Source organism: Nonomuraea jiangxiensis (assembly GCF_900099965.1).
GTDB lineage: Bacteria > Actinomycetota > Actinomycetes > Streptosporangiales > Streptosporangiaceae > Nonomuraea > Nonomuraea jiangxiensis.
On sequence record NZ_FNDJ01000016.1, the window covers coordinates 1 to 113655 of the forward strand.

Below are 113655 nucleotides of genomic sequence, written 5' to 3' on the forward strand. Positions count from 1 at the left end.
CAACTCCCCATAAGACACATCCGGACAGATCGCCACCCGCGCCGGATCACGCCGAGCCAGCTCGAAGAACCGCCCGTGCAACGTCCCCTCCGGCAGCGGCGCGGCGGTGTCGTTGGCCTTCGCGCGGACCGCCAGCTGCGCGGGCGGCACGAGCGAGGGCACGGGCGTGTTCCAGTCGCTGTCGAGCAGCCAGTCGAGCAGGCGGTTGTAGGCGCCCGCCATGCCGTCGAGCACGCCGGGCGGGAAGAGCTCCTCGACGGCGTCCCAGTTGACCAGCAGGTCGCCGTCCACCTCGACCACCTGGTGGTCCAGCCAGACCTGCGGCGTCTGGGAGAGCATCCAGCCCAGGCGGCCCAGGCTGCGCTGCACGTCCGCGCCGACCAGGTCGCCCATGCCGAGGGCGCTGGTGAAGACCACCGGCGCGGTCACCTGGTCGTGGCGCCCGCCCCGGTTGAGGTCGCGCAGGACCTCCACGCCGGAGTAGGCGGAGTGGGAGACGTCGCGCTGGAAGCGCGCCTGCAACGCCGCCACCCGCTCGGCGAACGTCTGGGGGGCGGACAGGTCCACCTCCAGCAGGATGAGGTTGCTGAAGTCGGCGACCATGCGCTCCACGTCCGGGTGGACGGCCTGCCGGTCGAACAGCGGGGCGTTGAGCACGAAGCGCTGCGCGCCGCTCCAGGCGCCGACGACCTCGGCGAGCGCGGCGGCCATCGTCATCGGCAGCGTCACGCCGTGCGCGCGGGCGCGCTCGGCCAGCCGCTCCCGCGCGGTGAACCGGCGCTCCCGGCGTACGATGCGGACCCGTTCCACCTTCTCCGGGTCGACGGCCAGCGGCAGGGGTGGGCCGGGGGGCAGGTCGGGCAGGCGGCCGGCCCAGTAGCGGCGGTCGGTCTCGCGCTCCTGCGCGCTCAGGCGTTCACGCTCGGCCAGGTAGTCGGGGAAGGAGTAGGTCAGCGGGGGCAGCTCGGCGTCCTGGCCCCGGTAGAGGGCGGCCAGGTCCTCCAGCAGGATCTGGATGCTGCGTACGTCGGCCACGAGCAGGTCGATGTTGACGTGCAGGCGGTAGGCGCCGTCCGGCAGCAGCGAGAGGATCAGGTCGAGCACCTCGCCGCGCTCGACCTCCAGGCGGCGGTGCGACAGCCGTTCGCGGAGCCGGAGCAGTTCGGCCTCGGCGTCCGGCGCGGCGCGCAGGTCGTTGACGGTCAGGCCGGGCCAGGGGGTACGCGGCAGGATCTGCTGGGTGCCGTCGTCGAGGAAGCGGGCGCGCAGCAGGTCGTGCCGCTCGAACAGGGCGTATGCGGCGCGCTCCAGGGCTTCGCGGTCGATGTCGCGGCCGTCGAACTCGACGTAGAAGTGGCAGCCGACGCCGCCCAGCACCTGGCGGTCGCGGCGGCCGAACCAGTAGGCGTGCTGCAGCGGGGTGAGTGCGAAGGGCGCATGGCGGTCGACGCGCTCGGCCTCCGGCGGCGGCGCAGTGCCGGAGCCGGCCTTGAGCCGGAGCAGCTCGTGCCAGGAGGTGATCGCCGGGGACTCCATCAGGTCGGCGAACTTGACCTTGACGCCCCGGCGCTGCCAGTCGTTGGTCAACTGCATGATGCGGATGGAGTCCAGGCCCAAGGCGATGAGGTCCTCGGCGGGGTCGAGGTCGGCCGGGGGGACGCCGAGGAGGTCGGCCGCCGCGCGGGTGATCTCCTCCAGGGTCGGGAGCGGGGCGGCCTGGTTGCCCCGGGAAACCTCGCGAGAGGGCCGGGAGCCGTCGCCCCCCACGTCCGGCGCCTGTGGCGGGATCGCCAGCGTGTCGACGGCGCTGACCGGCAGCATGGCGCGACGGAAGCGGGTCACGAGCTCGGCACGGTCGCCGGTCAGCGAGCCGGGGTCGGTCATCGCCACCGTCTCCACCACCGCGCCGCAGGCGTCGAGGACGGCGGCGCGCACCCGGCGTGGCTCGGGCTCGGCCCCGGGCCGCGCCTCCACCAGCAGGGTCAGTGCCCCGTCCGGGACGGTCTGGATGGCACGGGAGGACAGCCCGGTCAGCTCGCTCACCGGTGCTTCCAGGTCCTCGGCGGCAAGCAGCCGGCCCTGCACGGATATGCGGTACTCACGCATCACCGTTTCCGTCATGCAAAAAAGGTGACACGTTCGGAAGGCCCTGACAAATTATGAAATTTCTTTATGGAGGGCCTTGCTAGCCGTTCAGTCAGTTACTTAGGCTCACCTAACCGACAGCGCGGAGTCTGATATTCAGGAAAAACGCGAAGGACCTACCCTTTCTGGTACTTCACCGGAAGGGGAGAAGTACGCTTTCGAGGTGCCCATCCGGGCACTTGCCGATGTTCCGGCCTCCCTCTTAGCGTCCATCGACGAAGTCCGGAAGGGAGGCGACGTGCCGCAGACGCTGATGAAAGACGTCCACGACGCCGCCGAGGCCTGCGCGCTCGGCGACGAGTACGTCACCGCGCTCGGCAAGATCATCAATAGCCATGTGCGCAACGAGGCGGCCGGCGCGGCGGTATTCGACGAGCCGTCCATTGCGCTCGCGCCCACTCCGCGCGAGAAATGGCTGGCCTGCAGAATGGCCATGGAAGAATACGGCCACCATTTAAAATTCAACAAGCTCGCGAATGAGCTCGGGCTGGAGGACGCGCAGAGCCGGCCGCCGCTTTCGGTCTTTGATTACCAGGTCGAGTCGTGGACCGGATACGTCATGACCAAGGCCATCGTCGACCTGGCCGAGATCGTCCTGATGGAAGACCTGTGCCAGTGCTCCTACGTGCCGCTGCGCAGGCTGTGCCGGTCGCTGATGCCGGAGGAACGCTTCCACGTCGGGTTCGGGACCACCACCGCCAAGCAACTGGCCGCCGATCCGGCCACCCGCGAGGACATGCGCTCGTCGGCGCACCGCCTGATCACGATGACGCTGCCCTTCTTCGGCCGCAGCGACTCCCGGAACAACGAGCTGTTCCGCAGGTGGGGCATCAAGCGGCTGACCAACGACGAGGCGCGTACGGAGTTCGTCCGGCGCACGCGGGTGCTGCTGTGCGACGAGCTCGGGCTCGACTATCCGGAGGTGGAGCCGCGATGGCCCGGTACTACGAACTGAACGCCCCGCCCGAGGGGTTCGCCGTCGACCTCGGCCCCGGCGGTGACCGGGTGGCCGCCCTGCTCCACGGCCTGGTCACGTACCTGCCGCCCGGCGACGCGCCGCACCGGGCCGAGCGGGGCCCGAGCGCCGGCCGCGTACCGGCGGAGATGAGCGGCCTGCCCGTGCGGCGGGTGGACGACCTGCCCGCCGCGGTCCTGGACCGCGTGGACCCGTTGTGGCAGGCCCTGCTGGAGAACCGCCGCTCGCAGGCCCGCGCCCGGCTCCGCGACGCCGACCGCGAGGACCGGCTGGAGCTCGCCGAGCACGTGGCGATGCTGGTCGCCACCCCGCGCCTGCGGCCGGCCGACCCCGCCGACGCCGACGCGCTGGCGATGTCCGGCGCGGTCCTGTGGCTGGTCGGCACCCTGGTCGCCACCGCACTCGCCGACGACCGCGACGACCGGCTGGCCGACCTGATCGCGGGCGGCTGGTGGCCGGTCGGCCCCGTGGACGGCGCCTTCCTGCTCGCGCCCCTCGACCTGCCGCGCCGTCCTCGCCACGAGCTTCTGGGGAGGTCAAGCCATGCCTGAGGTGCTGAGCGGCGGTGGCCGTACCGGCCTGTCGTCACCCCGGCAGGCCGCCGGCGGCGACGCCGACGGCGGGGTCGCCAACTTCGCGGTCCAGGTGTCCGCGCTGGCCCGGCGCGAGGGGTGGTGGGAACGCCCGGCCTTCCACACCCCCGAGCGTTCCTGGGCCCACGGCGAGGTGCACACGCTGGCCGCCTCCGCCGCCTCCGTCCTGGCCGAGCACGGCGTACGGCCCGGCGACCGGGTGCTCATCGCCATGGGCGACGGCATCGCCTGGGTGACGGCGTTCCTGGCCGCCGCCCGGCTGGGCGCCATCGCCATCCCGGCCAACCCCGACCTGACCCCCCACGACCACGCCTACCTGGCCGGCGACTGCGACGCCCGGCTCGTGGTGAACGAGGACCGCCTCACCAGCCGCTTCACCGGCCACGCCGTCCTGACCGGCGACCATCTCATGCGCCTGACCCAGGACGCGCCCGCCGCCCCCGCCGCGCCCGTCACCGGCGACACACCGCTGTACGCGCAGTACACCTCCGGCACCACCGGCGTGCCCAAGGCCGCCCTGCACCGCCACGCCGACCCCGCCCGCTACCAGCGGGCCGCGGGCGAGGGCGTGGTGGGCGTGCGCCCCGACGACGTGACGCTGTCGGTGTCGAAGCTGTTCTTCGCCTACGGCCTGGGCAACGCGCTGGTCTTCCCGCTGTTCTCCGGCTCCTCCGCGGTGCTGCTGCCGCACCGGCCGGCGCCCGCGCAGATCGCCGAGATCGTGTCGCGTCACGGCGTGACCCTGCTGTACGGCGTGCCGTCCTGCTACGCCAACCTGGTGGCCGAGTGCCCGCCCGAGGCCTTCTCCACCGTACGGCTGGCCGTCTCGGCCGGCGAGTCGCTGTCCACCGCCCTGGGCGCCAGGGCCCGCGAACTCCTCAACGCGCCGCTGCTGGACCAGCTCGGCTCCACCGAGGTCGGCCACGCCTTCTGCTCCAACACCGCCTGGCGCGACGAGCCGGGCACGATCGGCCGTCCGCTGCCCGGCTACGAGGTCGTGCTGCGCGACAAGAACGGCGCGCTGGTCACGCTCGGCCAGGGCGAGATCTGGGTGCGCGGCGCCTCGGTCATGATCGGATACCTGGGCCGCCCCGACCAGACGGGCCGGGCGCTGCGCGGCGGCTGGCTGCGCACCGGCGACCTGGCCGAATACGTGGACGGCGGCGCGCTGAAGCACTGCGGGCGCAGCGACGACATGGAGATGGTGGGCGGCATCACCGTCTCCCCCCTGGAGATCGAGCGGGTGCTGGCCGAGCACCCGGCGGTGGCCGAGGTCGCGGTGGCGGTCATCTCCGACGAGCGGCACGTCCGCAGGCTGCGCGCCTACGTGGTGCCCTCCTCGGCGGAGGTGGACGGCGCCCGGCTGGAGAGCGAGCTGATCGCCATGGCCCGCCGACGGCTGGCGCCCTACAAGGTGCCGCGTAGCGTGGAGCTGCGCTCAAGCCTGCCGCGCACTCCGACGGGCAAGCTGCGCCGCTTCGCGGTGCGCGAGGGAAAGTGGTGACCGCATGCTGACTGCTCCCCCCACCGTCCTCCCGGCCGAGCGGGCGTACGAGCGCCTGGCGTGGACCGGGCCGGGCCTGATCGCCGCACCGGACCGGTGGCCGGGCGACCCGGCGGTCGTCGACTCCTGGCTGGTGGCCGAGGGCCGGGTACGCGACCTGGCGCTGCACGGACAACGCTTCCTGCGCGCCTGCGCCGAGGCGGTGCCGGAGCTGCCGGCCGCCGAGATCCGCCGGTTCCTGGGCGCGGTGCGGCACTGGCTGCCGCCGCGCGGGCGCTGGTTTCCCCGTATCGAGGCGTACGGCGGGGCCGAGCCCCGGCTGGCGCTGTGGCCGCGCCCCGCTCCCGAGCCCGGCCCCGCGGAGGTGACGCTCTGGATCCCGCCGGAGTCCGACCCCCGCCGCCGGCCCGAGGTCAAGGGGCCGGACCTGCCGGTCCTGGCCCGGCTGCGGGAGCGGGCCAGGGCCGTGGGCGCCGATGACGCGCTGCTCCACGACGGGGACGGCACCGTGCTGGAAACCGCCCACAGCGCGCTGGTGTGGTGGCGCGGCGACACCCTGTGCGCGCCCGACGACGGCCTGCCCGTACTGCCCTCGATCACCAGGAGCCATCTCGAACGGCTCGCCGGGTGCTGGCGCTGCCCCGTCCGGCGCGAGCGCGTCAGCCTGGCAGAGCTGCCGGAGCTGGAGACCTGGACCCTCAACGCCCTGCACGGTCTGCGCCCGGTACGCGCCTGGGCCGACGCCGACGGCCGTTCAACGCCGGCCAAGGTGTCGGTCCGGGCCGCGGAGTGGCGGCAGGCCGTACGGCACCGCGCCGTCCTGCCCGCCCTCCACCTGTGGGAACAGCCGTGCGCACGCTGATCGTCGACAACTACGACTCCTACACCTACAACCTCTTCCAGCTGGCCGCCCAGGCGTACGGCGTGGAGCCGGTGGTGCTCACCAACGACGACCCCGGCTGGGCCAGGCTGGACCTGAGCCGTTTCGACGCGCTCATCGTCTCCCCGGGGCCCGGTCGCCCGCAGAAGGAGCGCGACGTCGGGATCACGCTCGACCTGATCCGCGACTCCGGGCTGCCCGTGCTGGGCGTCTGCCTCGGTCACCAAGCGCTGGCGTGGCTGTCGGGAGCCGACGTGGTGCCCGCCCCCGCGCCGATCCACGGCTACGTGGAGCAGATCAGGCACTGCGGCCGGGACCTGTTCCGCGGCCTGCCCCAGGGGTTCGACGCGGTGCGCTACCACTCGCTGTGCGTGGCCACGCCCGCGCCGGACAACCTGGAGATCACCGCGTGGACCGCCGACTCCGTCGTCATGGGCCTGCGGCACCGCGCGATGCCCTGGTGGGGCGTGCAGTTCCACCCGGAGTCGATCTCCACCGAGTACGGACCGAAGCTGATGCTCAACTTCCGTGACCTGGCCGCGGAGTACAACGAGTCGGCCAGGCCCGAGGCGGGCACCGCCGTGCCGCCGCGGGCGCCGCGCTGGTCCCTGGAGGCCGAACGGGTCTACGGGGTCCCCGACGCCGAGGCGGTCTTCTCCGAGCTGTTCGCGGACCAGCCGTACGCCTTCTGGCTGGACAGCAGCCGGGTCGAGCGCGGGCTGGCCCGCTTCTCCTTCCTGGGCGACGCCGGTGGCCCGCACGGGGAGGTCCTGACCTGCTGTCCGGGTTCGGACAGCGTGCTGGTGCGTTCGAGCCTCGTCGAGTCGGCGGTCTTCGCCTCGATCTTCGACGTGCTGGACGCCCACATCAAGGAGCGGGCCATCGCCACGGACCCGGCGCTGCCGTTCGACCTCAATGGCGGCTACGTCGGTTATTTCGGCTACGAGCTCAAGCGCGACTGCGGCGCCTCGGCCGCGCACGTCTCACCCTTCCCGGACGCGGTGTGGATGTCGGCGGCCAGGTTCGTGGCGATCGACCACGAGACCGGCGAGACGTGGGCGCTGGCGCTGACCGACGGCGGGCGCGAGAGCCGGGCCGCGGCGCGCGAGTGGGTGGCCGGGGCCGCCGCCGTCTGCCGCAGGCAGGGGTCGCCCGCGCCGGTCCAGCAGGTGTCCGACTTCGATCCCGAACCCTGGCTGGTACGGCCGCGCGAGCGCTACCTGGCCGACATCGAGGAGTGCCTGCGGATGCTGCGGGCCGGGGAGAGCTACGAGATCTGCCTGACCAACACCGTGGAGCTGCCCTTCGACTGCTCCCCCTACGACCTCTACCTGCGCCAGCGGCGGCTCAACCCCGCGCCCTACGCGGCCTACCTGCGCCTGGACGACATGCAGGTGCTGTGCTCGTCCCCCGAACGTTTCCTGAAGGTGGACAGGGACGGCATGGCCGAGTCCAAGCCCATCAAGGGCACCGCGCCGCGCTCGCCCGACCCTCACCGCGACGCCGCCCTGCGGGAGGAGCTGGCCACCTCCGACAAGACCAGGGCCGAGAACCTCATGATCGTGGATCTGCTCCGCAACGACCTGGGCCGCATCTGCGACATCGGCTCGGTCCACGTTCCGGGCTTCATGGCGGTGGAGTCGTACGAGACCGTGCACCAGCTCGTCTCCACGGTACGCGGCCACCTGCAGGAGGGCGTCACGGCCGTACAGGCGGCGCGGACGTGCTTCCCCGGCGGCTCGATGACCGGGGCGCCCAAGCTGCGCACCATGGAGCTCATCGACCGGTTCGAGGGCCGGGCGCGCGGCGTCTACTCCGGCGCCATCGGCTTCTTCGGCCTGGACGGCACCGCCGACCTGAACATCGTCATCCGCACCGCGGTGGCGCACCAGGGGTGGCTGTCGGTGGGCGCGGGCGGCGCCATCGTGCTGGACTCCGATCCCGAGGACGAGTACGAGGAGATGCTGCTCAAGGCCAGGGCCCCGCTGCGCGGCCTGGCCGCCCTGCGGCAGGACGTGTCCGGCACGCTCAACGGCGTCGCGACCGCCGGGACGTCCCGGGATCGCGAACCAGCCCGCGACTGAGCGCGAGGGCCGTCGCCAGCGTTCTGTTCGAGCAGTTCAGCTTGGCCAGGATGTTGGCGACGTGCCGTTTGGCGCCGTGCTCGGAGATGCCGAGCCGGCGGGCGATCTGCTTGTTGCTCAGCCCCTCGACCATCAGGCCGAGCGCCTCCAGCTCCCGGCAGCTCAGCGGAGTGGGGGGCGGGCTGTCGGATGCGGGTTCGGGGACGTCCGGTGGCGCCGTGTCGAGCTCCTCGGGTTGCGGTGCCGCCGCCGGGCGGACCTTCGCCATCAGCTTGCGCGCCAGCGGGGGCGGTATCGGCACCAGCCCGCTGTCCAGGTCGGTCAGCGCGCTCATCAGCGTCTGGCCGGTCACCTCCGGTTCCAGCAGGTATCCGTCGGCGGGGATCGTCACCACCTGGGCCAGAGCCTTGTCGCAGGAGGACCGCAGCAGCAGCAGCACCTGTACGCCGAAGTCGGCGGCCGTCCGCGCCAGCTTCTCCGCCTCGTGCACCGGGTCGGCGCCGCTCAGGACCAGCAGCGTGGGCCGGCCGGAGTACAGCAGCTCCATGCTGTTGTCGAAATCGCCCCCGTCGACCACGTCATCCAACGCCTCCAGCTCCCGCAGCATGGTGCGTAAGCCGGACCGGACCACTTCGCTGCCCAGCGAGAGCAGGGCGACACGTGAACCGTTCTTACCTGACTGCCGCTTCGAAGTCATACGAAATCCACATCGAGTAGCGGGCTGGGCGGCATCCCCTACCCGGCGAACATCCTCCTATGCCTGCCCTGCGTAAGTTTCCGGCTGCTGATTCGGTTATCCGATCACCGCCGGGCGCTCAGCGCCGCCACGCCGCCCGTCCAGGCGACCTTCCCATCCTCGATCGCGCAGGCGATGTCGCAGTAACGCGCGACCAGCTCCAGATCGTGGCTGATCATCACCACGGCCAGGCCGTGCGCGGCCCGCAGCCGCGTCAGCAGCTCCAGCAGCGCGGTCGCGGTCACGGTGTCCAGCGCGGAGGTGACCTCGTCGCAGACCAGCACCTCGGGCTCGGCGGCCAGAGCGCGGGCGAGCGCGACCCGCTGGCGCTGGCCGCCGGACAGCTCGCCCGGCAGCTTGGCCGCGCAGGAGGCGGGCAGCGCCACGTCCTCCAGCAACGCCCGGACCCGCCCTGTGACGTCCTCGGGGCGAGCCCGGCGGTGCAGGCGCAGGGGACGGGCGAGGATGTCGCCGACCGTCCGCACGGGGTTCAGCGTGCCGAGGGGGTCCTGCGGGACGAGTTGGATGCGCCTGCGCTGCTCGGCGGTGCGCCGGCTCAGCCGTACAGGGACCGGCTCGCCGGCCAGTGCGATGTCGCCGTTGACGTGCGGGTGCAGGCCCGTCAGCGCCCTCGCCAGGGTGGTCTTGCCCGCGCCGGAGGGGCCGATGACCGCCTGCGCCTCGCCGCGGCGCAGCTCGAGGCCGACATCGCTGAGGATGGCTCGCCCGCCGGGCCGGGCCAGCGCCGTCAGCCCGCGTACGGCCAGCACCGGCGGGCCGTGGACCGGCTCGCGCGGACCGCCGGCCGCCGGCGGCCGGTGGGCGCCGCGCAGGTCCACCACGGTGTCGGCCGCGTCGGCCACCAACTGCTCGTCGTGGGTGGAGACGACCACCGCGATGTCCTCCTCGCGGGCCAGGTCGCGTACGAGGCGGCCGATCTGGCAGGCCAGCGCCTCGTCCAGGCCGGCGGTCGGCTCGTCCAGCAGCAGCAGCGCGGGGCGGCGGGCCAGCGCCCGGGCCAGTGCCAGCCGGCGCTGCTGGCCTCCCGACAGCTCGCGCGGGCGGCGGCGCAGCAGGTCGCCGTCGACGGGCAGGCAGACACGGCGCAGCAGCGGCAGCAGCCGGGCGGGGTCGCGGGTGCCCGCGGTCTCGGCCAGCAGGGAGCGTACGCGCATGTAGGGGTTGAGGCGGCTGGCGGGGTCCTGGTCGACCAGGCCGATGTGCTCGCGGCGCAGGCGGCGCAGCTCCCCGCGATCCAGCTCGAAGACCTGCCGGCCCAGTACGCTCACCCGGGCGGCGTGCGTGGTCAGCCCGTCGGGCACCGAGCCCAGCAGGGCGCGCAGCATGGTCGTCTTGCCGATGCCGGACGGCCCCACCAGCGCCACCACCCGGCCCCTGCGGGCGGTGAGCGGCGGCGCGTCCACGACGACGACGCCGCACGGGCCGGTCAGCGCCAGCCTGTCGATCCGCGCGACCTCCTCGCCGCCGCGGCGCGCGGTCTCCAGCCGCAGGGTCTCCGGTTTGCCGACCACCGTCACAGCCGGATCACCGCCTTTCTCACGTTGCCGGGTACGAGCGCCGCCGCGGCCTGCACACTCAGCGCCAGCGCGCCGATCGCGAGGCTGGGGGCCACGACGGGCCACGGGTTGAGCAGGATGCCGGGAGCGTTCTCGCGTACCATCAGCGCCCAGTCCGCCGCGGGCGGCTGCGGGCCGATCTCCAGGAACGCGGCCGTGGTGACCACGTACACGGCGGCCACCAGGCGCAGGCCCAGCAGCATCAGCAGGGTGGCGCGCAGGTTGGGCAGCACCTCGCGCCAGATCAGGTGCGGCAGCCGCTCGCCGCCCGCGACGGCGGCCTCCACGAAGCCGGAGGCGGCGATCGGGGCCGCCGCGCCCGCGAACACCCGCACCGCGTACGGCAGGCCGACCGCGACCGCGGCCGCGATGAGCGCCATCCGGCCGCCGCCCGGCCAGGACAGCACGACCAGCAGGACGGCCAGCACGGCGGGCAGCAGCATCATCAGGTCGGCCGCCCGGTCCACCCACCGGCCCAGGCCGGGCCGCAGCGCGGCGGCCGTGCCCAGGATCGCGGCGCCCAGCGTGACCAGGACGGCCACCGTGAGCGAGGTCAGCAGCAGCTCGCGGCCACCGGCCAGCAGGCGGCTGAGAACGTCGCGGCCGACCTGGTCGGCGCCCAGCGGCAGGCCGGGGCCCGGAAGCGCGTAGGGGGCGGCGACAGGCGCGTCGACGGGATGCGGGGCGAGCCAGGGGCCGGCCAGTGTGACCGCCATCACGACCGGGGCGGGCAGGGCGCGCAGGAGCCGCCACGTCCGACCGGACAGGCGTGCGGCCCGCGGCGGAGCCTGCGACTGGACGGCCATCCTCATCGCCTCCCCGAAGCCCGGGCACGCACCGCGTCGGCCGCGATCAGCAGGACCAGGATCGCCACGCCGGTCACCGTGACCACGCCCGCCACCAGCGGCGTGTCGCGGTCGCGCACGGCCGAGGCGAGCACGCTGCCGATGCCCGGATAGTTGAAGATCGTCTCGACCACGACCGCGCCGCCGAGCAGCATGCCCGTCGAGGTGACGGCCCCGGTGGCGATGGCGGGCAGCGCGCCGGGCAGCAGGTGGCGCAGCAGCACGCGGCGGGCCGGCAGGCCGTCCAGGACGGCGGCCTCCACGTGCGGGGCCGAGCACTCGTCGGCCAGCGCGGCGTGCGCCACCCGGGCGTTCCAGCCGATCTGCGGGATGGCCAGCGCCAGCACCGGGAGCACGAGCATCACCGGTTCGGCGGGCAGGCCGCCGGGCCCGGGCACGGTGACGGCCGGCAGCAGGCCGGCCCAGAGCGACAGCACGAGCACCAGCACGCCGGCCACCACGAACTCCGGCAGCGCCGCCACGATCGTCGCCGATCCGGACACGAGCCGGTCCAGCAGGGTGCCGGACTTGAGCATGGCCAGGCCGGCCAGCGCGAGCGCGACCACCAGCGTGAGGGCGAAGGCCAGACCGGCCAGTAGCAGCGTGTTGGTGAAGTGGCGGCCGATGACGTCGGCCACCTGCTCGCCCCGGGCGGTGACGCCCATGTCGCCGCGCGGCAGCCCGGTGATCCAGTCCCAGAACCGCGACCACAGCGGGCGGTCCAGGCCCAGCTCCGCCCGGCGCTCGGCCACCGCCGCCGCCCCGGCGCCGCGGTCGATGGTGGAGCGTGCGGCGTCGCCCGGCAGGAACTCCATGGTGGCGAAGACCACCAGCAGCAGGACGGGGAGCAGCAGCAGCCGCCTGCCCAGTGCGGCCAGCGCCCGCAGCGCGGGCCCGGCGGCCCGCCGCGGTCCTTCCGCCCGCGCGGTCCCCGCGGGCGGAGGCGTCGGCTCGATCGCCGTCAGGTCGCCAGCCATGCGCGCTCCAGCCGGACACGTCCGTAACCGGGCAGGGTGGGCAGGTCGCGTACGTGGGCCGCCGCGAGGTCGATGCCGTCGGCCATCCCCCAGAGCAGGTAGCCGGAGCGCTCGTACTGGATGCGCTGCACCTCCCCCAGCAGCCGCGTCCGCTCCGCCGTGTCCTTGGCGCTGACCGCCCTGCGGTAGGCGCGGTCGAACTCGGGGTCGTCGAAGCCGGTTTCGTTCTGCCCGGTGCCCGACAGCATGGTCTTGCCGGCGAAGAACACCACCGAGTCGTTGGTCCCCCAGTAGGTGGTGTACAGCGGGGCCTTGAGCCAGGTCTGGTCCCAGAAGACGGCCGGGTCCTGCTTGACCACCCTGACCTTGACCCCCGCCTCGCGCACCTGGCCGGCGAACAGCGTGGCCGACTCGGCCAGTCCCGGCACGTCCTCGGTGGTGCAGAGGTCGTAGGTGGCGTTGAGGTCGAACCCGGTCACGGTCAGCAGACTGCGGGCGCGGGTCAGGTCCCGGGTGCGCTGGGGCAGGTCCTTGGCGTAGGCCGGGTCGGCGGTGCCCAGCACGTCGTTGGCCACGACGCCGTAGCCCGACAGTGCCTGCCGCACCAGCGCCTGGCGGTCGACGGCCAGGCGCAGCGCCAGCCGTACCCGCTCGTCGGCGAACGGGCCGCCGGCGGTGCGCATCACGATCGGCATCGCCAGGTCGTGCCGGCGGCGTACGACCTGCACGCCGGGGCGGCCCTGGGCGGTACGGGCGGCCAGCGGCCCGGCGTTGGACGCCAGGTCGATCTGCCCGGTGAGCAGCGCGTTGGTCATCGCCTGCGCGGACTGAAAGATGCGCACCTCGATGCCGTCCAGCAGCGGCTTGCCGCCGTGCCAGGAGTCGTTGCGCACCAGCCCGGCGTTGCCGTCCTGGAACGAGCGCAGCTTGAACGGGCCGGTGCCGGGCGCCCCTGCCGGGTCGCGGGTGTCCTTGGGCAGCGTGAAGGTGGTCAGCCTGAGCAGCAGCGGCAGCTCGTTGTTGGGGTAGGAGCCGGTCAGGGTGACGCCGTGGGCGCCGTCGGCCTTGATGGCGTCGGCCTCGACGCCGGGGAGCCGGGCCGCGCCGGAGGGGGTCGAGCGCAGCCGGCGCAGGGACCAGACGACGTCCTCGGAGGTGACGGGCCTGCCGTCGTGGAAGGTGGCGTTCTCGGCGATCTTGAAGTGCCAGCGGCGCAGGTCGTCCGACTCCCAGGAGACGGCCAGGCCGGGGGCGACGGTGGGCTGGGCCCCGGGGACAGTGAGGGCGTCGTAGACCAGGGCGATGATGAGGTAGTCGCTCTCGTTGACCTGGGTGCCGTGCGGGTCGCGGGTGACGGCCCCGGGCTTGCCCAGCGCGCCGATCCGCAGCGTGCCGCCTGGTCTGGGGGCCTCGCCCGCGCCCTGTGCCGTGGGCGCCTGCCGGGCGCCGGCCCCGCATGCGGCCAGGAATAGTCCGGTGCCCGCGCCTAACCCGGCCCGGATCGCCTGCCTCCTCGTCGTAAGCACCTTGCCTCCTTCGTTCCTAAGGTTTGCCTACCCTAAGAACCACCACATTCCAAGGTCCCCGGAATTCTCGGGAAGCTTCATGGAGGAGTCTTCGCAGCTTGTCCGGGCGCCCGCCAGAAAGGTAACATTTTGATAACTTAGGTTAGCCTTGCCTAATCAAATTCTCCCCGCTAGCGTCCGGAACGAGCACCTCGGAGATGCGAAGGCGGTGAACCGTGAGCACCATCCCGATCCGGCGGATCGACCACAACCGGGTCATGAAGCAGGCCAGTGCCCTCCTCGCAGAGCACCAAACTGTCTCGGACCCCGAATTTCTCCGCGACCTGCCCGCCGCGGCCGACGATCTGGGTGAGCTCCGCCCACCGGAGCCCGGCGAGGACTTCTACGTACTGCGTGGACTGCGGGTCCCGGACGACGAGCTCGGCCCCACCCCGCCCGGCTGGGCGCAGACCGACCGGCAGCGCACCGCGGCGTGGGACGCGGTGATGCTGCTGTTAGCCGCCGCGCTCGGCCGCCCCTTCGGCTGGCACGGCCAGCAGGCAGGCCGGCTGGTGCACGACATCGTGCCCGGCAAGGGCCACGAGACCGAGCAGACCGGCGCCAGCAGCACCGTCGACCTGGCCGCCCACAACGAGGACGCCTTCCACCCCGGCCGCGCGAACATCATGCTGCTGGGCTGCCTGCGCAACCCCGACCACGTCACCACGCGGGCCGCCCGGGTGCGGGACACCCGGCTGGCCACGGACGAGATCGCCACACTGTCCCGGCCGGCGCTGCCGATCCTGCCCGACGACGCCTACGCCGAGGCGCAGCCGTCGCCGCTGGAGCCGACGCCGATGCGCACGCTCTGGCACCGCGAGGACGGCCTGTGCCTGCGCTTCGACCCCGCCTACACGCCCCTGGAACAGGCCGAGGACGCCTTCATGAGCGCCTATGAGCGCCTGGCCGGGGAGCTGGACCGGGTCTCGGTGGGCGTCCCGCTTGAGCCCGGTGACGTCCTGGTGATCGACAACGACACCGTCGTCCACGGCCGCGAGCCGTTCCGCGCCCGCTACGACGGCACCGACCGCTGGCTCAAGCGGGTCAACGTGCGCGTCCCCGGCCGCGAGCGGCCCGGCGAGCGGGGCGAGCACGGGTACGGCCAGCGCACCATCGAGCCCTACCAGGTGGCGTGATGCGCGTCCTGACCAGAAGCGACCTGGACAAGATCGAGCTCACGCCCGCCGAGGTCGTCGCGGTCGTCGAGGAGGCCTACCGCGCGCTGGCCGCCGGGCTGTCGGACAACCCCAGCAAGCTCACCGTGCAGCCGCCCGACGGGCACTCGGTCGCCTACTCGATGCTCGGCCGCGACGGCACCCGGCAGATCGTCGCGTTCAAGACCTCCTACAATTTCCACCCCGACCGGCGGCACTACTACACCACGCTCAGCCTCTACGACGACCGCACCGGCGCCCCCGTCGCGCTGATGGACTGCGCGGCCGTCGGCGCGATGCGCACGCCCGCCGTCTCGGCCCTGCTGGCCCGCGAGTGTGCCGCCCCGGACAGCCGTTCGGTGCTGGTGGTCGGCACCGGCGTCCAGGGGCGGCAGGCGCTGCCGTACCTACAGGTCACGCTGCCGGGGCTGGAGCGCTTCATGGTGTACGGGACGCACCCGGAGGGGCTGCGGGCGGTGCGCGACTCCCTGCCCGGGCGGGAGGTGGAGGCGGTCGACGACCTGCCGGCCGCCGCGCGGGAGGCCGACGTGATCCTGGCCGTCGCCGGGCCCAGAAGCCCCGCCAGGATCGAGGGGGACCTGCTGCGTCCCGGCGCGCTGTGCGTACTGGTCGGATACGGCCTGGCGCCCTCCACCCTGCGCCGCGCCGACCGCGTGGTGGCCACCAGCGAGGCCCAGATGCGGGTCACCGGCACCGACATGGCCGACGAGCACGGTCGGCTGCGCCCGGTGGACGCCGAGCTGCCCGACGTGCTGGCGGGCCGCCTCACCGCCAGGACCGGCGCCGACCAGCGGATCTTCGCCTACAACAGCGGCCTGGTCATCACCGACATCGCACTCGGGCACCACTTCGCCCAGGCGGCGGAGGAGCGCGGGCTGGGGCAGGTGATCCACCTGTGGCGGTGACGGCGCTGCTGTCCAGCCAGGCCCGGGCACTCCTGGAGGCGGACCGCGGGCTGCTGGCGGAGCTGGCGTACGGCCTGCGCGGTCCGTTCCACGTGCTGTTCCCCGACCGCTTCGAGGCCAACCTGCGCGCCTTCCGCGCGGTGATGAAGGCCGTGGGCGTCGAAGGGCAGATCCACTACGCCAAGAAGGCCAACAAGGCGGCCTGTTTCGTCGAACGCTGCGCGGAGGAGGGCGCGGGCGTGGACGTGGCCAGCGTGGGCGAGCTGCGTGACGCCCTCGGCCACGGCGTACGCGGCGAGCGCATCGTCGTCACCGGCCCGGCCAAGGCCGACGAACTGCTGCGGCTGGCCACGCACCACGGCTGCCTGATCACCGTCGACTCCCTCGACGAACTGGAGCGGGTGGCCCGGCTGGAGGCGCGGATCATGCTGCGCGCGCTGCCGCCGGGCCGGCCGCACAGCCGCTTCGGCATGACGGCCGAGGAACTGGACACGGCGCTGCGCCGCCGCGGCCGGGCCCGGCTGGAGGGCTTCAGCTTCCACCTGACCGGCTACGACCCCGCCGAGCGCGCCGAGGTGGCCGCCTGGCTGGTCGAGTGGTGCGAGCGGACGGCCAGTCCCGCCGTCGACACGATCAGCATCGGCGGCGGCTTCGCCGTCGACTACACCGGCCGGCCGGTGGACATCACCGGCCACCGCTTCCACGCCGATCGCGCCTTCACCGACTTCTACCCCTACCACTCCTCCGTCAGCGGCCCCGACGCGCTGCGTGCCGTCCTGTCGACCGGCGGGCTGGGCAGGCGCCTGCGTGAACGCGGCATCCGCCTGCTCATCGAACCCGGCCGCGCCCTGCTCGACCAGGCCGGCATGACGGTCTTCCAGGTCCAGGGGGTCAAGGCGCGCGACTACGGGATCATCACCGTGGACGGCACGAGCCTCAGCCTGTCGGAACAGTGGTTCAACAGCGAGTTCCTGCCCGAGCCGCGGCCCGTGCCGGTCAGGCCCGGCGGGCCGTTCGAGGCGTGCGTAGGCGGTGCCAGCTGCCTGGAGTCGGACCTGCTCACCTGGCGCCGGATCACCCTGCCCGGCCGCCCCCGCGCGGGGGACCTGCTCGTCTACCCCAACACCGCCGGCTACCAGATGGACTCCAACGAGTCGCGCTTCCACGAGCTGCCCCTGCCGCCCAAGGTGGTGATCGAGGCCGACGGCCGCTGGCGGCTCGACCGCGCCCCGAGTTGAAGGAGCACACGCGTTGCGCATCGTGAACAGACTGAGTGAGCTGATCGGCGACACGCCGCTGCTGGCCCTTTGCCGTACGGGATCGGGCAGCCGGTTGCTGCTGAAGCTGGAGCAGTTCAACCCGTACGGCACCGCCAAGTTGCGGATGGCGTTGTCCATGGTGCTCGACGCCGAGGCCGGCGGCCGGTTACGGCCCGGCGGGCGGATCGTCGAGTCCACCTCGGGCAACACCGGGCTGGGGCTGGCGCTGGTGGCGGCCGAGCGCGGTTACCGCTTCACCGCGGTCGTCGACGGCCACGCCTGCCCCGACAAGCTGCGCGCGATGCTGGCCATGGGCGCGGAGCTGGTGTACGTCACGGAGGAGGGCGACGAGGAACTGGCCACCGCCGCCCGCGAGGAGCTCGCCGCGCGGCTGGCCAAGGACAGCGGCAACGCCGTCTTCACCGAGCAGCACAACAACCCGGCCAACGCCGAGGGCTACCGGCCGCTGGCCCGCGAGCTGGCCAAGGCGCTGCCCGAGGGCGTCGACCACCTGATCGGCGCGGTCGGGACCGGCGGCTCGCTGTGCGGCACCGGCCGCGAGCTGCGCAGGCTCATGCCCGGGGTGCGGCTGGTCGGCGTGGAGCCGGTCGGCTCCATCGCCTTCGGCGGTCCCGGCGGGCCCTACCACCAGTCCGGCACCGGCACGCCGCCCGGCGCCCCGGTGGGGGCGCTGGTCGACTACGACCTCATCGACGAGGGCCGCAAGGTCTCCGACCGGCAGGCGTTCGGCACCTGCCGGGCGCTGGCCCGCCGTACCGGGCTGCTGGTGGGCGGCTCGGCGGGGGGCGTGATCCACGAGGCGCTGCACGAGCTGCGCGCGGCGCCGCCGGGGTCCACCCTGGTGGCACTCCTGAACGACAGCGGGGAGAAATACCTCGACACCGTCTTCAACGACGCCTGGATGGCCGAGCGCGACCTGCTGGACCCGGACGTCGAGCGCGAGGTCGGCGACCTGCTGGAGGAGTTCGGGAGCGTGGGAGCGTCATGAGCGACGGCAGGAAGCTGGCCGCGCTGGCCGGTCCGATCGCGCTGACCCAGCTCGCCCAGGTGGCGCTGACCACCACCGACACGGTGATGCTCGGGCTGCTGGGCGCCGAGGCGCTGGCCGCAGGAGGGCTGGCCCTGGTGCTGTTCAACCAGTTCCGCACCATGGGCGTGGGGCTGGTGACGGCGCTGGGCAACCAGGTGGCGGCCGCGCTGGCGCGCGGGGACGGCCCCGACGAGGTGCGCGGGCTCGTCCGGGCGGGCTTCGCGCTGGCGACGCTGGCCGGCCTGGCGGGCGGCCTGCTCATGATCGGCGCCGGGCGGCTGCTCGGCGCCCTCGGGCAGAGCCCGGCCGTCGCCGAGCAGGCCGCCGCGATGCTGCTGGCCATGGCTCCCGGCCTGGTGCCGTGTCTGTGGTTCCAGGTGGTACGGCAGCTCACGGTCGGCGCCCGCCGGCCCGCGGCGCTGGTGTGGATCACCGTGGCCTCCATCGCGGCCAACGCGGCGCTGAACTGGGCGTTGCTGCAGGTCCTCGGCCTGCCCGGCATCGGCCTGGCGACCAGCCTGGTCTACGCGCTGTCCTTCGTCGCGCTGTACCTGCTCACGCGGCGCGACCCGGCGCTGACCGGCATGCTGGCCTTCGGCCACGCCCGCGCCGAGCGCGGCACGGTGGGCCGGCTGGCCCGGCTCGGCGTGCCGATCGCGGCCACCTACGGCTCGGAGGCCGGGTTCTTCACCGTGGTCGCGCTGCTCATGGGCACCTTCGGCGCACCCGCGCTGGCCGCGCACGCGGCGGTCAACCAGTTGGTGTACATCGTCTTCCAGGTGTCGGGGATCGGACTGTCGCACGCCGCCTCGATCAGCGTGAGCGGCGAGGCCGCGGTGGGCCGCCACGACCGGGCGGTCCGCGTGGGCCTGCTCGCCCTGGGCCAGGGTGCGCTGGTGGTGTCGCTGGTGGGTGCGGCGTACCTGCTGATTCCCGAGGTGGTGCTGCGGCCGTTCCTGGACCCGGCGCTGCCCGCCGACCGGGCGGCCCTGTCGGTGGCGACGGGACTGCTGGGGGTGGCGGCGCTGCTGCAGTACTTCGACAGCGCGCAGAACATCGGCGTCGGGCTGCTGCGGGGGCTGGACGACACCCGCTCGGGCTTCACGTTCACACTCGTGGGCTACTGGCTGGTGGGGCTGCCCGCCGCCTGGCTGCTCGGCCTCGCGATGGATTTGGGACCGTCGGGCGTATGGTGGGGTCTGCTGATCGGCCTGGCCACCACGGCCGTACTGCTGCTGGTCCGCTTCCAGCGCACGGCGGCGGCCCGACGTGCAGCAACACCACTCCCCACAACCTGACCGCCGACCGACCGCCCACCCTAGGGCTCACCCGAAACACCACGCACCGCCCACCATCCGATTCTCGACTGGCGGCCACCCGCCAGGGTGCTCAGCGCGGCATCGCCCGGGCATGCCGCGCCGAAAGCTCCGCCCATCGCCCGGCGGTGCCGCCCCCGCCCTCGGGCAGGCTGGTGGAAGGCCCACTCACCTGCACCTCCCGCCGGCCGTCGCTGTCCTCTCGCTCTGATCGATCCAGCTCGGCACCACCACGCTGGACGAGCACCAGCGCCGTGGCGATGAAACCCTCCATGAGCGCGTGCAGGATCGGATGGTTCGTTCGCTCGTAGCGCTCGACCAGTGCGCTCACGAAGGCGGTGAAAGCCTTCAGGTCGATCTGGCATTCGTCGCTCCGCATCGGCCCCAGCCCAGTCGGCAAGCCCGCCTCTGGTGCGAGGGCCTGGGCCGATCGCATGAACAACGCGAAGACCCCATTAGAAGGGTTCCAAAGGACTTGATCGTGGACCTGGTAATACTGGCTCACCACACCTCCAACGCATTGAAAGTGCCCATCCTCCTGGGGCGGCACTCCAGCTTCAACAGGTGGTCATGTCGTCCAAGATCACGCCTGCGTCGTACGGCCCGGTCAATGCGGCCGGAAAGCATGGCGGTCGTGATCCACGTACGGGAGGATGACCGACCATGAAGTTAACGATCATCGTCTTGGCGGCCGGCGCAACCCTGGCGGCCGGTACCGGGCCGGCCCAGGCAGCGCCGCAGGAGGACCCGGTCCGCGCATTCAAGGCCACGCTGGTGGCCGGACACGGAGTGCGCTTCACGGAGACGGCCACCGTGGTGGACGGCACCGAGGAGAGGAAGCAGACGAGCCGGGGCACCTTCCGCTTCGACAGCAAGGGCGTCGCGGCCTTCGACATCACGGCCACCACCATCGACTCCCAGCGGCGACGGACCATCGGCATCCAGCGCGAATGGATAACCTATGTCGCCTTCGGCGACCCGTCGGGGCCGCCCGTGGAAGGCAAGAACTATCACGACATGCCCAGTGGTGGTTTGTCCGACTCCTACGGACAGGTACTGAATCCCGCCGAACCTACGACCTTGGCCGCTCTCCTCAGGAACGGGAAGCGGAGCAACGACACCGTCACCGGCACGATCACCTTCGGCGCGATCGGGGACCACTCGCGGTGGTTCCGGAGCTCGGCACCGACCACGGACAAGGTGCACACGGTGGTCTCCTACACCCTCACCCTCACCCCGGCGGGTCTGGTGAGCAGGTTGCAGAGTGCGTACCGGACGAAGGAGCGCTGGGACGCGGAAAGCAGGAGGCTCGAAAGCCGGCTCATCGCCGTGGACACCCGCTACAGCGGTTGGGGCGGCAAGGTGTCGGTCAAGGCACCGGACCCCCGTACGGTGGCGTTCCTGCCGAGACCGCCTCACCAATCCCACCTGCTGTAGCACCTGCCGGGCTTCCCGTACCTCCCACGTGCGCGGGTCGGCCGGTGCTGCTCGACCTGGGCGGCGACGACGAGCCAGGGTAGGGGTAACCCTGCCCCCAGCGGCCACCCTCACAGGGATACCTTCAGTGCCACGGTGAGCGCAACCGTCTCGATCTCCTGGAACGTCGGCCAATGTGTTGATGATCGGCCGCATCGCCCGTGCCGAGCCCGGAAATTGGCGTCTCTATCGCGGCTCGCTATGGCCGGGACGAATCGGATGTACGAGTGGAGTCCCCTCAGATAAAGTCCGATCGTGCGCTTTGGTGCGTCTTCGAGCGTGGTTGCCGCGGCACTTGTCTGTTTCGCGGTCCTGACGGGCTGCTCGGGCGAATCGGAGCAGCCAACGCTGGATGAGGCCACTCGCCAGCTTGTGAGCGACGGTGACGCACTGATGTCAATGATTCAGTCCGATCTGACTGGCCTGACGAAGGAACGCGCCGACACAGACCGGACGACTTCATGCAGCACAGGCCAAGCACAACGATATTTCGTGGCCAAGGGCAACTTCACCGACCCGGCGAGACAGGATCCACTCAGCCGCATCGGACTGTTGAAAGGCAAGCTCGAGACCATGGGATACCGCGAGGTCGTGGACGAACTCGACCTCGGGGAGGACGAACTGGGCGTGACCGTGGCAGTGAACGACAATGCCAAATTGACGTTCGTACTCCTCGGACGCTTGTCGGAGGCTCCCAACCTCGTGATAACCGGCAAGACGGAGTGCTACCCCGGTAAGGGGTGAAGGCCCCTACATGGGGTCAGGCGCTTGCGCGGCCTCCTCGCGAAGCTGTCGGGCACGGCGGCGAAGGTTCTCGGCTGTGGCCAGGCATCCGGTTTCGAGATTGCCTATCTGGCTCCTGAGCTGGACTGCATGCGCTTGGTATCGCTCGGCGGCCGGCCCTTTCCAGTACGACTCGCCGCCCCTCTGTTGCGCCGGGATACCGTCGAACACGACGGCAAGGGTCTTGGCATACCTCGTGAACGTGTCGGCGAGCGCCTCCTTCTCGGCCGCCTCACGGAGCAACTGGTGCTTGATGGGCATGGTCAACCACCCCGCCTGTTCAGGGCCTCGGTCAAGGCACTCAGAAGCCGACCCTTGATCGCATCTCTCATCGTGACTCTGTCCGCGGCGGCCAGCGGCGGCTGCCCGTGAGCTTTGAGCGATTCGGCCAAGAAGGCCACCTGCTGCTCCACAAGCCTGTTGGCCACAGCCTCGGCATCGTCGGGTGTCTTCTTGTCGAAATAGTCGGTGATCATGCCCTTCATGACGTCTTTAAAGTCATCCAGCACCTTGTCCTTGCCCGTGGAGACCAACGCGCTGTTGATGGGCAGGTATTTGTTGTTGAAGTAATCGACCGGCATGAGCATGTAACCGGCTAACTGTTCGGCGTATTCGTCGTCGCTCCACTCCGCGTAGGTCGAGCCCGCCAACAGGAGGTTGGCCAGAGCTCCCGTACGTGAGGCTAGGTTCACGTGGGCCTCCCGCTTGTAGAGGTCCGGATCGAAGGGATGGAAGCGCCCCATGTCCAGTTCCTTGGTGTACTCCTTCGCCGCCTTCATCAACGTGTCAGCCGCGGCGGGGTCCTGCATCAGGGCACCCATGAAGCGGGCGCTCACTGTGGGGTCTAGCTTGTCCCATGGCGGTCTGTCCCCCACTTGGGGTAAGTCCGGCGCGTTACGCTGAGCTTGGCCTCGGGCGAGATGGTCAAGGACGGGCTTGATGTCCTGAGCCAACATCCGGCTTATGGGCGAGTTGGCGAACGTTCCTAGACTGCCGCCGACCCAGAGGCTGTGCTCGGCTCCGATGCTGTTGATCACGGTGAGCCAGGCCTGGTCCCGTGTGTCGTCCTTCCCTGAGCCGGGCTTCAATGCGCCATGCAGCGCTTTTGCCAGCGCATCCTCGTAGGCGGGCACGCCTGCCGACCTGATGGTGTACGCGTCCAGGAGAACCCCGGCCTCCTTCTGGTGCTCCGCCAGAAATCGCTGGAACGCGGCGGGATTCGCCTCGAAGGCCTTGGCCAGGTTGTACAGGTTCCAGTTCGGGTCAGCGGGATACGCGTCGGAGTTCGGCGGGCGGTTCAGCAGGTTGGCCGCCACCTTGTTGAGGAACGTGCCCGACTGCGGGGCCAGCCCGACGAGAGCCGTCAGAATGTCTGACGGGGCTGTCTCCACCATCTTCTGCCATTCGTTTCCGAGCCGCCCGGAACCCTCTGCGCCGGCAAAAGCCTTGGCCAGTAGTCCCGGCGAGGCGTCGCGGGCCTGGTCAAGAGCGTCTGGGGTCAGGCCTCTGCGGTCTCCTTTTGCGCGGGTGTTCATCCAGTCGCGGAGCAATTTCTGGAACTGCTCGGTGCCCAGCGCGGCCAGTAGTGCTGCGGAGTAGGCGGGGTCATCGGCCCTGCCCTTGAGCGCCGATACAGCCTTCTCCACCTCGCTCCAACTCTGTTCAGAGAGGTACTCGTCGTGGTGCTTGAGTGCCTCGGTGATAGCGGTGGCGTCCTTCTTGGCCGCCTGTGCCGCCTCTGTCTGGCTGCTGAAGGGCAAGGTGCCGGTCAGCATGCCCTTCTGCTGTGTCGGCACCATCCGCTTGAGAGTGTCGATGCGCCACTTGAGGTCCTGCTGGGACTCGTGGAAGAACCACCAGGTGCGGTGCATCGCTGTAACGCCTTCGTGGCCGGCCCATTCCTGACCTGCCTCGGCTATCGCCGCTTCCAGCCCTGGCCGCGCTCGGCCCAGGACGTCTTTCCCCGTCTCCATCTGGCGGATCAGCTTCTCAGCGCCGAGGGGATCGATCCCGACGAACTCCCCCATAGACCCTCCCAGATGGGTGGCTTACAGTGCGGTAGTCAAGCACGTCCGGCACATCGGGTAAACGCGTTATGCGTTCTTATTAGCTGATTGAACCTTGACATGTGATCAGCGTCGATAGCTCGGTCTCCCGATTCACATTCACGCGCTAAGGACAGCCCGTACCAGCGTGGATATCCGCTGGAGCCCCGCCTCCTACAAAGACAAGGCGAAAGCGAACGGCACCTCGACTTAGAACCGATTACGACACCCGCGGCACGCCCGATACAAGCTAGGGCATTAACTAGAGCAGCCCGAGTCGCTTCTCGTCTTCATTGGGAACCACATGCAATTCGCACCCATGCGGAGCCGAGTGTGCCGATCTTCAACGATGGCCCCGCCAGGTCCGTGGGGACTCCCGGCCACTCGCACGACTTGTTCGCGAACCGCTTTGGGCGCTTTGTAAGACTGATGCATCTTGACGAGCTGCTTCGCCCATACACGGTCGAGGCAGCCACTCACCGTCTGCATGTAGCGCCGCATCGAACTCCAACTGCCATCTTCCAGACGAGGCAGCTTGCACGTCATCTTGGCGATACGAGACGTCCGGTAAGCGGACTTCTCAATGCCGCATCCCGGGGAGAAGGCGAAGGCTCTGCACGGAAAGCGGCCGGTTTCATCTGCACCGCAGACTGGACCACAGCGCCACCCTGACCGCTTGGCAGGCTGCCGCCCGCCGAAGCACAACCGGCCAGACCGCCCAACCTGACAAGCAGAGCGAAGCCGCTGACCGACGACCGTGTCGGTACCGACGCTACGGCCGCGTGCCAACGCCACGTCGGTCTTCTGAACGGTGTCCAGACTCGCGGGAGAACGTCATGACGCAGAGACGCCATGCGCCGGTCGAACTTAGTGCGAATCTCCGGGCTCTGGTCGACGTTCCGCATGAGCCAGGTGGTCAACGTGGTCTCGCGGATACGACGGATGGTGTGGAAGCCGGGCCACTCAGCGATGTCGAACCCGTACGCGTCCACAGCCTGTGCGTACTCCTCCGGTGCGGGCCGTCGGCGTGTCGAAGACCATTCCGAGGGGGTATTGGTTCGGTTGCGCGAAGTGCCGGGTCGCTCCCGCCCACCCGCTGCCGTACGCGGCGGGTGGGAGCGACCCGGCTCCTCGTCAATGGGCTTCTCCGTGGAAAGGAGGCGTCAGCCCGTCGGCGCTGCGTCTCAGGCGGCCGGTACGGTCCGCTGCTTCCAGGAGAAGACGTTGGCCGACTTCGGCTCGATGGTCACGGTCAGCCACTGGCTGGCGGTGTCGCCGAACGTCTCCAGCCGGGTCAGGTTGGGCACGCCCGCGTAGTTCGGCTCCGACTCCTGGACGTGCTCGTCACCGTGCACGAGCAGCACCGGCTTGCCGTACGCGCGGGAGCGCTCGACGATGCGCTCGCGGATCTCGGTGAACCCGTTGCTCTGCGTGGGCTCGGCCTGCAGCATGAGGATGACGCCGGGGGCGTGGGTACGCCGGGCGGTGTCGAAGGCGTTGTCGATCCAGTCGAGCGCGGCGGCCTTGCGCGCCTCGTACTCCGCCAGTCGCGGCTCCGGCTGGTCGCCGCCGGGCAGCTCGCCCCACGGGGCCAGGCCGTTCGCGCTGCCGACCACGTGCACCGTGGCGAAAACGACCTTCTTCTCGGTGAAGAGCACGTTCTCCACGTAGTCCCGGTGGCGCGGGTCGCGGGCCTGGGTCTCTACCTTCATCGGGTGCCTGCCCAGGGTACGGCCGGCGACCGGGTAGAAAATCCGGCGGACCGCGTCGAGCCGCTCGGTCGGCACGAAGCTACCTGCCGCGACGCGGTGACAGTCGGTCCAGTCGTTGTCGCCGGGGGTCAGCACGAACGGGTCTTCGAAGGTCTGGTACTGCTTCGCCGTCGCGGTCAGGTGCGCATCGTCACAGGAGGTCGAGCCGCTCTTGACGTCGCCCGCGTGCAGGACCAGCTTGACGTCCCGGTCGGCGTTGATGTCCTTGACCAGGGCGGGGAACGCGGCTTCCTGGGCTGCGCCGTACGGGGTGTCGCCGAGCAGGGCGAAGGTGAATGAGGAGCCGCGGCCGGACTGGCCGGCTTCGGCGCTGGCCATGCCGGGTGAGGCGGCACCGGCGGCCAAGGCCGCCGCGATCACGGTTGTGGCGAGCAGGGATTTACGCATATGGGATTTATTGCTGCTTACGGCCGCCGGTCGATGACGCCGAGCCGACACCGCGGGAAACCTTCGCCGACGATCACCCGTCATGGTCCAGAATCGTGGGAGGTCAGGTGCCGCCGGCGCAGGTGCGTAAGCAGCGCGGGTTCGGCTCCTGTAACTCCCGAAGGCGGCAGCAAGCCGGCGCGTACCGGGTGCATGAAGGCGGCTCAGCGGCCGACGGTCTGCCGCTCGGGCTCGACGACGGCGACGATGCGTTCCTCGTCTCGGGAGTAGGGCTGGCCAATGTACTTCGTCGATATCTGGTCGATGATGTCCCAGGCCGAGTCACCTTCGAGCCATTCGATGACGCGACCGCGGACGATGACGGGCTCGAACGGGTTGTCGGCGGGCGTCAGGGAGAGTGCTACCCGGGAGTCGCGGCGCAGGTTGCGGGCCTTGCGCGAGTGCGGACCTGTGATGAAGACGACGTGGTCGCCATGGGTGCCGACCCAGAGCGGGACGGTGTGGGGCGAGCCGTCCGGCAGGACGGTGGCGAGGTGGGCCAGCGAGGTGCCGTCGAGGGCGCGGCGTACGTCAGGGTTGAGCATCGTCTTCTTCTCCTCATGAACGGGTTGCCGGTGAGTGGTGCGGCGTGGTCGGCGACTGCGGTGGTGCAGTCGAAGGCCGGGAAGGGACCCAGCGTCAGCAGCCAGGCGAGCGGGCGGCGTCGGCGGGGAAAAATGGCGAGGTCGCGGGTTGCGAGGGTCAGCAATCGACCTCGTAGTGGAGATGCGTGACGCCCGGCGCGGGGACGGCCTGGACCAGGCGCAGGCGTACGTGCTCGGGCAGCGCCTGGAAGAAGGGACGGCCACCGCCGAGCAGGACCGGCACCTGGTGGAGGATCACCTCGTCGACGAGCCCTGCCTTCAGGGCCTCGGTCGCCACGCCGCCGCCCATGAGGCCGACGTCCTTGCCGTCGGCGGCCTCACGAGCAGCCGCGATCGCGTCCTCGATGCCGGTGGTGATGAAGGTCTGCCGCTCGGTGATCTCCGGGGCCGGCCGATGGCTGAGGACGAACAACCGGGCCGTGGGATGCGGGCCGCCGCCTCCGAAACGGTCGGAGTGCTCATAGGTGTCGCGCCCCGCCACGACCGCACCCACGCGTGCGGCGAGGGCGTCGAAGACCGGGGCACTGGGCCCGCTCAGCCGGAATCCGTCGAACACCTGACTTGGCGTGTCGCCATTGAAGTACCAGTCGAAGAGCATCGTTCCATCGCCCAGCCCGCGCCCGGGGCCGGGGCCGAGCCCTGTGATGTAGCCGTCGACCGATACGGCGTGGGCGCTGAAGACCTTGCTCATCTGCGCAACCCTTCTGAGTTCCTTCAAGAGACTCCATGACCGTAGCACCCAGAGTTCCCTTACGGAACCCCAATAGCTAGACTGACTCCATGCAACGTACGAATTTCGGGGAGATGGCCTGCTCCATCGCGCGCACCCTCGACGTGATCGGGGAGCCGTGGTCGCCCCTGATCCTGCGTGACGTGTGGGCCGGTATGAGCCGCTTCGACCAGCTCCAGGCCGATCTCGGGATCTCCCGCAAGGTGCTGACCGAGCGGCTCAACCACCTGGTCGACCAGGGCGTGTTCGAACGCCGTCCCTACGACAATCGGCCACGCTACGAGTACCACCTGACGGCCAAGGGCGCCGAACTGGTCGACCTGCTCATGGTCATGACCCGCTGGGGAGACCGGTGGCTCGCCGGCGAGGCCGGCCCGCCCGTGCTCTACCGCCACCAGGCGTGCGGTGAGACCAGCCACGTCGACCTGCGCTGCGACCACTGCGGCGAGCCGATGCACGCCAGCGACATCGACCCGCTACCAGGCCCAGGCGCAGCCGTCTGACCGTGGCCTGGGGCCAAGGCCCGCGTCGTAGTCCCCGCCGGCTCGAACTCGGTGAATGCTTCCCCAGAAGTTCTGTCGTCCGCTACTACAGGTGACGCCACCACGCTGATCTGGTCCAGGAGCAGGATGTTCGAAGGCATCAATGACGCTCCGCGATGACACCGCGACCGGCCGGGAGTTGGAGGAGTTCACCCTCCCCGACCTGCCCGAGCGGATCTCGGCCAGGAAGGGCCACCTACTGTTCCACCAGGTTGTTGCCAACACTCTCAGCGTCTCGGATGTCTTCCCGTCGAGGTGTCCCTCCAACACACCCGGGCCCGGTTAGCCGCGTCGAGCGACGCCGTCGAAGACAGCAAGCTCATCTCCGGGCCGAGTTGCCGGGGCCGATGACGGCCTGACTGCTGCGAAGGAACGAGGCGGCGACGGTCGCCGGCTGGTCGAGGTATCCGGCGACCATGGCGCCATCGCGGATCAGCATGAGGTCGTCGGCGACATCTGCGGCGTTCGTGATTCCGAGCGGGGCGATGAGCTGTTCGAACGTCGTCTTGTTCCAGTGGCGATGCGCGTTGACAGCCTTGCGGATCGGGCTGTCGGGATCCGGGTATTCGGCGGCGGCGTTGATGAAGGGACAGCCGCGGAAGCCGGGTGCGCAGGCGATGATCCCGATCGCCTCGGAGATCACTCGCAGGGTGGCATCGACATCGCCGTCGCCCTGCTTGATCGCCTCACCGATGCCGTCCCGCTCCAACTGGGCGCGGCGTTCGAGGTAAGCGACGACGAGGTCGTCCTTGCTCTTGAAGTGCCGGTAGAACGTCACCTTCGTCGTGGCGGCGAGGTCGATGACCTTGTCGACGCTCACCGCGCGCAGCCCGTGCGCGTAGAACAGCTCGCTCGCCGCCTCAAGGAGTCGCTCGCGCATGGGGCTGTTCATGCTCGAGATCATACGCATCCCTCGTCCTCCCCTCTTGCGCCGGACCTCGCCACCGGGCTAACGTCAGCGCCGGTAGAGTTACTAGTCATTCTACCTACCCGTAGTGCGAGAAGAGAAGGAACGATGATGACCACCACCCTCGACACGAACGCCGGCACCACCGCCGCGGCGTTGCGGAACCTCTACGTGGTGCGCTTCGGATTCGCCCTCATCTGGGCGGCCCTGCTGTTTCTGACCGGGCCGGCTCCCGGTCCGGTGAGCGTGGCACTGCTCGTGATCTACCCACTGTTCGACGTCGCCGCGGCCATCATCGATCTGCGCTCCTCCAAAACCGCCCGCCCCACCGCAGCCCTGTACGTCAACCTGGCCCTCAGCCTGCTCACCGCCGTCGGTCTGGCCGCCACGGCCGCCTCAAGCGTGCCCGGGGTGCTGCGCGTCTGGGGCGCTTGGGCAATCACCGCCGGAATCGTGCAGCTCATCGTGGCCGTCAGCCGCCGCAGGCTCGGCGGCCAATGGGCGATGATCCTCAGCGGGGCGATCTCCACGATCGCCGGAGCGGCGTTCATCCTCCAGGCCGGCACGCCGACCGCGTCGCTGACAAGCCTCGCCGGGTACGCGACCGTCGGCGGCGTCTTCTTCCTCATCTCCGCCCTCCGCCTGCACCGCACCGCGAAGAGCGCCTGAACCCCGCCCCGCTGCCGGATGGCCGCCGCGCTCGACTACCGGCGGCTACGCGCGGCCGGGCAGGCGGAGCCCTTCTTCCGGGAGACCGGTCTGGACGTGGGGGACCTGTACCGGCGCCGCCAGGGCTGGGCCTCATTCCGGCACGCCGCCGGTCTCGACGCCGCCGCGTCACCGCCCGACGAAGGACTCGGCCGCGCCCACCTCAAGAGATGCCCACCGGACAGCGTCCAGGCGAACCGTTGCCTCACCCCGGCATGGCTGCGAAGCTGAGCGCACCTCCCTACCCCTTCCACGCTCCTGATAGGGGTCTCGTGAGCAACGTGCTGATCTACAACCCGTACGACTACGCCATGCACGAGAATCCGTACCCGACGTACGCGCTCATGCGCGAGACGGCGCCCATCTACCGCAACGAGGAGGTGGACTTCTGGGCCCTGACCCGGCACGCCGACGTGTACACCGCCGGCCGGGACCACACCACCTACAGCAACAGCCACGGCGTGAGCCTGGAGTTATGGTCCAAGGACATCGCCAAACGCCAGTCGTTCATCGCCATGGACCCGCCCGACCACACCCGATTCCGGGCACTGATCTCCCGAGCGTTCACGCCGAGACGAGTCGCCGAGCTGGGGCCGCGCATCCGGCAGATCACCCGCCACTACCTGCACGCCGCGCTCGACGCCGGAGCCGAGTTCGACTTCATCGCCGACTTCGCCCAGAACATCCCCGCCGACGTCATCAGCGAGCTGGTCGGCGTGCCTGCGGCCGACCGCCGGCAGATCCTCCACTGGTCCAATGAGAGCGTGCACCGCGAAGAGGGCAGCGGCGCCGTCACCGCTTCGGCCGCCGACGCCACGCGCAAACTCCAGGGCTACTACCAGGAGCTCACCGCCGACCGGCGTGCCCACCCCGGCGACGACCTGCTGTCCGCGCTCATCGCCGCCGAGATCGACGGCGAGCGGCTGTCGGACACCGACATCCGCGCCGTGCTGTTGCTGCTGGGCGTGGCAGGCAATGAGTCCACGACCAAGATCCTCGGGAACGCCTGGTACCAGGCCGCCCGCCATCCCGGCCAGCGCAGCATCGCCTTCCGGCCCGGCCGGATCGGCGACTGGGTCGAGGAGACGCTCCGCTACGACACCTCCGGCCAGATGCTCGCCCGGCTCGTCACCCGTGACGTCGAATGGCATGGCACCGTGGTCCCGGCCGGCTCGCGGCTACTGCTGATCTTCGCCGCGGCCAACCACGACCCGCGGGTCTTCCCCGCGCCCGACACGTTCGATCTCGACCGCGACACCACCAAGGCGATCGCGTTCGGCACGGGGCCGCACTTCTGCCTGGGCGCGGCGCTGGCCAGGCTGGAGAGCCGGATCGTGCTCGAAGAACTGGTGGCGGCCGTGCACGAGGATTACGAGGTCGGTACGCCGATCCGCATGCACCACCCCAGCATCCGCGGTTTCCGGTCCCTGCCGACCACCATCAAGCCCCGATGATGGGAGAGCCGGCGGATAACGACGGCGTACTCGTCGGCGAACACCGCGCGGGTGATCGTGTCGATGGAGGACCAGTGGTTGCCCTCCAGGGGCATGGTGTGCGTCGTGCAGTCGTCCCCGCCCCACGTGAGCGTGAGGCGGGGACGATGTCAGGAGATCAGCTCAGACGTACCGTCGCGGAGGACAGGCCGCCGCGAACGCTGACCGCGTTCACCTTGACCGTGTCGACGTTGCCCTTGGTCACCCGGAGCGTCACCTTCTGTGCCTTCCCGCCGTCCAGGTAGAACTCGGGAGCTTCGCCGACGACCCTCGCACCGTCGACCTTGACGGTGTCAGGGGTGACGATCTTGATCTCCTTCGCCTGCTCCAGTGCGGTGGGGATGCGGCCCGAGTTCGTGACGGTGGCGGTGATCTCGTGGGTCGCGCCGTCACTCTGGCCGCCCCTGAGCGGCTTCACCCTCACCTGCGAGAGGCTCACCTGCGGAAGCGACTCGGACAGGTAGAGGTTGAAGCGCGCCTGGTTCGCGGCCCACTGACCGATCAGGTCCGCGGACGGGTTCTGCGACCAGAACTTGGGGTTGATCCCGCCGACCTCGACCTCGCCCAGCGTGGGGTGCTGGATCTTGGTCCACGGCAGGAAGCAGTTGGTACGGCCGTTCTCGGCGCACCACCGCGACCGCTCCCAGTCGGAGAACCTGTCGTCGCCGTCGTAGTCCTTGAAGTCACCGCCGTTCCACAGCTCGTCGCCGTACCAGATGGCGCCGTACTGGAAGTAGCCGAAGTCGGGCCCGTGACCGAACAGCGGCTCGGGCTCACCACCGTTGCGGGTGGCGTAGTCGATGTAGACGCTGCCGGTGTACCGGTAGCCGGTGAACCCGGCGCCCGCCTTGTCGAAGTGCTCGTACAGTTTGCGGTCGCTCGTGTACATGCACTCCTTCGGGTCACACGTCGACGGCCCGCGAAGGTGCATGGGCACCCGCGTGTCCATGCTGTTCACCACGCCGATGTTCGTGTGCGACATCAGCCAGGTGTAGACGTGACGGGTCTCCGGCTCCGACAAGGGGTACGCGCCGGCACCGCCCTGGGTCAGGTTCCGCCCCGTCGCGTCGGCGTCCGGCATCACGTGCCAGTTGTAGGGGTAGTTGCGGTGCAGGTCGAGGCCGCCGATACCGTCCTCGTTGGAAGCACCGTCACCGTCGCTGTCGACCCCTTCGGAGAACATGAGGTAGTCGCCCTTACCGGCGCCGACGTTGAGCATGACGGTCTTGGCCGGGTCGCGTTCGTCGATCACGTGCGTTCCCTTGCCGGCGCCGACGTACTGGCGCATCTGGCTCAGGTATCCGTCCTTGTTGAGGTCCTCGCCGGAGTCCTCGTCGAGCTTGCCGTCGCCGTCGTTGTCCTGCGGACGTACCGACGAGCGGTTCGTCTGGGCGGTGTAGAGGTACAGGTTGTGCCCGTCCGGGTTGTTGACCGGCCTGATGTAGAAGGCCTTCTCGGCGAGCAGTTCGTCGACCTTCTTGTCCTTGCCGGCCTGCGTGATCAGATGGTGCGCGAGCCACAGCGAACTCTCGGCCGAGGACGTCTCGCCGGAGTGCCGGTTGCCTTCGAAGAAGGCGGCAGGTTTGTCGGTGTCGGCACCGGTGGACTTTTTCGTGATCGTCAGCTGGTAGATCGGCTGACCGCTGAAACTCTCCCCGACGACGTATAAGTCGACCAGGTCAGGATGATCGTGGGCCCACTTTTTCAGCCACCACTCGATCTCTATCCCGGTATGGAAGTGGTCGAAGTCCATCTGCCCGGGCGCCTTCGGCTGCACTTGGGAGTACTTGACGACGTCGAAGGTGCTCTGCCCGTCACGCGCGCCGGCGATCGTGATGGTGGGGGTCGTCGGGGTGACGCTTCCCGGGAAGGGGCCCGGGTCCGTGGCCGGCTGCAGGCCGATGGTGTACTCCGCGGCCGAGGACAGCACCTTGCCGTTGAATGCGACGGTGCCTTCTGTTCCCGTTCCCCGCAGGGGCGCATTTCCTATGACGACGGCGGCGCCCACCAGGAGGGCCGCCAATGCCGGGAGCGGGCGCTTAATACGCCGTGGTGAGCGGCGCGCCACCCGCTGTGAATGCGGAATCGCGGGATCGTGAGAGGACGCTTCTCGTTTGTCGGGTGATGGATAAGAGTTGTCGGAGGAGCCCACGGCAAATCTCCTGTCGTCACCTCGGTGATCGCCTCGCCGACCTGGGGCACGGCAATCACGTTCGATGTCGGGGGCGCCTCCCAACGGGTAATTCCACTGATCAAGGTAATCCACCGTTTTCTACCTGTAAAGATCATAATCGGCCTAACTGGTACATCAATCCCAGTTCCGGGCGTTTCGGCTGGTTCGCGCCGTGCGGTGGCCGGCTCCGCGGCCGGCGAACCGGCCTACGGCACCCCGCACACCCCCGGCCTTCGGTCGGTTCTCCTGCATGTCTGCATGTGGGGTCCGTCCGAGCTGGGGCATGGCGACCATCAGAACGAATAACCGCGAAACCCTATTGGTCCGGCCGACCCAGATTGCGGAACTCGGGTGAACGTCGGCACCAGGCCAGGGTCGTTGAAGGCCGTGATGCGCGCGATCTGCGCCCCGATCAGCGTCAGGACCTGGACGCCGTGCCCCTCGTACCGGCCGTCACCCGCGCGCAGATAGGCGACGGCGGCCGGCTGGCCGTTGGCGCCGGCGGGCACCAGCCGGAACCGATCCCTGCTCAGCACCCGGCCGGCCAGGAATCCGACGACGGCCCGGCGGCCGGTGAACCAGGTGTCGTTCGGCGGCATCTCCAGCTCGACATCGGCCCGCAGGAGATCGACCAGCGCGCCGGGGTCAGCCCGGGTGAACGCGTCGACGTAACCTTCGAGGAGGGTTCGGCGGGTTTCCTCGTCCGGCTCGGCCAGGTCGTCCTCGACCGGTCCCGCTTCGGCCAGGCGGACCCGGGCACGGCGAAGCGCGCTGTCGACGGCCGCGGTCGTCGTGTCCAGCATCTCGGCGACCTCGGCCGTACGGAACTCCAGCACGTCCCGCAACGTCAGCACCGCCCGCTGCCGGGCAGGCAGGAGCTGGAGCGCGGCGATGAACGCGAGCCGCACCCCCGTCCTGCCGGCCACGATCACCGCCGGGTCGTCGGCCCTGAACAGCGCGTCGGGCGCCGGTTGGAGCCACGCCACCGACGGTTCGCGGGGAGCGACGGCCACCCGGTGATCGTCCGAAGGCGCGCCCAATCCCGAGGGAAGCGGCCGCCGCGAGCGGGTTTCCAGCGCCGTCAGACAGGCCATGGTGGCGATCTTGTACAGCCACCGGCGCACCGAAGATCGGCCCTCGAACCGGCCGAACGCCCGCCATGCCCGCAGGTAGGTCTCCTGCACCAGGTCCTCGGCGTCATGGATGGAGCCGAGGATCCGGTAGCAGTGCGCGAGCAACTCCGGCCGGAACGGCTCGGCCAGTGCGGCGAACTCGGCGTCCGACAGCATTGCGCCTTCTCCCAGAGATGCTGTGCTGTCCACTGTAGGCGGCGGCTCAGCTGACCAGGCTCAGTCCGGCCCCGCTGACCAGGTACTCCGGAGCGCCGCCTGCGTCCATGGCGATTTCCACGACGGCCTTGGCGACCTGTTCCGGGGTGAGGATCGGCCTCAGGCCTTCGACGAAAGTGTCCTGATCGACGCCCTGGCGTGCGGCGTAGCCCGCGACCCCCACCGTGCCGACACCTCCCAACGGGGTCAGTTGGGGAAGCAGCGTGTGGAACCGGATGTTCAGCCCAGCCCGCTCCGATTCGTCGGCCGCGTAGCCGCGCAGGTATCTGATGGCCGCCTTCGCGCTGGCGTACCCACCGCTGAGCGGCGACCCGCCCAGGACGGCGCCGCTGGACATCGCGACGACCACGCTGCCGGGCGCCAGCGGCTCCCGCAACGCCGCCCGGATCCAGGCGAAGGCGTGCCGGGTGTCGGTGTGCCAGTGGCGGCTGAAGGTCTCCCAGGTCTGCTCGTGCAAGGGTGCCATGTGGGGCGTCGCCCCGGCGTTGAGGACGAGCAGGTCAGGACGGTGCTCGCGGATCACGCGCTGCGCGAGCCCTTCGTCGGTGGCATCGGCGGCGACGCCCGTGAAGCCCTCACCGAGTTCATCGCGTACGGCACGCAGCTCCCGCTCATCACGGGCGATACCGACGACGCAGGCGCCCGTGGCGGCGAGCGCGGCGGCGATCGCTCGCCCGAAGCCGCGACTGGCCCCGGTGACAACGGCGGTTTTCAAGGAATCGGACATGGGAGCCTCCGGCGTGGTGGTCGGGTTTCGTCCGCATCAAGACCAGCCGTCGAGAGGAAATCCGTCGCCGCAACCGAAACCAGAAATGTGATGTACGTCACTGGCGTTGGCGTCCGTGAAGACCGGGATCTGGTTTTATCGCGTGCCGCCCGGCCACCATTCGCGCCGCGTCCTCGCGGCGGGACACGGACCTGCCGGGACGATCGTGCTTGGTAGGGGTTTCATGCCATGATGCCGGTGATGCCCGCTGACTTGATGTTGCGCTTGGCCCGCTCGGCGGTGTTCGCCGTGGTGTGTGCCGGGTTGGCGTCGGCGGCACATGTTCTGGCCGGTGGGACGGTGACGGCTCCGACGCTCGCGCTGGGCCTGGCGGTGGGGCTGGGGATCGGCCTGCCCGCCACCGGTCGCGAGCGGTCGTACGCGGTGATCCTGCCGCTGCTCGGGGCCGGACAGGTGATGTCGCACCTGCTGTTCTCCGGCCTTCCGCGTACGATCCTCTTCGAGACCGGGACGTATGCCGGCCACCACGCCCTCTCGCCGGACACGGGCATGCTGGTCTTCCACGCGGTGGCCACGCTGCTGACCGCGTGGTGGCTGGACCGGGGCGAGTCGGCCCTGTGGGCGCTGCTACGGCGGCTGGTCGCGGACGTCGTCTGGTTCCTGTATCGCCATCTCGTTCCCATGGAGCGGGTGGAGCGGATACCGGCGGGCGCGGAGCACGATCGACCGCTCGGTGACGCCGTACCGTTGTGGCTGTCCCATGCGGTGGTGCGGCGGGGTCCGCCGGTCGGCTGACCCGCCTCACATCGACAACCTGGAAAGCGACCCGCGCCGCGCGTTCTCGTGCCGCCGGGCTGCCGCTGTGACCTGGTCGCCTCGATGAGGCGGGTGCCTTCGCGTTCTGGCTGAATCCCGGCAGCCGTCGTGGGCTGCCGCATGCGCGGAAGGGACCTCATGGCGAGGGACTCGACATCATTTTCAGCTGCCGTCTTACCGTCCGCGAGCGCGGGTCGAAGACGCCTGACGGGGCCGCTGCTGGCGCTGGCGGCCGTGCTGGTTTCGTCCGTTCTGGCCGGTATCGCGCTGGGGCCGACGGTCGTGCCGGTGGAGGACGTCGTCCGTTATCTGGTGGCCGCTCTCACCGGCGGCGGCATCGGGGCGGAGGAGGTGACCGGGTACTCCATCGTGTGGGAGGTGCGCACGCCTCGCGTGCTGCTCGCGGCGGTGGTGGGGGCCGGGCTGAGCGTCGTGGGCGTGGCGGTCCAGGCCCTGGTGCGCAACGCGCTGGCCGATCCGTTCGTCCTGGGCATCTCTTCGGGGGCCTCGGTCGGGGCGACGGCCGTGGTGGTGTTCGGGGTGTTCGCCGGGCTTGGGGTGTACGCGCTGTCGGTCGCGGCGTTCCTGGGCGCGCTGGGTGCGACGGTGCTGGTGTATCTGGCCGCTCGGGGGTCGCTCGGGCTGACGCCGCTGCGGCTGGTGCTGACCGGGGTGGCGCTGGCGTACGGGTTCCAGGCGCTGATGAGCGTGCTGGTGTTCCTGTCGCCGAACGGGCAGGCGGCCCGTACGGTGCTGTTCTGGCTGCTGGGCAGCCTCGGTTCGGCGACCTGGCAGTCGCTGCCGGTGGTGACGGCGGGCGTGCTGGTCACCGTGGTGGTGCTGCTGCGGCACGGCCGGTCGCTGGACGTGCTGTCCATGGGCGACGAGAGCGCCGCCGGCATGGGCGTGGACGCCGCGGTGGTGCGGCGTGGGCTGTTCCTGCTGACCGCGCTGGCCACGGGCCTGATCGTGGCGGTCAGCGGCGCGATCGCCTTCGTCGGGCTGGTGCTGCCGCACATGGTACGGATCGTCGTCGGGTCCGGTCACCGGCGGGTACTGGCGGTCGCTCCGCTGGCCGGGGCCGTCTTCATGGTCTGGGTGGACCTGCTGGCGCGCACTCTGGTCGCCCCCGAGGAGCTGCCGCTCGGCGCGCTCACCGCGCTGGTCGGCGTGCCGGTGTTCATCATGCTGATCCGCCGCCGCGGCTACCTGTTCGGAGGCCGGTAGATGATCCTCTCCCTGCGTGAGCTCACGGTGGAACGGGCCGGACGGGCCCTCATCGACCGGCTCGACCTGAACGTGGAGGCCGGCCAGGTCGTGGGGGTCGTGGGCCCGAACGGCAGCGGGAAGTCCACCGCGTTGCGCTGCGTGTATCGCGCGTTGCGGCCGAGTTCGGGGGCGGTGCTGCTGGACGGCACGGATCTGACCTCGCTCAGGCTGCGCGAAAGTGCCCGCTCGATCGCCGCCCTCGCCCAGGACGGCCAGATCGACCTCGACTTCACCGTCGAGGAGGTGGTCGGTCTCGGCCGGGCCCCGCACGTCCGTGGCAACCGCGCGCTGGATGCGCGGGAGCGGGAGTTGTGCCGCCGGGCCATGGCACGCATGGACGTCACCCATCTCGCCGATCGCAGCGTGCTGACACTGTCGGGCGGCGAACGGCAACGGGTGCTCGTCGCCCGCGCCCTGGTCCAGGAACCGAGGGTGCTGGTCCTGGACGAGCCCACCAATCACCTGGACGTGCGCCACCAGGTGGAACTGCTGACCTTCCTGCGCGAGTCGGGCCTGACCGTGCTCGCCGCGCTGCACGACCTCAACCTCGCCGCCGCCGCCTGCGACCGCATCGCCGTCCTGAAGGCCGGGACGCTGGTCGCCACCGGGGCCCCGGCCGAGGTCCTCACCCCGGAACTGATCCGGAAGGTCTTCGGCATCGAGGTCACGATCGTGGCGCATCCGCGGACCGGTGCCCTTCAACTGCTTTACGACCTCGATGGAGGAACACGCTCGTGATCCGTTTCAAGCCGCTCCTCGCCGTACTCGTGCTGGCCACCGGGTGCGGAGCCACCGTGCGACCGGCCGCCACCGGCGCGCCGGCCACCGTCACGATCTCCAACTGCGGCCAGGACGTCACCTACCCCCGCCCGAAACAGCCGGTCGCCTACGACATCAGCGGGGTCGAGAAGATGTTCGCCCTGGGCCTGGCCGGCCGGATGCGCGGCTACGTCATGAACGCCCTCAGCGATCCCTCCATCGCCGGATCCCCGTGGAAGGACGACTACACCAAGGTCGAACGCCTCGGCACCGAACACATCACCCGCGAGATCGTCGTCGCCGCCAAGGCCGACTGGGTGCTGGCGGGCTGGAACTTCGGCTTCAGCGAGGAACGCGGCATCACCCCGGCGCTGCTCCGCCGGCTGGGCATCGCCAGCTACCTGCACACCGAGACCTGCTGGGAGTACGGGTCCAACCGCCTCAAAGTGCCACCGCTGCAGGCCCTCTACACCGACCTGGAGAACCTGGGCCGCGTCTTCGGCGTCGAACCGCGCGCCAGCCAGGTCGTCGCCGAGCTCAAGGGCCGGATCGCCGCGCTCAGGAAGACCTGGCCGGCGGGAGGCGAACCGGCGAAGGTGTTCGTCTACGATTCGGGCACCGACCAGCCCTTCACCTCGGGAGCCAACGCTTCGCCCAACGACATCATCTCCTCGGCCGGTGGCGTGAACATCTTCGCCGGCCTGGACAAGGGCTGGACGAGCGTCGGCTGGGAACCCGTGGTCAAGGCCAGGCCGGAGGTCATCCTGATCATCGACTACGCCGACCAGCCGGCCAAGGACAAGATCGCCTACCTGGAGTCACTGCCGCAGCTGAAGTCGGTGCCGGCGATCAAACAGCACCGCTACCAGGTCATCTCGTACGGCGAGGCCGTGACCGGCCCCCGCAACGTCAAGGCCGCCGAGACCCTCGGGGCCTACCTGCGTTCCATCGGCCGATGATCCGGTGGCCCTCAGTGCCGTTCGAGGGTGAGCAGCGGCTCGGGGAACACGGGTGCCGGCGCGTCGGGATCCGCGGCGACAGCCTGCTCCAAGCGGCGGAAGCCGGACTCCAGTTCGTCGGGACTGAGCTGGGCGAAGAACGAGAGGGTGCGGAGGCGCAGCCGTTCGAGCATGTCGGCGCGGGTGCCGTAGGAGGGCTCGGTGACCGTACCGAAGCTGGTGACGCGCCAGCCCTCCGACGTGAACATTTCGATGACCTCGTGCAGCGGCTGAAACAGCGCGGCGTCCGCCTCGAAGCCGCGGGGGAAGTGCTCCAGCCACCACGGCCTGGGATGGTGGTCGCTGAAGTTCGCGCGCAGGAGCAGCCGTCCGGCGGGCCTGAGCACCCGGGTGAGCTCCCGGACCGCCCGCGGCTTGTCCTGGACGTGGTGCCAGGACAAGAACATGAGAGCGTAGTCGGCGCTGCCGGACGGCACCGGCATGTCCTCGGCGGAGCCCGCCAGGTATCGCACGTCGGGATGCGGGGGCTGCGCCTGCGCTATCTCGCGCATGCGTACCGACGGCTCGACGCCCGTGACGGGCCCGAACGCCCGCGCCAGTGCGGGGGTGAACCTGCCCGTCCCTGAGCCGACGTCCAGCCCCACCAGCGGGCGCCGCTCGGGCAGCACCGCTGCGAAGGCACTGATCCAGGTCTGCCGCTGCTGCTCGGTGAGCGCGCGGCCCCGCGCGTAGTCCTGGTACTGCTCCGTGTCGTAGTCGATCCGCCTCATCGCCGCTCCCTCGTCAGCCGGGCCACGGCGAACCGTCGGCCCGATATATCGAGTAGATACATCGGCACGATATGCAGTGTCGGGTCATGCCGCAAGAGGTCGAGTACGGCGGGGATCATGAAGTATGCGCCCGAACGACTGGCATCTCACCGAAGACGTCGACGACTTTCTCGCCCGAGCCGGGGACTTCCTGCGTTCGCGTCCCGCCCTGCACACCATGCCGCTGACGGTGATCGAGAAACTGCGAATCCGCGGGGCGGACGCGCACGGCGCCGAAGCCACCGTCTTCGGCCTGCTGGAGTCAGGGGGCGAGGTGAGCGCCATCTTCTACCGCCGTCCGTCCCGTCGCCTGACCCTCACGCCCCTCTCCCCCGAGCAGGCCGGCACCCTCGCCGTCCACCTGGCCGACCTCGGCCACTCCCTCCCCGGCGTCACCGCGGACCACGACACCGCCACCGCTTTCGCCGAGGCGTGGCAGCGGCACACAGGCGCAGCGCCGGTGCTCTTCTCGCGGACCCGTCTCTACCGCCTGGGCACGCTCAACGCACCGGAGCCGTTCCCGGACGGCCGGGGTCGGGTCGCGGACGCGCAGGACCATGAGCAAGTCGTCCGATGGTGCGGTGAGTTCGTCGCCGCCGTCGGAGAGGCTGCCTCCATGGACGCCGACTCCTGGGCCGAATCGCGTTTCGCCGACAAACACTTCACGTTCTGGGAGGCTTCGGACGGCAGTCCGCTCTCCATGGCAGGCTCGACTTCGATGGTCGGTGGCATGATCCGGGTGGACCCCGTCTACACCCCGGCCCACCTCCGGGGTCGCGGCTACGCCGGCGCCGTTACGGTGGAGGTGAGCAGGGCCGCGCTGACCGCGGGCGCGACGGACGTCGTCCTGTTCGCGGACCCGGCCAACGCCACCAGCAACGCCCTCTACCAGCGACTCGGATATGTCCCGGTCACCGACTTCGCCGGGTACGACTTCTAGTCCGTACGGTCTCCTGGGAGCACCCCCTGGCAGGAAGCGGAAGCGCCGAGGCAGCTTACTGCCTTCCATTCGTCTGGATCGGCGATTGCCGGAAGCGCAGAGTTGGTTGTGCGAGGACGAAACACAAACAACTCACAAAAGGACCGGGAAAATGAACCTCACCGCTTCCGCCAAGGCCCGCCGCACCTCCCGCGTCTCGCTCGTCATCGGCGCCGGAATCATCGCCGGAATTTTCACCCTGAACGCCGCTCCCGCCTCCGCCGACAGCACCTGGGACCTCGCCTCCACCGTCAGCACCAGCGACGACAGCACCTGGGACACCGTTTCCAACCTGGACGACAGCACCTGGGACGCCCCCGCCGACCTCGACGACAGCACCTGGGACTAATTACGGAATCGGTGGGCTTGAATATTCGGCTCACATTGGCACCGAGATTATTTGAAGCACCCTGCTCGCGGAGCACGAGAACATCAGGCCGGCCGCACTCGATGAACTGACGGCATCGGCAACCTGGCCCCTCTCGACTCGGTTCTCACCGACGACCGCCTGGCCTTCGTCCACGGCGACGCCAGCACCCCGGCTCCGCTCAACGCACTGGCCGCGCGACCCGATGAGGTCGTCCCCATCGCCGCCGGATCGCCTTCCCACGCGTCCCCCGTAGCCCGCGCCCCGACCGGCGAGCGGCTACCCCCATCTGAACGGTGCTCGTGCCTGATCCCGTCACGGCGGCCCTCCCAGCTCAGAGATGTGGGAGGGCCGCGTGACCTACCGGGCTACAACCCGGCGCACTGCCCCGACTTCGGGCCGGAGGCGGTGTTCGGCCGGCCGGCGTTGGTCGGCGCGGGGGTGTTCCCCGTGCACGACAGTGGCCCGCCGATGTGGTTACCGGCGACGATCGTCGTCGCCGTGTTGTTCTGCACGACGAGCGGGCCGCCCACGGTCGTGCCCTCGATCGTCACCTGACCCGTCGTGCCGCTGACGCTCACCGGGCCCTTGATCGTCGCCGGCGCGCAGCCGCCGTTGCGGTTGCCGAGCCAGACCCGCGTACCACCGGTCAGGCCGGCCGGCCCGGACACCGTGGTGCCGCACACCAGGACGTTGACCGCCCCGGACGCCGTCAGCGGGCCGCGCACTTCGGACCCGGACGCGTAAAGCCCGGCGCCTGCACGCACGGTCACGGGACCGGTGACCGTCGCGTCATCGAGGCACACGACACCCGAGGTGACGGTCAATGGGCCACGGTGCGTCCCGCTGATCGTCTTCGTGCAGGACGGGACGCCGGTCGCGACGAACGGCACGGCCCACGTCTGGTCCTGATAACGGTAGGTGACGGTTCCCTGGTACGCCTGGTCCGCCGGATAGGAATGGCTCCCGCTGACCGACATCAGGCTTCTGCCCTGCCGTTGGCTCGCCACATAATCCCGTCCAGCGATGACGGCGGTCTCCGTCGGGGATCCGTCACCCCAGTCGATCACGGCCGTGAAACTACCGGGCGGAATCGAACCGGCGGTCATACGCGCCAGGGGCACATTGCTCAGCGTCCTGTCCACGCCGAAACGGGCGACCGTTCCCATGGCCGCCGTGTTCCAGGTGACCTGGGATATGGTGCCGAAGTTCACGTTCGCGAACGCCCACCGGGGTCCGGCCGCGCTGAGTCGCTGCCGGTACGCGTCGTAGTCCTGGGTGAGCACCTTGGGAGACCAGGCCTTCTCCAGGATTCCGGCCAGCCGCGGGAAGACCATGTACTCGTTCGTGGCCAGGCCACGCATCTGCTCGCCCCAGATGGGCGCCTCGATGCCGAGGATGTCCTCCGCCTTCGGCCCGCCGTAAGCGGGTTGGGCCCAGACCGACCGGTACTTCTCGTACACCCATTCCGGGTCCCACGAGTAGGACTGGAGAAGTTCCGTACGCGGCGTCCTGCCGGGGGATCCGTCATAGCCGAAGTCGAGATAGGCGTTGTATTCCGGGGTCACGATGACGTCCCGGCCGTGGTTGAACCACTCGGGCTTGATGAGCGGGGGCCCGCCGCCGGTGTAGTCGGACCAGTAGTGGTTGATGGAGGTGGAATCCGGTGCGTACCCTTCCAGCGCCGGGTTCCAGCCCATCATCCGCTTGCCGTTGTCGTTGACGATGATCTCCATCTGCCGGATCCACCACATGTAGTGGTCGTGGCGCATCCCGATGGCCTCGTCCCCGCCGATGTGGATGATCGGTGCGGGAGTGATCTCGGCGAGCTGCGCGATCGCGTCTCTCCAGAACGCGAGGGCCCGCCCACTGGCCGGGTCGTTCGGATCGGTGCAGAACCGGTCGGTCTGGGTCTGGCCCTGGCAGCCCATGACCGCGAGGCCGCCCAGGGCCGCGACCGCCGCCGTGGCATGGGCCGGGCCCTCCAGCTCGGGTACGACCTCGATGAACCGATCGGCCGCGTACTCGACCAGGTCCTTGAAGTCCTCCTGCGTGTAGAAGCCCGCGACGCAGCCCGTTCCGTTGCAGCCCCTGCCGTCCAGTGCCGGGTAGCCCTTGATCTCAAGGCGCCAGGACTGGGAGTCGCTCAGGTGCAGGTGCAGCCGGTCGCCCTTCAACGCCGCCAACTGGTCGATCATGGACTTCGTCTCGGCCACGGTCAGGAAGTTGCGGGCAGGGTCGAGTTGGAGACCTCGATGCGCATATCTCGGGTAGTCCACGACCGTTATGGGCTGCGCCGTCCATGGGCCCGTACCGGGAGTGGGCGAGTAGCTCGCCGCCGGCAACAACTGCCGAAGGGACTGGAAGCCGTTGAACAGGCCGTGCGCCTTCGGGGCCACGATCTTGGCCCCGGCGCTCGACACCGTGAGGGAGTAGCCTTCGGCCGCGGCGATCTCGTTGCCCTGTGGCAGGTCGGGCACCGGCGCGAGGGTGAGGGCGATGTCGGCGGCGGTGGCGGAACCCGTCACCACGGGGAGCGCGTACCCGGTGGCCAGCCTCAGGTAGCCCGCGACAACCTCGGCCGTGGCGGCGAGGCCATCGCCGTCGTCGGATACCACGATCCGGGATTTGGCCGTGAGCTCCCACGGCCGGCCGGTGCCGGGCGTCTGCCGCACCGGCACGGGGATGATCTGACCCACGACCGGCGCCGGCTTGGGGCCGGACCACACCTCGAACTCGTTGATCGTGTATCCGGTCCTGGAGTTCGTGGCCAGGGCCTGCATCCGTACGCAGGAGATCGGGTCCTTACGGTCGATCACCTGGGAATCCTTGTCGCTCGGATTCACCACGTGGGCGACCGTCGACCACGTCTGGCAGCCGGCGTCCGTGGCCACCTGCAACTCGTACTCGGTCGGCTTGGCCGCGGACGTCCAGAGGCTGAACACCTCGTAGACCGGGGCCGGCTCGGCCAGCTTGACCTGGAACCAGTCCCGGGTCGGGTCATAACCGTCCCCGACCGTGGCGTAGTTCGAGGTCCAGCCGTTGTGGGCGAAGACGTCGATGGCGTTGGCGGGCGCGTACGTCGCTTCGGGCCGGGTCGTACGTTGGGATTTGGCGGAGGCGACCGCGCCCGGCTGGAGTGCGAGATTGACGCTCTCGGAAGGTGAGGGAACGGCGGAGGCCGTGGGCGTGTCGGCGAGGGCCTGTCCCACCGTCAGGGGGACGAACAAGGTGGCCAGAAGCGCGCCGATTGTCAGAGCGGGGACTGCGCGGGGCCGACGGCCTCCGCCGTACCTCCGCTCCCGCTTCGGCGATAAGAACGAGAACTGCACGTCACTCCTTACATCGGGTGCCGCGCACCTCCAGCACAGGTCGCTGTCGGGCATTGATTGACATGTCCGGACCACCCGCTCGACAGGGGAGCGTGCGTGCGGGTGTCAGATCGGCGCTGGGGGGTGTCACGCGGCCTGAGGGCGACCGTCCTGGCGATCCTCTCGCTCGACTCGATGACCGCCTCCTTGTTCTTGGGGGGTGACTGGTCTGTACCGGTTGGTGGCCAGGACGGCGGCTATATCCCTTTTATAGGGATCTTGGGTCAGCTTAGACAGACAGAACGGTTCGGTCTATACCGCCGAATATCGGATTTACAACGACGGGGAGTACGGCCCTGTCAACTGGTCTATACCGGGATGCCGTCGAGGGCCTGTGACGTCTTTTCCCCAGCGAAGCGGGTGACGTGGCACTCTCAGTACAGTGTCGGCATGGCGGGTGAGCAGCTGAGTGCGCGGGTGGACAGCTGGATCTGGTCGGTGCGGCTCACCAGGACCCGTTCGATCGCGTCAGACGCCTGCCGAGGCGGTCATGTCCGGGTCAACGGGGTGCGGGTCAAGCCGGCGCACGTCGTCCGGGCCGGTGACGAGGTCCGGCTGCGGCACGAGGGGCGGGAGCGCATTGTGGTCGTCTCCCGGATCATCACCAAGCGCGTCGGTGCCGCCGTGGCCGCCGAGTGCTACGTCGACAAGAGTCCTCCGCCCCCTCCGCGTGAGGAGGTCGTGACGGTGGCCGTTCGAGCTCGTGGAGCGGGTCGCCCCACCAAACGCGAACGCCGCGACCTCGACAGGCTGCTCGGACGCCCGGCGGCGGAGGGACGGGAACACCCGCCACGCCCGGAGTGACCGCTCAACTGGCGAGGTCGTGGAGCGCGCGGGCGCCGCTTCGGGGGCCGGCGAACTGGAAGAAGACCCGGCCGTCGAGGTTCCAGCCGGGCTCGTTGACGAGGATCTTGTCCTTGTGCGCCTCGATGGCCAGCCGCCACTTGTTCATGTTGGACAGGCGCCAGATCCGCACGTCACCTCCGGCCTCCTTGGTGGCGGGCGCGTAGCCGAGCCTGCCCTGCCGGACATCAGGGCTGCGGGAACGGCTGTGAGCGCTCGCTCGCGTCATGCACCGGACGGTCGCGTTGACGCTGGCGACACAGTGTCGTCGCTCTTTGTTGCCAATTGATTACACAGTGTTATTGACTCAGGTGTCTGCGATCGCAGGCGTTCCCGAACAGCAAGGAGCGACCATGAGAACCCTCCTCCGGGGAGCCGCCGTACTCCTGACCATGGCGACCGCCACCTTCGGTCTGGCCCTGCCCTCCGCCGCGGCCCCCGCCGCCCAATCCGCCTTCCCCTGTCCCCTGATTCTCGCGGTCTGCGCCTACGACACCGAGGGCAGCCTCCGGTTGATCGTCGACGACGAGCCCGACATCAGGCCGCCCGTCCTCTGGGCGGCCAACAACACCCCCGACTTCTGGTGCTTCTACAACTGGCCGGGCTACGGGGGCGAACGGCGCGAGGTCGGCCCGGGGGAGGTCGTCCACGACTTCGGCTTCAGGGTCCGGGCTGCTCGCAGGGGCCTGTGCTACTGGTCATGAGGCTCCGCTCCTGACCTGACAGACGCCGCCGGACTCCGCCGCAGGAGTCCGGCGGCGCCGTGTTTCGGTGGCCCCACGTGCGACCCCATTGTCCATCGTGCGGAGCGGCCGGACGGCCGTGGTTTTTCGACTAGTTGACATTGACTAGTCGAATATGGATAGTTGGTCCTGGAGAGGGGAGGGCGGATGGCGAAGAAGCGTAAGGTGGGCAATCTGCTGGCCCTGGCCGTCCTGTCCTATCTGAGTCAGCGGCCGATGCATCCGTACGAGCTGAGCAGGACCCTGCGCGACCACGGGGACGACCGCAGCATCAAGTTCCGCCACGGGTCCCTCTACATGGTGGTCGGGCAGCTCGCCCGGGCGGGGCTGATCGTCGAGGTGGAGACGACCCGTCAGGGACAACTGCCGGAGCGGACCGTGTACGGCCTGACCGACGAGGGCCGGCAGGAGCAGCGCGACTGGCTGCGTGAACTGGTCGAAGAGCCCCGGCACGAATTCCTGGGCTTCGTCGCCGCCCTGTCGCTCATCGGGGCGCTGCCCCCGGACGAGGCCGTCGAGCTGCTGCGCAGGCGGCTGGACCGGCTGGCCGGGCAGCGCGAGGAGACCGCCGCACTGATCGAGGGCACGTTGAGCTCCGGCATGCCGGAGTTGTTCGTCGTCGAGGAGGAATATCGGCTCGCGCTGCTGGAGGCCGAGATCGCGTTCGTCGAGCGGCTCGTCCAGCGGATCATCGATCCGGTGACGGGCTGGCGCACCGAGTGGGCCCGGGTGCACGCCTTTTACGGGCAAGGAGGTGAGCCGCCGGACTGACCCGGAAACGACCCCGGTCGCGGTGCGGGAACACCGCGGCCGGGGTCGGCCTCGCACTGATCCCGCGGGAACGGAACCGGTCGCACGAGGTCGGCAACCGCAAGGCTAGCCGGAATCCTCCCCGCGGAGCACATCACCACGACCCCGCTCTGGAGGAGCTCTGTCATGTTCCGTGCTGCCTATCCGCCCGCGGCCGCCCGCTGGGCGGCTCTCGGGGCGATCGCCGGTCCCCTGGTGTTCGAGCTGTGCTGGCTCGTGCTGGGTACGGTCAGCCCCGGCTACACCCTGTTCGGCCACCGGTTCGCCGATTACTCGCCCATCAGCCAGCCGGTCAGCGGACTCGGCCTCGGAGCGACCGCGCCGTACATGAACACCGCGTTCGTCGCCACCGGCCTGATCCTCATCGTCGGCGTGGCCGGCGTCTACCGAACGGTCCCGGCGCCATGGAGCCGGACCTGCACGGTCCTGCTCGGACTCACCGGCGTGGGGCAGATCATCTGCGGGATCTACGACCTGGAGCAGATGATGCCGCACTCGCTCGGCTTCCTGCTGGCCATCGGCACGCCGGTGATCGGCTTCCTGGTCGCCGGGCTGTCCTTCCGCCGCCTGCCGGGGTGGCGCCGGTTCGGCACCTGGCTGCTGGCGGGCAGCCCGCTGACGCTGGTCCTGCTAGTGGCGTTCTTCCTGACCTTCCAGCAGACCGCGGAAGGGGCGGAGCACGGGGTGGCCGGGCTGGTGCAGCGGCTGGGCATCATCGAGGTGCATGCCTGGTTCGTGGCCATGGGCTGGCTGGCGTTCCGGCGGGCGGAGCGGGGGCGGCCATAGGGCCCGATCAGGTGGTGGTCCCGGCCGTACGGGCGGGTGCGCGGAAGACCTGACGGTGGTGCCAGGTGAGGTGTTCGCCCTCGACCGCCTCCAGGCCGGGCTGCGGTTCCCGGGCGGGGCGGCCGGCCAGGGAGAGCACCATGGCGCGGGACGACTCCGAGCGGCCCACGAACTTCGCCGAGACGGCGATGGTGCGCTCCGCCGTCAGTCCGAGGACACCCTTGTCGAACAGTTTGTGGTGGATGGCGCACAGGCACAGGCCGTTCGCGACGTCGTCGGGGCCGTCGAAGGCCCACCAGCGCACGTGCGCGGCGTCCAGGCCGACCACCGTGCCGTCCAGCCAGCCGTCGTAGGAGCAGAACGCGCAGCAGTACTCGTACGCCATCAGCACCCGGTCGCGGAAGCCCGGGTCACGGCGTTTCTTGATGTCCGTGGCGGTTTCGGCCGTCTCCAGGTCGAGGCCGGCCATCAGGCACAGGTCCGTGTGCAGGGACGGGGCGAAGTTGGCGTCCAGGAGGTAGCGGGCGATCCGCCCGAGCAGGCCGGGCTCCTCCGACAGGGCGCGGGCCAGGTCGGGGTGCAGGTGGCCGGCGGCCCGGCTGTCGCGCAACCGTCCCAGCTCCGGGCCGGGACTGCCGGCGCCGTGGCGGGTGTCGACCAGCCAGAGGCCGTCGTTCGTGAGGTGGTGGAAGGGGTAGCCGGGGCTGGTGTCTCGGGGCGGGCCGTACTCCTTGAGGAGTTTCCTGAGCTCGACCTCGGCGGCGCTGAACGGGATGGGCCGGTTGCCGTGCCGCTGGAAACGGCCCAGCGCGTACAGCAGGAGGAGGGGCTTGTGCGGGGCGCGCTCGCCACCTCTGCTCCAGCGCCGGATCTCTGCGACCCGCTCGATCCAGTCCACGATCGGTCAGTCTAGGGCGATCCTCCGGGGCGCTGCCGCTCATCGTTTGCGCGCAGTACGGCGGCGCGACGGGGGCGCCGGTGGCAGGACCTCGACCGAGGTCTTGCGGATGTGGTCGTAGACCAGGGACGTGCGTACGTCGGCGATGTTGCGGTGCCGCGCGACGTGGTCCAGGACGAAGTCGCGCAGGTGACCCGCATCGCGCACGCCCACCTGGATGATGAAGTCGTCGCCGCCCGACACCACGAACACGGCCAGCGCCTCGGGCAGGGCGGCCACGTAGTCGCGGAACCCCTCGACGGCCTCGCGGATCTTGGGGTGCAGCCGTACGTTGATGAGCGCCTGGACGGGGCGGCCGATCGCGTCGAGGCTCACCTCCGTGTGGAGGCCCTCGATCACGCCGTCGGCGCGCAGGGAGCGTACGCGCTCCAGGCAGGTCGAGGGGGCGAGGTGCTCGGCGAGCTCGCGGTTGGTCTGGCGGCCGTCACGCTGGAGCTCACCGAGGATCGCCGTATCAAGTTCGTCCACACGCGTGGTTCTGGTTGAAGGATGAACGGCTGTGTCGCGACTCTTCTGAGGGAGCTTCGGAGACGGGAGTCGAGGCATGGACGTGCTCGAACAGCGTAGTGACCTGCCCACCAAGCAGCTCGCGGTCAAGTGGGCGATCGTGGTGGACCGTGACCTGCCCAGGGGGCTGCAGGCCAACGCCGCCGCCTGCCTGGCCGCGTCCGTCGGGACGGCGGCGCCCGCGATCGTCGGCTCCGGCGGCCTCGACGCCTCCGGGGGCGCTCACGCCGGGCTGCCGTGGACGGGGTGCACGGTGCTGGCCTCCCCCGCGGCCATCGTGCGCAGGATCCGGGACGACGCGGCGGCAGAGCCGGAGCTGGTGGTGTCCGACATGGCGGACATCGCGCAGTGTGCCGTGGTCTATGACGACTACCTGGCGGAGCTGGCCCGTACGGAGGAGCCCGCGTACCACGCGGTCAGCCTCTTCGGCCCCCGCACGGTGGTGGAGCGCCTCACCGCCCGACTCCCCCTGCTGCGCTGACCATTGCCATGCTCGTGGTTGCCCGCGCGGGCGCGGCCTTGGAGGTCGTCAGTGTCGGGTTCGCGTGTCGTCCGTCCGGCCGGATCGTCTGACGCGCCGTTACGTGCCGTCCGCTCGCGCCGGATCGTCGGTCGCGGCTCTGGCTTGACGCGCTCTCCGGCCTGAAGGCCAGGGATTCAGCCCGTGCCCCGTCACGCGGCACCTCTGCGGCTTCCTGCTTCACCGGGCTGCGCCACCGCGAGCGGTGGTCTTATCAGCCCTCCACAGGCGTTTAGCCTCTCCGCCCGTCCAGCGGCGAGAATGTTGATCGCGGCGTTCACGTCCCGATCATGGACGGCGCCGCACGCGCAGCTCCACTCCCGAACGTCGAGCGGCATGGACGCAGCACGTGCGCCGCATGCGGAGCACAGTTTAGAGGAGGGGAACCACCGGTCGATCCGGTGGAAGGTCCGCCCGTGCAGCTTCGCTTTGTACTTCAGCATGCCGACGAACGCCGACCAGCCCGCGTCATGCACGCTCTTGGCCAGCCGGGTGCGCGCGAGCCCGTTCACGGCCAGGTCTTCCACGATCACCGTTTGGTTGTCACGGATGATCCTGGTGGATTCCTGGTGATGGAACTCACGGCGGGCGTCAGCCACCTTGGCGTGCTGCCGAGCGACAGCATGGCGGGCTTTGGCCCGGTTGTTCGATCCCTTAGCCTTGCGGGACAGCGCCCGTTGGAGGCGCTTGAGCTTCTCCTCTGCCCGGCGGAGGAAACGCGGGGCGTCGATCTTCCGGCCGTTCGACAGCACTGCGAAGTGGCCCAGCCCAAGGTCGATGCCGATCTCAGACTCGACCGGCGGGAAGGGACGTTCGGGCACCTCGACCACGAACGAGGCGAAGTGCCGCCCGGCCGCGTCCTTGACCACCGTGACCGACGAAGGCTCGGCAGGCAGGTCGCGTGACCATCGAACAGGCACGTCCCCGATCTTCGGCAGGCGCAGCTTCCCGCCCGCCGTCACTGCGAAGCGGGCGTTCTTGGTGAAGCGGATCGCCTGCCGGTTGTCCTTCTTCGACCGGTACCGGGGCGGGGCGACCTTCGGCCCCTTCCGCTTCCCCGACACCGAGTTGAAGAAGTTGCGGTAGGCGGTGTTCAGGTCGGCGAGCGCCTGCTGCAACACCACAGCGGAGATCTCACCTAACCACGCGCGTTCCGGGGTCTGCTTGGCTGCTGTGATGACCTGCTTGGACAGGTCGCCATCCGAGATGTACGGCAGACCCGCATCGTGGGCTTCGGCCCGTGCGCGAAGTCCGTCGTTGAACACCACCCGCGCACACCCGAACGCCCGCGCCAGCGCTTGATGCTGGCTGGGGGTCGGGTAGAGGCGGAAGGAGTAACGAAGCTGCACGGTACACAGTGTACCATTCGATCTATGGATATTCGCATGGGTGTACGAGAAGCACGCGAGAAACTCGGCGACCGCGTCAACGCAGCCCACTACCTCGGCGAGCACACCGTCATCGAACGCAACCGCGCACCGTTCGCCGTCCTGGTGCCCTATGCCTGGTGGGCCGAGCAGCAAAACCAGTCAGGGCAGGGCACGCCCGCGCCCTAGCGGGCACTCCCGCGCGGGCCTTCACCCCCGGCCTGAAGGCCGGAGCACTGGCCTGCCCTTCGGTAGCGGTGGGCCAGGTGGGCGAAGGCGTGTCTGAGCTCGGCCGGGCCGACGACCTCGATGTCGGCGTCGAACATGCCGATGGCGGCGGCCAGGCCGGGCCAGGACCAGGAGCCCAGGACGAGCCGGCAGCGGTCCGGGGCGAGTTCCTCGACGATGCCCTCGCGGGTGTGGCGGGAGACGACGGTGGCGGGGAGGTCGAGGATCACCTCGCCGCGGCAGGGCCAGTCCCCCGAGCCATGGGAGCCCCGGAACCTGCCGGTCACGTATGCGGCCACGTCGCCTCCGGGTAGCTCGCGCGGGGTGAAGCGAGGCCCGGTGGGGACGCGCGGGGTGATCCGGTCGGCGCGGAAGGTGCGCCAGTCCTCGCGGTCGAGGTCCCGGCGACGAGGTACCAGCGCCCGCCCCAGGTGACGAGGTGGTGGGGCTGCACCCGGCGGGGCGGGGGCCGCACGCCGGCGCCGTCCTCACCGGACGCGGGGGTGTAGTCGAAGCGCAGCACTTCGCGGGCGTGCACGGCGGCGCCGAGCGCCACCAGTACGGCGCTGCTCACCTCCGGCCAGGTCGCGGGCTGGTCGACGGCGGTGACGTGGAGGGTGTCGATGCGGTGGCGCAGCCGGGCGGGCATGACCTGCCGGACGGTGGCCAACGCACGCGCCGCGGCCTCCTCGATGCCGGCGCCGCTGGTGGTGGCCATCCGGAGGGCGACGGCCAGCGCGACGGCCTGCTCGTCGTCGAACGGCAACGGAGGCAGCTCCGCGCCGGCGTCGAGCCGGTAGCCCCCGTCGGGGCCCTTGAAGGTCACGATGGGATAGCCGAGTTCGCGCAGGCGGTCGACATCGCGGCGCACGGTACGCGGGCTGACCTCCAGCCGCTCGGCCAGCAGGGCACCGGGCCAGTCCCGTCGTGCCTGGAGCAGCGAGAGCAGGGCGAGCAGTCGCGCTGAGGTCTTCGGCATGCCCGCATGCTCCCTTGAGAAGAGGACACATCCTGGCCGCTTTCGCTGCGATCGTCCTCCCGTACCCCGAGAGCTACCGGAAGGACCTGAAGGCGATGACCAGCAGCCCCGGCACCCGGCGAGCGCCCCACGGTGTGACCCGGTGACCGACCTCGGCGCCAGGGCGCTCAACCGCGCGACGCTCGCCCGGCAACTGCTGCTCGACCGCGCCGACACCCCGGTCCTCGACGCCGTCGCGCACCTGTGCGGCCTGCAGGCGCAGGAGCCGCAGGAGCCGTTCACCGGGTTGTGGTCGCGGCTGCGAGCGTTCGACCCGGCGGTGCTGGACGGCCTGCTGACCGGGCGGCGGGTGGTGCGGACCCATCTCATGCGCCGTACCGTCCACCTCCTCGCCGCCGACGACGTCCTGGCCTGGCGGGCCCGCCACGACGCGATGTTGCGCCAGCGGGTCCTCGGCACCTACCGCCGCGAGCTGGCCGGGCTGGATCTCGACGAGCTCACCGTGGCCGCCCGCGCTGTGCTGGCCGACGGCGAGCCCCGCTCGATGACCGAGATCGCACGGGCGCTCGCCGACCGCTGGCCGGCGCCGGGCCCGCGGGCGCTGGGCGAGCTGGTGGTCGCCGCGCTCGTCCCGATGGTGCAGTTACCGCCGCGCGGGATGTGGCGCGCACGGTCCAGGGTGCGCAACGCCCCGCTCTCCCTGTGGCTGGACCGCGACATCGACCCGCCCGCCCCGCCGGGGACCGATCCGGCCGGCGAGGCGCTGGTGCGCCGCTATCTGGCGGCATTCGGCCCCGCCGCCTCGGCCGACCTGCGCGCCTGGTGCGGCCTGGCCGGGCTGCCAGCCGCGGTGGCCGCCGTCCGCGGGGAACTGGTCGCCTTCCGCGACGAGCGCGGGCGCGAGCTGCTCGACCTGCCGGACGCGCCGCGCCCCGACCCCGACACCCCGGCCCCGGTACGCTTCCTGCCGGCCTTCGACAACGCGATCCTCGGCTACCACGACCGCAGCCGGATCATCGACGACGCCCACCGCGGCCTGTCCGTCGCGGGCGCGCGGGTCGTACTGGTGGACGGCCGGGTCGCCGCGACCTGGACCGTCGAGGCGGACCTCGTGGTCGTCACCCCGCTGCGCGACCTCACGCGGGCCGAGCACGCCGAAGTCACCGAGGAGGGCCGGTGCCTGGCGTCGTTCCTGTCCGGTGACGGCGGCGACGGGGTCCGGGTTCTCGCGCCATCCCGCTGAGCGGGTTCCAGTGGGCAGTTGGGGAGGCTCATTCCAGGGGCAGCGGGCGGCGTGGCACAGGCGCGGCATGGACGAGGGACGTGGTCGTCTGGCCGTAGGGGGCGAACAGGTCGAGGATCGGTTCGAGCTCGTCGACCGCCCGCAGGTGCATCGTGAAATAGAAGCAGTCGTCGCCGGTCATCCGGTAGCACTCGACGATCTGGGGCACCTCCTGGGCGATCTTGGAGATGCGCCGCAGTTCGCGGATCGCCGGCCGGACCCGTACCATCACCGCGACCGGGAACCCCAGCGCCCGCGGGTCGACCTCGGCGCGATAGCCGATGATCACTCCTGCCGTCTCCATCCGCTGCACCCGCTCGGCCACCGCGGGGGCCGACAGGCCGACCCGGCGGCCCAGCTCGGCGAAGCTCACCCTGGCGTCGACCTGCAGCTCGGCCAGAATACGAAGGTCGAGGGCGTCCATTTCCTTGGATTCGTAGGCTCGTTCAGGTCTGATCTTTCGATTCGCCATTCTCCTAAGTTAGGAGTCGGCCGACGATGGGCGTCATGCGATACGTGAAGCTGGGCTCGACGGGGCTGCGGGTCTCCCGGATCTGCCTCGGCATGATGACGTACGGGGATCCGAGCTCCCGGGAGTGGATGCTGCGGGAGGACGCGGCCGAGCCGATCGTGCGGCGTGCCGTCGAGATGGGCGTGACGTTCTTCGACACCGCCGACATGTACTCCGAAGGCGCGAGCGAGGAGGTCACCGGGCGGCTGCTCGCCAAGCTCTTCGAGCGCCGCGACGACTACGTGCTCGCCACGAAGGTCTACTTCCCGATGGGGCCGGGCCCGAACGACCGGGGTCTGTCGCGCAAACACGTGATGGCCGCCATCGACGCCTCGCTGACCAGGCTCGGGACCGACCATGTCGATCTCTACCAGATCCACCGCTGGGACCCCGAGACCCCGATCGAGGAGACCATGGAGGCCCTGCACGACGTGGTACGGGCCGGCAAGGCACGCTACATCGGGGCCTCCAGCATGTACGCCTGGCAGTTCGCCAAGGCGCAGCACGCCGCTCAGGCCGCCGGCTGGACCAGGTTCGTGTCGATGCAGAACCACTACAACCTCCTCTACCGGGAAGAGGAACGGGAGATGATCCCGCTCTGCCTGGACCAGGGAGTGGGCGTCATCCCGTGGAGCCCGCTGGCGCGCGGGCTGCTCACCGGCAGCCGCCGGCGCGACGGCCTGCGGAGCACGGTCCGCTCCGGCAGCGACCCGCTGGCCGACAGCATGTACGACACCGCGGACTTCGACGTCGTCGACGCGGTCCGCGCCGTGGCCGGCGAACGGGGCCTGCCCCCGGCGCAGGTCGCCCTCGCGTGGCTGCTGGGAAGGCCCGGGGTGAGCGCACCGATCATCGGGGCGAGCAAGGTCGCTCACCTGGACGACGCGATCGCGGCGGTGGAGGTGTCCCTGAGCGAGGAGGAGGCGGCCCGCCTGGAGGCCCCCTACCGGCCCCACCGGATCATCGGCCACTCCTGAGCGGGAGTCCGTTCAAAGGTCCTCGCCGGGATCCCGCAACCGGGCGCGCAGCAGGCCGATGCCCGTGCTGAGCACCGGCGGGAGCGTCATCAGCACCACCACGGCCTCCCACAGGCTGCTCGTGGCGGCCTGCGCGATGATCCAGAGGAGGAAGGGCGCGAGCAGCGACCACGCCCGGGCGTTGGAGCCGACGACCCAGCGCAGGCAGCGCAGCAGCACCCGCGCCACGCGCCCGCGCAGGTCGGGGAGCGGCCATCGCAGCTCGGCGGCGAGTCTGGGCATGCCGACCAGCAGTTGGGCGGTGAAGCGCCGCCGGGACCGCCTGTCGGGCAGGTCCTGCAGATCGCTCAGCCACTCCTCCAACCAGCGATGCCGCTGCCGGCGCGGGAGGAGGAAAGCGCCGGCGGCGATCGCCCGGAAGGACGCCCGCACCCCCGCCTGGTCGTGCGGCCACAGGGTGGCCCTGGCCAGCCGGCGGAGCTCCTGCTCGACCTGCTCCATCCCGAGCCGTCCGGCCACGGGCGCGACGAACTCCAGCGTCTCCAGGGACTTCCTGCGTTGCTTGTCCGGCGGCAGGAACCGCATCGTCCGCTGGTTGTGCAGCCGATCGACCACCTTGAGCAGCAGGATGCGCTCATCGGTCGAAGTCTCCCAGCCGGCCGCGCGGCGGTCGGGATCGTCCAGATCACTCAGACCGGCGACCAGCCCGCTGATGTCGTCCCCGAACTCGCGGGCCAGCTCCTCCCGCGAACACGCGGTGTCCCGGAGGACGTCGTGCAGCAGGGCGGCGCACAGCAGCTCGGGCTCCCTGCCCAGCTCGGCGAGGATGACGGCCACCGCGACCGGGTGGGTGATGTACGGGTCGCCGCTGACCCGCCGCCCGCCGCGGTGCCAGTATGCCGCCACGGTGTAGGCCCGCTCGATCAGGTCGCGCTCGTGGGCGGTGAGCGTGGCGGGCAGCGCACGAAGGAGTGGGTCGAGGTGCGATCCGGTGACGCCGATGCCCTCGGTCATGCCGGACCTCCCACGGGTCCCTCCAGCCAGTAAGGAGCCGGTTGGCGGCGGGAGGTGTACGCGCGGGCGATCGCGTCCCGGCTGCGTTCGGCGCCGTCGGAGGTGATGGTGTAGTACCGGCGCCGGGGACGGCCCTCCCCCGCCTGCGCGCCGCCTTCCTCCCAGTGGCTCTCGACCCAGCCGATCCGCTCCAGCCGGGCCAGGATCGGATAGACCGTGCCGCTCGGCAACGTGGTCGCCGCGCACAACTCCAGGCCGTAACGGCGCTGGGCGGGATCGGTGAGGAACGCCCGCAACACCGCCTGGACCTGCATGGTCATCCGCGGACCGGCCGACATGTCTCGAACTCTACATAGGGTGCCGGCCCCCGGAACCTCCCCTTCACGAGACAGTCCTGTGCCCCGGAAGTCCCGCGACGACCTCGGCGAAGGAACCTACCGGCGACGGCCCGCTTCCCACTTGCCCGCCACCGCTCCCGCGATCACCCCGACGAGCACGATCACGATGATCTCGACGGTGCCCAGGCCACCTAACGCGGCCATCACGGCGCCTACCAGAACGATGGCCGCAACGGCCGCGACGACGCCCACGATCACCGGCATGCGAACTCCCGAATCTCCGCCTGTTTCGGACCAACTCCCCCAATTCTGCCGCCGCCCGTCGGGGATTCGGCACCCCCGGAGAGTGGGGCGCCGGGCTCAGCCGGCTCGCTTGAGGTCGGCGGCGAGGACGGATTCGAGGCAGGCCAGGCCGCCGCCGCGCGAGACCAGCGTGAACAGGCGCGGGACGAACGAACCAGGAGACCGGCGACGGGCCAGAGCGGGCGCGGGACGTGTTCAGGTGGTGTGGGTGTCGTACTTCTCGCGGTTGGTGAGCACCTCGTCCATGTGCTCCTCCGCCCACTCCTTGATGCCGCGCATGAGGCCGTGGAGCGAGTGTCCGAGGTCGGTCAGCTCGTAGGTGACCGTGACGGGCACGGTCGGGGTCACCGTGCGGGTGATGAGGCCGTCGCGTTCGAGGGAGCGCAGCGTCTGGGTGAGCATCTTCTGGCTGACCCCGGCGAGCCGGCGCGACAGCTCGGAGTAGCGCATCGGCCGTGGCCCGACGGCGCAGTCGTCGCCGGGGTGCGAGCCGGCGCTGCCGAGCGCGGCCAGGACCAGGGACACCCACTTGTCGGAGATCCGGTCCAGCAGCCGGCGGCTGGGACAGCCCGCCAGGAACGCGTCGTACTCCAGCTTCGCCTGCGCCCGGAGCTGGGCCGCCGTCATCGTCGCCATCGGTGATGCCTTCCTACCGCTCGGTGGCATACGCACCTGGAAGTGCGTACTTCCCGTTGGAGAGTAGCCAATCCATTGTGGAGCAGCAGTACAGGTTTCTCCACAGGAGGCATGATGTCCACCACCTTCCGCACCGCGGTCGTCCGCGTCCCGGGCGGTCCCGACTCCATCGAGATCATCGACGTGCCCGTCGTCGAGCCGGGGCCTGGCCAGGTCCGGGTCGCGATCGCCGGGGCCGCGGTCAACCCCGTCGATCTGGCGGTCGCCGCCGGGGTGTTCCACGGGCTCGGGTGGGTCCACCAGCCCCATCACACCGGTCTGGGCTGGGACTTCGCCGGCACCGTCACCGCCGTGGGGCCGGACGTGGACCTCCCGGTCGGCAGCCGGGTCGCGGGGCTGGTCGACGGGGTCGATCGCGACTTCGGCGCGTACGCCGAGCAACTGATCGTGCCGGCGGACCACACCGCGCCCGTGCCCGCCGGTCTCGACCTGACCACTGCGGCCACCGTCCCGCTGAACAGCCTGACCGCGGCCCAGCTCGTCGACCTGCTCGGTGACGGCGCGGGCCGGAACCTGCTGGTGACCGGTGCCGCGGGCGCGGTCGGCGGGTACGTCACCGCGCTCGCCCAGGACCGCGGCTGGCGGGTCACGGGGCTGGCCCGGGCCGAGGACGAGGAGTTCGTACGCGGTCTCGGCGCCGCCTTCACCGCCCGGGCCACGCCCGGCTGGGACGTGGTGGCCGACGCCGCCGCGCTCCAGGAGCGGGGCGTCGCCCTCGTCCGCGACGGCGGCCTGTTCGCCGGCGTGCAGCCGGGCGCGGTGCCGGCGGCGGAGCGTGGCATCACCGTCCGCGTGGTGGCGGTGCGGCCCGACGCCGCCCGGCTCGCCCGGCTCCTCGACGCCACCGTGAGCGGTCGCCTGCCGGCGCGGGTGCACGCCGTCGTGCCGCTCGACCAGGTCGCCTCCGTCCACCGCGCGGTCGCGAAGGGCGGCGTACGCGGCAGGTACGTCCTCCAGCCCTGACCTCCGCGACCTCGGCAGGCGCGTCTGGCGGATCCGGCGCGGGACGTTGTACGCTGATCACGATGAACACCTCCTACAGCAGATTGGGGGTCCCGTTCGCCGAAGGTGAGTGCTGATGCGCTCCTACCTTCCGGACGAGGATTTCCGCCTCCTGTTCTGGCTGCGCGTGCGCGAGTTCGCCGTGCCGCCTTCCGTGATCGAATCCGCGGCCGCCCGCCGTGCCACCGGCGACTGGGCGGGAGCGTGTGCCGCGGCACACGTGGACGTCGATCTGAGCCTGCGCTCCGCGGCCGACGCGCATGGCCGGCAGTTCGCCGCCCAGGTCCGCGACGATCTCCGCCGGCTGGCTCCTGACCTGCTGCGCTGGCACATGCCGAGAACCGCACCGGACGGCCTGCTGCGCTCCGGCCTGACCGTGTCCCTGGCCCGGTACGACCCGGCGGAGCACGGCTGCGCCCGCACGGTGCACCTCGTGGCCCGCACCCCACCCACCTGGGCGGCTGCCGGACAGCGAATCAGCCTGGCCCTGTGGGACGGGTCGCGGTCCGCGGCGGGCCCGCATCCGCATCCCCGCCCGCACCGGCGCTTCCGCCTCGACCTGCACCGCCACCTGTGGGACACCGGCAGGGCCGGTGAGCTGCGGGTACGGTCCGGCGCTGACCGGCCGCCCACCGGCGACGGCCTCGCTCCGGAGCTGCGCGCCCTGCTGGAGCACGGCTGCGCCGTGGACCGGTGGGCGGCCGAGGCGGCGATGCTCCTCCGGGCGGAGGGGCGGGCCGGTGGGGCGATCGCCGTACGACTCGGAGGGCGGCGCCGGCTGGTGCTCGACCTGACGGCGGATGGTGCCGCCCACGAGCCCCCGTCCCTCCACGTCAGTGCCGCGAGGGATGGCGGGAGCGGGCTGCCGATCCTGCCCGACGCGGCGACCTGGGTGCTGCCCGACCTGGCGTTGCTGCGGGCCGGGCTGATCGAGGCCGACCGGCTGCACCCGCTCGTCGCGCGGGCGCTCGTACCCGGCCGGCCCGCCACCGGCGCGGGCCGAAGTCCCACCGGCGGGCCGGGGCCGCACCTGGTCGAGTGCCGGGGCGCGCGGCACCGGATCGGTCTCGTGGACGGGGTGCTCGTACCACTTGACCACGATCCGGACGAGCTCCGCCGCGAGCGCCTGCTGGCCGCGCTGACCGGCACCCCGGTGCCCTGCCTGCGGGTGATCGACGAGGCGCATCGGGATCCGTCGAATCTCGTCGACGTACGCGCGCGGCTGGACCACGGCGACACCGCCGGCGCCCTGGCCGCCGTCGAGGGGCTGCTCGGACCCGGCGCGTCGCTGCCCGGTGGCCCCCTGCGGGACGAGCTGGAGACGGCCGCGCGGCGACGCGCCGCCCACGGGCTGTACCGCGCCGGCCTGGCCGGTCTCGGCCCGGATCCCCAGCCCGGCCGCCGCGCCCGCACTCGTCATTCGACGCCCCGCTGACCTGCGGGCCTGCCTGCGCGGCCCTCACCGCGTTCCGGCCTGCCCGCTTCCTACCAGACCCCGAAGGTGATCTCATACCCATGACTTCTTCTCAGATGGATGTCGCCGCCGACCTGCTCGCCCTGCTCCACGACACGGCCACGGAGCGCCGCGTCGACCCGCAACTGGAGGCGCTGACCCTGGCCGTGGCGGCCGACCTGCCCGTGCTGCTGTGGGGAGAGCCGGGGATCGGCAAGACCGCGGCGCTGACGCAGCTCGCCGCGGCCCTCGGCCTGCCGCTGACCACCGTGATCGCCAGCGTGCACGAGCCTTCCGACTTCTCCGGCCTGCCGGTGATCGGGGACGATCCCGCCGTACAGGGTGTGCCGATGGCCCCGCCGGACTGGGCCGTGCGCCTGGCCCGGACCGGCCGGGGACTGCTCTTCCTGGACGAGCTGTCCACGGCGCCGCCGGCCGTCCAGGCCGCGCTGCTCCGCCTCGTGCTGGAGCGGCGGGTCGGCGCGTTGCGGCTGCCGCCGGGGGTGCGGATCGTGGCGGCGGCCAACCCGCGTTCCTCGGCGGCCGACGGCTGGGAGCTGAGCCCGCCGCTGGCCAACCGGTTCGTCCACCTGCAGTGGCGGCATGACCACGACGTCGTGGTACGCGGCCTCGGCGGGACCTGGCCGCTGGCCTCGTTGCCGCGCCTCGACGCGGACCGGCTGCAGGAAGCCGTGGTGTTCGCCCGTCGTGCGGTGTGCGGGCTGCTCGCCGCCCGTCCCGCCCTCGTACACCGGCTGCCGAACGACGAGGCCCGCCGGGGCGGCCCCTGGCCCTCACCGCGCAGCTGGGAGATGGCATTGCGCCTGGTCGCCTTCGCCACGGCCGCGAACACGTCGAAGGACGTGCTGTCCATGCTGGTACGGGGCACGGTAGGCGACGGTCCCGGACTCGAACTGCTGGCGAGCATGGATCGGATGGACCTGCCGGACCCCGAGGCGCTGCTGGCCGACCCGGCGGCGGCCCGCCTGCCCGAGCGGGGCGACCTGCGCCAGGCCGTGCTCGACGGCGTGGTGGAGGCGGTCCGGCGGCGGCCGGAGAGGTCCCGGTGGGACGCGGCGTGGGAGCTGATGGCCCGGGCGCTGGAGGGCGGGGCCCCGGACCTGGTGGTCGTGCCCGCGTCCACGCTCGCCGCGCTGCGCCGCGCGGACTGGGACGTCCCGGCCTCCATCGAGCGGCTCGCCGGGGTGGTATCCCTCAGCGGGCAGGCGGACCAGGCCGCCAAGCGGGTACGCGCCGTCGCGGAGGCGGCCCGATGACGTCCGGCGCAGCGGGGACGCTGAACCTGGACAAGCTCTACGCCGCCCGGCTGCAGGCCGCCAGGGCCCGGCCGTATCTGGCGACGGCGCTGTTCGCGCTGCATCCGGTGGAGTCGCGGCTGGTGCCGACGATGGCCGTGGACCGGCACTGGCGATGTTACGTCTCGCCCGTGTTCGTCGACCGGACGCCCGTGGAGGAGCTGGCGGGCGTGTGGGTGCACGAGGTCTCCCACCTGCTGCGCAACCACCATGGGCGGAGCGACCGGGTCGCGTCGGAGCGGGGACTGACCGGGCCAGGCGAGCGGCTGCGGATGAACATCGCCGCCGACTTCGAGATCAACGACGACGTGTACGGTGACGGGCTGGCCCGGCCCGAGGGCGCCATCGAACCCTCGATGTTGCGGTTGCCCCAGGGCGAGCTCATGGAGGAGTACCTGCGCCAGTTCCGGCTCGGTCCTGACGCGCAGGGTCTGGTCTGGCTGGACTGCGGCAGCGGCGCCGACGGGCTGGACCGGGAGTGGGACCTCGGGCCGGAGGGTGCGAACGGGCTCAGCGCCCAGGAGCGGGACGCGGTGCGGTTCCGGGTGGCGCAGGGCATCAACGCCCGACCGGGAAACGTGCCGAAGGGGTGGCAGCGGTGGGCGGAGGAGGCGTTCCACCCGCCGCAGCCGTGGCGCGAACTGCTCGGCTCCGCGGTCCGCTCGGCCGCCTGCGGCCCCGGCGCGGGCGAGGACTACACCCATGCCCGGCCGTCGCGGCGGTCCGCCGGCCTGCCCGGCGTCATCCTGCCGAGCCTGCGGCGCAGGCCGCCCCGGGTCTGCGTGGTGATCGACACGTCCGCGTCGGTCAGCGACGCCGAACTGGGGAGCGCGCTGCTGGAGGTCGCGGCGATCGTCCACGCCCTGGGCGGCCGGCGCGACCTGGTGAAAGTGCTGTCGTGCGACGCGGCGGCCCGGGTGGTGAATCCGCTGTGCCGGGCCGAGGGGCTCGTGCTGGTGGGCGGCGGCGGGACGGATCTGCGTACGGGATTCGCGCAGGCGCTCCGGACGACACCGCGGCCGGACGTCATCGTGATCCTGACCGACGGACAGACACCTTGGCCCGATACGCGGCCACCGTGCCGGACGGTGGTCGGCCTCTTCTCCCGGGACAGGACGCCCCCGTCGTGGGACGAGAACGACCCTGACTACGTGCCGCACGTGCCGCCCGAGTGGGCGCGGGTGGTCGTCATCGGATAGCCGGTCGCTACGATGTGCGCATGGCCCTGCTCCACCAAGCCACGTTGCGACCCACGAAGCTCGAACTGCTGGCCGCCTGGCTGCCCGGCCGGGGCTGGTTCTCCGGGCCGGCCGGTGAGGTGCTGCGGGTGGGGGCCTACCGCTTCGACGATCCGGCCGGTGCGGTCGGGATCGAGACGATGCTGGTCCGGGCCGGCGACGGGCCGGTTCATCAGGTGCCGCTCACCTACCGGGACGCGCCCCTGGCCGGTGGCGACGACTGGCTGCTGGGCACCGCCGAACATTCGGCGCTGGGCAGGCGCTGGGTCTACGACGGTTGCGGCGACCCCGTCTACGCCGCGGCGCTGGCGAGCGCGATCCTCGGCGACACCGGTCAGGCCGAGCAGTTCCTCCAGGTCGACGGCCGGCTGGAGCGCCGCGAGCCCGACATGAGCATCGCGGGCGGCGCGGCCGGGGGCGCGCAGGCGCCTGCCGTCGGCACGGTGCGCCGGGTGGTCGAGGGCGATCCGACGCTGATCGTCACGGACACCGTGGAGCTGGCCGTCATCCGCCGCCCCGAACCGGGTGCCGGACCCGCCGGCACCGTGCTGACCGGGGCCTGGCCCGGTCAGGAGACACCGGTGCCGCTGGCATCCGCGACGCTTCGCTGAGCCGCCTGTTCCGGTAGCCACGCGACCCCGCGGATCGCCCACAGCCGGAAGCCCGACCGGAATACCCTTTATGTTCGTCAAAAGGTTGGCTCGACCGCATCAAGTTGGGTCCGTCCACGGGGGAAGGCTCGACGCGGTCGCGATGGGGGAGTCGCCCGTGCAACTCATCATGTCCACTCACGAGCTGCCACCTGCGGACCGGTTCGACGGCTGGCTGGAGACCATGTCGCGGCTCGTGGCGCCGGTGTCGTTCAGCACGGACGACCGGGCCGATTTCCACGGCAGGATCGAGACGCTGGACCTGGGGACCGTACAGGTCTCCTCTCATGACATCGGCAGCTGCGACGCCTCCCGCACCACCCGGCTGATCCGCCAGTCCGACCCCGAGGTCTTCTACCTCCTCTGCAACCAGGGCAGACGGATCGGCCTGACGCAGGACGGGAAGCACGTCGTGCTGGGTCACTCCGACATGGCGATCTACCACACTTCGCATCCCTTCCACGTCAGGACGGGCGGGGGGCGGGCGCTGCTGGTGGCCTTCCCGGGCAGCCTGCTGCCCTTCCCCCGGCGTGCGGTGGAGCAGAACGTCGCCAGGGTGATGCCGGGACTCCATGGCGTCGGCGCGTTAGCCGCGAGTTTCCTCAGCGGCCTGGCCGCCGACAGGACCTCCTACTCCACGGCCGACCTGGTAAGGCTCGGCATCACGCTGACCGACCTGGTCACCATGCTGCTCGGCCACCATCTCGACGCCGGCCTGCCCTCCGATACGGGGCAGCGCGCCCTGATGCTGCGCATCCACGCCTACATCCAGCAGAACCTCGGGGACCGCCAGCTGTCCCCCTCGTCGATCGCGGCCGCGCACAGCATCTCCGTACGCACCCTGCACCGGCTGTTCGCCTTGGAGAACGCGACGGTCGCCAGGTGGATCCGTGGGCAGCGGCTGGAACGATGCCGCCGTGACCTGGTGAAACCCACCGCCGAACACAAGCCGATCCACGCCATCGCCGCCCGCTGGGGCTTCTCCGACGCTGCCGTCTTCACCCGCGCCTTCCACGCCGCCTACGGGATGAGCCCGCAGGAATATCGAGCCCAGTTCCTCCCCGCCCCCGTCGGCTCCCTGGCCGGCCACGGGGAGGAGGCATGACGGGCGCACGGCTTGACGATCACGTGGCGCCCTCGCTAGGCAGGTGATCCTATGCAGCCTCTCCGACCTGACGACCCACGGTCGATCGGTCCCTATCGCATCGTCAGCCGCCTCGGTGTCGGCGGGATGGGGCAGGTCTACCTCGCCCGTTCCCGCGCCGGCCGCGAGGTGGCGCTCAAGCTCGTCCACCTGGGGCTGGCCGGGGACCCGGAGTTCCGGACCCGCTTCCGCCGTGAGGTGACGGCGGCGCGGGCGGTGGGCGGGGCCTTCACCGCCCCGGTGATCGACGCCGACCTGGACGCGCCCGTACCCTGGCTCGCCACCGTCTACCTGCACGGGCTGTCCCTGCAGCGAGCCGTCACGGAGCACGGTCCGCTGCCGCTGGACAGCGTGTTCGCGCTCGGCGCCGGGCTGGCCGAGGCGCTGGAGGCCATCCACCGGGCCGGTGTGGTGCATCGCGACCTGACGCCGTCCAACGTGATCCTGACCCCCGACGGTCCGAAGGTGATCGACTTCGGCATCGCCAGGGGCGCGGGTGCGGGCACCTTGACCGCTTCCGGCTCGGTCCTCGGGTCCCCCGGGTTCATGGCGCCGGAGCAGGCCACCGGGCGCGTGGAGACCGGTGCCGCGACCGACGTGTTCGCGTTCGGCGCGGTGCTCGTCTACGCGCTCACCGGTGTGGGCCCGTTCGGGAGGGGCGCGATCGAGGCGTTGATCTACCGGATCGTGCACGAGGAGCCCCGGCTGGACGGGGTGGCGGATCCGGACCTGCGGGACCTCGTCGCCGCCTGCCTGGTCAAGGAGCCGGAGTTCCGCCCCACCCCCGGGCTGATCCTGGAACGCCTCTCGCCGTACATCCCCCAGCCCGAGATACTGCAGGGCACCTCGTGGCTGCCCGCCGACCTGGGCGCCTCCGTCACGCGACGGCTGGACCCGCCGCCCGCCGCCCCGCCGGACGTCCCCGCCACGCGCCGCCTGGAGAAGCCGTACGCTCCCCCGGCCCCTCACCCGGTTCCTGCCGTCACCCGGCCGAAGCCGGGCCTCCGGGCCTCCGACCAGCAGGACCTGTCCAGGCGACGGATCCTGCGGCACGGGCGTACCGGCCTGGTCGTGGCGATCATAGGCGGAGTCGGCGCGCTCATGGCCTTCCCCCCGAAGTCGTCGCCGTCGCCGCCGCCGCGAAGCAACGACCGGCCGCTGCTCTCTGATCTCCAGATGAAGCTGAAGCCCACGCCCGTGAACGTGCCGAACGGGATCCGCTGGCGGACCCCGATGTCCTACGGCACCGATGAAAGGAAGCTGGCCGTCGTGGGCAAGGCGGTGTTCATCGCGGCCCCCGGCGGCCGCGTGCACGTGCTGGACGCCGGCACGGGCAAGAAGCGGTGGTCGGCACCGTACGAGTTGGCGTACACGGGAGGGGGCCTGGTCCCCGTCGTGAAGGACGGGACCGTCTACCTGCGTGACAGGTACTCGGTCTCCGCCTACGACCTCGCGACCGGCGAGTCCGGCTGGAAACGGGAGGTCGAGTCCCAGGTCCAGCAGCACCCGCCGGTCGTGGCCAAGGGAATGGTCGTCGTGCAGGGGAAGCGGAACTTAGCCGCCTACGACGCGGCGCGCGGCACCCCGCGCTGGACGCATGAGGGCGACGGCCGCTACGAGGGGAGCTTCACGTTCGCGGGCGACCTGGTCTACGCCGGTTTCACCAGCGACACCACTGAGATCAAGGCTATCGAGATCGCCACGGGGCGCGTCCGGTGGACGAGCACGCTGACCGACCAGTTCGGCGTCGCGTGCGTCGCCCTCAGGAAGTCCGGCGGATCGCTCTACGCGAGGCTGGGCGACGGGACGATCCACGCCCTGGATGCCGACTCCGGACGGCGCCGGTGGAGCAGCGCGGTGCGGGTGCGGCAGCGCGAGGTCACCGGCAGCCTCGTCCTGGCGGAAGGCGCCGTCTACAGCGTCGACGAGTCAGGGGACCTGCACGCCTTCGATGCCAGGACCGGCAAGCTCCGCTGGCGACGCCCGCTCGACCCCTTTGGGGAGGACGTGGGCCCTTCCCTGTCCGACCTCACGCCCGTACCGGCGGGCAAGCTGCTGTACATGCACGACTCCTCGCGAACCCTCCTGGCCGTGGAGACCGCCACCGGCAAGGTGCGGTGGCGGCGGGAGGTCGAGTGGGTCAACTTCACGGACAGCGTGGTCGTCGCCGCCGGAGCCGTCCATGTCGCGGTCACGCAGGCGGTGTGCAGCTTCGACATGAAGAGCGGTCGTCTCCTCAGGGAGGAGTCGCTATCGTTCCCGGAGGGCCTGCTCGCCACGGGAAACGCCCTCTACGTCACCGACACCGACTCGGTGCTCTCCCTCCGTATGCCCTGAGGCCCGTCCGCCATCGTCACTCGCCGGCCTGCCAGGACGCCTGGACGAGGGCACGTTCGGTGGCGGCCAGGTGGGTGGCGGTGGCGAGCCAGGCCCAGGCGTAGCGGTCGGGGGTGGGGTCGGTCAACCGGCCGAACACGTCCCGTTCGCGCCGGTCGGCCTCGGTGGTGAGGGCGGCGGCCAGTTCGGCGGCCGTCTTGAACCCGGAGCGGCGCAACGACGCCTGCTGTGCCTTGGCGTCCGTGCCGCGTCCCGACTCGGCCACGGCCCGACGACCGCCCGCGACCGCCAGCTCGACCAGCCGCCGAACCCGCCACAGCGGCGCGCTCGCCAGCGGATCCACCTCCTCCGTCGCCGCCGCCAGGTCGCCGGGCGGGCCGGGCGGGGGCAGGTGAGCACTTTGCAGGCGGTCGTACCCGAGGTCTGCGCGGTCCTGCCACTCGGCGGGCAACCGCAGCGTCATCCCGGCCCCCGGCACGGGCCCCACGGCGAACGGCCGCAACGTGGTCGCCCGATCCGGCTCCACCCGCCCCACGACCCGCACGCACAGCCCCGGCCGGGAGGCCAGCCGCCCTAGGTTGGCCACGTGCGCCAACTCGGGATGCCGACTGGCCGGCACCAGCCGAATCAACGGCCCGACCGGCCGCATCCCCCCGAAAGCCCCACCCTCCGCCACCACAACCCCACCGCCATCCGACACGGCCACCCCGCCAAGCGCTCCGGCTCCGCCGCCGTCCGGCACGGCCACACCACCCAACGCCCCCGCTCCACCGCCGTCCGGCATCCCGCCGAGCGTCCTCGCCCCGCCGCCGTCCGGCGTGGGCACCCCGTCAAGCGTCCCGGCCTCGTCTCCGTCCGGGGCGGGCGCGTCGGTGGCCGTTGTGGGGTGGTGGGCGGGCGGGGTGGGGGCGAGGGCGCGGGCGAGGACGTGGTCGCCGGACGCGCCGACGATCATCAGGTCGCAACCGACCGGCTCCCTGGCCACCTCCTCCGTGCCCGACTCGCTCCAGACCTCGCCCGAAAGCCTCGCCTGGGCCTCCTCGGACAGTGGGCGGGCGAACAGGGCGGCCATCGGGCCCTCGGCCCATGGCAGGCCGCGTACCGGAGTGGCGCGTACACCTCGGCCCGCTCCGAGCCGGCCGTCCGGCGAGACCGTGGCCCCGACGATCAGCAGGCCGGACCTGGCAAGCTGGGAGTGGTTCAGGGTGGCCGAGCCGATGGCGACGGGTGCGGTGGCCGCGCCGCGCGCCCGGGCCGCGCCACCCGGCCTGACGTCTGCGACCGAGAACCACCGGCCGTCCTCCGCGACGACGTGAGTGACCACGCCGCCATAGCCGGTCGCGCTGATCACCGGCTCCCGGAAGGCGCCGTACACGCGCAAACTGCCACCCTGCTCGTACGCGCGCCGGACGCTGCCGGTCAACGCCGGGTCCGGATCGCCCGCCGCCAGGCGGCCCGCGATGAGCAGGAGCTCCCGAAGGGCGGACACCAGGTCCGAGAGCTGGTGTCCGACTCGCTGTTCGCGGGCCGACCGCAGCTCCCGTACGACGCGGATGGCAGCGGCCTCGGCTCTGGGCAGCCTGGCGAGGCGGGCACTGTGAGCGGCACGGAGCAACTCGGCCTGGGGCACCGCGCCCGCCGCCGGCACCCCGGCCGCGAGCACCGCCGCCCCGGCGGCCCACAACCCCGCTGCAGCCGCCACCTGCGCCGGAGCCGGCCCAGCCGGAGGAGCTGACGCCGGTTGGGGCGGGTTCGGCACCGCCGCCGCCCGCTCCTGACTTGGCGCCTCGGGCGGGGTCCGGCCAGGGGCGGCGATCGGCTGGTCAGAGGCGGCCGTTCCCGGCTCCACGGGATCGGTGGCCGCCGTACCCGGCTCCACGGGATCGGTGGCGGCCGTTCCCGGCTCCACGGGCTCCATGGTGGCCGTCGCATCCGTGGGATCGGGGGTGGCCGCCAGCGGGCATGCGCTGAGTACCGCCGCCCGGTGCAGGCATCTGGGCGCGAGCAGGCAACTGCACCGTGCCTGGCCGTCCTCGGCGACCACCCCGCCCGCCCCGGGTGAGAGCGTGACCACCGCGTCCTCGCCGCACGTGATCCGTACCCCCTCCCCGTCCACCACCACGACGGGCAGGGCCGCGTACTGCTCGATGGCCGTGTCCAGCTTCTTCCGCAGCCGGGAGGTGAGCCCCTCCACGGCGTCTGCCACCACGTGCGGCACCACGGGTGGCAGCCGGTCACCGGGGGGAACGTTCGACATGTTCACCGGTTCTCTCCGCGAAGGCGTTCCCCCACCCAGCGGGCGAGGGCGAGCGGGCTGAGGGCGGCGACCGGCATCCCGGCCGCGACGAGCTGTTGGGCGATGGGCAGCGAATAACGTGGCGCCCCGGTGTCGTCCAGAGCGGCGCAGCCCAGCAGATGTACGCCGGAGCCCGCCAGGGCGCGCACCTCCGCGAGCAGCCCGCCGATCGGACAACCCTCCTCGAAGTCGCTCACGACCACGACGAGCGTCCGGCTCGGTACGGTCACAAGCGACCGCGCCTGTGCCAGGCCCGCCGCGATGTGTGTGCCACCACCCACCCGTACTTCGAGCAGCAGCGAAAGCGGGTCGGCCACCCGTTCGGTCAGGTCGATCACCTGCGTGGAGAACGTCAGGAAGTGCGTCGACAACGTCGGCACGCCCGCCAGGACGGCGGCCGTCAGCGCCGACCACACCACCGACGCCTCCATCGAGCCGGACACGTCCACCACCAGGATCAGCCGCCAGTCGGCCTCCTGCCGCGCCCGCGTGCTGAACACCGGTCGCTCGGGCACCACGACCAGCCGCCCGTCCTCCAGGCGTCGGCTGTGCCGGAGGTTCGCGCGCAGGGTACGCGGCAGGTCCAGCGGGCCGCCTGGTCGGCGGGTCGGGCGCGGGTTCGCCAGGCCGGTCATCGCGGGGCGCAGCCTGGTCGCCAGCTCGCGGGTGAGCTCGGCGACCAGGCGCCGCACCAACGGGCGCAGCCCGGCGAGCTGCTGCTCGGGCAGGCCGCCCGCCAGGGACAGCACGGAGGTCAGCAGTTCGACCGACGGCCGGACGGAGGCCGGGTCCAGCTCCGCCAGCACGTCGGTACGCCCCGCGTCGGCGGCACCGGCCAGCACCTCCTCGCGGACGTCCGACCCGAACAGCGCCTCCAGCTCCTCCGCCCACTCCCGGGCCGTCGGGAAGGACTGCTCCCGGCCGCCGGTGCCGTCCCCGTTCGAGAGCCCGAAGTCGTCCGAACCCTCGCCGCGCCCCCGTCCGTACAGCTCGTCGAGGGCACGCGCGTAGGCGCGGGCCTGGGACGGCAGTTTCTGGGAGTCGCGTCCGAGCAGCAACCGCCACCGATCGACCGGCGCCAGCCCGTGCGCAACCGCCGTCCGGGCGGCGCAGACCCCGGGCTGAACGGGCTCCTCCTCCCCCGACGCGGGTGGGCCGGCTGGAACGGCGGCTTCGGCCAGGCCCAGGGAGTGCAGGACCGCCAGGGCCGCCGTGTCGGCGGCCGTCCAGCGGCCGAGCAGCTCGGGCGGGGCGTCCAGCGACAGGTCGAGCCGGTCACCGAGCCGTTCGGACACGGTGCCGAGCAGCCGCGTACGCGCCGCCGGGGTCAGCGTGTCGAACCCGCCGCGCAACGCCGGCAGCCGGTCCAGGAAGTCCTTGTCGGCCAGGCCGTCGATGCGGTCCATGAGGGGGTGCAGTGCGGCGGGAGCCGATTCGAGCAGCGGGCCGGCCGCGGTCAGCACGCCGGTCAGCAGGCGGCCGAGGCGACGGCGCCCGTCCGGGCCGGTGGCGTGGTCGATCCAGCCCGCCGCCCGGGCGCCCAGCGTGCCGGCTCCTTCGAGGTCCAGCAGCACGCGGGCCGCCAGCGCCGCGCCCTGCATGAGCGGGGACGCCGTACGGGCCAGCTCGTCGAGCACATCGTCCATCCGCAGCCCCAGGCGTTCCTCGCCGGTCCGGGTGACGAGCGCGACCAGGGCGGCGGCGTCCTCGGGCCGCTCGCTGCCCGCCAGGCCCGGGAGCGCCCGGACTGCTGCCTCCAGCAGGGTGCCGGACAGCTCGGCGGCCCGCCGGCGGCCCTGTGGCGTGGTGCCGGGGAGGTGTTCGCGGCGGAGGGCTTCGAGCAGGTCGAGGGCGTCCAGCAGCTCGGCCAGGGTGGCGGTGGCGGGCAGCGCGGTGGCGGCTTCGGCCAGGCGATCGGCGACCAGTTCTGGCAGGTCGCACTCGGCCGCCGCGCGCAGACCGTCGAGAATGAGCCGGCACGTGGGCCCACCCTCCGCCGACTCACGCCGGTACGTCTCCCGCAACGTGCCCGCGGCGGCCTGAGCGGGAGTCACCCCCCGTACGCCCGCCAGGTCGAGCAGGGCCGGGACCGCCGGGGTCCAGTTGAGCCGCCACCTGGTGCCGAGCGCGGAGGCGTCACCCGTGCCCGTCACCTCGATCGGCTCGCCGTAGTCGACGCCGCAGACGAGCAGGCGGCGCAGCAGGATCTCGCGGCGCGCGTCGAGGGCGGAGCGGAGCGGGTCGAGGCGCATCTCCCGGCGCTCCGGATCGTCCGGGCCCGGTAGCCGCAGCTCCTTCAGCTCGGCCTCCACGGCGGGGCCGAGGCCGGAGCGTGGTGTGCCGGGAGCGGTCCGGCCGCGTCGCGTGCCGACGAATACGGTGTCCAGGGCGCGGGCCAGCACCCGTCCACGGCCGAGGGGTTCGCCCTGGCCGAGGACGGTGGTCACGGCTTCGAGCAGTTCGCCGCGGCCCGGAGCCGGCAGGCCGCGCAGCCGGGCCAGGTCGCAGGCCATGCGCAGGGTCTCGGCGGCCTCTCCGGTGCCGGCGGTGTGGCCGGCCTTGCGTACCTCCCTGCACAGGTCGGTGATGGCACGGGCGGCGCCGTCGGTGACCCGCCCGGGATCACCGCCGGCCTCGAACACCGCCTGCTGCCAGCGGGGATCCCGGATGCCGGCGGGGTAGCCGGAACGGGAGTCAAGCAGGTCGAACGCGTACGGAACGAGCGACACAACCGGCTGAGGCCGCGACCGCGTGCCGGCGACCGCCGCTGGCCCCTTGATCGACGTAGGGCCGGAGACCGACGCAGAGGCCGTGACCGGTGGCGTCCCGGACGATGTCGCCGTCGTCACCGGCTCGGGGGCGTCGGCCGCCTGGCCGGGGGTGGCGGGCGGGAGAAGGGCGGGAGCGTGGAAGGCGCCGATCACCGCGGCGACGCGACGGCCGCCGGTCGTTGCCTCGGTGATGACCTGCCGCATGTGGGCCTCGCGCGCCAGGTCCCCGGCCGGAACGCCGCCCGCCTCCTCGGCATCCCTGCGCAGGGCCCAGCCGACCCCGAGCGCGGCCCGGCGCACGGCCTCGGGCTCGCTCTCGGGAGCGCGGACCTCGACGACCCGGTCCCACAGGTCATCGCCTTCACGACCTGTGCCGGAAGCGGCCAGCGCGTCGGCAAAGGACCGCCGACGCCCCACCGCCACCTCGGAGCCGCCCGCACCCGGCCCAGAACCACCATCAAGCCCAGCCCCATCGAGGTCAGGCACATCGGCGGCTGGGGCTGGGGCCAACGCCGGGGCGGGGACTGGCGCTGGGGCGGGAGCGGGATCCGGGGCTGAGGCGGAGCCGGGCGCCAGCGCCGGGGCGGGAGCGCGAGTGGGGGCCGGGACCGCAGCGGGAGTGGGGGCTGGTGCTGGGGCCGGAGCGGGATCCGGGGCTGAGGCGCGGCCGGGCGCCAGCGCCGGGGCGGGAGCGCGAGTGGGGGCCTGGGCCGCAGCAGGAGTGGGGGCTGGTGCTGCGGCGGTGGCTGGGGCGGGCGTGGGTATGGGGGCCGGGGCCGATGCGGGAGTGGGGGCTAGGGCTGGCGCCGGCGCTGGGGCGGCGGGTGGGGCGGGCTTGGGAAGGGGGGCCGGGGCGGGAGGCGGGGCGGAAGCTGGGGTTGGGGTGGGTTGGGGGTGGCCGCGATCTGACAGTGGTAGGTCGCAGCACAGCACCTCCACCCCCCGCTCCCGGGCCCATCGGATGGCCACCAGTTCCGGTGAGAAGTCCGCGAACGGGTAGAACGCGAGCCCGCCGTCCGCCCCCGCCCCCGCCAGCGCCACCGGCGCGACGGTCTCCGGGGCGGCCAGGTGTTCCAGCCACGGCTGGAAGTCCGCGGGCAGCTCAACGCACACCACCTCGGCCCCGGACGCCTCCAGCAGGCCGGGCAGGACCACGGACAGCGCCGGGCTGTGGTGCCGTACCCCGATCAGGTACGGCCGGTCGGAGCCGGCCAGGGCGGCGACCGCCGCGCGGGGGCCGAGCGGCCCGCCGGTTTCGGGGGTCGAGGTCACCGGAGGTTCTCCCGCAGGTCCCACAGCCGCCGCCACATCGCCGCCCCGTCCTCCGCGCGCCGCCGTACCGGCCCGTCCCAGTAGCCGAGCAAGCGCCCGTGATCGGCGGGATCGTCCTTGCGGACCACGCCGAGCAGGTGGCCCGGCACCAGGTCGAGTACGTCACCCGCCGGCAGGTACGCCGCCGCCACCCCCAGCGAGGCCGCGACCTGCACCGCCTCGGCCGTCGACATCACGGTTCCTGGCCGCTCCACGTCCCAGCCCTCGTCGGACCGCCCGGTACGCAGGTCGCGGAAGACCGTCACCAGCACCTCCAGCACGGCGTCGTCCACCCCGAACGCCGCCCCGGCCCGCCGCACCACCGCGGTCGCCTGGCGGCGCACCAGTGCGGTCTCCGCCACGGCGTCCGCGATGGGCCCCACGGTCTCGAAGTTGAACCGCCGCTTCAGGGCCGCCGACATCTCGGACACGCCGCGGTCACGCAGGTTGGCCGTGGCGATCACGGTGAACCCGGGCGCCGCCGCGACCTGCGCGTCCTCCGTACCGGTCAGCTCCGGGACGCTCACCCGCCGGTCGGACAGGATCGACACCAGGGCGTCCTGCACTTCGGGCAGGCAGCGGGTGATCTCCTCCACTCTGGCCACCCGGCCCGAGCGCATGGCGGTGAGCACCGGCGAGTCCACCAGCGCCTGCCGGGACGGGCCCTGGGCCAGCAGCAGGGCGTAGTTCCAGCCGTAGCGGAAGGCGTCTTCGGTCGTGCCGGCCGTGCCCTGCACGGTGAGCGCGCTGGTGCCGCACACGGCGGCGGCCAGCAGCTCCGACAGCATCGACTTGGCGGTGCCGGGCTCGCCCACGAGCAGCAGCCCGCGCTCGCCGGCGAGCGTCACCACGCACCGCTCGACGAGCGAGCGCTCACCGACGAACTTGGCCTCCACCCGCAGCCGCGCCGGGACACCGGCGGCCCGCCGCTCCTCGGGCAGTTCGAGCGGCTCGCCACCGCCGCCGCAGACGAACGTCACCACCGCCCGCGGCGTCAGCGCCCACCCGGGCGGTCGGGGCCCGTCGTCGTAGGAGGCGAGAAAGGCCAGCTCGGTCGCGTACCGTTCTTCGGCCGCGAGCACCTGGCGGGCCGGAGCGGCCGCCGTCGCCTGGTCATCGGTCATGGTCATCGAATGTCCTCACGCAGATCAGGGGGGTTCATCGGCGCCGTCCGCGCCTGACCTTCAGCTCTTCGTAGCGGGGCAGATCGCCTTCGCGTATCCGGCGCCACGCCCTGGCGTACAGGTCGGCGACGGGTTCGAGCGGCACCAGGGCCACGCTCCGGCACGGCTGGAACATGGAGAGCTTCCACCGCTCGACGGGGAGGCTGGGCGCCTCCAGCTCCGCCCATCCGCCAGGCAGGAACAGGGAGCGCCCCGCCCGCGGCCTGGTGGCCTCGATCACGAGGTCGGTGGCGGCCAGCTCGGCCCGGGCGGCCTTGAGCCGGGCGGGCTTCCAGCCGGTCCACCGGGCGACGTTGCGGTCGGTCGGGTCCGGCATGGCCAGCAGGACGAGGTAGACGGCCGCGGCGTCCGCGCCGAGCCCGTACGTCGCGGCGACCTCGGCGACCAGGTCGGGGACCGAGCGGGTGGGATCCTGCGGCCACCCCTCCTCGCCGCCGGCTTCCGCGACGAGGGCCTCGAAACGCGGATCACGCGCCAGCCGCAGGGCGATCTCGATCGGTAACCGCTCTTCCGTCCCGAGCAGGGCCCGCAGGTAGGGGTCGTCCTCGTCGAACAGGGCGACCCGGAGGGCGGGCGCGGTCCAGTGGCGGAGGGTGGGCAGGATGAGGCACCCGTACCGGACGAATCCCTCGCCGGTCTCGGTCGGCGCGCCCGCGGCCTTCTGGTACGTGGCCAGCTCGACGTGGCGGCCGAGGTTGAGCAGCAGCTCGGGCGCGGCCAGCCGGTCGCGGACGGCGGCCAGCGCGGCGGGCAGCGCCGCCCGGATCGGGTCGCCGGCGGGCAGCCGGTGGGCCAGCCACGCCACCATGGAGACGACGGCGACGAGCGTTTCCGCGTCGAACCCCGGGCCCTGCCCGTCCGCCCGGCGCACCTCGCTGCCCTGGACGGTCCAGGACAGGTCGCGGCTCAGCTCGCGGGTGGCGGCCGGGTCGAGGAGGGCGCGGAGGGCGCGGCCCGCGGCCCAGGTCGTATTGACCGCGCGGGCCGCCTCCACCGGCAGCCACTCGGGCACGGCCGCCTGCCGGCCGACCTCGGCGTTCCACACCTCGGCCGCGGCGGCCACGTCGGGGCCGTCGGTCCAGAGCCGCGCCGGGTCGGCGGGCAGCAGCGCCCCGACGACGGCCTGCCGCACGCCGACGCCCAGCAGGCGCAACTCGTCCCTGGCGACCGCCGCCTCGCCCTCCTTCACGTCGAGCGTCGTGCGCATCTCCTTCGTGAGGAAACCGCGATGGTACGACTCCGCTCCCGGCATCCCGGCCACCACCAGGCTCGCGAGCGTCCGGGACACGCCGGTGAGCCGGGCGAACTCCGTAGCCGCCGCCGGCCGGAACGGCACCGGCCCGCGCGCCTCAAGCTCGGCGAGGAACGCCTCGACCCAGCCGTCCGGCCGATCCCCGCCGACCGGGGAGGAGGACACGACGGTGTACGGCGGCGGCACCTCGAACAGGCCCAGCGGATCGTGGTACAGCACCTCCCAGCTGATCATGGAGCCACCGTGGTCGTAGTCGAGCACGGTCACGAAGGCCATGAACGCCCCGCCGCCCCTCGGCAGCACCCCGTACCATCTCCGGTCGTCCCACTCACCGTTGAGCTCGGTCATGTGCCGGTCGTCGAGCCGCACCGTCATCCGCCGCCACCGGTCAGGGGCGGCCGAGAGCGGCAGGCCGCGCCCGTGCAGCTCCGTGAGCAGCGTCCGCAGCGCGGCGCGGTGCTCCTGGCCGGACAGCTCGGCCGCCGCGCGGAAGGCCACGGCGGCGGCGTGGTCGAGCACCGAAGAGGTCCAGCGCAGGTCGGAGCCGGGCAGTTCGGGGTCCAGCCGGGGCCGGTCCGGCCGGGCGGCCGGCTCCGCGGCGGACAGCAGCTCGCCGATGATCCGGATCTGGCCGACGACGCCGTCCCCGCCCGTGCGGTGCCAGTGGGTGCCGGCGTCGGCCTTCAGCCCGTTGAGCGCCTTGCCGAGCAGGCCATCGGAGGGCCCGGCGGGCCCGCGCGGCCGGTCGGCCCCGGCCAGCGTCTTGCCGAGCCTGGCCATGACGGCGTGCAGCGCGGCCCGCTGCTGGGCGGCGAAGCGCGCGACCCCGGCGATCCCGGCCACCAGCGCGCCGTTGCCGAGGCCCGGCAGCAGCGCCCGGATCAGGGCCTCCAGCTCACTGGGGGGCCGGCTGACGCCGTCGAGTTCGGCGGCCTTGAGCATCGAGGCCGCGGCGTCGTCGTCGATCCCGCGCAGCGCGGCCGACCCGGCGGGGTCGCGGGGCTCGAAGTACGTCCAGTAGCGCACCGGAGGCAGGATGGCGGTGCCCTCGCCGAACGGACCCGGCTCCCGGTCGGTCATCATCCTGGCGGTGACCACGCCGTCGCGGTCGATCAGGTTGAGCCGGTAGTTCCCGCGCGTCACGGCGCAGGCGTGCTCGGCCCCGGAAAATCTCAACGCGCGCTCGGGGATCCCGGCGTCCCGTGGCACGGTGACGCGGCCGTCGCCCGTGTCCTCCGCCCGGATGGACCCGTCGGGCAGCCGTATCACCCGCCAGCCGAACACGCCGTCCACCGGCGCGCCGACGGGCGTGGGGGCGGCGGAAGGGGCGGGCAGCACCCAGCCGTCCAGGAGCTCGCTGCCCGCCGGGGCGTCGCGCAGCGCGTCGGCGAGGAAACCCGGCATGCCCTTGCGGCCCTCCCGGCCGCTGACCGGGTCGAACTCATGCCAGCCGGGCGGGCCGTCCCCGTCCCGGGACCAGACCCAGAACGAGGTCCCGTCGCTGATCACCTCGCGTTCGTCGGGCACCGACGTGTCGCCCCGGTGCAGTACGGCGTGCCCGGTGGTGCGGCCGCCGCCGGGCAGGGCCAGGCTGGCGGGACCGTCACCGCCGTAGTAGTCGAGCTTGAGGCCCCTGACGTTGCCGCCCTCCAGGTCCAGGACCTGGTCGGGGGCGGTGTGCCAGTAGCCGCGCAGCAGACTGTTCCGGTCCTGCGAATGCCAGTAGACCAGCAGCTCGCCGTCCACGTAGTGGAAGCCGGGGTGCATCCACGTGTCGTCGTCCGGGACGCGCAGGTCGTGGGTGAGCACCGTACCCTCGGGGCCGAGCACGCTGACCTTGGCGGGCCCGGCGACGATCGCGTAGGGCCAGGCGTCGGCGACCACGATGTCTTTGACGCCCCACCGGGGCGCTGCGGCCGCGACGGCCTCGTCCCAGGCCGGCCAGCCCAGCTCGTCGATCAGCCCGGCGCGCAGGGTGCGGGCCAGCAGCCGGGTGACGTCCGCGGCGGCGACCTCGCGGATCTCCTCCTCCGCCAGCCGCAGCGCCTCGCCGGGCAGCCAGGCCAGGTGGCGCAGGGCGTCGGGAATGTCGGGCAGCCCGGCGGCCGAGGCGCGCCGCGCCAGCTCGCGCACCCACCCGGCCAGCATCGGCCGCCCGCCGGGGGTCTCCGCCAGCAGCCGGATGGCGCGCCGGCCGGCCTCGTCGTCGTGGCACCAGTAGGCTCCGCCCCGGAACGAGGCTTCGAACCGGCCGTCGGCCGCCAGCGCCACCAGGTCGCGCTGCCCCTCGCCGTCCCCCCAGTCCGCCAGCAGGAGCCGGTGGTGGTCACCCGGGCGGGCCACCGGTATGTCCAGGGACAGGAGCTGGTCGAGCAGGTCGACCTCCACCGGGGCCGCCAGCGTGCGGCCGGCGGCGGTCAGCTCGGCCCGCAACGGGCCACCCAGCCGCTCGATGAGCGTGTGGAGCCGGGGCAGGCGCGGTGGCCGCCCCCACGGGCTGTCGCGGCACTCAAGGAAGCGCGTCAGCCAGCCCGTGATGCCGTCGGCGGGCCGGAGCAGGCCCTCGGCCAGGTCGCCGGTTGCTCCCGACGACTCCAGGATCTCCAGCCAGACGCCGGGCATGTCGTGGTCCCTGGTCTCCGGCATGATCTCCAGCAGCTTCGCGCGAACGGCGGGGTCGTCCTTGCCCATCGCGGCGATGGCGGAGGCGTGCGACCTCCACCAGCCGGTGGCCGCCCGCTGGGTGGCCGGCAGGGCGATCAGCTCGGCAAGGTAGGCGCGCTCGGCGGCGTCGGCGCCCGCCTTGGTGGTGCGGGCGAGCCTGCGCAGGTCCTGCGCCATCTGCGCCGAGGGCGGCAACCCGCCCGCGGTCCGCCGCACGCACAGCCGGGTGAAGCGGCGCAGCGCCTCGTCGGCGGGCAGGCGGCCGGCCAGCTCCCTGGCGTATCCGGACAGCACCTTGACCGGCAGCGCCCCCGCCAGCGCGAACTCCAGGAACACGGCGTCCAGCCGGTCCTCGTCCACGTCGAGCCCGTGCTCCGCCTCCGCCGCGCGGGCGCGGGAGAACATCTGGCCGGCGTAGGTCGCGTTGTCCAGGCCGGCGAAGACGCGCCCGGCCTGTTCGTAGAACGTGGGCAGGAAGTGCGGCACCGACGCGGCGAGCCGGCCGGCCAGCTCCTGATAGGCGTCGAGCGCGGCCTTGGCCTTGGACTTGGCCTGCCGGGCGATGCGTTCGAGCTCGGGCACGACGGCCAGCGCGTGATGGCCGTCGTCCGGGTGGTGTACGAGCACCCACTCGGGGAAGCCGAGCGAGCGGCGCAGCCCGATGCCGATGACCTCGGGCTCGCCCGCCGGCTCCAGCCCGAGGAACCCGGCCGCCAGGTCCTCGGCCGCGCGAAGCTCCTCGGCCACCAGCCGGACCACCACCCGGTCGTCCAGCCCCGGATGCCGGTAGGCGCGGGCCACCAGCGGCACCGCCCCCTCACCCGCCCCCGCGGCCTCGGGCGGCCGCACACCCCCGGCCTTGAGCACCTCCCGCGCCTCCGTCATGACCCCTCCTCGATCTGCCGGCCTGCGTGGAGCCCGGCGGCCATCCGCATTCCCTCCGACCACGCCACCGGCCCGACCTCGGACAGCGGCAGCGACCTGCCCTCCTGGTCGTGCCAGGTGAGGTTGCCGGTCGCCGTCTCGCTCTCCCAGTACGGCTCCCCGATCCACACCGCCGCCTCCGCGATGCGCCCCGCGTCCCGGACCCGGCACGTGGCATAGCCGCCGGTCACCCGGTAACCGAGCCGCGTGGCCCGGGCCGCGAGCCCGAACCGGGAGGAGTATCTGCCACCGGCGAACTCGGTCACCTCCGTCGCCCGCGCCTTCACCTCGGCGGGCTTGCGCCAGGTCGCCCGGTGGATCTGCTCGACCGTCTGCGTCACCCCCAGCTCGGCGGCGAACTCCCGCAGATCGTCCAAATCGGGCAGCAGCACCGGGTGGGGCAGTGTCACCGTCTCCACGGACAACCGGACGGTCTCGCCGTCGAGGTTGACCACCCGCAGCTCGCCCGAGGCGGTGGCGTCCCGCAGGAACCCGGCCTCGTCGGGGTCGTCACCGACGATGACGAGGTCGCGCAGCGCCGCCTGCCACGCCTCGTCCGGCCACACCCGCGCCAGCAGCCCGGTCGGGACGGGCAGGGACGACACCATCCAGGTGTCCACCTGCGCGACGCACGCCGCGGCGTGCCGGTCGAGCCACTCGGCCAGCCGGCGCAGCCGGTCGACCTCGGGGTGCTCGCGCAGGGCCCTGGGCAGCGTCTTGAGCTGCCGCCCCGCCGCCCGGCCGCTGGTGGAGCGCGCCGCCACCCGGCCATCTATGAGGGCGACCTCGTATCCGTCGCCCGCCGCCAGCCAACCCAACGCGTCCGCCTTTCAGAGGTCATGGAGATGCACAGGTCATGGAGACAGGAATGCCGCGGTCTCCGATGCCGCGATGCGGGGAACGCTAGCGACCCCGACCGACAAATGGATCTCCGGGAGCCCGGGGAATCGCCCGGCTCACCGCCGTTGAGCGTCCCGGCCCGTGCGCTTCGACGAACGCAGGCCTCCTCCTTGGTAGTCCGGCACGAATACGCCGACCGCACTATGACATACCGTCGCCAGTGAATATCCAGGACGAAAGGCGGCAAGTTGATCGCGGTCAGGGAGCTCCATGAGGTCGCGGAGTTCGAGCGGGTCCTTGGGCTGTACAACGAGATCTGGCACTTCGAACCCGGCGACCCGCCCATCACGCTGGAACTGATGTGCGCCTTCGCGCACGCCGGCAACTACGTGGCGGGGGCCTTCGACGGTGACCGGCTCGTCGGCGGCTCGGTCGGGTTCTTCGCCGCGAACGGCGCGCTGCACTCCCACATCACCGGCGCGGCGCCGCAGGGAGGTGTCGGGCTGGAGCTGAAGCTGCACCAGCGGCGCTGGGCCCTGGAGCGCGGCCTGGAGCGCATCACCTGGACCTACGACCCGCTCGTACGCCGCAACGCCCACTTCAACCTGGCCAAACTCGGCGCCCGCCCCGAGGAGTACCTCCCCAGCTTCTACGGCGTCATGACCGACGCCATCAACCAGGGCGACGAGTCCGACCGCCTGGTCGCCTCCTGGCCGATCACCGCGCCGCACGTCGAAGCGCTCGCGCGGCGCGAGCCCCACGCCACGCCGGTGCCGGAGGACGCCGTCGTGGCGCTCGCCGACGAGGGCGGCCGGCCCGTCACCGGGCGCGCCGACGCCGCGAAGGTGCTGGTGGGCCTGCCCGCCGACATCGAGGCGTTGCGGCGGACCGAGCCGGGCATTGCCAAGGCGTGGCGGCACGCCGTCCGCGACGTGCTCGGGGGCCTGATGGGCGAAGGTTGCCGGGTGACCGGGTTCCACGAGAAGTCCTTCTATGTAGTGGAGAGAGTGTGAAGATCACCGGAGTAGAGCTGCGGCGGATCGCGATGCCGCTGGTGGCGCCGTTCCGCACCTCGTTCGGTACGGAGACCACCCGCGACATCCTGCTGGTCCGGGTCGTGACCCCGGACGGCGAGGGCTGGGGCGAATGCGTGGCCATGGCCGAGCCCCTCTACTCCTCCGAGTACGCCGACGGCGCCGCCGACGTCATCCGCCGCTTCCTGCTGCCCGCCCTGCCGAGGACGCTCGGCGTCAACGACGTCGGCCACGCCCTGGCGCCGATCAAGGGGCACCGCATGGCCAAGGCCGCCCTGGAGACGGCCGTGCTCGACGCGCAGTTGCGGGCGTCCGGCGAGTCGTTCGGACGTTTCCTCGGCGCGGTCGCGGACCGGGTGCCGTGCGGGGTGTCGGTGGGCATCATGGACTCCGTTCCGCAGCTCCTCGACGCCGTCGCGGGCTATCTCGACGAGGGCTACGTCCGCATCAAGCTGAAGATCCAGCCCGGCTGGGACGTCGAGCCGGTACGCGCGGTGCGCGAGCGGTTCGGCGACGACGTGCTCCTCCAGGTGGACGCCAACGCCGCCTACTCCCTGGCCGACGCGCCCCGGCTGGCCCGGCTGGACGCGTTCGACCTGCTGCTCATCGAGCAGCCGCTGGCCAACGACGACCTGGTCCAGCACGCCAGGCTGGCCCAGCGGCTGCGGACGCCGATCTGCCTGGACGAGTCGATCGAGTCGGCCGATCACGCCGCGGCGGCGATCGCCCTCGGCTCCTGCTCCATCGTCAACATCAAGCCCGGCCGGCTCGGCGGCTACCTCGAAGCGCGCCGCGTCCACGACCTGTGCCGGGCCAACGGGGTCGCCGTCTGGTGCGGCGGCATGCTGGAGACCGGGCTCGGCCGGGCCGCGAACGTGGCGCTCGCGGCGCTGCCCGGGTTCGCGCTGCCGGGCGACACCTCGGGCTCGCGCCGCTACTACGCGACCGACATCACCGATCCGTTCGAGCTGGTGGACGGGCACCTGGAGGTGCCGACCGGCCCCGGGCTCGGGGTCACGCCGATCCCCGAGGTGCTCGACGAGGTGACCACGTCCACCGAGTGGATCACCCTCTGACGCCTCAGGAGCGCCCCCTGAGCCGCGGCACCGCCGCCAGCAGCGTGCGCGTGTAGTCGTGCGCGGGCTCGCCGATGACCTGCTCGGTGGGTCCGTGCTCGACGATCCGGCCGCGGTGCATGACCGCGATCGTGTCGGCGACGTACCGGACGACGGCCAGGTTGTGCGAGATGAACAGCATCGACAGGCCGAGCTCGTCGCGCAGCCCGCGGACCAGGTTGAGCACCGTGCCCTGGACCGACACGTCGAGCGAGCCGGTGATCTCGTCGGCGATCAGCAGGGCCGGGTCGCCGCCCAGGGCGCGGGCGATCGCCACCCGCTGCCGCTGCCCGCCCGACAGCTCGCGCGGGTAGCGCCCGGCCAGCTCGGCGGGCAGCTGGACCAGGCCGAGCAGCCGCGGCACCTCCGTGGCGCGGCGCCGCTTCGCGATGCCCTCCCCCACTGTCTCGCCGATCGTCATGCGCGGGTCCAGCGACGCGTACGGGTCCTGGAACACCATCTGGATCCGCGTCGCGCCCTCGATCCTGCCCGTGTAGGGGACGAGCCCGCTCACGGCCCTGGCCAGCGACGACTTGCCCGAGCCCGACTCGCCCACGACGCCGACGGCATGGCCGTCAGGGATCTCCAGGGTGACGTCGTCGACCGCGGTGAAGCCGCCGTAGCGCACGGTCAGCCCTTCGATCCTCAAGAGGTGACCTCCCAGCAGGCGACCCGCTGCCGCAGGCCGTGGACGACGAGTTCGGGGCGTTCGCTCCGGCAGCGTTCGGTGGCGAGCGGGCATCGGCCGGCGAACGCGCAGCCCGCGCCGACCCGCGCCGGGGCCGGCTGGGTGCCGGGGATGCCGGCCAGCGGGCGGCCGCGGTCGGTGTCGAGGTCGGGCAGCGACGCGACGAGCGCCCTGGTGTAGGGATGGGCGGCGTCGTCGGCGAGCCGGTCGGCGGGCAGTTCCTCGACGACGCGCCCTGCGTACATGACGACGACGCGATCGCAGAGCTCGCCGACGACCGCGATGTCGTGGGAGATGAACAGCAGGGCCGCGCCCGTCTCCTCGACGACCTCGCGGAGCAGCCGCAGGATCTGCCGCTGCACGGTCACGTCGAGGGCGGTCGTGGGTTCGTCGGCGACGATCAGGCGTGGCGTGCCCATCAGGCCCATCGCGATGACCGCCCGCTGGCGCATGCCGCCGGACAGCTCGTGCGGATGCTGGGCGGCCTGCTTGGCGGGCTCGGGCAGCTGGACGTGGCCGAGCCGGTCGACGGCGCGGCGGCGGGCGTCCGCGCGGCTCGCGCCCTGGTGGACGACGGCCACCTCGGCGAGCTGGCCGCCGACCTTGAGCGCGGGGTTGAGCGAGGCCATCGGGTCCTGGAACACCATGGCGAGCGCGGTGCCCAGCTCCTTGCCGGACAGGGTGGCGACGTCGGCGCCGCCGAGGCGCAGCCGGCCGTACGTCACGGTGCCCGGATAGGGGACGAGGCCGCCGATGGCGGCGGCGGTCAGGCTCTTGCCGCTGCCGGACTCGCCCACCAGGCCGACGATCTCGCCGGGGGCGATGCTCAGCGACAGCCCGCGTACGGGCGTCGAGCCGCCGGGGAAGGAGACGGTCAGGTCGTGGACCTCCAGGACGGCGTCCGGGTCGGGCTCCCCGGCGCGCTCCGGCGGCGCGGTCCTGGCGGTGTCGCGCTGCCCGGCGGAGGAGCGGGAGGCGGCCCTGGCCAGGGTGTCGCCCAGCAGGTTGAAGCCGATGCCGGCCAGCGCGACGGCGGCCGCGGGACCGAGCGCCACTTCGGGGTTGACGTAGATCCAGGTGAACCCGTCGAACAGCAGGCGGCCCCAGTCGAAGTCCGGCGGCTGCACGCCGAGCCCCAGGAACGACATGCCGGCCAGGCCGAGCAGCGCGCCACCGAGCGACTGGGCGAGGTTGAGGATGAGCGGTTCGGCGATGTTGGGCAGGATGTGCCGGGCCAGGATGCGGCGGCGGGGCACGCCGAGCATGCGCGCCGCGGCCACGTAGTCGGCGCCGGCGACCGAGGCGGCCAGGGTCTGGGTGAGCCGGGCGAAGCCGGGCGCGATGGCCACGCCGATGCCGAGCACCGCGCCGCGCGCGCCGAGCCCGGTGGCCACCGCCGTGAACATGGCCAGGAGCAGCCCGGGGAAGGCGACCAGGGCGTTGACCGCGCCGGTGACCAGCCGGGCGCCCCGCCGGGGCAGGACGGACGGGAGCGCGCCGAGCACGATGCCCACGGTGGCGCCGATGAGGGTGGCCAGCAGTGCCAGGGCCAGCGAGTAACGCCCCGCCACCAGCACCCGGGCGAGCAGGTCGCGGCCCAGGTTGTCGGTGCCGAGCGGGTGCTCGGCGGAGGCGCCCTGGAGGATGGCGCCGGCGTCGATGCGCTCGGCGGCCGCGCCCCAGATGATCGGCCCCACCACCGCCAGCACCGCCATGAGCAGCACCAGCGCGCCGCCGATCAGCGCCGGCGCGCTGCGCCACACGCCGCCGCGCCGCCCCGGTCCCTTCTTCACGTGCCCGGCCGCCTGCTCCACGCCGCCGTCCGCGGCTGTCCTGGCCCCCATCAGGCCGAGACCTCCTTGATCTCCGAGGTGGGATCGAGCGCGCCGAGCACCAGGTCCACGACGAGGTTCACGATCAGTACCACGGCGCCGTACACGAGGATCACGGCCTGCGCCACCGGGTAGTCCTTCTGGGTGATCGACTCGACGATCTTCAGGCCGAGTCCGGGCCAGGCGAAGACGTACTCGACCAGGACGCTGCCGGCGATCAGCGAGGTCAGCAGCAGGCCGCCCATCGTCAGGGTGGCGGTCAGCGTGTTCGGCAGCACGTGCCGCAGGTGCAGCCGGATCGCGGGCAGCCGCTTGGCGCGGGCCAGGCGCACATAGTCGCTGCCCAGCTCGCGCAGGGTCTCGACCCGGGTGATCCGGGCGATCATCGCGATCGGCCCGACCGACAGGGCGGCGATGGGCAGCACGTACGTGAGCGGCCCCGCCTTGCCGGCCGGCGGGAACCAGCCGAGCCCGACGGCCAGCACAGCCACCAGCGCGATCGAGTACAGGAACTCGGGCACGGCCACGGCGGTGCCGGTGGCGGTGCCGAAGGCCAGTTCGGTGCCGCGGTTGCGGCCGTTCTCCGTGCGTACGGCGGCCCACATGCCGAGCGGCACCGCCACGACCAGCGCCACGGCGGTGGCCAGCAGGGCCAGGGTCAGGGTGTTCGGCAGACGGGCCGCGATGACGTCGCCCACCTGCTCCCCCGTCAGGAAGGAGGTGCCGAAGTCGCCGGTCAGGACGTGGCCGACGTACGTGACGAACTGCTCCGGCAGCGGCCGGTCGAGGCCGAGCGCGGCCGTACGGGCCTGGACCAGCTCGATCGGGGCGGCCGGCCCGAGCGAGGCGCGGACCGGGTCACCCGGGATGAGATGGATCATCGTGAAGGACGCCACGAGCAGCACGGCCAGCGACACCGCGAACCGCACGATCCGGCGCGCGCCCGTACGCAGCGTCCTGCGGACGGCCGGGCTGCCCGGGCCTGCCCTGAGCTGGTCGCTCACTGCGCTACCAGCCGGAGAGAGGTGGCCACCGGGCTCCCGGCGATGGTGCGGAACGTGGCGCCCTTGGCGGCCAGCAGTGCCGTGTAGTCCACCACGGGCACCAGGTCGGCGGCCTCGAACAGGGCCGACTCCGACTCCAGCCACATCGGGCAGGCCTCGGCGGCGGAGAGCTTGCCGGCCTTGGCGACGAGGTCCTCGTAGCGCTTGTTGGCCAGGTGGGCGAAGTTCGCGCCGTCGGGGGCGGACGGTCCCGACAGGAAGCCGATGAGCTGGCTGGGCAGGGTGACGCCGATCGGCAGCCACACGACGTCCCAGTCCTGGGTGGCGTTGAGCGACTCCGAGAGCTTGGTGTCGATGACGCCGTTCAGCTTGACCTCGACGCCGAGCTTCTTCCACACCTCGGCCATGTACTCGGCGGAGGCCTGGTAGTTGGAGCCGCGGGTGGTGGCGTACATGTAGCGCAGGCTGAGCCGCTTGCCGTCCTTGGCCCTGAATCCGTCGGCACCGAGCTTCCAGCCCGCCGCGTCGAGCGCTGCCGCGGCGGCCGCGGCGTCGTAGCCGGGCACGTGCCCGGTCACGGAGTCGCCCTGGCAGGGGCGGGGCTCCAGGACCAGGCCGGTGGCCGGTCTGCCGGTGCCGCCGGAGGCGACTGCGGACAGCTCCTGCAGGTTGAGCGCCTGTGTGAGGGCCTTGCGGACCTGCGGGTCGTGGCCGGGCCGGTCCTCGCCCTGGTGGTAGAAGAACTGGCCGGTATTGGTCCTGAGCTCCTGCTTGGTCACGCCCGGGGACGCCGCGACGCGGGTCCGGTCGGGGCCGAGGAAGAGGGCGCCGTTGAGGGAGCCGGCGATGAGCAGGTTGGCGGAGGTCCCCTCGTTCGGCACGACCTTCATCACCAGTGTCTCCGGCAGGTCCTTGGCGGTGGCGCCGGCGGGGCCCCAGGTGTAGTCGCGGCGCACCTTGAACGTGTAGTGGTCGCTGGGGACCGCCTCGGTGAGCTGGTACGGCCCGCTGCCGGAGGTGGCCCGGGCGATCGAGGCGCGGTCCTTCACCCCCTTGCCGCAGACGATGTACATCGTCCGGGTGCTCTCCAGGATGAAGCTGAACGGCTGCGGCATGGACAGCGTCACCGTGCCGGCGGCGTCGTCGGCCTCCGCTTTCATGCCCACGGGCACCATCACCCCGTAGACGGGCGACTTGGTGGCGGGGTCGGCGATGTGGTTGACGTTGTCGGCCACGTTCGTGGGGGTCAGCTGGGAGCCGTCCGAGCACGTGACGCCCTTGCGCAGGGTGAAGGTGACCGAGTCGGGCTTGACGTCCCACTTCTCGGCCAGGCTGGGGACGATCTTCCCGGACTCGTCCACGGCCACGAGCGTGTCGTAGGCCATGGACAGCACGTTGTTGGTGACCGACAGCACGCCCTGAGCGGGGTCGAGGGCGCCTGGGTCGGCCGGGATCGCGAACGTGAAGGTGCCACCCGTAACCGGCTTGCCCTGCTGCTCGGGGCCGCTCGTCGTGCCTCCGCACGCGGCCGTGAGCAGAGCGAGCCCGGCCAGGGCCGCGACTGCTGTTTTCGTCATGGGGACTCCAGACAGGCGTGGGGGGTCGCCACAACCTTCCTGCCTGCCCAGACCCGGTTCCTATGTGCCCGCCCACGAAAATGCCGGGGCGGCTCGTGCTAGCGACCGAAGATCCGCATCTGCAGCATCACGGTGAGCCGGGCGTCGGGGTCGGACAGGTCGAGGCCGCTGATCTCGACCAGGCGCTTGAGCCGGTAGCGGAAGGTGTTGGCGTGGACGTGCACCAGGGCGCTGGCCGCGTTGACGTCGCCGAACTCGTCGAGATAGGCCCGCAGGGTGGCGGCCAGCTCGGTGCCGTGCTCGGCGTCGTGGTCGAGCAGACGCTGGTAGGGACCGGTGGGCGTCTGCTCCTCGGCCGCGGCCACGTCGGCTACCTGGAGCAGCAGCGACTCGAAGTGCACGGCCGTGTAGCCGGCGGCCTGGCCGCTGGTGCCTCGGGCGCGCAGCACGCGCAGCGCCCGGTCGGCGTCCGCACGCGACCTGGCCACCTGCGAGAGGCTGCCGGCCAGGCGGCCCACGCCGATGTTGGCGGCGTGCCGGGGCCCGACTCTGGCCAGGAAGCTCTCCGCCACGCGTACAGCCCGCGCCTCCTCGTCGCCCACCGAGTGCAGCGGCAGCACCGCGTACGCGATGGAGCCGACGAGCGCGGCGGCGGCCTTGGGATTGATGGCGGCGACGTGCAGCGCCAGCGCGTCGCAGAACCGCTGCCTGTCGCTCTCGCCCCGGGCGGGGTCGCCGGTGGGGTCGGTCGTGATGTGGTCGGAGACGAGCTGGGCGGCCAGCACGCAGAGCCGGGTGGTGGCGATGCCCAGCCGCCCGGCCCCCTCGGGGGCGTCGGCGCCGCCGGCCAGCACGGTGGAGAGCAGGTCGGCGCGCAGGCGCCGCTGGGTGTCGGCCCCGGCCCGCTCGCGCAGCAGTTGCAGCGCGACGATCTTGGCGGCGTCGGCGAGCGCGCGTTGCCGCTGCTCGCTGAGCGGCTCGCGGACGGCCACCCAGATGGAGCCGAGGATCTCGTCTCCGCTGCGTACGGCCACGGCGGCCCGGTTGATCACGCCCTCGTCCGCGAGCTCCATGTAGATGGGGTCGCGGCTCTGGTAGAGCTGCTTGAAGAAGCCGCGCTCGTCGAGCATCCGCAGGTAACGATCGGGCACCTGCCGGCCGAGTACGGTCTCCACCCGGCCCGCGTCGGCCTCCTCCTGCCGGCCGGAGAAGGCGAGCACTCGCGACGACCGGTCCTCGATGGTGACGGGCGCGTCGATCAGCGCGCACACGGCGTTGGCCAGCGAGAACAGGTCGCCCTGCGGTTCCTGACCGGGCTCGGCCAGGTCGGCCTCTGCCAGCAGGGAGCGCAGCAGCGCGGCGACCTGCGCCCAGGAGGCGGCCCTGGTGAGGCCGAGCACGGCGACGCCGGTCTCCAGCACGGCGGCCCGGACCCGCTCGTCAACGTCCACGGGCAGCTTCACCACGACCGCCGCGGCGGCGGGCGCGTGCTCGATGAGGAAGCAGACCTCCGCGGCGCCGCGCACGCCCACCCCGAGCACGATCCCGCCCGGGGGGACGATCAGCTCGTCGAGCGGGTCGAAGATGTGCACGCCAGTGACCTCGGCGTCGAGGTCACCGGGTGAGGCGGCCACGTCGAGGACCGTGGTCCCGAGGTCCTGCAGGATCCGTCCCAGGCTGGCGCGGGGGCGGTTCCTCATTCGCTCACGATAATCCACGAAAACCGACATCAGCGGAAAAAATCGACGCCACACCGGACGGGACGGCCGGCGTGGCCGCGCCCGTCCGGCCGGTCAGACACGGGCCACCGCACGACCGTTGTGCAGGTAGGCGGCCCGCCCGTCCCGCAGCACGAACGTCACCACGTCGTGCCGCCCGTCCTCGGCCTCGACGGCGATGAACGACTCCCCGTCGAGACGCGCGTACCGGGTGGTGCTGCGGGTGGCGCCCATGCTCTCCATGAGCGGGCCGGGGATGAGCGTGACGTCCAGGCCGTCCTCCGCGGCGGCGACCTCGTAGCCGAGCTGCGGGCCCTGGTAGCTGCCCGCGTACGGGGCGCCGTCCACGGGTTCCAGCACCTGTGGCGGCAGGGGCGGCCCGGGCACCGTCAGGCCGGTCGCCTCCTCGATGACCGGCCGCGCCACGTCGGCGATGAGCCCGGCGAACGAGCCGCCGTTCCCGCTCATCGCGAGGACGAAGTCCGCCTCGGGCACGATCCGCCAGTACGTGCTCTGCCCGGGCGTGCCGCCGTCGTGCCCGTAGGCGCCCCAGCCGAACAGCTCCACGCCGAGCCCCCACCGCTCGGCCAGCGCGCCACCGCCACCCGGCACGTGCACCTGTGGCGTGAGCATCGCGGCCACCGACTCCTCCGGCAGCAGCCGTTTGCCGTTCGGCGCCAGGCCGCCGGCCGCCAGCGTCCGGCCGAACGCGACCAGCTCGCGCGGTGCCAGGCACATGGTGGCACCGGCCGGGCCGTTGGACCGAGGCATCTGCCAGCGCGGGTAGACGGTGGCGTCCGGCCCGATGTGGCCCGCCGAGACGCGGAAGAGCGCGGCCTCCTCACCGAACAGCGCCGCCTGCGTGGCGCCCAGCGGGTCCAGCAGGCGCTCGCGCACCGCCTGCTCCCAGGTGCCGCCGCGCAGCCGGGCCACCAGCGCGCCGAGCACGCAGTAGCCCGCGTTGCAGTAGGAGAACAGCTCGCCGGGCTCGTGCACGCGCCCGGCGGTGCCCAGGTGGCCGAGGAACTTCTCCAGGCAGTCGTCGCCGCGCCCGGTGTCCTCGAACACGTCGCCGTCGAAGCCGGCGGTGTGCGAGAGCAGCTGCCGGACGGTGACGCCGCCGAAGGCGAAGTCCGGCAGGTAGGTCCCCACCGGCTTGTCCAGCTTGACAAGGCCGTCCGCGACGAGCTGCATGACCAGCGCCGCCGTCCACACCTTCGTGGTGGAGCCGACCTGGAACACGCTGTCCGTCGTGGCCTCGACGCCGGTGACCGTGTTGAGCACGCCGGTGGCGGCCTCGTGCAGCTCGCCGTCGTGCCACACCGCGACGGCCGCGCCGGGCACGCCGTGCCCGCGCGCCGCCTCGGCGAGGCGATCCCGCAGATCCATGTCGGCCTCCTCAGCTGATCCTGGGGGTGGCGCGGGCGCCCATGTGCATGTACCGGGTGCCGTCGGCCAGGTCGAAGAACACGGCCGCCAGCCAGTCGCCGGCGCCCGGCGGCCGGAACACGAACAGGTTCTCCTCCACCGGCACGAAGTCGGCCTCCTGCGGCTCGTGCAGGGAGGCCAGCTCGCCGGTGGCCTCCAGGCGCACGCGGGCCCCGCCGTCGTCGTCCACGCTCAGCGTGATCCGGGAGCCGGCCCGCTCGTAGACGCCCGCGTACGGCCTGACGTCCACGTCGACCGGCGTCTCCGGCGGGGTCGGCGAGGGCGGCACGGTCAGGCCGTCCAGCTCGGCGAACAACTCGGTGGCCACGGCCCGGGTGAACGCGCCGCTCTTGCCGCCGTTGGCGGTCACGCAGACGACGGTCCCGGTGTCGGGCACGACCCACAGCATGGCGTGCTGGCCGATGGTGTTGCCGCCGTGGGAGATGACCCGGTGGCCGCTCCACTCGTCGAGGATCCAGCCGATGCCCCACTGCTTGCCCAGCGTGTAGGGGTTGGGGATGTCGACCTGAGGCTCCCACATCGCGCTCGGGTCCCGCAGCAGGTCGCCGCCCAGATGGGCCCGCCCGAAGGCGACCACGTCGGCCGGGCGGGCGCAGATCAGGCCGGCCGGGCCCACCGACCGCATGAGCCCCCACACCGGGACGGTCTTGCCGTCCTCGTGGCCCATCGCGGCGCGGAAGCGCAGCACGTCCTCCGGCAGCGTCCAGGTGTGGGTGAGGCCGAGCGGCTCGCAGATGCCCTCGCGCAGGACGTCGTCCCAGCGTTTGCCGGTCAGCCGCTCCAGCACCCGGCCCGCGAAGACGAACCCGGAGTTGCAGTAGGACTGGGTGACGCCGAGCGGGTGGTTCTGCGCCAGGGTCGCGCAGGCGGCCACGTATTTCTCCACGCAGTCGTCGCCGCGGCCCGTGTCGATGAACTGGTCGCCGTCGATGCCGCTGGTGTGCGAGAGCAGGTGCCTGATCGTCGTGTTCTTGGTGGCCTCGGGGTCGGCGACCTTGAACTCGGGCAGCACCTCGATGACCGGCGTGTCCAGCGTCAGCCGGCCCTGCTCGACCTGCTGCATGATCAGCGTCGCGGTCCACACCTTGGTGATCGAGCCGATCTGGTAGAGCGCGTCGGTCGTCGCCTCCACGCCGGTGTCGACGTTCAGCGTGCCGGCCGCGAACTCGTGCAACTCGCCCTGGTGCCAGTACGCCAGCGCCGAGCCGGGGACCTCGTACTGGGCGATCAGCTCGGCGAGCCGCTGACCCATTGCTCCAGCCACGCGATGATCCTTTCGTTGTAGTCGTACCTGTGCGAGGGTCGCCCGCCCAGGATGAACAGATGGCTCGCGCCGGGATAACGCACCAGCTCGACCGGCACCCGCCGCTCGCGCAGGGCGGCGAACCACTGCTCGGCCTGGCCGACCGGGCAGCGGTCGTCGTCCTGGCCGTGCAGCAGGAGCGTCGGGGCGGTGACGTTCGCGACGTGGGTGATGGGCGACTGGGCGGCCAGGTCGCCGCGGCACTCGTGCTCCTTCAGCAGCAGGCCGAGGTCGGCGGTGCCGCCCATGCTCGCCAGGTCGCTCACGCAGCCGCCGGGGATCGCGGCCTTGAACCTGTCGGTCGTGGCCGACAACCAGCAGCTCATGTAGCCGCCGTAGCTGTAGCCGGTGACGGCCAGCCGCTCGGGGTCCGCGACGCCGTCGGCGATCAGGGCGTCGATGGGGGCGAGCAGGTCCTGGGCGTCGGCCAGGCCCCAGGCGCCGATGGCGGCGGTGTAGAAGTCCTCGCCGTACCCGTCGCTGGCGCGCGGGTTGACGGTCAGGACGGTCCAGCCGCGGGCGGCGAGGAGCTGGTGGTAGAGGTGGAAGCCGTCGAAGACGGGCGACCAGGCGTTGTGCGGGCCGCCGTGCACGTCGAGCAGCAGCGGGCCGGGGGTCTGCGCGCTCTCGTCGCGCAGGACGAAACCCTCGACCCGGGTGCCGTCGGGGGCGGTGAAGGTGCGGCGGCGCGCGGTGAAGAGCTCGACGTCGCCGAGGGCGTGATCGGTGAGCCGGGACGGGTCCTGCCCGCCGGTCAGCAGGTGCACGTCGCCGGCGCTGTGCTGCGTCGCCGCCACGTAGGCCACCGCGCCCGCCGCCGCGCTGATCCCCGAGATGTTGACCTCGCCGGGCACCAGCCGCTCGGCGCGGGCGCCGCCCTCGGGGAGGCGGTAGAGGTGCGTCGAGCCGCCGTCGCGCGCGCAGAACAGCAGGTCCGTGCCGAGCAGTGCAGGAACGCCGCCGGGGTAGCCGGGGGCGCCGGTCATCACGTTCCTGTCGAGGCCGGTCTCCACCTCGGCCCATCCGCCGGGGCCGAACGTGAACAGCCGTACGTGCCCGATCAGGCCACCCTTGTGCGCCGCGGCGACCAGCCGGTCACCGAGCCACCAGACGCCGCCGCAGAGAAGGCCGGGATCCGTCAGCCGCTCAGGCACGGCGCCCTTGACCGCGTCGACGGCGTAGGCGGCGCCGCCCGGCTCCAGGTCGCGGTCGTCGTCCAGGTCGGCGGCGAACACCAGGCGCAGGCCGTCGGGCGACCACGACGGCTCGCCCGCGAAGAAGTCGCCCGTGGTGACCGGGAAGGTCTCGCCGGTGTCCGTCTCGGTGACGAACAGGTGCCTGGTCAGGCCGTTCACCAGCCCGGCGCCGTCGGCCTTGTGGTCGAGCCGGGTGGCCACGATCGGGGCGTTCTGGTCGGGTGCTCCGCCGTCCTCGCCCGTACCGACGAGCGCGGCGTACGCGATGCGGGTGCCGTCCGGCGACCAGACGGCCGGTCCCGCGCCGAGCGTCGCGGAGGTCACCGGCGTGGGCTCGCCGCCGTCCATCGGCAGCAGGTGGATCTGCGGCCTGCCGTCCACCGGCCGCAGGAACGCCAGCGTCCGGCCGTCCGGCGACCACCGCGCGGCGCTGCCGGCCGCCAGCCGCCGCGGCTCGGCGCCCGGCTCGGCCAGCCAGACCTCGGTACGGTTCTCGTCGGAATCCCGCACGGCGGTCGTCAGCGTGTACGCCACCGCTCCCCCGTCGGGACGCACCTGCGGATCGGAAGGAATGGCGAGACGGTAGAAGTCGTCGAGCACGAGATGCGGCATGGACCAAACCGTAGGCCCCCGCCGACCGGGCATCTTCGGTGCCTGCGACGAACGACGCCGCCCGGCTTGTGCGAGAGCCCAACACCGGGCGAGCCCTGTCATAGCGGCGGCAGGACGGTCAGGGCGGGCGGCGTCTCATCAGCCGAGAATTCGGGCGGCGAGCGGCGGATCGGGCGGGATACGCTCCTTTGCGTGCTTTCTCCGGATCGGCCAGAACCGATCACCCCAGGCCCGCTGCGCTGCTCCCAACCGGATTCATGAAGCCTGACACGCGAGCGGTGCCCGGTTCCCTGTGGCGAGACCGCGACTTCCTGATCTTCTGGTGCGCGCAGACCCTGTCGGTCGCGGGCGACTCGTTCGCGCTCATCGCGGTGCCCCTCCTCGTCCTGAACGTCACCGGCTCCGTCGCGCAGATGGGCCTGCTCACCGGCGTGTCGGGGGCGGCGTCGGTGGCGGCCGGGATCTTGGCGGGGGCGCTCGCCGACCGCTTCGACCGGCGCCGGCTGCTCATCGCCTGCGACGTCATCCGGCTCGTCCTGTTCGCGACGATCCCGGTGGTCTGGGCCTTCGGCGACCACGTCTGGCTGCTCTTCTGCGTGCTCCCGCTGGCCGCGGCCGTGGGCATGGTCTTCCAGGTCACGTACGTGACCGCGGTACGCGAGCTGGCCGGCGAGACCCGCGTCACCGAGGCCAACGGCATGCTGTACGCCACCGCCGCCGCGGCGGGCATCCTCGGCCCCAGCCTGGCCGGCGTGGTCTCCAGCAACCTGGGCCCGACCGCCGCGATCACCATCAACGCCGCCAGCTTCGGCCTGTCCGCGCTCGGCGTCCTGCTCACCCGCTCCTCCCGGTACGCCGTCGAGGCGGCACCCGCGCCCCGGGGACGGCCGTTGCGTGAGCTGCTGGCCGGGGCCGAGTTCCTGGTCCGGCATCCGGTGCTGCGCACGCTGACGATCCTGCTGTCGTTCTTCATCTTCATGACCCTCGGGCTGACGGACATCGTGATCTACCGGCTCAAGCACGACCTCGGCCAGGCGGACTCCGTGGTGGGCGTCGTACTGGGCGTCGGGGCGGCCGGCACGATGATCGGCTCGATGCTGGTGGCCCGGGTGCGGCGGAGCCTCGGGTTCGGGCCGTCGTGGATCGGGGCGCAGGTGGTGTCGGGGCTGGCCATCCTCGGCCTCGGGCTGGCCGGCTCCGTATGGGGCGTGGCCGCCATCATGGCCCTCTACCTGGCCTGCGTCAGCGTGGCCGGCATCTGTTCCATGTCGCTGCGGCAGCAGGTCACCCCCGCTCACCTGCTGGGCCGCGTGACCTCGGCGTTCTGGACGATCCACTTCTCGCTCGGGCCGGTGGGCGCGGCCGCCCTCGGCTGGGCAGCCGCGAGTTACGGCGCCACCGCGGTGTTCGTGATCGCCGGCGCGTCCTGCCTGCTACTCGCGCTGGTCGCCCTGGCCACCCCGGTACGGCAGCGCCACCCCGAGCGCGCCCCGGCCACCTGAGCCGAACCGGCGAGTTCGTTCCTACAGACAACGGAAAAGGGTGCCCGAATATCCGTCATCTGCCCGGTGCTGTCCGGATGCATCGTGGTTAGCGTCCCGGGGGAGACCGAGGCTCGCACCCCGCGCAGCTGGCCGTCTCCGAAGCGAGGGATGAGGTGACCATGGCCAGGCGTAAGATCGCGGCCGCCGTGGGGACAGCCGGTCTGGTGAGTACGCTGCTCACCGGAGCGGTCCCGGCGGCCCCGGTGGCGGCCGCGACGTTAGGCACCGCCGCCCGGGCGGCGGCAGAGGTCGGGTCGGCGACCGTGGTGCCGCTGCAGGTGACCGGCCCGCCCCAGGACCGGCTGAACCTGATCATCCTGGGCGACGGCTACACCGCCGAGGAGATGCAGCAGTTCCGCGACGACGTGGACAAGCACCTCAACGTGCAGTGGAGCATCGAGCCGTTCCGCAGCTACCGCGACTACTTCAACGTGTACATGATCGAGGTCGTCTCGGGGGTGTCCGGCATCAGCTGCGACCCCGACGACGGCAACGTCCGCCGCGACACGCCGCTGAAGCTCCAGTACGCCTCGACCTGCCCGGCCGGTGCGAACGCCCGCGGCGTCACCTTCGGCCCCGGCGGCCAGGATGCGCTGGAGCAGTACGTCTCGCTGATCCCCGGGGTGACCGCCCAGAACCGGCAGACCCTGACCCTCGCCAACACCAGCACGTACGGAGGCATCGGCGGACGCAACGCCACGACCACCGGGCAGGCGCCGCAGGGCCCGCTGGTCAGCCCGCACGAGCTGGGCCACTCGCTGGGCGGCCTGCAGGACGAGTACCCCTACAGCACCCGCAACGTCCCCGGCGGCCGGCACCCCGACACCGAGCCGAGCTCGATCCACCACACCCGGCTGACCACCGAGGAGATGGCCCAGCAGCAGAGCAAGTGGTACCGCTGGCTGGGTGAGGAGAGCCTGTCCGGCGGCGTCATCGACCGGTACGAGAGCGGCCTGAGCCGCTCGGAGAACGTGTGGCGGCCGAGCGAGCACTCGATCATGCGCTGGATCGGCTACCACTTCGACCAGGTCGGCCGCGAGCGGATGATCGAGCGGATCTCCGGCCGGCGCGACGTCGCCCAGTTGTCCCTGCACTCCACGCCCACCGACGCGCCGGTGTATCCGAAGGACGTGCTCTGGGTCGAGACGATGCACCCGCTCTACCACGAGCTCACCGTGACCTGGGCGGTCAACGGCAGGACCGTCAAGAAGACCGGCAACAGCCGGAACTTCGACCTCCGCGAGCACCGCGTACGGGCCGGCGACACCGTCACCGTCACGGTGTCCGACGACACCGGGGACGTGCGCGACCCCGCCGTGGCCGACGGCGCCGCGCTCACCCAGACCCGCCAGTGGACGATCGCCGAGCAGCCGTCCCCCGCGCCGGCCGCCGCGGCCACCACGCCGGAGTTCACGTCGTCCACGCTGACCACGCACCCCGTCGGCGGCCAGGACGTCGTCTACGTCGAGACCACCCACCCGCGCGACCGCGTGCTGAACGTCACCTGGGCCCTCAACGGCAAGAAGCTGTCGAACAAGTACAACAGCCGCAACCTCGACCTCAGCGGGCTGAAGCTGCGTCCCGGCACCTACGAGCTGACGGCGACGCTGTCCGACCCGGCCTCGCCCCGCACCACGGCCGACCAGCTCACCTGGACCGTCGACAACGTCGCGCCCGAGGCCACCTTCGAGCTGTCCCAGCCGGTCTCGGCGGTCTCCGGCTCCCGTTCCCGGCCGCCGCAGTACACCTTCCGCGAGTGGTTCGAGATGGGGCTGAAGGCGACCGACGACCAGGAGGGTTATGTCGTCATCGAGTTCCAGCTCGACGGTGACGGCTGGTTCAACTATCACGGGTGGCCGGACGCGCCCGAGGGCACGCCGTACCGGTTCACCCCGGCCGGCTCGGTCATCAAGGAGATCGCCTACGGCAGCCTCGGCAGCGGCGGCCTCACCAAGGCGCCGTTCGAGCAGTCCTACCCGGACTTCAAGCCCGGCTACGGGCGCCACGAGATCGCGTTCCGGGCCATCGACGCCGCCGGCAACATCAGCGCTCCCAAGAAGTTCACGGTGAACGTCCTCGACACCAACGGCGCGACCCCGCTGCCCCCCGGCGCCATCGTCGTCGACTGAGCTTCAAGGAGTACGGCGTCCAGAAAATTCCAGGGCCGGTCCACGATCTCGCGGGCCGGCCCCGCGCCCGCTCACCGCCGCCCGCGCGAGGCGGCGACAACCAAGGTCACACCCGCTGGTTCCACCTCAGTGCCACCGCATTTCCCCCGCTCGGCCCATGAAGGGCGGCAAACGTACCGGCCAAGGTCAAGTTTTCCCAAGCGGTTGCTCCGGCCGCGTTTCGACTAGCACAGAGAAGGTAACTCTATGTAGCGAAATGTCACCCAAAGTGATTGGAGCGGTACCATGAGCCGCCTTATCGCCATTCTCGCCTTCGCTTCCGCCGCCGTCGCGATGCCGATCGCCACGGCCGGCCCGGCCTCGGCCGACGACAAGATCACGATTCTCGACTGCACGATCAGGGGCGGCGCGGTCCTGCCGAATTCCAGCAGCCCGACCCACCTGAGGTGCCTTGGCGGCCTTTATCACGGCGCCCCGGTCTTCGGAGTCTTGTGACGGCTTCCACGCTAACACGGCGTGGTTTCCGGAACGGGGCTGTCCGAAGGGAGCCGTGTCGAGGTCGAGCCTCAGGCACCTCGATCGCTTCCCAGCGGTTCGCGTGGCGCAAGCGATCTCCCCCCGCCCCGTCCCGCGCAGCTAACGGCACCTGCCGGGCCGTCCGGCCCGGCTTGTGCGCGCCCCACCTGAACCGCCCATGGCCGGCATCCAGGCCATCCTTCCCTGCAGAAATTTCCCGGCCCTGGACAAAAGCTTGTTCAAGGAACGTCGTGGTCGCGAGGCTTCACGTACACGCTGCCGGGCCTGCGCGGGCGGGGCGGCGGCGGGGGGCTTGGCGGGGGCGGGCGCGTCAAAAGCGGGTGCTGAATGGGTAAGGCGTGACATGTCCGTACGCGCCCAGGGCACCGAACGTGGCATGCGTGTACTGGTCGCCGGTGCCGGGATCGGGGGACTGACCACGGCGTTGAGCCTGCACGCGGCCGGCATCGGCTGCGCGCTCGTCGAGCTGGCCACGAAGCTGAAACCCCTGGGTGTGGGCATCAACCTGCAACCGCATGCCGTGCGCGAGCTGATAGAGCTCGGCCTGGGCGAGGCCCTGGCGCGGACCGCGATCCCGACGAGCGCCCTGATCTACGCCAACAGGCACGGCAACGTGATCCTCTCGGTCCCGCGCGGGCGGGCGGCCGGATACCGGTGGCCGCAGTGGTCCGTGCACCGCGGCCGGCTGCAGATGATCCTCCTCGACGCGGTACGGGAGCGCCTCGGACCCGACGCCGTCCGCCTCGGCCTCGCCTTCGAGGACTTCGAGACCGGCCCCGAGCAGGGCCCGGTGCCGGTACGGCTGCGCGAGGTGCGTACCGGCCGGGTCTTCACGGAGACGGCCGATGTCGTGGTCGGGGCCGACGGCCTGCACTCGACGGTCCGGGCCCGGCTGCACCCGCGGGACGACGAGCTGCGGTGGAGCGGCATCACGATGTGGCGCGGCATCACCGAGAGCGAGCCGTACCTCGACGGCGCCTCCATGGTGGTCGCCGGCACCGACGAGGGCTCCAAGATCGTGGCCTATCCGATGTGCGCCCAGACCCGCGTACGCGGCAGGTCCCTGGTGAACTGGGTGGCCGAGGTTCGCATGGCCCCGCCGGGGCCGCCGGTCTCCGAGGCCCACTGGCACCGCGAGGGGCGGCTGGAAGAGGTTCTGCCGCATTTCGACGGGTGGGTCCTGCCGTTCCTGGACGTGCCCGAGCTGATCTCCGGGGCCGGCCGAATCCTGGAGTACCCGATGGTGGACAAGGCGCCGCTGCCCCGCTGGGGTGAGGGGCGGGTGACCCTGCTCGGCGACGCCGCGCACCCGATGTATCCGGTCGGCTCCAATGGCGGGTCCCAGGCGGTGCTGGACGCGCGGTTCCTGGCCATGGCGCTGGCCTCGGCCGAGGACCCGGCGGCGGGGCTGGCCGCGTACGAGAGCGAGCGCCGACGCCACACCAACGACCTCGTCCTGACCAGCCGGCGCTTCCCCGTGGACGAGACGATCAAGCTGGTGGACCGGCGCGCGCCCGGCGGCTTCACCGACATCGGCGACGTGCTCAGCACGCAGGAGTTGCAGGCGATGGAGCGGGCCCACCGGAGCGTCGCCGACATGGACGTCAGGAGGCTCAACGAGCGCCCGTCCTGGAGCCCGGCGCCATGACCGAGCTGGCCCTGCCCGTACGCGCAGGCGACCGGCCCCTGACCCAGCGCGTGCCCCCGCACGTGCAGCTCGACCAGACCAGCCCCGACGAGATACGCGATCGCTTGACGCGCTGGATGGGCCGCCATCTCCCGGACACCACGAGCGGATCCAGCGAGATCTCCGTACCCGGCACCGTCGCCTACTTCCTGCGCCCCCACATACGCCCGGCGGCCGGCGCGGTCCTGATGCCGCCGCGCTACACCGCCGAGTACGCCCACGTCCACGCCGACGGCAGCCTCCACCTGTGCCTGGCACTCCCCGACCAGCAGGAGGTCCTGGACCAGGGCTGGGGCGAACGGCACCCCCTGTACGGCCGGGACAACCACGAGATCATGCTGTACGCCCCCCGCACAGCCGACGAGCTCGACGTCGCCAAGACCGTGATTGCGGCCTGTTACCGCTACGCCACCGGCAGACCCCCATGACACCCCCTCAACTCGTCAGCCGGCCGGGCGGTCGCCGAGCGAGTCGGTCCAGCCCATGTCCTCCAGCGTCACCCGCAGCCCCACCTCGTCATCCGAGCCCAGCTCATACTGCAGCAACTCGGCCGTGCTCTCGTCCACGACCAGCCGCACCCTGAACTTGTGCTGCGTCGGCGCGGAAAGCGCGACCCCGGTACGGCCCAGCGGATCGGAGACCCGCCCTTCCAGCTTCATGACCGGCTGGTCGGCCAGCACCCGGAACAACGCCGCGCGGGTGCCCGGCTTGAGTGGCGCGGTCATCAGGTCGATGCCGGTCTGCCAGAGGTACCCGGCCCGGTCCGCGCCGGAGACCTTCGGGCTCTGCCGCCACAGGTCGTCCAGGCGGCGGCGCAGCTCCTCCACACCGGTGGGCAGGTCCGCCACGTTCCGCAGGTTCAGGCTGGGGTTGTCCATCCACGGGGCCCGCTCCACCGCGTCGTCCTGGGTCTCCCTCTCCCGGTCCGCGAGCTCGGGGGCGCCGTCCGCGCGCCAGGCGGCCTCGTCCTGCGGCGAGCCGAAGGTGACCTCGACGTCCTGGTTCCGCACGGTGCGGGCGACCTCGCCCGCCCGCATGGGACGCCAGGTCTCGCGGGTGTTGGCGGCGAACGCCCTGTACGGCAGTTCGGCCCGGTTCAGCTCCGCGACCTTCCGCCGGAACTCCTCCTGCGCCGCGGCCAGCCGCTCCGGGTCCCCCTTGAGCTGCTCCTCGGTCCGCTTCTGGGCGTCGACCAGGGCCTTGACCCTGGGCGCGTAAACGCCCGGCGCGAACTGCACCCTCATGTACCTGCGCTCGCGAACGTACCAGTAGCGGCCCGTCGCGGCGGGCTCGCGCAGCGCCGTCGAGGCCGCCGCGAGCAGGAACGAGCGGGCGTCCACGGGCAGGGCGGCGGCCGGCGGGCGGGCCGGCGCCTGCGCGGGCTCGCCGGTGATGACGACCACGGCGACGGCCGCGAGAGCGGTCACCGCAGTGCCCACCGCAGTGCCCGCCATCAGCAGGTACGGCCGCCGCGAGCGCCGCGGGGCCCGGGGCGTGGCGAAGGCGCGGGCCAGGTCGGCCGAGCGCCGCCGCCGGTAGCCGTCCTCGGCAAGGTCGTCCAGCTCGCCGGGCCTGAGCTCGGCGAAGAGTCGGTCAGTCATGAGGGTCCTCCAGGGGTGTGGTCAGGAGTCGAGGCCGCGGACGGGGCCCGTCACCCGGGCGCAACGCCTGGCCGAGCCGCTTGCGGGCGCGGTGCAGCCGGACGTTGTACGTGCGGACCGAGCAGCCCATGACGGCCGCCGCCTGGTCGGGAGGCAGGCCGTACCAGGTGGCGAAGACCATCGCCTCAACGTCCCGCTCGGGCAGGGCCGCCAGCGCGGCCAGGGCGGTTTCCCGGTCGACGACGTGCTCGGCCACGTCCCAGCCGACCTGGTCGCGAGCGGTGGTCAGGGCCGCGATCCGATCGACCAGGGCCTGCCGGCGGCGGCGCGAGACGCGCTGCTTGGCCAGCAGGTTGCGCGCCACGCCCAGCAGCCACGGCAGCGGCGGCTCGGGCAGGTCCGCCAGCCGCCGCCACGCCACCAGGAACGTCTCGCTGGACACGTCCTCGGCCACGTCCCGCTCGGCCCGCAGCAGGGCGTAGCCCAGCACGCTGCGGTAGTGCCGGTCGTAGAGATCGGTGAATCGCTCTTCGGGATCGTCCACACCCAGTAGTCCCTCCGAACGGCCGCGGATTACCGCCCTTGCCCGGATTTTCGAACACCTCCACCCACGGCACCACCGCACCCGGCTCAACCGAGCATCGCGACGGCGGCCGGGTGCGCGATATGCATGGGTAATGAATGATCTGACCCGCCTGACCGCGACCGAGCTGCTGTCCGGCTACCGCGCCGGCAACCTGTCCCCGGTGGCGGCGACCCAGGCCGCGCTCGACGCCATCGAGACCGCCGACCCCGAGGTGAACGCGTTCGTCCTGGTGGACGCCGACAGGGCGCTCGCGGCGGCGAAGGAGTCGGAGGCCCGCTGGCGGGCCGACCACCCGCTGGGACCGGGCGACGGAGTGCCCACCTCCATCAAGGACCTCCTCTACGCCCGCGACTGGCCGACGCTGCGCGGCTCCTTCCTCGTCGACGCTGCCGGCCCCTGGCCCGACGACGCCCCCGCCGTCGCGAGGCTCCGCGCCACCGGGGCGGTGCTGCTCGGCAAGACCAGCACGCCGGAGTTCGGGTGGAAGGGCGTCACCGACTCCCCTCGCCACGGCGCCACCGGCAATCCGTGGGATCCGGCGTTGACGGCCGGGGGGTCGAGCGGCGGCGGCGCCGCGGCCGTCAGCCTCGGCATGGGCCCGTGGTCGGTCGGCACCGACGGCGGCGGCTCGCTGCGCATCCCGGCCGCCTTCACCGGTACGGTCACCATCAAGCCGACCTACGGCCTGGTGCCGCTCTGGCCCGCCAGCCCGTTCGGCACCCTCTCACACGCCGGCCCGATGACCCGCTCCGTCGGCGACGCCGCCCTGCTGCTCGACATCATCACCGGTTTCGACCCCCGGGACTGGTCGGCCCTGCCCACCCCGGCCGGATCGTTCCTCGACGGCCTCGACGACGGGGTACGCGGGCTCCGCGTCGCGTTCTCCCCCGACCTCGGCTACGTACGCAACGACCCGGAGGTGACGGCCGCGGTCAGGGCGGCGGCCGAGGTGCTCGCCGCGGCGGGAGCCCACGTGGAGAAGGTCCACCCCGGCTTCACCGATCCCGAGGACGCCTTCCTGACCCTGTGGTACGCCGGCGCCGCGAAGGTCGTCGGGACACCCGGACCGGACGCCCTCGACCGGATCGACCCCGGCCTGCGCCGCGCCGCCGAGCGGGGCGCCGCCCTCAGCGCCGCCGACTACCTGGAGGCCACCGCGGTCCGCATGGATCTCGGCCTGCGCATGGGGATCTTCCACCAGACCTACGACCTGCTGGTCACCCCGACCCTGCCGATCACCGCGTTCGCCAAGGGCCGGGACACGCCCGCGGACCGGCCCGCCCGGGAGTGGACCGGCTGGACGCCGTACACCTACCCCTTCAACCTGTCCCAGCAGCCCGCCGCCAGCGTGCCCTGCGGCTTCACCTCCGCCGGTCTTCCTGTCGGCCTGCAGATCGTCGGCCCCCGCCATGCCGACGCCCTCGTGCTACGGGCCGCCCGCGCGTATGAGCGAGCCACGGACTGGGGCGCGACCGCGCCACCCCGCCGCCACGACGGCTGAGCCCGACAGCGGGATCAGGCGGGGATCAGCTCTCACCGGCCTTGCGGGCCACCTCCTCCAACCGGTCCCGGTAGTCGGCCCACCACGCCTGGTCGCCCGGCGGGAGGTTGTCGTTGTCCGACCGCAGCCCCGCGGCCCCGTCGATGAGCTCCCTGACGATGTCGGCGTGCCCGGCGTGCCGGTTGAGCTCGGCGATCACGTGCACGAGGATCCGGTTGAGTGTCACCTGGCGCCGCTCCGGCGACCACCACGGCACCTCACCGGTCGCGTCCAGCTCCAGCGCGTCGATCGTCGCGTCCGCGTGCGCCCACACGCGGTGGTAGAGCCCGACGATGTCCTCGCGCGTCTCCTCGGCGGTCGCCCACATGTCCGCGTTGGGCTCGGCGTCCATGGTGATCCACGGCAGGTGCTCGGCGAACGGCCGGCCGAAGACCTCGCCGAAATAGCCCGACTCCACCCCCGCCATGTGTTTGACCAGGCCCAGCAGGTTGGTGCCGGTAGGCGTCAGCGGGCGGCGGAGGTCGTATTCGGAGAGCCCGTCGAGCTTCCACAACAAGGCCTCACGAGCTTGCCGCAGGTAATGTCGCAGCTCCGATTTCGGGTCCCATGCCATCATGCGGACATCCTCGCATCCGGCTCCCACCAACCTCACGCGGTTAAACCCGGGGTCAGGGCTCGGGCGGCGGGTAGAAGGTGACGTTCAGCTCCCCTTTGTCGGCGCCGACGGCGATCGTCGAGCCGTCCGGCACGTCCCCGGCCCTCCGGGTCGGCGCCGGTCTGCTCCAGCAGCCGGGGGATCAGCCCTTCCGGCAGTTCGAGCAGGGCCAGCAGCAGGTGCTCGCCGTCCACCTCGGTGTGCCCGTGGCGCAGCGCCTTGGTCTGGGCGTCGTGCAGGGCCTCCTGCGTCTTCTGCGTCATCCGGTCCGGGTCCACGTCCAGCCCCCCGGCGTCATCGTGCGAGGTCGCGCAGCGCGGCCTCCAGCTCGTCGATCCGGTCGAGGAGGTCGATCACCACGCCGATCGCGGCGTAGTTGAGGGTCAGGCCCTCGTGCAGCCGCTGGATGCGGGCCGCCGCCGCCACCTGGGAGGGCGCGAAGCACCACTCGCCGCCGGCGTTCGTGCCGGGATCCAGCAGGCCGAGCGCCACCAGCCTGCGCACGGCCTGCGGGTGCAGGCCGGTGGCGCGGGCGTAGGAGTCGAGGTCGAGCCGTTCCACATGGACGAGCGCGTAGGTCATCAGCGCCCCCTCGGGTCGAAGGTCGACACGGCGGCGAGCTGTTCGAACAGGCGCCGCTGCTCCTCGGTCAGCCCGGCCGGCACCATGACGCGGACCTCGGCGAAGAAGTCGCCGGCGGCTCCGCGGGGATTGGGCATGCCGCGCCCTCTCAGGCGCAGGCGGCGGCCGGTGGACGTGCCCGGCGGCACCCTGACCTTCGCCTCACCGGCCGGTGTGTCGACCGCGACCGTGGCGCCCAGTGCCGCCTCCCAGGGTGTGAGGGGCAGGGCGGCGTACAGGTCGCGCCCGTCCACGCGGTAGCGGGGGTGCTCGGCGATGCGGACGACCAGCTGGAGGTCGCCGGAGGGCGCCCCCGCGCTCCCGTGCCCGCCCTGGCCGGCGAGCCTGATGCGCTGGCCGTTCGTGACCCCGGCCGGGATCCTCACCTCCAGCCGCCGGCCGCCGGGGAGCGTGAGAGCGCGGTGCCCGCCGTGGTAGGCCTCCTCGACCGTCAGCGTCAGCTCCGCCTCCTGGTCGGCGCCGGGCACGGGTCCCCACTGCCGCCGCCCGAACATGCCGCCGAACAGGTCTTCCACGTCTATCCCCGAGCCGAAGCCCGACGGCCAGGGCGAGCCCCACCCGCCGCCGCCCGTACCGGTCGTGGCCCGGGCCCTGGCCCACTCGGCGGGATCCACGTCGGGCGGCACCTGGCGGAAGTCGGGCCCGAACGCGTCGTAGCGGCGCCGTGTCTCGGGATCGGACAGCACGGAGTAGGCCTCCGAGATCTCCTTGAACCGGTCCTCCGCGCCGGGGTCCTTGTTGACGTCGGGATGGTAGGCCCGTACGAGCTTGCGGTACGCCCGCTGGATCTCGTCCGCGCCGGCGTTCCTGCCGACGCCGAGCACCTCGTAGAAGTCCCGGCGGGCGGCCATCGCTACTCCACCTTCTTCGCGACCGCCACGGTCGCCGGGCGGAGCTGCCGCTCCCCGTCGCCGTAACCGGGCCTGAGCACCTCCACGACGGTGCCCGGGTCAGCGTCGGCCAGTTCGACGGTCATCACCGCGTCGTGGCGGGCGGGGTCGAAGGGCACGCCCGTCTCGTCATGGCGGGGGTAGCCGAGCCCGGTCAGCACGGCGACGGCCTGGTCCCGTACCGCGCGTACGCCGTCGAGGACCGGGTCCGCGGCGTCCGGCGCGTGGCTCAGCGCCAGCTCCAGGTTGTCCACGACGGGCAGCCATTCCGAGGCCACCCTGTCCCGCTCCTCGGCCCTGGTGCGCTCGGCCTCCCGGGCGATGCGCTTGCGAAGGTTGTCCAGGTCCGCGACGGCACGCAGCCAGCGATCCTCCAGCTCCACCAGCTTCACGTCCGTCTCGTCGGGCACGGTCTCCGCAGGAACGGGTTCCGCGGGTGCTCCGGGCTGCGGCTGCTCCGCGGGAGGTTCGGGTGTGTTCTCGTTCATGTCACTCGGGCTCCGACGTCGTGAACTCGGCGTCGATCACGTCGTCCGTACCGGCCGGGGCGCCTTCCTTCCTGCCCTGCGGCGGCACGCTGGGCCCGGCGGCGGCCCCGAGCCCGTGGTAGACCTGCTGCAGCTCGCCGTTGAGCGCGCGCAGCCGGTCGATCGGCGCCTCTTCCTCGATCGCCTGCCGGGCCTCCTCGACGAGCTGCCCGGCCCTCGCCTTCTCGTGCACCGGGACCGCGTCACCGAGCTCCTCCAGCCGGCGCTCCACCCGGTAGGCGACGGAGTCCAGCTCGTTGCGCGCGTCGATGGTCTCCCGCAGCCTGGCGTCCTCGCCGCGGTGCCGTTCGGCGTCGGCGACCATCCGCTCGATCTCCGACTTGTCCAGGTTGGAGCTCTCGCTGATGGTGATCCGCTGCTCGGCGCCGGTGTCCTTGTCCCGGGCCGAGACGTTGAGTATGCCGTTGGCGTCGATGTCGAAGGTGACCTCGATCTGCGGCACTCCGCGGGGCGCGGGCCGGATGTTCTCCAGCCGGAAGCGTCCCAGCACCCGGTTGTCGGCGGCGCGCTCCCGCTCGCCCTGAAGGACGACGATGTCCACGGCGTTCTGGTTGTCCTCGGCCGTGCTGAAGACCTCCGTACGGCGGGCCGGGATCGTGGTGTTCCGCTCGATGACCTTGGTCATGAGCCCGCCGAGGGTCTCGACGCCCAGCGAGAGCGGCGTGACGTCGAGCAGCACGACGTCCTGCACCTCGCCCTTGATGATGGCGGCCTGGGCCGCCGCGCCGATGGCGACCACCTCGTCCGGGTTCACCGTCATGTTCGGGTCCTTGCCGTCGGTGAGCCGGCGCACGAGGTTCTGTACGGCCGGCATCCGGGTCGAGCCGCCGACCAGGATCACCTCGTCGATGTCCGCGGGCCGGAGCTTGGCGTCCTCCAGCGCCTGCTTGACGGGGGCGATGCAACGCTCGACCAGGTCGGCCGTGATTTTCTCGAACGTGGAGCGCATGAGCGTGGTGTTGAGGTGCTTCGGCCCGGTGGCGTCCGCCGTGACGAACGGCAGGCTGATCGTGGTCTGGGTCACCGCCGAGAGCTCGACCTTGGCCTTCTCGGCCGCCTCGAAGAGCCGCTGCAGGGCCTGCGGGTCGTTGCGCAGGTCAATGCCCTGGTCCCGCTGGAACTCGTCGGCCAGGTGATCGACGATCCTGCGGTCGAAGTCGTCGCCGCCCAGATGCCCGTCCCCGGAGGTGGCGCGGACCTCCACGACCCCTTCGCCGATGTCCAGAATGCTGACGTCGAACGTGCCGCCGCCCAGGTCGAACACCAGCACGGTCTCGTTGGCCTTCTTGTCCAGCCCGTAGGCCAGGGCGGCGGCGGTGGGCTCGTTGATGATCCGCAGGACCTCCAGCCCCGCGATGCGCCCCGCGTCCTTGGTCGCCTGGCGCTGGGCGTCGTTGAAGTACGCGGGCACCGTGATGACCGCCTCGGTCACCTTCTCGCCGAGGTGCTTGGCCGCGTCCGTGACGAGCTTGCGCAGCACCAGCGCCGAGACCTCCTCCGGCGCGTACTGCTTGTCGCCCACCTGGAACCGGACGGCTCCCTGCGGCCCCTCCACCACGTCGAAGGAGACGGCGTGGATCTCGCTCCCGACCTCGTCGTAGCGCCGGCCGATGAAGCGCTTGGCGGAATAGATCGTGCCCTTGGGGTTCAGGATGGCCTGGCGCCGCGCGAGCTGGCCCACCAGCCGTTCTCCCTGGTCGGTGAAGGCCACCACCGAGGGTGTCGTACGCGAGCCTTCCGCGTTGGGCAGCACCGTGGGGTGGCCGTCCTCCGTGGCGGCGATCACCGAGTTGGTGGTGCCCAGATCGATGCCGACTGCTTTAGCCATTGCTCCGCCCCCTACCGGTTCGCCTGCCCGGAAGCTGTGCCGGCCGCCGGAGGCGCTCTGAACTGCGGCAACCCGTCGGCGTGGCGCCGCGCCCGTGCGTCCGTCGCCGCCTCCAACTGCCCTAACCAGGACGAAGACCAGCGAACCCGCCCATGGGGATCAGCGCCATTCTCTACCGAAGATCTCCGAACACCTGACCGTGAGCTGACCGGCCGCGGCGGAGGCGTCGATCAGGCGCTGCCGAGCAGGGCCGAGCTGAGCCCGCAGATGGCGGTGATCAGGGTCTCGCCCAGCCGCCGCCAGGACCGCTCGGCCTCGGCCGCCGGAATCCGCCCGCCGGCCAGGTCGGCCTCCAGCTCCGCGCTCATGTGCACGATGAGCTGGCGGGTCATGGCCGCGTTCCTGGCGGTGAGCTCGGGGTCGCGGTCCTGCCCGCGCGGCGGCCGGAGCTGCTCCAGGCGGCGGAACGAGGGCGTGCGCAGGTGCGCCTGGATCACGTACTCGCGCAGCGAGGGCTCCACCACCGCCTGGGCGAGGAACCGCCCGTACCAGGAGGGGGTGCCCAGTTCGATGTGGTGCTCGATGCTCGGCACGATGACGCAGGCGATCCAGTCCCGCAGCGACACCTCGCCGGAGCCCTCCAGCGCGGCCGCCATCGGGGCGCGGTGCCGCTCGATCGCTTCCGCGTGGCGGGTGAGTATCGCCTGGATCAGCTCGTCGCGGGTGCTGAAGTGGTACTGCACGGCGGACTTGTTGCGCTGGCCCGCCGCCTCGCCGATCATCCTGATCGAGACGTTCGCGAACCCGTGCTCCGCGTAGAGCCGCTCCGCGGTGTGCATCAGCTTGTCCCTGGCGCGTGCCGAGCGGGTGGACGGCGTGACATCGGCCGCGCTGGCTTTCATGAAAGATCCCTGATCTCGTCTTTCCTAGCCGCCCGTGACTCGTCCGGCGGCACGTTCTCCTCGTACGCTCCCCGCCGGCCCGGGATGAAAACCGCGATCACGAACGCGAGCAGCGCCGCGCCCCCGCCGATGAGAAGGGCGGTCCGGAACCCGTCGAAGGAGGTCACGCTCTGCGTCCCGAACCGGGTGACCATGTGGGCCAGTACGACCGAGACCACGGCGCTGGACGTCGAGGTGCCGATCGAGCGCATGAGCGCGTTCAGGCCGTTGGCCGCGCCGGTCTCCGACGTCGGCACCGACGACATGATCAGCGCGGGCATCGCGGCGTAGGTGATGCCCACCCCCGCGCTGACGATGCAGCCGAACACGATGATCTCCCAGACGCCGTCCATCAGCACCGTGCCCAGGCCGTAGCCTGCGGCGATCACCACCGCCCCCGCCATCAGTGACACCTTCGGCCCCCACCCGGTCGACAGCCGCGCCGCGAGCGGCGACATCGCCATCATCACCAGCCCGCCGGGGGCCAGGCACAGGCCGATCACCAGCAACGACTGGCCGAGACCGTATCCCGTCGCGGTCGGCAGCGCCAGCAGCTGCGGCAGCACCAGCGACATCGCGAACATGGCGAAGCCCAGCATGACGGAGGCGACGTTCGTCAGCAGCACCCGGCGGCGCGCGGAGATCCGCAGGTCCACCAGGGGCCGCGGCGAGCGCAACTCCCACCAGCCCCACAACGCCAGGATCACCGCGGCGGCGGCGAACAGCCCCAGCGTCGTGAGGCTCGTCCAGCCCCAGTCGCCGCCCTTGGAGATCGCCAGCAGCAGGCACACCAGCCCGGCCGACAGCCCGGCCGCGCCGACCAGGTCGAACCGGCCGCCGGTACGCACCGGCGACTCCGGCACCACGACCAGCACGACGACGGCCACCACCGCCCCGAACCCGGCCGAGACCCAGAACAGCGCGTGCCAGTCGGCGATCTCGGCCAGCACCGCGGCCCCCGGCAGCCCCAGCGCGCTGCCCACGCCCAGGGACGAGCTCATCAGCCCCATGGCCGAGCCGAGCCGGTCGGCGGGCAGCTCGTCGCGCATGATGCTGATCCCCAGCGGGATCACCCCGGCCGCCGCGCCCTGCAGCGTACGGCCCACGATCATCGGGATCAGCGAGCCGCTGACGGCGCATACGACGGACCCGGCCACCAGCAGGCACAGGCAGATCATCAGGATCCGCCGCTTGCCGTACATGTCGCCCAGGCGCCCGAACACCGGGGTGGCCACCGCGCCCGCCAGCAGGGTCGCGGTGATGGCCCACGAGGTGTTCGAGGCCGAGGCGTGCAGCAACGCCGGCAGTTGCGGGACCAGCGGGATCACCAGGGTCTGCATGAGCGCGACCATGATGCCCGCCAGGGCCAGCACCGCCACGGTCATGCGGCCGCCCGGCGCCGGCTTCGCGGCGCCGGGGACCGCTGTCGTCATGGAGACTCTTCGCGGAGTGCCGCCGGCTCCCGCCGCCGGTGCTCAGGAGTCACCAGGTGACCCATACGTCCTGGAGCCCTCCGGACATCCCACCGGTACGCAGTTGCAGGCGGTCCGCGGAGTCCCGCAGCCGCAGGCCGGGCAGTCGCCGGATCAGGGTGCTCAGGACAACCTGGAGCTCCACCCGGGCCAGCGGCTGCCCGAGGCAGTAGTGCCTCCCGGCGCCGAAGGTGAGGTGCTGGGCGCTGTTCTCCCGGCGCGGGTCGAAGCGGTCGGGGTCGGGGAACTTGTCCGGGTCGCGGTTGGCGGCGGGGACGTTCGGGATCATGGTGCTGCCCGCCGGGCACTTCGTCCCGCTGAGCTCGATGTCCTCGGTGAGGAACCTGGGCACCCCGCCGATCGCCGACAGCGTGCTGTCCAGGCGCAGCACCTCCTCCACGGTGCCCGGGACGAGCTCGGGGTCGTCGATCACGGCCTCGTAGCGCTCACGGTCCGAGAGCAGCATCGCGACCATGATGGCGATCATGTTGGAGGTCGTCTCGTGGCCGGCCAGCAGCAGGCCGCGTACGGTGGCGATGAGCTCGCCCTGGCTGAGCCGGCCGTCCTCGGCGTCGCTGATCTGGGTCAGCTCGCTGAGCAGGTCGTCGCCCGGGTCGGCCCGGTTGCGGTCGACCAGGTCCGACACGTACGCGGTGAACTCCTGGTAGGCCCGGTCGACCTCGTCCTGCGTGTAGCGGGTCAGCGTCAGCATGACGCGGGACCAGTGCGCGAACTTGTCCTGGTCCTCGCTCGGCGCGCCGATCAGCGCGCAGATGACCCGCACCGGAAGCGGCAGGCCGAGCCCGGCCGACAGGTTACCCGGGGAGCCCTTGGCCAGCATGGCGTCCAGCAGGTCGTCGGTCATCGCCTGGACCCTGGGCCGCCACACCTCCATCTTGCGTGCCGTGAACCAGCCGCTGAGCAACCGGCGCCAGCGCATGTGGTCCTGTCCCTCGCCGACGCTCGCGGAGCCGTCCCTGCGCCGGCTGAACAGGCCGCCGTCCTCGGTGGTGGACAGCCGGGCGGCGCCCTCCCTGGCGAGGTTGCGGCTGAACCGGGGGTCCGCCATCACGGCGCGGGCGTCGTCGTACCTGGTCACCATGGTGGCGGTGTCGCCACTCGGCAGCCGTACGTGCGCCACCGGGCACTTCTCTCTCAATTCCGCCAGCAGCGGCGGCGGCTCCAGGGCCGTGGGTCGGTCGAAGGGGAAATCTGGAATGGCTTCAGCAGTCACCGTGTCCTCCAGCTCGGCTGCCCGACCTATCCGAATATAAGGCGACTGCCTTATTGCGGCAATCGTCATGGAAGGTGTCAAGTCTCGTGGTCGCTGGAGAAGACCTTGCCCCAGACGCCGCCCGGCCGAACGCCATCCCGGTCAACGCCATCGGACCGGCCAACGGCGGCGTGGGTCAGGCGGCGTGGGTCAGGCGGCGTAGTTCCGCAGGACGCGCAGGGCGTCCGCGGCGTGCGGGCCCTCGGCGGTGAGGCCGGCCTGCTCGGGCGTGAGGCGGCGGGCGCCGACCCGGCAGAACTCCGCCGCCGGGCCGGCGATCCGGGCCGGGTCGCCGAAGGCCCAAAGGGTCCCATCCGGCGCGGTCAGCTCACAGCGGACCGGGGCGTCCGGGAGCCCGGCGAGGGCGGCCGCGCGCCAGCGCGCTAGCAACTCGCCCGGCGGCATCCCCCGCTCGGCGACGACCATCCGGTCGGCCAGCCCGTCGACGGTGACCTCGGCGGACGCGTCGAGAAAAGCCTCGGCCTCCCCGGCGGGCTGACCGCCGATGGCCTATAGAACAATATTGGGTCAACCCCGGGCGAACGCCGTTACCGCATCCTCGTCAAAGCGTCTGTCAACTTTCTCTCCACAGAATCTATACAAACAGGATGAAACGTCCTAATCTCGACATCGCTCCAGTCGTTTTGCGACTGGAGCACCAAACGTCCAGGGCCTGCCGCGCGTCATTCCGCCGCCGGACCGCGGCAGGCCCACAACATCCCTCTCTCGATGATGGTGCGCACGCTGTCGTGCCGCAGGACGTCGAGGCTGTGCCCGGGGGTCGTGACGAAGATCCGCCCGTCCCCCCAGCGCCGCGTCCAGACCGCCGGGGAGGTGACCTCCCGGTGCCAGGGGTCCCACGGGCGGACCTGCTGCGTGGTCGTTGCCAGCACGTCGATGTAGTCGTCGGTCAGCACCCAGTACTGCTCGGTGACGAGGTCGAAGTCCGCGATGCCCGCGGTGATGGGGTGGGTGGCCGCCGCGGGAAGCATGTTCACGGTGTACGGCACGAAGTTGTGGTCTGGCGAACCCTCGTACCACTCGGCCGGGTCCTTGCCCGGATGACAGGCGAACTGGCCGCCGATGAGGTGCAGGTAGTCGGAGGAGGCGCGGAAGGAGTCGGCGATGCCGCCGTGCCAGCCCGCCATCCCGGTGCCCGCGCGGATCGCCGCCTCCAGCCCGCGCAGCTCGGCGGGCTCGATCGTGCCCATGGTGTAGCACTGCACGACGAGGTCCACCCCGGACATGAAAGCGGAGTCCGCGTACGGTGCCGGAGAGTCCGCCAGGACCACCTCGAACCCGTGCTTGTCCAGGAAGGGCACGAAGAGATCGGTGGCCGCCACCGGGACGTGCCCCTCCCAGCCACCCCGTACCACGAGGGCTCTGCGCCCGTTCTCCCTGCCGTCCATGGTCACCCCGATCAGCCGCCGATGCCCAGCGGAAGCGTACGCGGCCCCCGGACCTGCCCCCGGGCCCAGGTCACCCCAGCCGGGTCGGCGAGGTGGAACCGCGGGATCCGCTCCAGCCACACCTCCAGGGCGATCTGCAGCTCCATGCGCGCGAGGTGCGAGCCCACGCACCGGTGGATGCCCAGGCCGAACGCGGCGTGCCGGTTGACCTCGCGGTCGATGACCACCTCCCCGGCCCGGTCGAACTGCGCCGGGTCGCGGTTGGCCGCCGGGAACGACAGCAGGATCCAGTCATCGGCCTTCATGTCGACGCCGTTCCAGCTCATGTCCTCCTTCACCAGCCGCGCCATCGTGACCGGCGCGTACACCCGCAGGAACTCCTCCATCGCGGTCGGCAGCAGCCCCGGCTCGGCGACCAGCCGCTCGCGGTCGGCCGGGGTCTTCGCGAGGTGCCACAGCGACGCGCCGATCGCGCTCCACGTCGTGTCGATGCCGGCGATGAGCAGCAGGGCCATCGTGCCGGCCACGTGCGACGGCTCCAGCTTACGACCGTAGAGCTCGGCTTCGATGAGGTAGGTCGTGAGGTCGTCACGCGGCCGGTCGACGTGATCGCGGATCTGCGCGAGCAGGTAGTCGAACAGCCCCGACATCCGGGCCTGGCGCTCTTCCGGCGGCAGGTTGACGCCTTCGAGCACGTTCTCGATGAACTCGCTGAACCGCGGCCCGTCCTCGGGCGGGAAGCCCAGCATGTCGGCGATGACCCGGATCGGGATGTGCTGCGCGTAGTCCCGGGCGGCGTCCACGACGGCCTGCCCCTCGAACGCGTCGATCAGCGAGTGACAGAACGCCCGCGTCGCCGCCTCCCGCCGCGCGACCGCGGTCTTGGTGAACGCCGGGAGCAGCAGCTTGCGCGCGTCCCGGTGGAACGGCGGGTCGGAGGAGATCGGCGGTGTGCTGCCCACGGGGGCCAGATCGCGGGGCGGCCGG

At 71.7% G+C, this 113655-nt stretch carries 100 protein-coding genes and 2 pseudogenes (1 of these 102 only partly in view); 46 read left to right on the top strand and 56 right to left on the bottom strand.

Features of this window, described 5'->3' with window-relative positions; translation table 11 throughout:
* On the bottom strand, nucleotides 1-2121 hold a 2121-nt coding region (locus BLS95_RS31880; RefSeq protein ID WP_245765403.1), incomplete at its 3' end, for a condensation domain-containing protein.
* A gap of 262 nt (nucleotides 2122-2383) precedes the next feature.
* Here BLS95_RS31880 and BLS95_RS31885 point away from each other — a divergent pair.
* Genes BLS95_RS31885 through pabB form a run of 5 tightly spaced genes read left to right on the top strand, consistent with a single transcriptional unit; the run spans nucleotide 2384 to nucleotide 8182 of the window.
* The gene (locus BLS95_RS31885; protein WP_245765404.1) at nucleotides 2384-3100 is read left to right on the top strand and encodes a Phenylacetic acid catabolic protein; all 717 of its coding nucleotides are present in this window, start codon (nucleotides 2384-2386) and stop codon (nucleotides 3098-3100) included.
* Nucleotides 3079-3672: a hypothetical protein gene (locus BLS95_RS31890; protein WP_090939830.1), complete on the top strand. Its 594-nt coding sequence runs from the start codon at nucleotides 3079-3081 to the stop codon at nucleotides 3670-3672. Before BLS95_RS31885 ends, BLS95_RS31890 begins: the two co-directional genes overlap by 22 nt.
* Nucleotides 3665-5218, top strand: coding sequence for an AMP-binding protein (locus BLS95_RS31895; RefSeq protein WP_090939835.1), 1554 nt, complete (start codon nucleotides 3665-3667; stop codon nucleotides 5216-5218). The genes BLS95_RS31890 and BLS95_RS31895 overlap by 8 nt, the downstream gene beginning before the upstream one ends.
* A gap of 4 nt (nucleotides 5219-5222) precedes the next feature.
* Nucleotides 5223-6080, top strand: a complete 858-nt coding sequence (locus BLS95_RS31900) for an aminotransferase class IV (protein WP_090939838.1) — start codon at nucleotides 5223-5225, stop codon at nucleotides 6078-6080.
* A complete protein-coding gene (gene pabB / locus BLS95_RS31905; RefSeq protein ID WP_090939843.1) occupies nucleotides 6068-8182 on the top strand; it encodes an aminodeoxychorismate synthase component I in 2115 nt (704 codons plus the stop codon). The genes BLS95_RS31900 and pabB overlap by 13 nt, the downstream gene beginning before the upstream one ends.
* On the opposite strand, the gene BLS95_RS31910 is transcribed toward pabB, so the two are convergent.
* From BLS95_RS31910 to BLS95_RS31930, 5 genes are all read right to left on the bottom strand, one after another.
* Entirely contained in the window at nucleotides 8127-8879 is a 753-nt protein-coding gene (locus BLS95_RS31910; protein ID WP_090939846.1) for a helix-turn-helix transcriptional regulator, read from the bottom strand. The two genes, pabB and BLS95_RS31910, sit on opposite strands and share 56 nt — an antisense overlap.
* Before the next feature lie 104 nt (nucleotides 8880-8983).
* Entirely contained in the window at nucleotides 8984-10456 is a 1473-nt protein-coding gene (locus BLS95_RS31915; protein ID WP_218136083.1) for an ABC transporter ATP-binding protein, read from the bottom strand.
* Entirely contained in the window at nucleotides 10453-11307 is an 855-nt protein-coding gene (locus BLS95_RS31920) for an ABC transporter permease (RefSeq protein ID WP_245765405.1), read from the bottom strand. Before BLS95_RS31920 ends, BLS95_RS31915 begins: the two co-directional genes overlap by 4 nt.
* Nucleotides 11304-12317, bottom strand: a complete 1014-nt coding sequence (locus tag BLS95_RS31925; RefSeq protein WP_090939852.1) for an ABC transporter permease — start codon at nucleotides 12315-12317, stop codon at nucleotides 11304-11306. The genes BLS95_RS31920 and BLS95_RS31925 overlap by 4 nt, the downstream gene beginning before the upstream one ends.
* Nucleotides 12302-13843, bottom strand: coding sequence for an ABC transporter substrate-binding protein (locus BLS95_RS31930; RefSeq protein ID WP_090939855.1), 1542 nt, complete (start codon nucleotides 13841-13843; stop codon nucleotides 12302-12304). The genes BLS95_RS31925 and BLS95_RS31930 overlap by 16 nt, the downstream gene beginning before the upstream one ends.
* Before the next feature lie 215 nt (nucleotides 13844-14058).
* On the opposite strand from BLS95_RS31930, the gene BLS95_RS31935 reads away from it, so the two are divergent.
* The 5 genes from BLS95_RS31935 to BLS95_RS31955 are packed head-to-tail and all read left to right on the top strand — an operon-like array spanning nucleotide 14059 to nucleotide 19570.
* Nucleotides 14059-15018, top strand: a complete 960-nt coding sequence (locus BLS95_RS31935; protein ID WP_245765406.1) for a TauD/TfdA family dioxygenase — start codon at nucleotides 14059-14061, stop codon at nucleotides 15016-15018.
* Nucleotides 15018-15962, top strand: a complete 945-nt coding sequence (locus BLS95_RS31940) for an ornithine cyclodeaminase (RefSeq protein WP_090939858.1) — start codon at nucleotides 15018-15020, stop codon at nucleotides 15960-15962. Before BLS95_RS31935 ends, BLS95_RS31940 begins: the two co-directional genes overlap by 1 nt.
* Nucleotides 15953-17200 (top strand): alanine racemase, encoded by a 1248-nt coding sequence (locus BLS95_RS31945; protein ID WP_090939861.1) that lies wholly within the window; start codon nucleotides 15953-15955, stop codon nucleotides 17198-17200. The genes BLS95_RS31940 and BLS95_RS31945 overlap by 10 nt, the downstream gene beginning before the upstream one ends.
* A gap of 22 nt (nucleotides 17201-17222) precedes the next feature.
* A complete protein-coding gene (locus BLS95_RS31950) occupies nucleotides 17223-18230 on the top strand; it encodes a PLP-dependent cysteine synthase family protein (protein ID WP_245765407.1) in 1008 nt (335 codons plus the stop codon).
* On the top strand, nucleotides 18227-19570 hold the full coding sequence (locus tag BLS95_RS31955; RefSeq protein ID WP_090939867.1) for an MATE family efflux transporter: 1344 nt from the start codon (nucleotides 18227-18229) through the stop codon (nucleotides 19568-19570). The genes BLS95_RS31950 and BLS95_RS31955 overlap by 4 nt, the downstream gene beginning before the upstream one ends.
* A 91-nt stretch (nucleotides 19571-19661) precedes the next feature.
* On the opposite strand, the gene BLS95_RS31960 is transcribed toward BLS95_RS31955, so the two are convergent.
* Entirely contained in the window at nucleotides 19662-20093 is a 432-nt protein-coding gene (locus tag BLS95_RS31960) for a DUF6086 family protein (protein ID WP_143043941.1), read from the bottom strand.
* Between the two features lie 158 nt (nucleotides 20094-20251).
* Between BLS95_RS31960 and BLS95_RS31965 the strand changes: the two genes are divergently transcribed.
* Complete coding sequence (locus BLS95_RS31965) at nucleotides 20252-21025, top strand: hypothetical protein (protein ID WP_090939873.1); 774 nt, start codon at nucleotides 20252-20254, stop codon at nucleotides 21023-21025.
* 294 nt (nucleotides 21026-21319) lie between these two features.
* The gene (locus BLS95_RS54530; protein WP_143043942.1) at nucleotides 21320-21808 is read left to right on the top strand and encodes a hypothetical protein; all 489 of its coding nucleotides are present in this window, start codon (nucleotides 21320-21322) and stop codon (nucleotides 21806-21808) included.
* A 6-nt stretch (nucleotides 21809-21814) separates the two neighbouring features.
* Here BLS95_RS54530 and BLS95_RS31975 read toward each other — a convergent pair whose 3' ends face one another.
* From BLS95_RS31975 to BLS95_RS31995, 5 genes are all read right to left on the bottom strand, one after another.
* On the bottom strand, nucleotides 21815-22108 hold the full coding sequence (locus tag BLS95_RS31975) for a hypothetical protein (protein WP_090939878.1): 294 nt from the start codon (nucleotides 22106-22108) through the stop codon (nucleotides 21815-21817).
* A 2-nt stretch (nucleotides 22109-22110) separates the two neighbouring features.
* Nucleotides 22111-23874, bottom strand: coding sequence for a hypothetical protein (locus BLS95_RS31980; protein ID WP_090939881.1), 1764 nt, complete (start codon nucleotides 23872-23874; stop codon nucleotides 22111-22113).
* Between the two features lie 1202 nt (nucleotides 23875-25076).
* Complete coding sequence (locus BLS95_RS31985) at nucleotides 25077-26051, bottom strand: metallophosphoesterase (protein WP_090939883.1); 975 nt, start codon at nucleotides 26049-26051, stop codon at nucleotides 25077-25079.
* A 203-nt stretch (nucleotides 26052-26254) separates the two neighbouring features.
* Entirely contained in the window at nucleotides 26255-26635 is a 381-nt protein-coding gene (locus tag BLS95_RS31990; RefSeq protein ID WP_090939885.1) for a PPOX class F420-dependent oxidoreductase, read from the bottom strand.
* A 157-nt stretch (nucleotides 26636-26792) separates the two neighbouring features.
* Nucleotides 26793-27386 (bottom strand): dihydrofolate reductase family protein, encoded by a 594-nt coding sequence (locus tag BLS95_RS31995; RefSeq protein ID WP_090939888.1) that lies wholly within the window; start codon nucleotides 27384-27386, stop codon nucleotides 26793-26795.
* 89 nt (nucleotides 27387-27475) lie between these two features.
* Here BLS95_RS31995 and BLS95_RS32000 point away from each other — a divergent pair, with 89 nt between their 5' ends.
* Nucleotides 27476-27928, top strand: coding sequence for a winged helix-turn-helix transcriptional regulator (locus BLS95_RS32000; RefSeq protein ID WP_090939892.1), 453 nt, complete (start codon nucleotides 27476-27478; stop codon nucleotides 27926-27928).
* Nucleotides 27929-28070: 142 nt separating this feature from the next.
* Nucleotides 28071-28253 (top strand): hypothetical protein, encoded by a 183-nt coding sequence (locus tag BLS95_RS32005; RefSeq protein ID WP_090939895.1) that lies wholly within the window; start codon nucleotides 28071-28073, stop codon nucleotides 28251-28253.
* A gap of 33 nt (nucleotides 28254-28286) precedes the next feature.
* On the opposite strand, the gene BLS95_RS32010 is transcribed toward BLS95_RS32005, so the two are convergent.
* On the bottom strand, nucleotides 28287-28859 hold the full coding sequence (locus tag BLS95_RS32010) for a TetR/AcrR family transcriptional regulator (RefSeq protein ID WP_245765408.1): 573 nt from the start codon (nucleotides 28857-28859) through the stop codon (nucleotides 28287-28289).
* Between the two features lie 123 nt (nucleotides 28860-28982).
* On the opposite strand from BLS95_RS32010, the gene BLS95_RS32015 reads away from it, so the two are divergent.
* From BLS95_RS32015 to BLS95_RS32025, 3 genes are read left to right on the top strand one after another with little or no spacing between them, the layout of a single operon-like run.
* Entirely contained in the window at nucleotides 28983-29543 is a 561-nt protein-coding gene (locus BLS95_RS32015; RefSeq protein ID WP_245765409.1) for a hypothetical protein, read from the top strand.
* A gap of 18 nt (nucleotides 29544-29561) precedes the next feature.
* The gene (locus BLS95_RS32020; RefSeq protein ID WP_090939903.1) at nucleotides 29562-29813 is read left to right on the top strand and encodes a hypothetical protein; all 252 of its coding nucleotides are present in this window, start codon (nucleotides 29562-29564) and stop codon (nucleotides 29811-29813) included.
* A gap of 41 nt (nucleotides 29814-29854) precedes the next feature.
* Nucleotides 29855-31036: a cytochrome P450 gene (locus BLS95_RS32025; protein ID WP_245765410.1), complete on the top strand. Its 1182-nt coding sequence runs from the start codon at nucleotides 29855-29857 to the stop codon at nucleotides 31034-31036.
* 157 nt (nucleotides 31037-31193) lie between these two features.
* Here the strand turns inward: BLS95_RS32025 and BLS95_RS32030 are convergent, their stop codons facing one another.
* From BLS95_RS32030 to BLS95_RS32040, 3 genes are all read right to left on the bottom strand, one after another.
* Nucleotides 31194-33098 carry a M14 family metallopeptidase gene (locus BLS95_RS32030; RefSeq protein ID WP_218136084.1) on the bottom strand — a complete coding sequence of 635 codons (1905 nt, stop codon included), beginning with the start codon at nucleotides 33096-33098 and terminating at the stop codon, nucleotides 31194-31196.
* A gap of 443 nt (nucleotides 33099-33541) precedes the next feature.
* The gene (locus tag BLS95_RS32035) at nucleotides 33542-34570 is read right to left on the bottom strand and encodes a sigma-70 family RNA polymerase sigma factor (RefSeq protein WP_090939909.1); all 1029 of its coding nucleotides are present in this window, start codon (nucleotides 34568-34570) and stop codon (nucleotides 33542-33544) included.
* Nucleotides 34571-34583: 13 nt separating this feature from the next.
* The gene (locus BLS95_RS32040; RefSeq protein WP_090939912.1) at nucleotides 34584-35324 is read right to left on the bottom strand and encodes an SDR family oxidoreductase; all 741 of its coding nucleotides are present in this window, start codon (nucleotides 35322-35324) and stop codon (nucleotides 34584-34586) included.
* Nucleotides 35325-35564: 240 nt separating this feature from the next.
* Between BLS95_RS32040 and BLS95_RS32045 the strand changes: the two genes are divergently transcribed.
* The 4 genes from BLS95_RS32045 (at nucleotide 35565) to BLS95_RS32060 (ending at nucleotide 39127) form a co-directional block, all read left to right on the top strand.
* Nucleotides 35565-36119 (top strand): MFS transporter, encoded by a 555-nt coding sequence (locus BLS95_RS32045; protein WP_143043943.1) that lies wholly within the window; start codon nucleotides 35565-35567, stop codon nucleotides 36117-36119.
* A 255-nt stretch (nucleotides 36120-36374) separates the two neighbouring features.
* Nucleotides 36375-37367, top strand: coding sequence for a FecCD family ABC transporter permease (locus tag BLS95_RS32050; protein ID WP_483869878.1), 993 nt, complete (start codon nucleotides 36375-36377; stop codon nucleotides 37365-37367).
* The gene (locus BLS95_RS32055; protein WP_090939920.1) at nucleotides 37368-38147 is read left to right on the top strand and encodes an ABC transporter ATP-binding protein; all 780 of its coding nucleotides are present in this window, start codon (nucleotides 37368-37370) and stop codon (nucleotides 38145-38147) included.
* Nucleotides 38144-39127 carry an ABC transporter substrate-binding protein gene (locus BLS95_RS32060; RefSeq protein WP_090939923.1) on the top strand — a complete coding sequence of 328 codons (984 nt, stop codon included), beginning with the start codon at nucleotides 38144-38146 and terminating at the stop codon, nucleotides 39125-39127. The genes BLS95_RS32055 and BLS95_RS32060 overlap by 4 nt, the downstream gene beginning before the upstream one ends.
* A gap of 11 nt (nucleotides 39128-39138) precedes the next feature.
* Here BLS95_RS32060 and BLS95_RS32065 read toward each other — a convergent pair whose 3' ends face one another.
* Entirely contained in the window at nucleotides 39139-39897 is a 759-nt protein-coding gene (locus BLS95_RS32065; protein ID WP_090939926.1) for a class I SAM-dependent methyltransferase, read from the bottom strand.
* Nucleotides 39898-40021: 124 nt separating this feature from the next.
* Here BLS95_RS32065 and BLS95_RS32070 point away from each other — a divergent pair, with 124 nt between their 5' ends.
* Nucleotides 40022-40876, top strand: coding sequence for a GNAT family N-acetyltransferase (locus BLS95_RS32070; protein ID WP_090939929.1), 855 nt, complete (start codon nucleotides 40022-40024; stop codon nucleotides 40874-40876).
* A gap of 151 nt (nucleotides 40877-41027) precedes the next feature.
* Nucleotides 41028-41264: a hypothetical protein gene (locus BLS95_RS32075; RefSeq protein ID WP_090939931.1), complete on the top strand. Its 237-nt coding sequence runs from the start codon at nucleotides 41028-41030 to the stop codon at nucleotides 41262-41264.
* A gap of 386 nt (nucleotides 41265-41650) precedes the next feature.
* Here BLS95_RS32075 and BLS95_RS32080 read toward each other — a convergent pair whose 3' ends face one another.
* Nucleotides 41651-44512 carry a beta-N-acetylhexosaminidase gene (locus tag BLS95_RS32080; protein WP_176993483.1) on the bottom strand — a complete coding sequence of 954 codons (2862 nt, stop codon included), beginning with the start codon at nucleotides 44510-44512 and terminating at the stop codon, nucleotides 41651-41653.
* 531 nt (nucleotides 44513-45043) lie between these two features.
* On the opposite strand from BLS95_RS32080, the gene BLS95_RS32085 reads away from it, so the two are divergent.
* Entirely contained in the window at nucleotides 45044-45457 is a 414-nt protein-coding gene (locus BLS95_RS32085) for an RNA-binding S4 domain-containing protein (protein WP_090939938.1), read from the top strand.
* A 4-nt stretch (nucleotides 45458-45461) separates the two neighbouring features.
* Here BLS95_RS32085 and BLS95_RS54535 read toward each other — a convergent pair whose 3' ends face one another.
* Nucleotides 45462-45725: a hypothetical protein gene (locus BLS95_RS54535; RefSeq protein WP_143043944.1), complete on the bottom strand. Its 264-nt coding sequence runs from the start codon at nucleotides 45723-45725 to the stop codon at nucleotides 45462-45464.
* A gap of 124 nt (nucleotides 45726-45849) precedes the next feature.
* On the opposite strand from BLS95_RS54535, the gene BLS95_RS32090 reads away from it, so the two are divergent.
* The 3 genes from BLS95_RS32090 (at nucleotide 45850) to BLS95_RS32100 (ending at nucleotide 47835) form a co-directional block, all read left to right on the top strand.
* Entirely contained in the window at nucleotides 45850-46200 is a 351-nt protein-coding gene (locus tag BLS95_RS32090) for a hypothetical protein (RefSeq protein WP_143043945.1), read from the top strand.
* 186 nt (nucleotides 46201-46386) lie between these two features.
* Nucleotides 46387-47010, top strand: a complete 624-nt coding sequence (locus BLS95_RS32095; protein ID WP_090939944.1) for a PadR family transcriptional regulator — start codon at nucleotides 46387-46389, stop codon at nucleotides 47008-47010.
* Nucleotides 47011-47175: 165 nt separating this feature from the next.
* Nucleotides 47176-47835: a DUF998 domain-containing protein gene (locus tag BLS95_RS32100; protein ID WP_090939948.1), complete on the top strand. Its 660-nt coding sequence runs from the start codon at nucleotides 47176-47178 to the stop codon at nucleotides 47833-47835.
* 7 nt (nucleotides 47836-47842) lie between these two features.
* Here BLS95_RS32100 and BLS95_RS32105 read toward each other — a convergent pair whose 3' ends face one another.
* Both BLS95_RS32105 and BLS95_RS32110 read right to left on the bottom strand, forming a co-directional pair.
* A complete protein-coding gene (locus BLS95_RS32105) occupies nucleotides 47843-48733 on the bottom strand; it encodes a phosphorothioated DNA-binding restriction endonuclease (RefSeq protein ID WP_090939951.1) in 891 nt (296 codons plus the stop codon).
* A 39-nt stretch (nucleotides 48734-48772) separates the two neighbouring features.
* Nucleotides 48773-49261 carry an Lrp/AsnC family transcriptional regulator gene (locus tag BLS95_RS32110; RefSeq protein ID WP_090939954.1) on the bottom strand — a complete coding sequence of 163 codons (489 nt, stop codon included), beginning with the start codon at nucleotides 49259-49261 and terminating at the stop codon, nucleotides 48773-48775.
* Nucleotides 49262-49337: 76 nt separating this feature from the next.
* Here BLS95_RS32110 and BLS95_RS32115 point away from each other — a divergent pair, with 76 nt between their 5' ends.
* Nucleotides 49338-49781, top strand: coding sequence for a DUF2000 domain-containing protein (locus BLS95_RS32115; protein ID WP_090939957.1), 444 nt, complete (start codon nucleotides 49338-49340; stop codon nucleotides 49779-49781).
* A gap of 191 nt (nucleotides 49782-49972) precedes the next feature.
* Here BLS95_RS32115 and BLS95_RS32120 read toward each other — a convergent pair whose 3' ends face one another.
* The gene (locus tag BLS95_RS32120; protein ID WP_143043946.1) at nucleotides 49973-51169 is read right to left on the bottom strand and encodes an RNA-guided endonuclease InsQ/TnpB family protein; all 1197 of its coding nucleotides are present in this window, start codon (nucleotides 51167-51169) and stop codon (nucleotides 49973-49975) included.
* Between the two features lie 36 nt (nucleotides 51170-51205).
* Between BLS95_RS32120 and BLS95_RS55970 the strand changes: the two genes are divergently transcribed.
* A complete protein-coding gene (locus tag BLS95_RS55970; RefSeq protein ID WP_176993484.1) occupies nucleotides 51206-51376 on the top strand; it encodes a type II toxin-antitoxin system Phd/YefM family antitoxin in 171 nt (56 codons plus the stop codon).
* Here the strand turns inward: BLS95_RS55970 and BLS95_RS32125 are convergent.
* Nucleotides 51373-52394, bottom strand: a pseudogene (locus BLS95_RS32125) (helix-turn-helix transcriptional regulator). The gene BLS95_RS55970 and the pseudogene BLS95_RS32125 overlap by 4 nt on opposite strands.
* 142 nt (nucleotides 52395-52536) lie before the next feature.
* Between BLS95_RS32125 and BLS95_RS32130 the strand changes: the two are divergent.
* Nucleotides 52537-53637 carry a winged helix DNA-binding domain-containing protein gene (locus BLS95_RS32130; protein ID WP_090939960.1) on the top strand — a complete coding sequence of 367 codons (1101 nt, stop codon included), beginning with the start codon at nucleotides 52537-52539 and terminating at the stop codon, nucleotides 53635-53637.
* Between the two features lie 28 nt (nucleotides 53638-53665).
* Here the strand turns inward: BLS95_RS32130 and BLS95_RS32135 are convergent, their stop codons facing one another.
* A complete protein-coding gene (locus tag BLS95_RS32135) occupies nucleotides 53666-54100 on the bottom strand; it encodes an Lrp/AsnC family transcriptional regulator (protein ID WP_218136085.1) in 435 nt (144 codons plus the stop codon).
* An 83-nt stretch (nucleotides 54101-54183) separates the two neighbouring features.
* Between BLS95_RS32135 and BLS95_RS32140 the strand changes: the two genes are divergently transcribed.
* Complete coding sequence (locus tag BLS95_RS32140; protein ID WP_090940426.1) at nucleotides 54184-55164, top strand: aldo/keto reductase; 981 nt, start codon at nucleotides 54184-54186, stop codon at nucleotides 55162-55164.
* Between the two features lie 12 nt (nucleotides 55165-55176).
* Here the strand turns inward: BLS95_RS32140 and BLS95_RS32145 are convergent, their stop codons facing one another.
* The 4 genes from BLS95_RS32145 to BLS95_RS32155 all read right to left on the bottom strand — a co-directional run bounded on the left by BLS95_RS32145 (nucleotide 55177) and on the right by BLS95_RS32155 (nucleotide 57455).
* Complete coding sequence (locus tag BLS95_RS32145) at nucleotides 55177-56178, bottom strand: HD domain-containing protein (RefSeq protein WP_090939966.1); 1002 nt, start codon at nucleotides 56176-56178, stop codon at nucleotides 55177-55179.
* On the bottom strand, nucleotides 56175-56516 hold the full coding sequence (locus BLS95_RS32150; RefSeq protein ID WP_245765412.1) for a PadR family transcriptional regulator: 342 nt from the start codon (nucleotides 56514-56516) through the stop codon (nucleotides 56175-56177). Before BLS95_RS32150 ends, BLS95_RS32145 begins: the two co-directional genes overlap by 4 nt.
* Before the next feature lie 96 nt (nucleotides 56517-56612).
* Nucleotides 56613-56780, bottom strand: coding sequence for a hypothetical protein (locus tag BLS95_RS55975; protein ID WP_176993485.1), 168 nt, complete (start codon nucleotides 56778-56780; stop codon nucleotides 56613-56615).
* A 234-nt stretch (nucleotides 56781-57014) separates the two neighbouring features.
* Nucleotides 57015-57455 (bottom strand): winged helix-turn-helix transcriptional regulator, encoded by a 441-nt coding sequence (locus BLS95_RS32155; protein WP_090939969.1) that lies wholly within the window; start codon nucleotides 57453-57455, stop codon nucleotides 57015-57017.
* Nucleotides 57456-57566: 111 nt separating this feature from the next.
* On the opposite strand from BLS95_RS32155, the gene BLS95_RS32160 reads away from it, so the two are divergent.
* From BLS95_RS32160 to BLS95_RS32190, 7 genes are all read left to right on the top strand, one after another.
* Complete coding sequence (locus BLS95_RS32160) at nucleotides 57567-58478, top strand: NADP-dependent oxidoreductase (protein WP_218136086.1); 912 nt, start codon at nucleotides 57567-57569, stop codon at nucleotides 58476-58478.
* A 115-nt stretch (nucleotides 58479-58593) separates the two neighbouring features.
* Nucleotides 58594-59952 carry a hypothetical protein gene (locus tag BLS95_RS32165; RefSeq protein WP_090939973.1) on the top strand — a complete coding sequence of 453 codons (1359 nt, stop codon included), beginning with the start codon at nucleotides 58594-58596 and terminating at the stop codon, nucleotides 59950-59952.
* 80 nt (nucleotides 59953-60032) lie between these two features.
* Nucleotides 60033-61247: an AAA family ATPase gene (locus BLS95_RS32170; RefSeq protein ID WP_090939976.1), complete on the top strand. Its 1215-nt coding sequence runs from the start codon at nucleotides 60033-60035 to the stop codon at nucleotides 61245-61247.
* Complete coding sequence (locus BLS95_RS32175) at nucleotides 61244-62485, top strand: vWA domain-containing protein (protein ID WP_090939978.1); 1242 nt, start codon at nucleotides 61244-61246, stop codon at nucleotides 62483-62485. The genes BLS95_RS32170 and BLS95_RS32175 overlap by 4 nt, the downstream gene beginning before the upstream one ends.
* A 20-nt stretch (nucleotides 62486-62505) precedes the next feature.
* Complete coding sequence (locus tag BLS95_RS32180) at nucleotides 62506-63135, top strand: CG0192-related protein (protein WP_090939981.1); 630 nt, start codon at nucleotides 62506-62508, stop codon at nucleotides 63133-63135.
* A 157-nt stretch (nucleotides 63136-63292) separates the two neighbouring features.
* Nucleotides 63293-64279, top strand: coding sequence for a helix-turn-helix domain-containing protein (locus BLS95_RS32185; protein WP_176993486.1), 987 nt, complete (start codon nucleotides 63293-63295; stop codon nucleotides 64277-64279).
* A 51-nt stretch (nucleotides 64280-64330) separates the two neighbouring features.
* The gene (locus BLS95_RS32190; protein WP_090939987.1) at nucleotides 64331-66655 is read left to right on the top strand and encodes a serine/threonine-protein kinase; all 2325 of its coding nucleotides are present in this window, start codon (nucleotides 64331-64333) and stop codon (nucleotides 66653-66655) included.
* A gap of 16 nt (nucleotides 66656-66671) precedes the next feature.
* Here the strand turns inward: BLS95_RS32190 and BLS95_RS58220 are convergent, their stop codons facing one another.
* From BLS95_RS58220 to BLS95_RS32215, 6 genes and pseudogenes are all read right to left on the bottom strand, one after another.
* The gene (locus BLS95_RS58220) at nucleotides 66672-68912 is read right to left on the bottom strand and encodes an SWIM zinc finger family protein (RefSeq protein WP_090939989.1); all 2241 of its coding nucleotides are present in this window, start codon (nucleotides 68910-68912) and stop codon (nucleotides 66672-66674) included.
* 2 nt (nucleotides 68913-68914) lie between these two features.
* Nucleotides 68915-72139 carry a DUF5682 family protein gene (locus tag BLS95_RS57085; RefSeq protein WP_245765428.1) on the bottom strand — a complete coding sequence of 1075 codons (3225 nt, stop codon included), beginning with the start codon at nucleotides 72137-72139 and terminating at the stop codon, nucleotides 68915-68917.
* A 465-nt stretch (nucleotides 72140-72604) separates the two neighbouring features.
* Nucleotides 72605-73030 (bottom strand): annotated as a pseudogene (locus BLS95_RS59600) (DUF5682 family protein); the annotation flags it as partial.
* Nucleotides 72991-74163: an AAA family ATPase gene (locus tag BLS95_RS32205; RefSeq protein ID WP_176993487.1), complete on the bottom strand. Its 1173-nt coding sequence runs from the start codon at nucleotides 74161-74163 to the stop codon at nucleotides 72991-72993. The pseudogene BLS95_RS59600 and the gene BLS95_RS32205, both read right to left, overlap by 40 nt.
* Nucleotides 74164-74191: 28 nt before the next feature.
* Nucleotides 74192-79018 carry a DNA-binding protein gene (locus BLS95_RS32210; protein ID WP_090939997.1) on the bottom strand — a complete coding sequence of 1609 codons (4827 nt, stop codon included), beginning with the start codon at nucleotides 79016-79018 and terminating at the stop codon, nucleotides 74192-74194.
* Entirely contained in the window at nucleotides 79015-79875 is an 861-nt protein-coding gene (locus tag BLS95_RS32215; RefSeq protein ID WP_090939999.1) for a DUF4132 domain-containing protein, read from the bottom strand. Before BLS95_RS32215 ends, BLS95_RS32210 begins: the two co-directional genes overlap by 4 nt.
* 270 nt (nucleotides 79876-80145) lie before the next feature.
* Here BLS95_RS32215 and BLS95_RS32220 point away from each other — a divergent pair, with 270 nt between their 5' ends.
* Both BLS95_RS32220 and menC read left to right on the top strand, forming a co-directional pair.
* Nucleotides 80146-80910: a GNAT family N-acetyltransferase gene (locus BLS95_RS32220; protein ID WP_090940002.1), complete on the top strand. Its 765-nt coding sequence runs from the start codon at nucleotides 80146-80148 to the stop codon at nucleotides 80908-80910.
* Nucleotides 80907-82007 carry an o-succinylbenzoate synthase gene (menC, locus tag BLS95_RS32225; protein WP_176993488.1) on the top strand — a complete coding sequence of 367 codons (1101 nt, stop codon included), beginning with the start codon at nucleotides 80907-80909 and terminating at the stop codon, nucleotides 82005-82007. The genes BLS95_RS32220 and menC overlap by 4 nt, the downstream gene beginning before the upstream one ends.
* 4 nt (nucleotides 82008-82011) lie before the next feature.
* Here menC and BLS95_RS32230 read toward each other — a convergent pair whose 3' ends face one another.
* The 8 genes from BLS95_RS32230 to BLS95_RS32265 all read right to left on the bottom strand — a co-directional run bounded on the left by BLS95_RS32230 (nucleotide 82012) and on the right by BLS95_RS32265 (nucleotide 93425).
* The gene (locus BLS95_RS32230; protein ID WP_090940005.1) at nucleotides 82012-82695 is read right to left on the bottom strand and encodes an ABC transporter ATP-binding protein; all 684 of its coding nucleotides are present in this window, start codon (nucleotides 82693-82695) and stop codon (nucleotides 82012-82014) included.
* Entirely contained in the window at nucleotides 82692-84578 is a 1887-nt protein-coding gene (locus BLS95_RS32235; protein WP_090940008.1) for a dipeptide/oligopeptide/nickel ABC transporter permease/ATP-binding protein, read from the bottom strand. The genes BLS95_RS32230 and BLS95_RS32235 overlap by 4 nt, the downstream gene beginning before the upstream one ends.
* Complete coding sequence (locus BLS95_RS32240; protein ID WP_245765413.1) at nucleotides 84578-85570, bottom strand: ABC transporter permease; 993 nt, start codon at nucleotides 85568-85570, stop codon at nucleotides 84578-84580. The genes BLS95_RS32235 and BLS95_RS32240 overlap by 1 nt, the downstream gene beginning before the upstream one ends.
* Complete coding sequence (locus BLS95_RS32245) at nucleotides 85567-87147, bottom strand: ABC transporter substrate-binding protein (RefSeq protein WP_090940011.1); 1581 nt, start codon at nucleotides 87145-87147, stop codon at nucleotides 85567-85569. The genes BLS95_RS32240 and BLS95_RS32245 overlap by 4 nt, the downstream gene beginning before the upstream one ends.
* A 98-nt stretch (nucleotides 87148-87245) precedes the next feature.
* On the bottom strand, nucleotides 87246-88847 hold the full coding sequence (locus BLS95_RS32250; protein WP_176993490.1) for a PucR family transcriptional regulator: 1602 nt from the start codon (nucleotides 88845-88847) through the stop codon (nucleotides 87246-87248).
* Nucleotides 88848-88940: 93 nt separating this feature from the next.
* Complete coding sequence (locus tag BLS95_RS32255; RefSeq protein WP_090940017.1) at nucleotides 88941-90254, bottom strand: serine hydrolase domain-containing protein; 1314 nt, start codon at nucleotides 90252-90254, stop codon at nucleotides 88941-88943.
* A 10-nt stretch (nucleotides 90255-90264) separates the two neighbouring features.
* Nucleotides 90265-91578: a serine hydrolase domain-containing protein gene (locus BLS95_RS32260; protein WP_245765414.1), complete on the bottom strand. Its 1314-nt coding sequence runs from the start codon at nucleotides 91576-91578 to the stop codon at nucleotides 90265-90267.
* On the bottom strand, nucleotides 91542-93425 hold the full coding sequence (locus tag BLS95_RS32265) for a S9 family peptidase (RefSeq protein WP_176993491.1): 1884 nt from the start codon (nucleotides 93423-93425) through the stop codon (nucleotides 91542-91544). Before BLS95_RS32265 ends, BLS95_RS32260 begins: the two co-directional genes overlap by 37 nt.
* Before the next feature lie 257 nt (nucleotides 93426-93682).
* On the opposite strand from BLS95_RS32265, the gene BLS95_RS32270 reads away from it, so the two are divergent.
* From BLS95_RS32270 to BLS95_RS32290, 5 genes are all read left to right on the top strand, one after another.
* Nucleotides 93683-94927 (top strand): MFS transporter, encoded by a 1245-nt coding sequence (locus tag BLS95_RS32270; protein ID WP_090940026.1) that lies wholly within the window; start codon nucleotides 93683-93685, stop codon nucleotides 94925-94927.
* A gap of 161 nt (nucleotides 94928-95088) precedes the next feature.
* The gene (locus tag BLS95_RS32275; RefSeq protein ID WP_090940028.1) at nucleotides 95089-97098 is read left to right on the top strand and encodes a M64 family metallopeptidase; all 2010 of its coding nucleotides are present in this window, start codon (nucleotides 95089-95091) and stop codon (nucleotides 97096-97098) included.
* Nucleotides 97099-97383: 285 nt separating this feature from the next.
* Nucleotides 97384-97593: a hypothetical protein gene (locus BLS95_RS32280; RefSeq protein ID WP_090940031.1), complete on the top strand. Its 210-nt coding sequence runs from the start codon at nucleotides 97384-97386 to the stop codon at nucleotides 97591-97593.
* A 385-nt stretch (nucleotides 97594-97978) separates the two neighbouring features.
* Nucleotides 97979-99283, top strand: a complete 1305-nt coding sequence (locus BLS95_RS32285) for a flavin-dependent oxidoreductase (protein ID WP_245765415.1) — start codon at nucleotides 97979-97981, stop codon at nucleotides 99281-99283.
* A complete protein-coding gene (locus BLS95_RS32290) occupies nucleotides 99280-99750 on the top strand; it encodes a luciferase domain-containing protein (RefSeq protein ID WP_090940034.1) in 471 nt (156 codons plus the stop codon). Before BLS95_RS32285 ends, BLS95_RS32290 begins: the two co-directional genes overlap by 4 nt.
* A gap of 15 nt (nucleotides 99751-99765) precedes the next feature.
* Here the strand turns inward: BLS95_RS32290 and BLS95_RS32295 are convergent, their stop codons facing one another.
* Together BLS95_RS32295 and BLS95_RS32300 are read right to left on the bottom strand one after the other, a co-directional pair.
* On the bottom strand, nucleotides 99766-100923 hold the full coding sequence (locus tag BLS95_RS32295; protein ID WP_090940068.1) for a hypothetical protein: 1158 nt from the start codon (nucleotides 100921-100923) through the stop codon (nucleotides 99766-99768).
* Entirely contained in the window at nucleotides 100916-101467 is a 552-nt protein-coding gene (locus BLS95_RS32300; RefSeq protein WP_176993492.1) for an RNA polymerase sigma factor, read from the bottom strand. The genes BLS95_RS32295 and BLS95_RS32300 overlap by 8 nt, the downstream gene beginning before the upstream one ends.
* A 133-nt stretch (nucleotides 101468-101600) precedes the next feature.
* On the opposite strand from BLS95_RS32300, the gene BLS95_RS32305 reads away from it, so the two are divergent.
* Nucleotides 101601-103010, top strand: coding sequence for an amidase (locus BLS95_RS32305; protein WP_090940075.1), 1410 nt, complete (start codon nucleotides 101601-101603; stop codon nucleotides 103008-103010).
* 25 nt (nucleotides 103011-103035) lie between these two features.
* Here the strand turns inward: BLS95_RS32305 and BLS95_RS32310 are convergent, their stop codons facing one another.
* The 12 genes from BLS95_RS32310 to BLS95_RS32365 form a co-directional block, all read right to left on the bottom strand.
* A complete protein-coding gene (locus tag BLS95_RS32310; RefSeq protein ID WP_090940078.1) occupies nucleotides 103036-103626 on the bottom strand; it encodes a DinB family protein in 591 nt (196 codons plus the stop codon).
* Between the two features lie 32 nt (nucleotides 103627-103658).
* Nucleotides 103659-103928: a Clp protease N-terminal domain-containing protein gene (locus tag BLS95_RS57090; RefSeq protein WP_245765416.1), complete on the bottom strand. Its 270-nt coding sequence runs from the start codon at nucleotides 103926-103928 to the stop codon at nucleotides 103659-103661.
* A gap of 31 nt (nucleotides 103929-103959) precedes the next feature.
* Complete coding sequence (locus BLS95_RS32320) at nucleotides 103960-104247, bottom strand: chaperone modulator CbpM (protein WP_090940081.1); 288 nt, start codon at nucleotides 104245-104247, stop codon at nucleotides 103960-103962.
* On the bottom strand, nucleotides 104247-105158 hold the full coding sequence (locus tag BLS95_RS32325) for a DnaJ C-terminal domain-containing protein (protein ID WP_090940084.1): 912 nt from the start codon (nucleotides 105156-105158) through the stop codon (nucleotides 104247-104249). Before BLS95_RS32325 ends, BLS95_RS32320 begins: the two co-directional genes overlap by 1 nt.
* A gap of 2 nt (nucleotides 105159-105160) precedes the next feature.
* Nucleotides 105161-105685 (bottom strand): nucleotide exchange factor GrpE, encoded by a 525-nt coding sequence (locus BLS95_RS32330; RefSeq protein ID WP_090940087.1) that lies wholly within the window; start codon nucleotides 105683-105685, stop codon nucleotides 105161-105163.
* A 1-nt stretch (nucleotide 105686) separates the two neighbouring features.
* A complete protein-coding gene (gene dnaK, locus BLS95_RS32335) occupies nucleotides 105687-107573 on the bottom strand; it encodes a molecular chaperone DnaK (RefSeq protein WP_090940090.1) in 1887 nt (628 codons plus the stop codon).
* A gap of 230 nt (nucleotides 107574-107803) precedes the next feature.
* The gene (locus BLS95_RS32340; protein WP_090940093.1) at nucleotides 107804-108475 is read right to left on the bottom strand and encodes a TetR/AcrR family transcriptional regulator; all 672 of its coding nucleotides are present in this window, start codon (nucleotides 108473-108475) and stop codon (nucleotides 107804-107806) included.
* Complete coding sequence (locus tag BLS95_RS32345) at nucleotides 108472-109947, bottom strand: MFS transporter (protein ID WP_090940096.1); 1476 nt, start codon at nucleotides 109945-109947, stop codon at nucleotides 108472-108474. The genes BLS95_RS32340 and BLS95_RS32345 overlap by 4 nt, the downstream gene beginning before the upstream one ends.
* Nucleotides 109948-109996: 49 nt before the next feature.
* A complete protein-coding gene (locus BLS95_RS32350; protein ID WP_245765417.1) occupies nucleotides 109997-111220 on the bottom strand; it encodes a cytochrome P450 in 1224 nt (407 codons plus the stop codon).
* A 189-nt stretch (nucleotides 111221-111409) separates the two neighbouring features.
* Nucleotides 111410-111685 carry a hypothetical protein gene (locus BLS95_RS32355; protein ID WP_176993493.1) on the bottom strand — a complete coding sequence of 92 codons (276 nt, stop codon included), beginning with the start codon at nucleotides 111683-111685 and terminating at the stop codon, nucleotides 111410-111412.
* 257 nt (nucleotides 111686-111942) lie between these two features.
* A complete protein-coding gene (locus BLS95_RS32360; RefSeq protein ID WP_090940101.1) occupies nucleotides 111943-112668 on the bottom strand; it encodes a ThuA domain-containing protein in 726 nt (241 codons plus the stop codon).
* An 11-nt stretch (nucleotides 112669-112679) separates the two neighbouring features.
* Nucleotides 112680-113655, bottom strand: partial view of a cytochrome P450 gene (locus BLS95_RS32365; protein ID WP_090940104.1) — the 3' portion only. 299 nt of this gene lie beyond the right edge of the window; the window shows 976 of its 1275 coding nt (coding positions 300-1275); its start codon lies off the right edge, out of view — the gene reads right to left on this strand; it ends in the stop codon at nucleotides 112680-112682.

What these genes read in the sequence shown, in the direction of transcription:
- BLS95_RS31890 (WP_090939830.1), top strand. Translation starts at nt 3,079, where the DNA reads ATGGCCCGGTACTACGAACTGAACGCCCCGCCCGAGGGGTTCGCCGTC.
- BLS95_RS31895 (WP_090939835.1), top strand. Translation starts at nt 3,665, where the DNA reads ATGCCTGAGGTGCTGAGCGGCGGTGGCCGTACCGGCCTGTCGTCACCC.
- BLS95_RS31900 (WP_090939838.1), top strand. Translation starts at nt 5,223, where the DNA reads ATGCTGACTGCTCCCCCCACCGTCCTCCCGGCCGAGCGGGCGTACGAG.
- BLS95_RS31910 (WP_090939846.1), bottom strand. Translation starts at nt 8,879, where the DNA reads ATGACTTCGAAGCGGCAGTCAGGTAAGAACGGTTCACGTGTCGCCCTG.
- BLS95_RS31920 (WP_245765405.1), bottom strand. Translation starts at nt 11,307, where the DNA reads ATGAGGATGGCCGTCCAGTCGCAGGCTCCGCCGCGGGCCGCACGCCTG.
- BLS95_RS31925 (WP_090939852.1), bottom strand. Translation starts at nt 12,317, where the DNA reads ATGGCTGGCGACCTGACGGCGATCGAGCCGACGCCTCCGCCCGCGGGG.
- BLS95_RS31940 (WP_090939858.1), top strand. Translation starts at nt 15,018, where the DNA reads ATGCGCGTCCTGACCAGAAGCGACCTGGACAAGATCGAGCTCACGCCC.
- BLS95_RS31955 (WP_090939867.1), top strand. Translation starts at nt 18,227, where the DNA reads ATGAGCGACGGCAGGAAGCTGGCCGCGCTGGCCGGTCCGATCGCGCTG.
- BLS95_RS31965 (WP_090939873.1), top strand. Translation starts at nt 20,252, where the DNA reads ATGAAGTTAACGATCATCGTCTTGGCGGCCGGCGCAACCCTGGCGGCC.
- BLS95_RS31975 (WP_090939878.1), bottom strand. Translation starts at nt 22,108, where the DNA reads ATGCCCATCAAGCACCAGTTGCTCCGTGAGGCGGCCGAGAAGGAGGCG.
- BLS95_RS31980 (WP_090939881.1), bottom strand. Translation starts at nt 23,874, where the DNA reads ATGGGGGAGTTCGTCGGGATCGATCCCCTCGGCGCTGAGAAGCTGATC.
- BLS95_RS31985 (WP_090939883.1), bottom strand. Translation starts at nt 26,051, where the DNA reads ATGCGTAAATCCCTGCTCGCCACAACCGTGATCGCGGCGGCCTTGGCC.
- BLS95_RS31990 (WP_090939885.1), bottom strand. Translation starts at nt 26,635, where the DNA reads ATGCTCAACCCTGACGTACGCCGCGCCCTCGACGGCACCTCGCTGGCC.
- BLS95_RS31995 (WP_090939888.1), bottom strand. Translation starts at nt 27,386, where the DNA reads ATGAGCAAGGTCTTCAGCGCCCACGCCGTATCGGTCGACGGCTACATC.
- BLS95_RS32000 (WP_090939892.1), top strand. Translation starts at nt 27,476, where the DNA reads ATGCAACGTACGAATTTCGGGGAGATGGCCTGCTCCATCGCGCGCACC.
- BLS95_RS32005 (WP_090939895.1), top strand. Translation starts at nt 28,071, where the DNA reads ATGACGCTCCGCGATGACACCGCGACCGGCCGGGAGTTGGAGGAGTTC.
- BLS95_RS32010 (WP_245765408.1), bottom strand. Translation starts at nt 28,859, where the DNA reads ATGAACAGCCCCATGCGCGAGCGACTCCTTGAGGCGGCGAGCGAGCTG.
- BLS95_RS32015 (WP_245765409.1), top strand. Translation starts at nt 28,983, where the DNA reads ATGATGACCACCACCCTCGACACGAACGCCGGCACCACCGCCGCGGCG.
- BLS95_RS32020 (WP_090939903.1), top strand. Translation starts at nt 29,562, where the DNA reads ATGGCCGCCGCGCTCGACTACCGGCGGCTACGCGCGGCCGGGCAGGCG.
- BLS95_RS32040 (WP_090939912.1), bottom strand. Translation starts at nt 35,324, where the DNA reads ATGTCCGATTCCTTGAAAACCGCCGTTGTCACCGGGGCCAGTCGCGGC.
- BLS95_RS32045 (WP_143043943.1), top strand. Translation starts at nt 35,565, where the DNA reads ATGCCCGCTGACTTGATGTTGCGCTTGGCCCGCTCGGCGGTGTTCGCC.
- BLS95_RS32055 (WP_090939920.1), top strand. Translation starts at nt 37,368, where the DNA reads ATGATCCTCTCCCTGCGTGAGCTCACGGTGGAACGGGCCGGACGGGCC.
- BLS95_RS32065 (WP_090939926.1), bottom strand. Translation starts at nt 39,897, where the DNA reads ATGAGGCGGATCGACTACGACACGGAGCAGTACCAGGACTACGCGCGG.
- BLS95_RS32070 (WP_090939929.1), top strand. Translation starts at nt 40,022, where the DNA reads ATGCGCCCGAACGACTGGCATCTCACCGAAGACGTCGACGACTTTCTC.
- BLS95_RS32075 (WP_090939931.1), top strand. Translation starts at nt 41,028, where the DNA reads ATGAACCTCACCGCTTCCGCCAAGGCCCGCCGCACCTCCCGCGTCTCG.
- BLS95_RS32085 (WP_090939938.1), top strand. Translation starts at nt 45,044, where the DNA reads ATGGCGGGTGAGCAGCTGAGTGCGCGGGTGGACAGCTGGATCTGGTCG.
- BLS95_RS54535 (WP_143043944.1), bottom strand. Translation starts at nt 45,725, where the DNA reads ATGACGCGAGCGAGCGCTCACAGCCGTTCCCGCAGCCCTGATGTCCGG.
- BLS95_RS32090 (WP_143043945.1), top strand. Translation starts at nt 45,850, where the DNA reads ATGAGAACCCTCCTCCGGGGAGCCGCCGTACTCCTGACCATGGCGACC.
- BLS95_RS32095 (WP_090939944.1), top strand. Translation starts at nt 46,387, where the DNA reads ATGGCGAAGAAGCGTAAGGTGGGCAATCTGCTGGCCCTGGCCGTCCTG.
- BLS95_RS32100 (WP_090939948.1), top strand. Translation starts at nt 47,176, where the DNA reads ATGTTCCGTGCTGCCTATCCGCCCGCGGCCGCCCGCTGGGCGGCTCTC.
- BLS95_RS32115 (WP_090939957.1), top strand. Translation starts at nt 49,338, where the DNA reads ATGGACGTGCTCGAACAGCGTAGTGACCTGCCCACCAAGCAGCTCGCG.
- BLS95_RS55970 (WP_176993484.1), top strand. Translation starts at nt 51,206, where the DNA reads ATGGGTGTACGAGAAGCACGCGAGAAACTCGGCGACCGCGTCAACGCA.
- BLS95_RS32135 (WP_218136085.1), bottom strand. Translation starts at nt 54,100, where the DNA reads ATGGACGCCCTCGACCTTCGTATTCTGGCCGAGCTGCAGGTCGACGCC.
- BLS95_RS32140 (WP_090940426.1), top strand. Translation starts at nt 54,184, where the DNA reads ATGCGATACGTGAAGCTGGGCTCGACGGGGCTGCGGGTCTCCCGGATC.
- BLS95_RS32145 (WP_090939966.1), bottom strand. Translation starts at nt 56,178, where the DNA reads ATGACCGAGGGCATCGGCGTCACCGGATCGCACCTCGACCCACTCCTT.
- BLS95_RS32150 (WP_245765412.1), bottom strand. Translation starts at nt 56,516, where the DNA reads ATGTCGGCCGGTCCGCGGATGACCATGCAGGTCCAGGCGGTGTTGCGG.
- BLS95_RS55975 (WP_176993485.1), bottom strand. Translation starts at nt 56,780, where the DNA reads ATGCCGGTGATCGTGGGCGTCGTCGCGGCCGTTGCGGCCATCGTTCTG.
- BLS95_RS32155 (WP_090939969.1), bottom strand. Translation starts at nt 57,455, where the DNA reads ATGGCGACGATGACGGCGGCCCAGCTCCGGGCGCAGGCGAAGCTGGAG.
- BLS95_RS32160 (WP_218136086.1), top strand. Translation starts at nt 57,567, where the DNA reads ATGATGTCCACCACCTTCCGCACCGCGGTCGTCCGCGTCCCGGGCGGT.
- BLS95_RS32165 (WP_090939973.1), top strand. Translation starts at nt 58,594, where the DNA reads ATGCGCTCCTACCTTCCGGACGAGGATTTCCGCCTCCTGTTCTGGCTG.
- BLS95_RS32170 (WP_090939976.1), top strand. Translation starts at nt 60,033, where the DNA reads ATGACTTCTTCTCAGATGGATGTCGCCGCCGACCTGCTCGCCCTGCTC.
- BLS95_RS32175 (WP_090939978.1), top strand. Translation starts at nt 61,244, where the DNA reads ATGACGTCCGGCGCAGCGGGGACGCTGAACCTGGACAAGCTCTACGCC.
- BLS95_RS32180 (WP_090939981.1), top strand. Translation starts at nt 62,506, where the DNA reads ATGGCCCTGCTCCACCAAGCCACGTTGCGACCCACGAAGCTCGAACTG.
- BLS95_RS32190 (WP_090939987.1), top strand. Translation starts at nt 64,331, where the DNA reads ATGCAGCCTCTCCGACCTGACGACCCACGGTCGATCGGTCCCTATCGC.
- BLS95_RS58220 (WP_090939989.1), bottom strand. Translation starts at nt 68,912, where the DNA reads ATGTCGAACGTTCCCCCCGGTGACCGGCTGCCACCCGTGGTGCCGCAC.
- BLS95_RS32205 (WP_176993487.1), bottom strand. Translation starts at nt 74,163, where the DNA reads ATGACCATGACCGATGACCAGGCGACGGCGGCCGCTCCGGCCCGCCAG.
- BLS95_RS32210 (WP_090939997.1), bottom strand. Translation starts at nt 79,018, where the DNA reads ATGACGGAGGCGCGGGAGGTGCTCAAGGCCGGGGGTGTGCGGCCGCCC.
- BLS95_RS32235 (WP_090940008.1), bottom strand. Translation starts at nt 84,578, where the DNA reads ATGGGGGCCAGGACAGCCGCGGACGGCGGCGTGGAGCAGGCGGCCGGG.
- BLS95_RS32245 (WP_090940011.1), bottom strand. Translation starts at nt 87,147, where the DNA reads ATGACGAAAACAGCAGTCGCGGCCCTGGCCGGGCTCGCTCTGCTCACG.
- BLS95_RS32250 (WP_176993490.1), bottom strand. Translation starts at nt 88,847, where the DNA reads ATGAGGAACCGCCCCCGCGCCAGCCTGGGACGGATCCTGCAGGACCTC.
- BLS95_RS32255 (WP_090940017.1), bottom strand. Translation starts at nt 90,254, where the DNA reads ATGGATCTGCGGGATCGCCTCGCCGAGGCGGCGCGCGGGCACGGCGTG.
- BLS95_RS32265 (WP_176993491.1), bottom strand. Translation starts at nt 93,425, where the DNA reads ATGCCGCATCTCGTGCTCGACGACTTCTACCGTCTCGCCATTCCTTCC.
- BLS95_RS32270 (WP_090940026.1), top strand. Translation starts at nt 93,683, where the DNA reads ATGAAGCCTGACACGCGAGCGGTGCCCGGTTCCCTGTGGCGAGACCGC.
- BLS95_RS32275 (WP_090940028.1), top strand. Translation starts at nt 95,089, where the DNA reads ATGGCCAGGCGTAAGATCGCGGCCGCCGTGGGGACAGCCGGTCTGGTG.
- BLS95_RS32280 (WP_090940031.1), top strand. Translation starts at nt 97,384, where the DNA reads ATGAGCCGCCTTATCGCCATTCTCGCCTTCGCTTCCGCCGCCGTCGCG.
- BLS95_RS32285 (WP_245765415.1), top strand. Translation starts at nt 97,979, where the DNA reads ATGTCCGTACGCGCCCAGGGCACCGAACGTGGCATGCGTGTACTGGTC.
- BLS95_RS32290 (WP_090940034.1), top strand. Translation starts at nt 99,280, where the DNA reads ATGACCGAGCTGGCCCTGCCCGTACGCGCAGGCGACCGGCCCCTGACC.
- BLS95_RS32295 (WP_090940068.1), bottom strand. Translation starts at nt 100,923, where the DNA reads ATGACTGACCGACTCTTCGCCGAGCTCAGGCCCGGCGAGCTGGACGAC.
- BLS95_RS32305 (WP_090940075.1), top strand. Translation starts at nt 101,601, where the DNA reads ATGAATGATCTGACCCGCCTGACCGCGACCGAGCTGCTGTCCGGCTAC.
- BLS95_RS32310 (WP_090940078.1), bottom strand. Translation starts at nt 103,626, where the DNA reads ATGATGGCATGGGACCCGAAATCGGAGCTGCGACATTACCTGCGGCAA.
- BLS95_RS57090 (WP_245765416.1), bottom strand. Translation starts at nt 103,928, where the DNA reads ATGACGCAGAAGACGCAGGAGGCCCTGCACGACGCCCAGACCAAGGCG.
- BLS95_RS32320 (WP_090940081.1), bottom strand. Translation starts at nt 104,247, where the DNA reads ATGACCTACGCGCTCGTCCATGTGGAACGGCTCGACCTCGACTCCTAC.
- BLS95_RS32325 (WP_090940084.1), bottom strand. Translation starts at nt 105,158, where the DNA reads ATGGCCGCCCGCCGGGACTTCTACGAGGTGCTCGGCGTCGGCAGGAAC.
- BLS95_RS32330 (WP_090940087.1), bottom strand. Translation starts at nt 105,685, where the DNA reads ATGAACGAGAACACACCCGAACCTCCCGCGGAGCAGCCGCAGCCCGGA.
- dnaK (WP_090940090.1), bottom strand. Translation starts at nt 107,573, where the DNA reads ATGGCTAAAGCAGTCGGCATCGATCTGGGCACCACCAACTCGGTGATC.
- BLS95_RS32340 (WP_090940093.1), bottom strand. Translation starts at nt 108,475, where the DNA reads ATGAAAGCCAGCGCGGCCGATGTCACGCCGTCCACCCGCTCGGCACGC.
- BLS95_RS32345 (WP_090940096.1), bottom strand. Translation starts at nt 109,947, where the DNA reads ATGACGACAGCGGTCCCCGGCGCCGCGAAGCCGGCGCCGGGCGGCCGC.
- BLS95_RS32355 (WP_176993493.1), bottom strand. Translation starts at nt 111,685, where the DNA reads ATGGTCGTCGCCGAGCGGGGGATGCCGCCGGGCGAGTTGCTAGCGCGC.
- BLS95_RS32360 (WP_090940101.1), bottom strand. Translation starts at nt 112,668, where the DNA reads ATGGACGGCAGGGAGAACGGGCGCAGAGCCCTCGTGGTACGGGGTGGC.